The following is a 113334-nucleotide window of genomic DNA, read 5'->3' as shown; positions in this document are numbered from 1 at the left end:
AGGACAGTGAAACGACGTTGCGCCGATGATAGTGAGCAGATCGCTTGTGAAAGTAGGTCACCGCCAGGCTCCCATTTGAAGCCCCTGCAGACAGCTGCAGGGGCTTCTTCATTTGATGCTCTCAAAACCTACTCTTTAGCCAAACGGCTACAATCCTCGACTCATTCAGATTCGCCCCCATCGTGATGGTGGTTTTGCGATATGGCTATTTAAGCTATCAGCGATGCACTGAATAGGGCTGGATGGGACATAAAGCGAGGCTGATCAGGACACGCTTGAGCGCCAAAAAAACGCTTATGCTGCAGTCTAACAGCGCGTACGCAATGGATCGCCGCTATGCACTCATACCCTCGCCGCGATGCAGTGCATGGGAATAAGCCATATCGCAAAACCCACTCTGGTTTGGCTAATAGGCTGCTGTTCCAGTCCTTACTTGGTATCGCCACCTTCTTGCCAGATACGCAATAGCTTGTCGTAAGGGACGGTTTCTCCGCGTGGTTTTTCGTTGCGCAGTCGGGCTTTGGGGCCGCCGGGGCGGCCTAGCCAGTAGGTAGGGAGCTGTGGTGGGTTCAGGCGGGGCGGGCAGCGCAGGCCGGGTTGCTGCGAGAGTTTCTGCAGGGATTCATCCATCTGGCTGGCCAGTTGATCCAAGGCTTGTTGCGGGGTTTGTTCAGCGGCCAAGGCAGCCGCAATGCGTGGCCACCAGAATTCGGCCAGTTGCGGATAATCCGGAACATTGGTGCCGGTGGGCGTCCAGTAGACCCGTGACGGGCTACGGTAAAACTCGATCAGCCCCCCCAGCTTGGGCGCCAGTGCGCTGGCGGCTGGGGAGTGGATGTCGGATTCGCGGATGAAGGTGAGCCCGGTCAGCGACTTCTTCAGCGAGACGGTGCGGGACACGGTGAACTGAGCATAGAGCCAGGCCATGTCCAGCTGCGGCCGTGGCGTGTTTTTGAGGAAGGTCCATGCGCCAACGTCCTGATAACCGCGCTGCATGCCCTGTTCCCAGTAGGCACCCAGCGGAGCAGGGGCCATGCGCCATTTGGGCGTACCGTCCGGGTGATTGATGGGGAGTCCTGGCTTGGCCATATCGGCAGTGAATGCGGTGTACCAGAAGATTTGCTGCGCAATCTGACCTTTTCCCGGGATGGGCCCGGCTTCGGAGAAGGTGAGGTTGCGGGCTTCTGGTGGGGCGTACTGCTTGATCCAGTCCAGGTATTTCTGCAGGGCATAGACCGCTGCCGGACTATTGGTGCCGCCTCCGCGGCTGACACTGGCGCCTGCTGGATTGCAGCCCTCCACCCGAATGCCCCATTCGTCAATGGGCTTGCCATTTGGGTAACCGACACTGCCTTCTCCAGCCATGGATAACCAGGCATCAGTAAAGCGCCAGCCCAGGCTGGGGTCGCGCTTGCCATAGTCCATATGGCCGTAGACGCGTTGCCCGTCGATGACCTTAACCTGATGGGTGAAGAAGTCGGCGATGTCCTCATAAGCGGACCAGTTGAGTGGTACACCCAGTGCATAGCCGTAGCGCGCCTTGAAGCGGGCTTGCAAGTCAGGGCGGGTGAACCAGTCGTAGCGGAACCAGTACAGGTTGGCGAATTGCTGGTCCGGCAGCTGGTAGAGCTTGCCATCGGGAGACATGGTGAAGGCCAGTCCGATGAAATCTTCCAGCGCCAGGGTTGGCAAGGTGAGCTCGCGGCCAGCACCTTTCATCCAGTCGGACAGCACCACCGTTTGCCCCATACGCATATGGGTGCCAATCAGATCGCTATCGTTGATGAAACCATCGTACACTGCCGGGCCGCCCTGCAGCTGGTTTTTCAAGAGGCGTACCAGATCGCCTTCCGGCTTGATGTCATGAATGACGCGGATGCCGGTCAGCTCGGAAAATGCTTTGGCAAGCACCTGCTGTTCATAGCGATGGGTGGTGATGTCTTCAGATAGCACGCGCACGGTCATGCCGCGATAGGGACGAGCCGCCTGGATGAACCAGCTAAGCTCCGCCCGTTGCTGGGTGCTGGTCAGGGTGCTGGGGCGGAATTGATGGAGCCAGTAGTCGAGCCGGGTGGCGGCATGGGTAGGGGGCCAGCACAAGGTCAGCAGCAGTAGCCAGGCGGAGAGTCGGCGTGGCATGCTCAGTGCTCAGGCTGGATCATGGTGGCAGACAGTTGATACTTACGCAGGATCTCCAGATAGGCTGGACTTTGTTTGAAGCGGCGTAACTCAACTCCAAAGGCTTCTGCCAGTGTATCCAGACCCCGGGAGCGGGAGAATGCCAGATACAGCTTGGTGCGGGCGATCGGTGTGGGGTCAAAAGCCAACTGATTGCCCAGACTCATGCTTTCGGCCAGGTGAGTGCCCATGGCCATGTCTGCCACGATCAGGTCTACGCGGCGGGCTTTGAGTTTGTTCAGGTTGATGCTGACTGTTGGTGCGGGCTCCAGTGTCAGATAGGGCGCATGCGAGAAATCGGGAGGGTAGCTATAGCCCGCGGTGGTACCGATGGTTTTGCCGACCAGACTGGGCAAGCCCTGATAGCGAAAGCCATCTTCCTTCCGGTAAAACAGCACCAGTCTGCTGGCGGACAAGGGTTCAGGTGGGTACGCCAGATAACTCTCCCGATCATTCAGCAGGCCACGGCCAATCCCGATTACCGCATCGACATCGCCAGACTTGGCCATCAACAAGGCGCGCTGCCAGGGCACCACCTGAAACTTCACCGTATAACCCAGCCGCGACAGTACCCGCTGACAAACCTCCATGTCGGCTCCGGGGTTACTGGCGCGCTCATCCAGCACCAGCGGGGGCCACAGCTCGCCCACCACACTCAGTGTGCGTAACGGCGCACTGAATGTAGCGAGTGCCACAAGCATGCAGAGGCTGCCCAGGCACAGGCGGGCCAGAGGCTGAGGGTTGCGCATGGGAGAGTAAATGTATGGCTCTTGCTTGTTTTATAGCAGAACCATGAAGCAGTGATGACAGTCCGTCAAGGCGGTTACGTCACTCGCTCAAAGGCAAAAGCTGGGGAGCGAACAGGCGACTCAGCTCGCTGACCGGTTCCATGTCTTCCTCATCGAACAGGTGATCACCTTGGGCATCTTCCACGCCGGTGGTGTGCAGACCGGCAAAGTCAAACAGCGTGCGATCTGCCAGGTGGGAGGGTACGACATTGCACAAGGCTTTGAACATGGTTTCCAGCCGACCGGGATGCTTCTTGTCCCAGTCGCGCATCATGTCTGCCACCACCTGGCGCTGCAGATTGGGCTGGGAGCCGCACAGGTTGCACGGGATGATGGGGAACTGTTTCCACGCGGCATAGCGGACCAGGTCTTTTTCCCGCACATAGGCCAGCGGGCGAATGACCACATGCTCGCCATTGTCGGAGACCAGTTTGGGCGGCATCGCCTTCAGCTTGCCGCCGTAAAACATATTGAGGAAGAAGGTGGCCAGGATGTCATCACGGTGGTGGCCCAGTGCAATCTTGGTACAGCCTTCTTCCTTGGCGACCCGATAGAGAATGCCCCGACGCAGGCGGGAGCAGAGGCTGCAGGTGGTTTTACCTTCCTCCAGCACACTCTTGACGATGCTGTAGGTGTCTTGCTCGATGATGCGGAAAGGTACGCCGATCTGCTTCAGGTAGGTGGGCAGGACCTCTTCGGGAAACCCGGGCTGCTTCTGATCCAGATTGACCGCCAGAATGCTGAAGTCAATCGGGGCATTACGCTGCAGGCTGAGCAGGATGTCCAGCATGGCATAGCTGTCTTTGCCACCGCTCAGGCAGACCATGATTTTGTCGCCCTGCTCGATCATGTTGAAATCCACCACGGCATCGCCCACTTGGTGCCGCAGGCGCTTGTTCAGCTTGTTGCCCTCGTATTGCTGTTTGCGATCAAGGGCTTCGGTGTCGTCGGCAGGCGTAGCGGCATTCATGGAGGCGGGTCTGGCCAAAGGCAAAGGGCCAGTATTTTCCCATGAACTACAGGGTGTTGCAATGTATTGATTTGTAGATGTTTTCCGGCACCTTGTGGTGCCGGAAAAGCAGGGTCAGCTGCTGGTCTTGAGCAGGGAGTAAAGCTGGTCTTTCAGGTGCAGACGTTGCCGCTTCATGCCTTCTACCACATGGTCTGCCGCCGCTTCGATGCCATCTTCAGCACGGCATACGGCTTTATCAATGGCTTCGTACTCTCCCAGCAGGCGGGAAAAATGCGCGTTACCGGTTTTCAGCAGGTGGATCTGATCGCGCAGCTCAGGGAATTCTGCAGCTAAGGGATGATGTTCGACATGCATGTTTATGACTCCAGTAGGGGACGTTGCTGGAATCAGTGTAGGGGCTTGCTGTTGTTGCAGATTTGATCAAGGTCAAGCCTCTCCACCACTGAGAAGGCGTGGTGATCGCATGGACTGGCGATACTGGCCTGGGCTGGTACCCACACTTGCTTTGAAGCGGTGACTGAAATGGCTGGCATTGGCATAGCCACAGAGCTGGGCGACCTGCTCAAGCGGAAGGTCACTGTGCTGCAGCAGCGTACGCGCCAGCTCCAGTCTGCGGGCGCTGATCCATTGCTGCGGTGTCATGCCGAATGATACTTTGAACATGCGTGCCAGATGAAACTCGGACAGGTTGGCTTCTGCTGCCAGCTGCCCCAAGGTGAGTGGCAGCTGCAACTGGGCATCAATATAGTCCGCCAGGCGCCGCCGCACCGCGACCGACAGCCCTCCCTTGCTCGCCGGGGCACGCAAGGCCGATTGGCTGCGCAGCAGCATGCTGAGGATGTCGTGTGCTTGGCCGTTGGCCTGCAGCAGGCCATCCGGGTGTTGCCAGTCGGTTTGCACCAGTTGCTGGCAAGCGGCAGCCAGTTGCGGATGTTCAAAGTAGGTGCGATCCGCCAGCGTCAGCTCTCGGGGCTCACGGTCCAGCTCCTGTACGGCGCGCTGGGTAAAGTGCTCCGGCAGAAAGTAGAGGTGCAGGAAGCGCAGTTCACCGCGCACCCACCAGCGCGACTCATGCTCTCCCGGCAGGGTGCAAAGGTATTGAGGCGCGCCATAGCGGGGTACCCGCTCACGCTCGGTCTCCTCGCCGCCGTTCAGATAGAAAGACAGGGTGTGGTGACCGGGGTGGTTGTAGCAGGTCTCGTCCTCATCGGTCTTGCGATGCCAGACCGCAGCGGCCAGATGATCGCCCAGCCAGACAAAACGCTCCAGCTGCGCATTGGTGTCGTTCAGGGTGCGGAATACCGAATGCAACTGATCATCAGCTTGCAGCAGGGCAGGTGAGGTCGAAACGTCCATGGCTTCAGTATAGGGAGATGGCGTAAGGCTGTGAATGCCGTATGGCAGATATGCGCAAGAATGGACAACTGCGCACGGCTACGGTGTTCACAATGAAACGACAAGACAAGGAGTCGTTTCATGTTCAACCTCATGCTGTATGTTGTGACTGTATTGATCTGGGGGACCACCTGGCTCGCCATCAAGTGGCAGCTGGGCGTGGTACCGGTGCCGGTGTCCATCGCCTGGCGCTTTCTGCTGGCCAGCCTGGTGCTGATGCTGGTGCTGATGCTGCGCCGTGAGTGGCGCCTGCCGCCCAAAGCGGCCATGCCGTTTGTGCTGGCACAAGGGGTGGCGCTGTTCTGCCTGAACTTTCTGTGCTTCTACCATGCCGAGCAGACTGTGCCGAGCGGGCTGGTAGCGGTGATTTTCTCACTGGCCCCGATTCTGAATACCATCAATGGCAAGCTGTTCCTGAAGCGTGACATGCAGCCCAGCGTGCTGGTCGGCGCGGTGGTGGGGCTGGCCGGCATCGTTTGTCTGTTCCTGCCGGAATGGCGGCACTGGCAGGCGGGTATGGGGCAAGGCGTATTGGTGGCGGCGCTGGGTACCATCTGTTTTTCCAGTGGCAACCTGCTGTCCAGCCGGATGCAGGGTATGGGGCTGACACCGCTGTTTACCAATGCCTGGGCCATGCTGGTGGGGGCCACTATTCTGACGGTGGGCAGCTTGCTGGCAGGTTTGTCGTTTGAGCCGGAGTGGACGCCGCGCTACCTCTCGGCACTGGTGTATCTGGCCATCCCGGGGTCAGTAATCGGATTTACTGCCTACCTGATGCTGGTGGGGCGTATCGGGCCCGATCGGGCCGCCTACTGCACCTTGCTGTTCCCGGTGGTGGCGCTGGTGGCCTCCAGCCTGTTTGAACAGTATCAATGGACCGGCTGGACGGTATTGGGCCTGCTGCTGGTGGTTGCGGGGAACCTGATCGGGCTGGTGAATGCGCGCCGGGCCTTGTGGGCACTGTTGACCGGGCGGCAGTTCCAGCCCGGCTGACCCAAAGGGATGGTGGCAGCAGGAGTTTGGCGCGCAGGGGCTGGCTTGTGGTATGGTTCTGGCATGATCTTACCCTGCAAGGCTGATTCATGACTGCACTGCCGCCGCCCCGCCCCCTGTCGATGATCCGGGACTTCCATCTGGCTGACTGGTTCACCCTCAGCAATGCCATCTGCGGGGTGGGTGCGCTGTTCTCGGTCATGACCTACCTGCAGCGGCAGCAGGTATTACATGTGTATTTTGCCGGTGCGCTGGTGCTGCTGGCACTGATATTTGATGTGCTGGATGGCCGCATTGCGCGCTGGCGGCAAAAAAGCTCGGCGATGGGCCGTGAGCTGGATTCGCTGGCGGATGTGATCTCATTCGGGGTGGCGCCAGCGGTGCTGGCCTATGGCTGCGGCATGCAGGGCATGTATGACCGCATCGTGCTGGGCTATTTCGTGGCCTGCGGCGTGTCCCGGCTGGCCCGCTACAACGTTACGGCAGAGGCGCTCGCGGAGGGGGGAGACAAGGTCAAGTACTTTGAAGGCACGCCGATCCCGACCTCCATCCTGCTGGTGCTGATGCTGGTGATTGCAGCCGCCTGTGGCGCGCTGGGCGATCAGCTGTGGTTTGGTGTGCTGAAGATCATGGGCCACGACCTGCACCCGCTGGTGCTGGTCTATGCCGTGTCCGGTTCACTGATGATCAGCCGTATCCGCATTCCCAAGCTTTGATGAGCGAGCGCATGCCTCCGTTCAGGAGGCATGCCAGCCATCCGACCTTCAGTCTGCTCAAAAAAATCTTCTGCTGCTTTAACCCCGTCGGGCCACCTTGTCCGTTTCAGTCTGCAAGTGCTCCGGTAGGATGACAGCAAGCTGTCATGCCGGGGGTATCCCAGCCCATCAAAAGGAATGATTCCATGTCTCGTCAAGTTGCCTTGTCCATGCTTTTACTCGGGAGTGCCTGCATGACTGTCGCCGATGCCGCTGAACAAACCAGTAGCCTGAATGAGCAGCAAGAAGTGGCCGTGACCATCTACAACCAGGATCTGGCGCTGGTGAAAGACTTGCGCAATGTGAGCGTGAAGCGCGGCAGCCTCGCCTTGGCTTTCCGTGACGTCAGTGCCCGCATGCGCCCGGAAACGGCACTGCTGCGCAGTGTCACGTCACCGGGCAAACTGTCGGTACTGGAGCAGAACTTTGACTATGACCTGCTGACGCCACAAAAGCTGCTGGAAAAGTACGTAGGGCGCAGCGTCAGCGTGATCAAGACCCACCCAACCACGGGTGTGGAAACGGTCGAGCGGGCACAGGTACTGGCCGCTAATCAGGGCGTGGTGCTGAAGATTGGTGATCGTATCGAAACCGGCGTGCCGGGCCGTCTGGTGTTTGACGATGTACCGCCCAATCTGCGCGACCGGCCTACCTTGGTGATGCAGCTGGATAATCAGGGCGCAGAGCAGCAGCAGATGGAGCTGAGCTACCTCACCGGTGGCTTGTCGTGGAAAGCAGACTACGTGGTGGAGCTGGCCGACAAGGAAGACCAGCTGGATATTTCCGGATGGGTGACCCTGAACAATCAGAGTGGCGCCAGCTACCGCAATGCCAAACTGCAACTGGTGGCGGGGGATGTGAACCGGGTAGAAGAGCGTATGCGCGGGGTACCCAAGCCGATGATGGCGGCGGCACCGATGATGGACATGGCAAAGAAGGAGCGCTTCGCGGAGGAGTCGCTGTTCGAATACCACCTGTATACACTGGACCGTCCGACCACCATCGCTGAGAGTCAGACCAAGCAAGTGGCATTGCTGAGTGGTGCGGGGGTACCGGCGCGCAAGGAGCTGCTGCTGCAAGGTAATGACTACTACTACTCCAGCAGCTATGGTGACCTGGGGCAGAAAATGAAGGTGGGCGTGTTTGTCGAGTTCGACAACAAAGAGGCCTCTCGCTTGGGTATGCCGCTGCCGGCCGGGGTAATCCGTGTCTACAAGAAAGACCGCGCCGGTAATGCCCAGTTTGTTGGTGAGGATCACATTGACCACACGCCGAAGAACGAAAAGATTCGCCTCAAGCTGGGCGAGGCGTTTGATGTGACCGCCGACAAGAAGCAGACCGACTTCAAGAAGGTGGGCGGTAACGGCAAGTACAACTACATCTTTGAGGCGGCGTTCGAAGTGGTGCTGAAGAACGCCAAGAAGGAGGCGGTAACGGTGACGGTGCGTGAGCCGATGCCGGGCGACTGGCAAGTACTGAGCGAAAGCCACCCGCACCAAAAAACCGCCAGCAATACATCTGACTGGCGCATTACGGTCCCGGCTGAGGGCAGCACCACGCTGAAATACCGGGCATTGGTTCGTTATTGATCCGGCTTGAGAGGTCGCCTGCAGGTCAGCTCTGCCGACCTGCAGGGTACTCCCGCACTCAGTCTTGACGCAGAATGGCTTCGCGCAAGCTGTCCAGTGCGTCGGTAAACAGGCCATCTACGCCCCAGGACAGCAACTCACGGGCCCGATCGGCGTCGTTCACGGTGTACGCCATCACCCGATAGCCTGCTGCCTTGATGGCAGCCACCCGTTCCGCAGTCAGAATCAGGTAATCACAGTTAAACGACAGGCAGCCCAGCTCGCGCAGTCGGGCTTCCCAATCGTCTGGCCATTCTTCGACCAGCCAGCCGCGCGGCAGGTGGGGTGCGGCATCACGAGCGGCCACCAGTGCTTCCCACGAGAAGGAAGACAGCAGTGGAGGCACCGGCTGGCCCGCCCACAGCTGGGCCGCTTCGCGGGCCACCTGCTCGCCTGTCTCTCGATCACGGCCCGGGCAGGGCTTGATTTCCACATTGGCCAGCAGGCCATGTTGCTGGCAGTAGCGGGCGACTTCTGCAAAACGCGGGAAGACGGTGCCAGCGAAGCGGCTACCATGCCAGCTGCCGGCATCGGCTTGCTGCAGCTCGGCCAGCGTCATGCGTGCAGCTAGGCCGCGACCATTGCTGGTACGGTCGATACTGTCGTCGTGCAGCAAAAAAGTATAATTGTCGGACGAGAGTTTGACGTCAAACTCTACGGCATGAAAGCCGCGCGCAACGGCCTCGGCCATGCCGGGCAGCGTATTTTCGGGGGCCAGATAGCCACCCCCGCGGTGAGCAAACAGGGCAGGGTAGGGCCAGGCTTGCAGGGTCATGTACTTCCTTTCAGGCTACGACGACGGGATTTGGCAGGGCTCGCCACTTCGGGCTCAAGGTTTTGCTGCCGCAAGCGATTCTTGGTCAACATGCCTGCAGCGTCAAGGATCGGATACGCCAGCGCGCAGACGTGCGAGTTGATACGGCGCAGGTCACGGATGACATCCAGATGCAGTGCGCTGGTCTCCACACTGGGCAGCATATTGTTGGTCAGCCGCTGCAGGTGGTTCTCGGCGTACAGGCGCTCCAGCTCATTGAAGCGGGATTTTTCCTCCAGCAGGCGCTGGGCATTCTTCACATCCGGGTGCATGAACAGGTTCAGGCCCAGACGCAGATTATTGATCAGTCGGTCGTGCAGCTCGCGGATCTCCTCATTGCCGGATTCGGAGAAGCTGAGCTGGCCGCGAATCTTGCGCCGCGCCAGGTCCATCAGGTTCTTGTCGATAATGTCGCCGATATGCTCCAGATTGATGGTCAGCGAAATGATGTCGGCCCAGCGCTGGTTCTCAACCGTGGACAGCTCTTCGCGGTTGACCTGCATCAGGTAGAACTTGATCGCCTTGTACAGGCTGTCGACCCCGCTTTCCATCTGCTCCACCGGGCGGACCAGCTTTTCCTCGTTCTGACACAGCACCTGCTGCGAATGCCGCAGCATCTGGTCGATCAAGTCGCCAATGCGTAGTGCCTCGCGGGCGGCACAGCTGACCGCCACTTCCGGGGTATTGATCACATTCGGATCAAGGTAGCGGGGCTGGGCGGGGTCATCGCTACTGGCGCTATTCGGCAGGATGCGCTCGGTCAGCTTGGCAACCGGGCCGGTCAGGCCAATGAACAGCACCGCTGTGGCCAGATTGAACAGGGTATGGAAGTGCAGCATCTGCCGCGCCGGGTCGTCATCCAGCAGGGCCAGCCACTCCGGCAGATAGCGCAAGAACGGCATCACCAGCACACAGGCGCTGAGCTTGAAAATCAGGTTGGCCAGCGGCACCCGGCGGGCAGCATTACCCGTGCCTGAGCTGGACAGCATCGGCGTCATGGCACTACCGAGGTTGGCACCCAGTACCAAGGCAAAGCCTAGCCCAGGCGAGATTGACTCCGAGCCCACCAGTGACACAATCAAGAGAACGATCGCCAGACTGGAATGGGCCAGCAAGGTCAGCAAGGCGGCCAAGGCCATGTCCAGCAGCAGGTCACCGGTCAGGGTTTTGAAAATCTGCTGAATGATCGGGCTGTGGCTGATCGGCAGCATGGTATGCCCGATCAGTTGCAGGGCCAGCATCATCAGGCCCAGGCCAATGGCGGCGCGCCCTGCATTGCGTGAAGTGGTGGTGCGGTCCGCACGGAACAGCGCCACGCCAATGAAAATCAGCAGCGGCGAGATCCAGGTAATGCGCAGCGAGAACGCCTGGGCGATCAGGCTGGAGCCGACATCTGCTCCCAGCACGACGGCCATGGCGGCGTGGGTTTGAATCAGTCCTTGCGCCACAAAGGCCGACATCATCAGGGTGGTGGCCGTGCCACTCTGGATCAGGGCCGTCATGGTCAGGCCTGAGAGGAAAGCAGTGCCTTTGTGGTTGACGCTATGTCCCAGCCAGCGGCGCAGCGGTACCCCCCAGGCACGCAGGATGCCGGTTTGCACCATATGCGTGCCCCAGATCAACAGGGCAACGGCACCAAACAGATTCAGCAAGGTCAACATGGCTTGTTCCAGGTCATGTCTGAAGTCACCATTACTTCAGTGTAGTGTCTGATGAAGCTTGTGGCGAAACGAACATGGTCATTCTGTGTGCGACTTCGTGTGTGAGCCTTTCCGGATCAGTGTTTCTGGCGGGGGAACGCTGAAGTGCGAAAATGTTCGTTTTGTCATCAATATGTCACATTTAGCTATCAAGATGACCGGTGCGCATCAACTATCGGCTTTGGTTATTTTAAGTATTGAATTTTCCGATCAAAGGTGGTGTGCCGCCCCGATCAGTCATCATGCTATGATCAACGCATGAAACAGGACCCAGAACGCTTTGAGCTGCTGATCCGCGCGCATTACCCGATCATCGTGGTGGAAACCCATGAAGAGGCGCGCTTTCGTGACATGCTGGAACTCTTGGCCGCCAAGCATGACTGGCCCTTGTTTGGCTGGAATGTGGCAGACGGTCTGGCGCGGCTCAAGTTTGGCGAGCCCGAGCGGGTGCTGGATACCTATCAGCTGACGCTGGCACTGGGGCATCTGTACAAAAGCCCGCAAAACGGGGTGTTTCTGTTTTTCGATGCCCATCCTTTTCTGGATGACCCGGTCAACGTACGGCTGGTGAAGAACATTCTGCAGGGGCGGCAACGTACCGATCGTACCCTGGTTTTTATCAGCCATGCCTTGAGCCTGCCCCCCGAGCTGCAGCGTTTTGCCACCAGTTTCAGCCTGAACTTGCCCAGCTATGACGACCTCTATCAGATGATGCGGGAGGAGGCCGAGCAGTGGGCGCGCATGCATGGCAGCAAGGTCAAGGCGGAGCCCGCCGCCTTGCAGCAAATGAATCGGTTGCTGGTGGGCATGACACTGGAAGATGCTCGCCGTCTGGTGCGGGAAGCCATCCAGAACGATGGTGCCATCACCCGCGAGGATCTGGTACGTACCCAGCAGGCCAAGAATGACATGCTGAACCACGACAGCATCCTGTCGCTGGAGCCGGATACTGCCCGCTTTGCCGAACTGGGTGGCTTGTCTGCCTTGAAAGACTGGCTGGCGTTACGTCGCCCGGCTTTTTTTGGCGAAGTGCAGGGGCTGGATGTACCCAAGGGTATTTTGCTGACCGGGATTCAGGGCTGTGGCAAAAGCCTGGCCGCCAAATGTGTGGCAGGGAGCTGGGGTTTGCCCTTGCTGCGACTGGATTTTGGCGTGCTGTACAACAAGTTCTTCGGTGAAACCGAGCGCAACTTGCGCCAGGCGCTGGCTACGGCGGATGCCATGTCACCCTGCGTGCTGTGGATCGACGAGCTGGAAAAAGGCATCCACGGCGGTGATGGCAGTTTTGATGGTGGCTCGTCCCGCCGCATGCTGGGGACACTGCTAACCTGGATGGCGGAACGGAAGCGCCCCGTCTTTCTGGTGGCCACTGCCAACGACATCGACCCGCTGCCTCCTGAGCTGGTGCGCAAGGGACGGCTGGACGAAATCTTCTTTGTGGATTTGCCGGGTGATGCAGATCGGCAAGCCATTTTCATCATCCACCTGCAACGTCGCCAACTGGATGAGCAGCAGTTTGATCTTGCAGCGCTGTCGCAGGCTGCTGAGGGGTTTTCCGGCTCAGAGATCGAGCAGTCCATTGTCGCTGGTCTGTATGCGGCTCACGCCCAGCAAGCCACGCTGAATACCGCTATCCTGCAGACGGAGCTGGGGCGCACACGCCCGCTCTCGGTGGTGATGGCCGAAAAACTGGATGCCATGCGGGCGTGGGCAGAGGACCGGGCCGTGCGGGCGGACGGCTCTGCGGTAGAAGCTATCTGAGCGGCTTCAGTCGCCAATCGGCAGAAAGCCGCTGCTGACCAGTTCGTCGAACAGGTTGGCGTAATCCTTGGCGGCGCGGCTGGCCGGGTTGTAACTAAACACATCCTTGCCGCAGGCCAGCGCTTCCGCCAGGCTGGCACTCTCATGAATGCGGGTCTGGCACAGATCGTCGCCAAACGTATCCTGCAGCTTGCCGATAATGTCTTTCACGAACTTGCGGCGCTCATTGAAGCGGGTCAGCACATAGCGGCGTTTGATGGGGCGCTTGAGGACGGCCTCCAGCCCTTGCAGGGTGTTGCTGAGTTGTACCGCGCCCTGGTAGGACAAGAAGTCGGCGGCCACGGGCACCAGTACGCGTTCGCTGGCCACAATGGCGTTGACCGACAGCACCCCCAGCATTGGGCAGCAGTCCATGATGATGGGCATATCCGGCGTCGCCAGCATTTCATCATGAATGGCATGTTTGAGCTTGGTGGCAATCTTGGTTTCCTTGCCCAGCAACATGTCGATCTTGCACAGCTCAATATGCGAAGGGATCAGGTTCAGCCCGTTGGGCAATTGCTGGATCAGGTCCGTCAGGTATTTCTCACCCTTGTAGAAGCCGTATAGCGAGGTGCCGAGCTGGGTTTGTGCGCCAGACAGCATCGTCAGGTGGCACTGGGGGTCCAGGTCGATCATCAAGGGGTGGACATTGTCCCGGCGCATGGCTGCCGCCAGGTTGAAGGCTGTGGTGGTCTTGCCGACGCCACCTTTCTGATTGAATACCGCCAGCATGCTCATGGACGCGCGCGTTCCCTATGGGTGTGCAGCGGCACCAGATTGGTGCCGCTGCTTCGGATGGATATCCGTTTGACTATAGCGTCTCTGCTGCGTAATCGGCAAGGCGAGAACGCTCGCCGCGTTGCAGGGTCACGTGTCCGGAGTGCGCCCAACCCTTGAAACGGTCCACCACATAGGTCAGGCCGGAGCTGCCCTCCGTCAGGTACGGCGTATCAATCTGCGCGATATTGCCGAGGCAAATGATCTTGGTGCCGGGGCCGGCACGGGTGATCAGCGTTTTCATCTGCTTGGAGGTCAGGTTCTGGGCTTCGTCGATGATGACAAACTTGTTGAGAAAGGTGCGGCCGCGCATGAAATTCAGGGATTTCACCTTGATACGGGCTCGAATCAGGTCGCGGGTAGCAGCGCGGCCCCATTCCCCGGCTTCCTGGTCGCTCTGGTTGAGGACATCCAGATTGTCTTCCAGCGCGCCCATCCAGGGCGTCATCTTTTCCTCTTCCGTCCCCGGCAGGAAGCCGATGTCTTCCCCAACCGGTACGGTAACCCGGGTGACGATGATTTCGGTGTAGAGTTTTTTCTCCAGCGTCATCGCCAGACCGGCTGCCAGTGTCATCAGGGTTTTGCCGGTACCGGCCTGACCCAGCAGGGTGACGAAATCAATATTCGGGTCCATCAGCAGGTTGAGGGCGAAATTCTGCTCACGGTTACGCGCGGTGATACCCCAGACATTGTTCTTCTGATGGGTATAGTCCTTCAGGGTTTCCAGCACCACCGTCTTGCCAGTTTGCTCTCGCACGATGGCACTGAAATCCTCCTGGCCACCGCCAAACAAAAATTCATTGACCATCAAGGACTTGCACAGAGGTCCGCTCAGCTTGTAGAAGGTACGCCCTCCTTCCTGCCAACTGCTCATGCCCTTGCTGTGTGCATCCCAGAAATCGGCAGGCAATTCCTGGAAGCCGGTGTACAGCAAATCGGTGTCTTCCAGTACCTTGTCGTTGGTGTAGTCCTCGGCTGCAATGCCCAGCGCGCGGGACTTGATGCGCATATTGATGTCTTTCGACACCAGAATGACTTGCCGCCCAGGGTGCTGCTCGCGCAGGGCGGCGACCACCGACAGGATCAGGTTGTCGGCCTTACCGAGCGGCAGGTGGGCCGGGGTAGTGGGGGCGAGCGGGGCGGTTTGCAGGAACAGATTGCCGGTGGCACCACCTTGAGAGGGTTCCGCCAGCGGAATGCCCTGGTCCAGGGTGCCTTCGGTGCCGCTGACCATCTGGTCGAGGAAGCGGCTGGCCTGGCGGGCATTGCGGGAGACTTCCGACATGCCCTTCTTGTTGTTGTCCAGTTCTTCCAGCGTCATCATCGGCAGGAAGATGTCGTGCTCATCGAAACGGAACAGGCTGGTAGGGTCGTGCATCAGCACGTTGGTATCCAGAACGAACAGCTTGGTGGCGACGGGGCTTTTCTTGCTGCGCTTGGCCGGGCTACCCATGCGGATTTTCCTTTCGTTGTTGGACAAGGACACGCTACGGTGAACAGATTACGCTTGCATGACACGCGCTTTCAAGGCGGCCAAGACGTTGGCCGCATGGCCGGGTACCTTGACCCCGCGCCAGGCTTCCACCAGTACGCCTGCGGGGTCGATCAGGAAGGTGCTGCGTTCAATACCGCGCACCTGTTTGCCATACATGTTCTTCATGCGGATCACGTCGAACAGGGTACACAGGGCTTCATCGGTATCCGCCAGCAGCGGAAACGGGTAGCCCATCTTCTCGCGAAAGCGGTCGTGGGATTTGACCGAGTCACGCGAGACGCCCACCACATCGGCTTGCAGGCTGGCAAATTCGGCGTGCAGGTCGCGGAAATCGTTGCCCTCGTTGGTGCAACCGGGCGTGCTGTCTTTGGGGTAGAAGTAGAGAACCAGCCAACGGCCTTGGCCGGGTGAGAAGTGAAACGGATTTACGCCACTGGCTGCGGCGGTGAACGAAGGTACAGTCTGGTTCAGCATGCAGGACTCCATGAGGCTTCAGTGTTCAGCATCGCTGATTCTGTGCGGGGATGCAAGGGGTTCGCGCAGCCTGATGGCAGACTTGACACGACATGCCCGCCACATAATATAATGATAATGGTTATCATTAATGTATGGACGCAAACATGAACGCCATGATCATCGGTGCCGATACCCTGGGTAACATTCCGCAGCTGCTGCTGGACCATGGCATCCAGATTTCACGTCACATCACGGGTCGCAATGCATCGCACCAGCGCAAGCTGCCGGGGCTGCCGAAGGATACCCAGTTGCTGATCCTGTTCACGGATTTTCTGGGCCACAATGTGATGCGCCATTTCCGTGCCCTGGCGCAAGAAAATGGGGTACCGGTGATGGCGTGCCGTCGCTCCGTCTGTGCCATCAAGGAGACGTTGGTGCAGTGTGGCATTGGCCAGCCGTGCCAAGGTTGCCCCAAGCAGTCTGGCAAACGCAACCATTGAGCGGGCCAAACGGGGAAATACGGTTCACCACCCTTTAACCGGCGGGCCGGGTAGTTTAAAATGCCGCTTTGCATAAGCCGTGAATCCCGACCATGTCGAACGCCCATATTGAAGCCCAGCGCGTACTGGATGAAGCTGATTGCCTGCATGACCACGCCGAGGTCGAGGCAGCGCTGGCCCGCATGGCCAGCCAGATTACCAGCCGGCTGGCAGATCAAGATCCTTTGTTGTTCTGTGTGATGAATGGCGGGCTGATCGTTACGGGTCAGTTGTTGCCGCGTTTGACCTTTCCCCTGCAGTGCGAGTACCTGCATGCCACCCGCTATGGCAAGGAAACTTCGGGTGGGCGTCTGGCCTGGGTAGTGAAGCCGACGGAGCCGGTCAAAGGCCGTACCGTTCTGGTGGTGGACGATATTCTGGATGAAGGGCATACCCTGGCAGAAATCGTGCGTTACTGCCGAGAAGAAGGTGCAGCCGAGGTGCTGGTGGCCGTGCTGGTGGACAAGCTGCATGATCGCAAGGCACCGGGCATCAAGGCCGATTTCATCGGGCTGGAAGTGGCCGACCGCTTCCTGTTCGGTTTTGGCATGGATTACAAAGGTTACTGGCGTAATGCGCCAGGCATTTATGCGGTGAAGGGGCTGTAGAATTGGTTAGCCTCGCGCCGCCAACAAAAAACCGGCCAACTGGCCGGTTTTTTGTTGGCGGCTATCGCCTTACTTCGGCACCGTACCTTCCACACCTTCCACGTACCAGGTAATGCCATGCATGTCGCCATCAGACAAGGTTTTGCCTGCAGCTACTTTCACGGCACCAGTGTTGTCCTTGATCGGACCGGCGAAGATTGGGGCTTTGCCGGAGATGATGTCGGCACGGCGAGCGGCCAGTTTCTTCTTCACATCTTCCGGCAGGCTCTTGTTCAGCGCGCCCAGATCAATCATACCTTCTTTCAGGCCCCACCAGATGGGTTCGTTCTTCCAGTTGCCATCCATCGCGGCCTTGACGGCCTTGGTGTAATACACCCCCCAGTTGATCTGGCTGGCGGCCAGGTGGGCATCGGCGCCGAACTTGGTCATGTCCGAATCCCAACCGAAGGCTTTCACCTTTTTCTCCTGAGCGGTTTGCACCACGGCTGCGGAGTCGGTGTTCTGCATCAAGGTATCGACGCCTTGGGCGATCAGGGTTTCAGCCGCCTGGCGCTCCTTGGCCGGGTCGTACCAGCTGTTGATCCAGATGACCTTGACGGTGGCCTTCGGGTTGTTGGCGCGTGCGCCGAGGGTGAAGGCGTCAATATTGCGTACCACTTCCGGAATCGGCACCGAGGCCACCACGCCCAGTTTGCTGGTCTTGCTGGTCAGGCCCGCCACATAACCGGCCAGATAGGCACCTTCATAGGTGCGGACATCGTAGGTGCCGACGTTCTTGTCGCTCTTGAAACCGGTGGCGTGCAGGAACACAGTGTTCGGGAACTGCTTGGCCACCTTCAGCGTCGGGTTCATATAGCCAAAGGAGGTGGTGAAGATCACCTTGTTGCCATCTTGCGCCAGCTTGCGGATCACCCGTTCGGCATCCGCTCCTTCCGGTACGCTTTCCACAAACGTGGTTTTTACCTTGCCTGGGAACATCTTTTCGACGGCCTGACGGCCTTGATCATGGGCGTAGGTCCAGCCAGCATCACCCACCGGGCCCACATAGACGAAGCCTACCTTGAAGGGCTCGGCAGCGTGTGCCACACCAATGACCCCACTCACCACGAGGGCGGCAGTCAGCTGTTTGAGTACGGTTCTGCGCGAAATAACCACAAGTTGCTCCTTTGCATCAAAAGTTGCACCGTGACGGTGGGGGGTATTCGGGGCGGCCAGACGGCCGGGTTGTCATGAATTGTAGACCGTTTACAGCATGACGGGGGGATGCAGCAGCTTCTGCATCAGGTCGGGTTGATCAAGCCGCTTCAGCCACCATTGCAGGGCGTTGCCGCTATCGCTGGCACGCCAGGCCAGATGGAAAGGGTGAGGTAAGCGTTGATCCACCACTTGTTTGTGGATCAAGCGCCCTTGTCGCAGGTAAGGCTCTGCAATCTCCCGGGCCAGATAGCCGCAGGCCAGACCGCTGAGCTGGATCGTCAGCTTGGTCGGCATGTCGGGTACGTGCAGGATTTCCTGACCACTGAGAATGCCGGACGAGCGTGGTGGCAGGCTGCGAGAGGTGTCCGCGACGGCAACCGAGCGATGCCACAGGATATCTTGTGGCTGCAGGGGTTCCGGCAATTCGGCCAGAGGATGATTGGGTGCGACACAGAACACGAAATCCAGCGACCCGATGGTACGGGTGGAAAAACCACCGCCCGCCGGAGCATCACCCGGCGCGCCAACCACCAGATCGGAGCGTCGGGTCAGCAGCGAATCCCAGGTTCCCCCCAATACCTCATGGGTGATGCGGATACGGGTACCACTACCTTGTGCATAGAAATCCGTTAGCATGGGCAGCAGTGCGCTGCTGGGGAAGAGGGTGTCCATGGCAATGGACAGCTCGGTCTCCCAGCCTGTGGCAACCCGCTTGACCCGGCTTTCCAGCTCACCTGCTGCACGCAGCAGGTGGCGGCCTTCTCGCAGCAACTCTTGCCCAGCCGGCGTGAGTCGTGCGCGATGCCCGCTGCGGTCAAACAGCTTGACATCCATATCCTGCTCAAGCTTTTGAACGATATAGGTAATCGCAGACGGTACGCGATGCAGCACTTCGGCAGCTGCAGCAAAGCTGCCCTGGCGATCGATGGTATCCAGAACGGTAAGGGCATCCAGACTCAGGCGCAGCATGTACAGACCTTCCTGTGTCCTGAAGTGTGCAGGGTTAGGCTTTGCCTGCACATCCCGACAACACCTGTTTCAGGGCGGGCAGGTCCAGGATTTCGATTTCCTTGTTGTGGACCCGGATCAGCCCCTGATCCTGGAAACGCGAGAAGCCGCGACTGATGGTTTCCAGCTTGAGCCCCAGATAGCTGCCAATTTCCTCACGCGTCATGCGCAGCACAAAGCTGCGGGAGGAGTAACCGCGCAAGGCAAAGCGTTGTGACAGGTTCAGCAGGAAAGCAGCCAAGCGTTCCTCGGCCTTCATATTACCCAGCAACATCATGACGCCATGGTCTCGTACGATTTCACGGGACAGCACCTTGTAGAAATTATTCTGCAAGGAAGGGATATGCCGGCTCAGTTCCTCCAGATCGGCAAACGGAATCTCGCAGACCTCGGAGTCTTCCAGCGCAATGGCACCGCAGCTATGCGTCTCCGTGCTGATGGCGTCCAGCCCCAGCAATTCGCCTGCCATCTGGAAACCGGTGACTTGCTCGCGGCCATCTTCTGACAGCACGCTCATCTTGAAGAAACCCAGTCGCACCGCAAACAGGGAGCGCATGGCATCACCAGCTCGGTATAGCGGCTCACCCTTTTTGACTTTGACGCGCTGGGTGATGACGGTTTCCAGCTGGTTCATTTCATCACTGTTCAGGCCCAGCGGCAAACACAGCTCGCGCAGGCTACAACTGGAGCACGCTACCTTGAGGTGCTTGAGGGACACTTCCTGAATAGGGATGGTGGAGGTATGGTTCATGCCAAATCGGTAAGGTGTTGATACAGGTCAACCACGAACGGGCGGGGTATGGGCATAGTGGCAAAAACTGCTCACAACCCCAACCCAACCATGCCCGTCCTCTCGCTTGGTCAACATCATAGCCTGAATGCGGATTTTCCGACAGTGGCCGTCCCACGTGGCTGGGGACAAATGTTGTCTTTCAACATGGACGACATCGCCGCTTTCCCCGCACTTCGCCAGATTCGACAGCCCCGGCTGAATGACGCAGCCGTCGGGCGAGCCTGGTCGCGCCCGGCGATCGGCCGTCTGCCACCCGCGCTGTGCATGACGGAATGCTGGCCGCGCAAGCCGGCGGCAGTGCAGCCTGTACAAGAGGCCATTACGCTGGAGTGGCAGCAGTGGTGCGCCTTGCTGGGCAAGCGTCAACCGACCCAGATGCAGCTGCATGTGTCAGCGCATCCACAGGTTTTTGCGCTGGCGCTGGCCGACTGGCTGCAGCGGCGTGACTCCGTGTCTCCAAGTATGCCTTGTGGCATCGTACTGTATCTGGGGCAGGCGGATGTGCCGGATTGCTCAGGCGTGCCTGGCGCTGACGTGATGCTGCGCAGCATGGCGGGGGGCGAGTCCGGTTTCCATGCCTTATGCCTCACCGTACTGCCCGCTGTGTTGCAACAGGCTGGCGGCAGGGTCGGTGTGGAACTGTGGCTGGGACAGCTCATGGATGCGGAGGCCATGGCACAGGTGCACGCCTTGTTGCTCATGCAGCCCGCCCGGTTTTGTTTGCGGGGTGTGGTGGCGGCAGCCGTATCCGCCAGCCAGCTGTTGCAACAAAAAGAGCAGCTGTATCAGGTGTTGCAATGGCTGGATGAGCTGGGTTATGGCCATCTGGCGGGCGGCTGGTTTACCCGTGCAGATGACCCATGGCGGCATGCGCAGCGGCTCGGTCGACTGATGTTGACCGGGGAGGGTGATCTGATCGCGGAGGATGGCGAGTGGATTGGTCTTGGGCCAGGGGCCAGCACTTTGCTGGGTGCCGTCCAGGGCTGGAATAGTGCGGAAACGGCTTACCTCAAACAGCTGCAGCAGGGTAAACGCCCTTTGGCGGCGGCGCGCAAGCTGTCGCTGGATATCCTGATGCGGCGTGCGATGGCGCAGCAACTGCTCTGCCTGGGCTATCTGGACTTCATGACGTTTGAGCTGACTTATATGGTGCAGTTCGAGCAATACTTTGCGACCGAGCTGAAGCAGCTACAAGGCTGGATCAAGGCGGGCTATCTGCTGCAGCGGCATCGCACCCTGTGGCTGACTGAGAGCGGGCGGCTACTGGCGGATCAGTTTGCCCGCTATTTCCTGCATGCCTGATATCGTGGGCGATGGCTCCAGCATGGAGACGCATCGCTTAGTGTGTTGCCGATCCTTTCAGCCGCCAAGCCAGTAGCGGTGGGGTGACCAGCGTGCTGAGCACCACCACCAGTACGATTACCGAGTAGAGTTCATCGTTCAGCGCGCCGATACTTTTGCCCATCTGGGCAAAAATCAGGCCGACTTCCCCGCGTGGCACCATGCCCCAGCCAACCAGCCAGCGATCACTTTTGCCGGCAGCGAGTCCTGCACATAGCTTGCCGGCAATAGCGACCAGCAGGATCAGCGCCGTGAGCAGCAGGGTATGCGGCTGGCTGAACACATCCAGCTTGACCTGCATACCGGTGACCACAAAGAAGATCGGGGTCAGCAGATAACCAATGGGTTCCATCAGCCGCATCGGGCGGTGTTCAGCATGCTGATTCAGGATGTGGTCTACCTCTTGCTCCAGCACCGCACCATGATTCAGCACTACCTTGTGCACTTCATGGCGGATCATTTCGGCTTCAAAGCGGGACAGGTAGCTGGCGTCCAGAATCAGCCCGGCGGCAAAAGCACCCACAATGGGCGCGAGGCCTGCTGCAGCAGATAGCCAGGCGAAGCCAAGGCAGAAGCTGATCAGCAAAGTGAACTGCATGGCGGGCCCACTGTGGATGGACGCCATGAAGCGGCTGATCAGCGGTGTCAGCCAGCGCCCCAGCACGACTGCAGCAATCAGAAACAGCAGCGCCACCGCGCTGACCCGCGCAATCTCCAGCGCGTCCACGCTGCCGGTTTTCGCCAGACCGGCCACCACGGCCAGAATCACCAGGCCCATCACATCATCAATCACGGCAGCGCCCAGCACGATACGGGCTTCTTGCGTGTGCAGCGCTTGCGCATCACGGAACACGCGCCCGGTAATGCCAACCGATGTGGCCGTCAGGGCGGCCCCGAGAAACAGGTGGGCCATCAAACCGGCTTGGGGGAGTAGCCACGGGCCGATCAACAGCGTGCCCAGTGCAAACGGCACGACGACCCCCACCGTGGCCACGGCAAAAGCGCGCCCACCAACTTGTTTCATGGACTGCAGATTGGATTCCAGCCCGATCTGGAACAGCAGGATCACCACGCCCAACTCGGCCAGAAAACGGATGACGGGGTCCGTGTGAACCTGATCCAGCCCCGGCAGGCCTGCCAGCGCGAGATTGCCCAATGCGACGCCGGCCAGCAACTCACCCAGCACAGCGGGCTGACCTATGCGCTCGATCAGGCTGGAGAAGCGCGCCAGCAACAGGATCAGCATCACCCACAGCAAGGTCTGGGTGCTGGCAGCATTGCTGCTGGCCCAGCTCGGCAAGGCCAGCAGCAACAAGGCTAGCGGTAACATCAGGCGAGGTGTGCGCATGAAATCGTCCAATGGCAGGGTGTTGGCATGGTAGCCAGCGGCAGGGATGGGCAGCAATACGGGTTAGCAGATGCGGACGACTGACACAAAACCATGTTATGATTCAGGGTTTTGAAAATCCGGCAGAAAAGCCCATGACACGCGCCTTACGCAATATCGCCATCATTGCCCACGTTGACCACGGTAAAACCACGCTGGTGGACCAACTGCTGCGCCAGAGCGGCACCTTCCGCGACAACCAGCAGGTTGATGAACGGGTGATGGACAGCAACGATCTGGAAAAGGAGCGTGGCATCACGATCCTGGCCAAGAATACCGCCATCGACTACGAAGGTACCCACATCAACATCGTGGATACCCCGGGTCACGCCGACTTCGGTGGGGAAGTGGAGCGCGTGCTGGGCATGGTGGACGGTGTGCTGCTGCTGGTGGACGCGGTGGAAGGCCCGATGCCGCAAACCCGTTTCGTGACCAAGAAGGCGCTGGCGCTGGGGCTGCGTCCGATCGTGGTGATCAACAAGGTGGATCGTCCGGGCGCCCGTCCGGACTGGGTGGTGAACCAGACCTTCGACCTGTTCGACAAACTGGGTGCCTCTGACGAGCAGCTGGATTTCCCGATTGTGTACGCGTCCGGCCTGAATGGCTTTGCCAAGATGGAGCTGGATCAGGAATCGTCGGACATGCGTCCGCTGTTCGATACCGTGCTCAAGCACGTACCGGCCCCGAGTGGCGATCCGGAAGCCCCGTTGCAGCTGCAGCTGGCGGCGCTGGATTACTCCAGCTATACCGGCCGTCTGGGCGTGGGTCGTATCCTGAATGGCCGCATCAAGCCGGGCCAGGCTGTGGTGGTGATGAACCACGAAGACCAGGTGGCCCAAGGCCGCATCAACCAGGTGCTGGGCTTCAAGGGTCTGGACCGCGTGCCGGTGGACGAAGCAGAAGCCGGTGACATCGTGATCATCTCGGGTGTGGAAGACATCGGTATCGGTGTCACCATTGCCGACAAGGACAATCCGGTTGGCCTGCCGATGCTGACAGTGGATGAGCCGACGCTGACCATGGACTTCATGGTCAACACCTCGCCGCTGGCCGGTACCGAAGGCAAGTTTGTGACCAGCCGCCAGATTCGTGATCGTCTGACCAAAGAGCTGCTGACCAATGTGGCGCTGCGCGTGGAAGATACCGGTGACGCAGATGTGTTCCGTGTGTCTGGCCGTGGCGAACTGCACCTGACCATTCTGCTGGAAAACATGCGCCGTGAAGGCTTTGAAATGGCCGTAGCCAAGCCGCGCGTGGTGTACAAGGATGTCAACGGCGAGAAGTGTGAGCCGTACGAGAACCTGACCATCGACCTGGAAGACGAATGCCAGGGCGCGGTGATGGAAGAAATCGGCCGCCGCCGTGGTGAGCTGACCAATATGGAATCGGATGGTCAAGGCCGCACCCGTCTGGAATACCACATTCCGGCGCGTGGCCTGATCGGCTTCCAGTCTGACTTCATGACCATGACCCGTGGTACCGGTCTGATGAGCCATGTGTTTGATGATTATGCGCCGGTCAAGGCCGATCTGCCGGGCCGTCACAATGGCGTGCTGATCTCGCAGGAGCAAGGTGAAGCTGTAGCCTACGCCCTGTGGAACCTGGAAGACCGTGGTCGCATGTTTGTCAGCCCGGGCGACAAGCTGTACGAAGGCATGATCATCGGCATCCATAGCCGCGACAATGACCTGGTGGTGAACCCGATCAAGGGCAAGAAGCTGACCAACGTGCGGGCCTCCGGTACCGACGAAGCGGTGCGCCTGACCCCGCCGATCAAGCTGACGCTGGAATCGGCGGTGGAGTTCATTGACGATGATGAACTGGTGGAAATCACACCGAAGACCATCCGTATCCGCAAGCGTCACCTGTCGGAGAACGACCGCAAGCGTGCGCAACGCGGGCTGTAAGGGCTTGCTGCCCGGCTGAAAACAGCGCGCACCGGCGCGCTGTTTTCATTTGAACGACCGTAGGTGACTTGTATGTTGCAATATATTCTGCTGTGTCTGACCTCGCTGCTGACCATGATCAACCCGCTGGCGGTGATGGCGGTCTATAGCGGTATTACGGCAGACCTGGACCGTCGCCACGCCCGGCGCATTGCGCTGCGTGCCTGCCTGATAGCTTCAGCCATCCTGGTGGCTTTTGCGCTCACTGGCGAGTTGATCTTTGATTTCTTTGCCATCTCGGTGCACAGCCTGCGGGTGGTGGGTGGTGTGTTGTTTTTCATCATGGGCTATGAGATGGTGCAGGCGCGCCTGACCAGCATGCCGCATGTGCCGCGAAAAGAAGCAGGCTCCTCGCTGGATGGGGCGTCCAAGGATGTGGCGCTGACGCCGATTGCCATGCCGATGATCAGCGGGCCCGGCACCATTGCGACGGTTATCATCCTGATGCACCAAGGCACCAACCTGACGCAGAAGAGTCTGCTGGTGGCGACCGTGCTGTTCAGCTGCCTGCTGACCTTTCTGCTACTGCTGGGCGCACAGCCGATCATGCGGCGGCTGGGTGAGCAGGGCAACAAGATGCTGACCCGCATCATGGGCCTGATCGTGATGGTGATCGCGGTGGAGTTTTTCTTCAGCGGGTTGACGCCGATTGTGCGTGAAATGCTGCAGCTACCATTGAAATAAAAAGTGAACAGGAGCGAGACATGAGTGAAATTGAACGAATTGGGGTCACCCCGCGCTGGTCAGACGTGGTCATGCATGGCGACACCATATACCTGGTGGAAGTAGCTGACCAGACGCTGGAAGGGGACATTACCGCACAGACCCAGGAAGTGCTGGCGTCGATCGAGCGACGGCTGCAGGCAGTGGGCAGTGGCAAACATCGCTTGCTGCAGGTGCTGATCTACTTGCCTGATCTGGCGGATTTGACTGCCATGAATGCGCTGTGGGATGCCTGGTTGCCAGCCGGTGCCGCACCTTCTCGCGCTTGCGTACAGGCTGCACTGGCACATCCGTCGCTGAAGGTAGAGATGGTGGTCACCGCTGCACGCTGAGTGAATGGGCGGTGAGCCGGGCTCGGTCATACCAGACTGCGCGGCTGGCATTCATGCAACACCCCTGACCCCGCAGCGGGCAGGGGTGTTTTCATTTTTGCGTGCCTGGCGACAATGTTTAGCTAAACATTGTAAACATTGTTATTTACGGTATGGCTGACTCACTGGGCGCCACGTCCAGTAGCATGGCAATCAGTCAGCTGCGACAACAAGACAGCGAGGCAGGCCTGGATGAGTAATTTGCGCGAGATTGCCGCTCTGGCTGGGGTATCAGTTGCGACGGCCTCCCGAGCCCTCAAAGGGCAGACGGGTCTGGCGGAGGCGACGCGCGCGCGCATTGTGCAACTCGCCACAGAGCTGGGCTATGACGTGGCACGCTTGCGAAAATCGGCAGTACGTCGGGTATGTTTCCTGCTGCATCGTCAGCACAGTACCCTGGTGGCCAATCCCTTCTTTTCGGCAGTGCTGCAAGGGGTCGAGACCGCCTGCCAGGATGCAGGGGTGGTGTTGACCTTTCTGTCCATCGGCCCGACAGACCCGCTCACGGAACTGCTGGCCTTGCACCAGCCCGATGCCTTGCTGTGTGCGGGTTACTTCGAGCCTGAGGTCTTGCAAAGGCTGTCACAGCGGGACTTGCCAATGCTATTGCTGGATGCCTGGCAGCAAGGCGTGGCCTCCGTGAACCCGGACCACCGGCAAGGGGGCTGGCTGGCCACCCGGCATTTGTTGCAGCAGGGGCGCAAGGTCGCTTTTTTATCAGGCTCGCTGGCGCATTACAGCATTCGTGAACGTGCCATGGGGTATCGGCAAGCGCTGTTTGATGCCGGCATGCTGGCCAATCCGGCATGGGAGCCGGTACTGCCAGCAGGCATGACGGTTGAGGATGCCGTGTGGCAGGTCAGCAACCAGCTGCTGGACCATCCGCAGCCGCCAGATGCCATTTTTGCTTATAACGATGCCGCCGCTTTGTTGTTGCTACAGGTTGCGCGGCAACGCGGCCTTCGGGTGCCGCAGGACTTGGCTATTGTGGGCTTTGATGACATTGCAGCCGCCAGCCTGGCGCACCCGGCGCTGAGTACCGTGCGGGTGGACAAGTTGCGGCTGGGTCAGCGTGCGGTAGCGTTGTTATTGCAAGGTGAAGGCATGCAGCAGGAAGTGCACCCGGTTACCTTGGTGGTGCGCGCCAGTTCCAGTGAGACTGGGTAATGATGAACCGATTTCAGCAGGAGTGAGTGAATGGTCTTTCCGGATTTCCACGAGCGTAGCATTTTGTTGCAGCACATCCAGCATACCTTGTCTTTCTATCACCCGCGTGCCATTGACCCGAGCGGGGGGTTCTACCACTTCTTCAAGGATGATGGCGCTGTCTACGATGCGACGACCCGTCATCTGGTCAGCAGCACCCGCATGATTTTCAATTATGCGATGGCTACGCGCCAGTTTGGTGAAGCCTGGCGGCCTGGCTTGCAACATGGCTTGCGATTCTTGCGTGAAGTGCATCGCAATGCCGAAACCGGAGGTTATGCCTGGCAATTGCACTGGCAGCAGGGTGAGAAAACGGTGATGGATGGAACCAACCACTGCTATGGGCTGGCCTTTGTGCTGCTGGCTTACGCGCACGCAGTGATGGCGGGGGAAAGCCAGGCGCGGCCCTGGCTAGAGGAGACTTACGCCCTGATGGAGCAGCGCTTCTGGGAACCTGCACATGGTTTGTACGCAGACGAAGCGAGTGCGGACTGGTCGCAGCTTTACCCCTACCGTGGGCAGAACGCCAATATGCATGCCTGCGAAGCCATGCTGGCGGCGTTTGAGGCCACGGGAGAGGTGCGCTACCTGCACCGTGCCGAGACGCTGGCGCATAACATTGTCAACCGGCAGGCCGCGCTGGCCAACGGGCTGATGTGGGAGCACTATCATGCCGACTGGTCTGTGGACTGGGACTATAACCGGGACGACAAGACCAATATCTTCCGCCCTTGGGGCTATCAGCCGGGCCACCTGACCGAGTGGGCCAAACTGCTGCTGATCATGGAGCGCCATGCCACACAGCTGCAGCAGGGGAGCGACTGGCTGTTACCGCGCGCGCGGACTTTGTTTGATACGGCGATGCAAAAGGCCTGGGATGCTGAGCATGGAGGCCTTTATTACGGCTTCGGTCCGGAAGACGAGATTTGCGACAGTGACAAATACTTCTGGGTGCAGGCGGAAAGCCTGGCGACAGCCGCCCTGCTGGCGGCCCGCACGGGTGAGGCGTGTTACTGGGCGGATTACCAGCGCTTGTGGCAGTACAGCTGGCAGCACTTTGTTGACCATCAGCATGGGGCCTGGTATCGCATCCTGACTGCGGATAACCGGTCTTACTCGGATGAGAAGAGCCCGGCGGGCAAGGTGGATTATCACACCATGGGCGCATGCTACGAAGTCTTGAATGTCTTGCCGGAGCAGGGCGCATGAGTCCCTTGCCACGCTTTGTGTCGGCAGGCGAAGCCTTGACCGACTTGATCCGTACGGGTGAGGACCAATGGCTCAGCAAAACCGGCGGCGCACCATGGAATGTGGCGCGTGTCATGTCACGGCTGGATGTTCCCAGCGCGTTTGCAGGCGCGGTCAGTCAGGATGTGTTTGGTGACGCCTTGTGGGGTGCTTCTGAAGAGGCCGGGCTGGACATGCGCTTCATGCAAAGGGTTGCCCGCTCACCCTTGCTGGCGATGGTGTACGAGACGCATCCCCCCGCCTACTTTTTCGTCGGGGATCAGAGTGCAGACCTCGCCTTTGATCCTGAACGGCTACCGGTGGAGTGGCTGGGTGCGGTGGAATGGGGGCACTTTGGTGGCATCAGTCTGGCGCGGGAACCTCTTGCCGACAGGCTGTTGAGTCTGGTGAAGTCCATCAAACAGGCAGGTGGGCGCATCAGCTATGACCCCAACTTCCGCCAGCTGATGGATGCGCGGTATGACCCGATGCTGCAGCAGATGTGCCGTCTGGCGGATGTCATCAAGGTGTCGGATGAAGATCTGCAAGGCCTTTTCCGGCATGATGATACCTCTGCGGCGCTACGGACCATCCGGCTATGGAATGCTAACGCTGCCATCCTGTACACCCGTGGCGCAGCCGGGGCTGAGCTGCTGGTGCACGATGAACACTGGCGGTGCGCTCCACCTGCAATTACGGTGGTTGACACGGTGGGGGCGGGGGATGCCAGCATGGGCGGTTTGTTGTATAGCCTGATGCAACAGCCTGCTGTCGGCTGGCTCGAGCATTTGGCGTGTGCGGTTGCTGCGGGGGCCGCGGCGTGCCTGGTGACCGGGGCTACTGCGCCGACAGTGGCTCGGCTGAAGGCACTCCGCCAACGGGTGTCGGTTACTGCAGCCTGAGTTTTTGTCTGTACCTGAGGGTCAGCCTGGCTGTGAGGTTGACCCGTTTTTCCCCCTGATTCCATCGCTCAGACCAGCGGACAGGGCCGTCCTTGCTGATTTTCTGGCACATTCAACGTAGTGCCATATAATCAGGATAGACTGCGGGTGACTGTCATATGAATGTCACCCGGCCACGGGGGAGAACGTGAATGCGCTGCCTGTTTGTTGTGCTTCTGTTATTGGGATGTTCCCGGCTCGTGCAGGCGGAAGAACCTGCTTTGCCACGTACCCACCTCAAGGTGGTCGGCTCCTGGGATTTTCTCAGCCAGTTCCGTAACTATGAAGAGCCGTTCTGGAGCAAGAGTGTTCCGGAAAAATCGGCTGGACAGGTGACCGCGGAAATCACGGCCTTCAACAAGCTGGGGCTGAAAGGCACCGAAATCATCCGCCTGATGAAGCTGGGTGCGGTCGACTTTGGCACCATGGTGCTGGCCTATGGCACAGACAGCGATGTGGAAGGTGAAGGGGCTGATCTGGCGGGTTTGAGCCCGGATGTCACAACAGCACGAGCGGTGGTCAAGGTGTATACCCCCGTGCTGGATCAGTTTTTCCAGAAAACCCATGGTATCAAGGTGCTGGGTGTGTGGCCTTACCCGGCACAGATTCTCTTCTGCAAATCCCGGCTGAGCAGTATTGCGGACCTCAAGGGAAGAAAAGTCCGGGTGGGGACGCGCCCGGTTGGGGAGCTGGTCGAAGCCCTGGGGGGCGTGTCGGTCAACATCCCGTTTGGCGAAGCCTATGCGGCGATTCGCGATGGCGCGATTGACTGCGCGGTAACCGGGGCCTTGCCCGGTAATGCAGCCAAGCTGCCTGAAATCACCCAGTATCTTTATGTGTTACCCATGGGCTGGAGCATGGCCATGCAGGGGGTCAACCAGCAAACCTGGGACCGGCTGGACCCGGCGGTACAGCGCTATCTGATGGCGGGCCTGGATGAGATGAATAGTGCCATCTGGTCAGTAGCGGCCAGTGAAACGGAAGAAGGGATCAACTGCAATACCGGTCATGATCCCTGCACCCGCGGGATTCGCGGCAAGATGACCTTGATTCCGGTCTCAGACAGTGATCGTAAATTGCTGCGCAAGGTACTGTCCGAAGTGGTGATCCGACGCTGGGCCCAACGCTGCAGCAATGAGTGTGTGGACAACTGGAACCGCACTGTTGGCAAACTGGTCGGTTTGACTGCCCGCCGTTGATGCAGAACACCAGCACGATCAACCTCGAAGAGGCCATACCTGCGGGCAAGCCCGTCAGCATTGCGGCCCGGCTTCGTCTCGCTTTTGCCGTTGTCAGTGCCCTGACGCTGGTGGCGTCTGCTGCTGCCATTTGGGCATTCAGCAAGGTGGAAGACACGGCCCGCACGGTTTCCAGACACAGCTTTCCCGCGACACAGCTGGCAGCGCGTTTGCAACTGGGTAGCCAGGATTTGGCTACCAACCTTGCGGCATTGGCGGGCGCTCCCACGCAGCAGGACAAGGAAGAGGTCAGTCGGCGGGTACGTGCGCAGCTCGATGGCTTGCCGGAGCAGATTGCTGCATTGGCGGGTAACAATACCGGCATGACCGCTGAGCTGGTTGGTCAGCTGAATGGCTTGCGCAGCAATGCGAGCGAAACCGAACGGCGGGTCGGAGAGCGCTTGCAGCTGGAGGCGCGCAAGAATGAGCTACTGACCATGGCGGGAAACAGTCAGCGCAAGCTACTGTCTGTGGTGGCACCGGTGTATACCGCTGCCAACGCGGACCTGCTGGCAGCAACCCGGAAAGTGTCCAGTGCGAGTGGCGCTTCCATTCATGGTCTGATTGATGGGGAGTTCAGCCAGGTTCAGTCGCTGTTGCAAATGCGGGCCGAAGCCTATCGGCTGGTCGCGCTGGCGGGCGGTCGGCTGCCGCCAGCACAGCTGAAGGAGCAGGCCTTCCTGATCAGTGATGCCATCCTGCGTCAGTTGCCACGAGCAGATTTGTCGGTACAGCAGGAAGGGCGTGCCCTGCTGGAGACGGTCAACAAGGCATGGTCACAGGGCGAGGAAAGTCGGCTGACCATGGTGGTGGCGGCGGTGGCGCGCTTTGATCAGCTGGTTGAACCGCAGGTCAGGGCCAGTACCTTGCAGCTGGTATCACGTAGTGACCAGATTACCCTGGAAGCCACCAATGCTGTGGTGGTGCTGGTGTCGGAACAGGTCAACTCACTGGGCGCCGTGCAACGTTTTCAGGGCGACAGCAACTTGCTGCTTAGCCTGCTGGCGCAGGCTGCCAATGCGCCGAATGAGTCTCAGCTGTCGGTGATCCGGGCGACCTTTGCCAAAACCCTGGCGCAGGCGCGGCACGATCTGGCCGATATTAAAACCGAAACCAGCTTGCAGGCACTTCGACAAGGTGTTGAGGAAATCCGCCGCCTGTCAGAAGGGCCGGATGGCATGTTCATGGTGCGGCAACGGCAGTTGCAGGTGGCGCTGGCGGTACAGGCCATCATTGGTGACAACTGGCGGCGAACCAACCAGCTGGTCATGCGGGTCCGGCAGGTGACGGAGCAAGTGGGCAATGATCTGGACGGTGAGCTGGGTATTCTCACTCAGCGGCTGCACTACAGTACCTGGCTGCTGATTGCCCTGGCAGTCACCGGTCTGCTGATTTCAACCGTTCTGGGCGGCTTCTATGTTGGGCGCCGCATCGCAGGCCGCCTTTCACGCCTGTCCCGCAGCATGCTGAACCTGGCGCGCGGGCAGATGGATGTGGAGGTGTCGGATGCCGGTAATGACGAAATTTCCCGAATGGCTTCTTCATTGGGAGTGTTCCGCAGCGCCATGCTGTCTTTACGTGAGCAGACGACGGCACTGCGACTGAGTGAAGAACGCCAGCGCGCCATCCTGGCAGCCTCGCCCTTTCCCTTGTTTATTGCACGCCTGCAAGACGGGCAGTTGCTGTATTACAACCATCGTTTTGGGGACCTGAACGGATTGGGAGACCCAGAAGATACGGCCACCCGTGAAATCGATTTCCTGTTTGTCCAGCCGGGTGTGCGAACGGCGTTGATGCAGCAACTGAGCGAGATTGGCTCGGTAATTGATCAGGAAGTACAGATCCGAAGCCTGTTTCGCGGGGATTGCTGGGCCCTGTTGTCCGCCATCGTCATCCACTACAACGATGAGCCCGCCATGTTCGCCGCGCTGCAGGACATTACCGAACGCAAGCGCGCTGAAACCGTCATGCGCGAGGCCAAGGAGGCATCCGAAGCGGCAGCACGGACCAAGAGTGAATTTCTGGCCAACATGAGCCATGAGATCCGGACACCACTGACCGCCATTCTGGGGTATACGCAGCTGGCGCTGGGCGCTGCCCCCACCGGGCAGCAGAATGGCTATCTTGGCAAGGTACAGGGTGCAGCCCAGACGCTGCTGGGCATCATCAATGATGTACTGGATTTCTCCAAGATCGAGGCGGGCAAGCTGGAGCTGGAGTCTGTTGCGTTTGACCTGCGCACCCTGCTCGACAATCTGGCAGGCATTGCTGCGATCCAGGCCGATGGCAAGGGGCTTGAGTTGATCTTTGTGGTTGACCCGGATGTTCCCCTGCTGTTGCAGGGGGACCCACTGCGGATCGGGCAGATCTTGCTGAACCTGACCAGCAATGCTCTCAAGTTTACCGAACAGGGCGAGGTGGTGATTTCCGTACGGCAATTGCAACGGCAGGAGCTGTCGGTCACTTTGAGTTTCTCGGTACAGGACACCGGGATTGGCATGACCGCTGAGCAGCAAGCCCGGCTGTTCCAGTCGTTCAGTCAGGCCGACTCCTCTACGACCCGTCGCTATGGCGGTACCGGACTGGGGCTCGCCATCAGCAAGCAGCTGGTACACCTGATGGGGGGCGAGATCAGTGTCCAGAGCGAGCCGGGGCAGGGCTCCAATTTCTCATTCCAGTTACCACTGCAGTATGAAGGTGAAACGAGGCCCATGACCCTCCCGGCATTGGCAGGTTGTGCCTGCGTGCTGGCTATCCACAATGTGAAGACACGGCAGCTGCTGCAAGGGTTGCTGGAGGAGCAGGGGGCCAAGGTGCAATTCATCGCGCAGATGGCTGAAGCCGAGGTGGTGCTTGCAACAGGATGCCAGCTCCTTCTGCTGGAGCTGCATGATGAGGCCGACCTTCGCTTTGCGGCGCAATATGGACACCTGCTGAAAGGGGATGGCAAGCCGGGGGTCGTCATGATCAGCTCTGTTCTGCAGCGTGAGCGCTGGAGCGCCCGGATGAAGGCACTGGGCTTTCAGCACCTGATCACCAAACCGCTGGAACGAAGTCGCCTGCTGCAAGCAGTGGAACAGGCGCTGACCGGGCATAGCTCATTGACCCTGCCCGACATGGCAGGGAGCGGCTATGGCTTGCGTCGGGAGCTGGTTGGCGCGCGCATCCTGCTGGTGGAAGATACCGAGTTGTTGCGTGAGCTTGGCATCACCGCGCTGAGCAGCATGGGGGTTGTGGTCACCACCGCCAGTAATGGGCGTGAAGCCGTTGAGATCATTCAGCAAACCCAGGGGGCATTCGATCTGGTACTGATGGACGTGCAGATGCCGGAAATGGATGGCATAGAAGCCACACAGCGGATTCGGCAACACCTGAATGCAGAGCAGCTGCCTATTGTAGCGATGACAGCACACGCCATGGAAAGTGAGCGTCAACGTTGCCTGGATGCGGGCATGAATGACCATCTGGCCAAGCCGATTGACCCGGACCGGCTGAGTGATGCCCTGTCCCGTTGGGTGAAATCCGAACGGCTGGGGCAGGCTGAGCAGCCCGTATCACCCATGCCGCCACACCCGGTTGCGACAACGCCGAGCCTGCCCAGTATGCCGGGGTTTGACCTGGACGATGCCCTGCGTCGCCTGGGAGGGCGCGAGGCCACGTTCCGGCGCATGGTATTCCGCCTGCGGGATGGCTATGCGGATACGTGTGAGCGCCTGAAGGTGCTGATCGAGCGAGGGGCGGATGAGGAAGCGATCCGTCTGGCCCATACCTTGCGCGGTGTCGCTGCTACACTAGGGGCCAAGCAGGTAGCTGCGGTGGCCGAGAGGCTGGAGCATGGCTTGCAGCAAGGCCTTGTGACGTCGGGCTCACCAGATTTGCTGGCCTTGTCCGATGCCCTCCGCGAAGTGGTGCACAGCATTGGCTTGCTGGAACAACAGGTGCTGGCGTCGGAGGTCAAGGAAGCCGAGGTCGCGCTGGAGCCTGAAGCTGGTGCCCTGGACGAGCTGGGCATGCTGCTGGATATCCGTAGCCTGCGCGCCCGCAAGCAGTTTGAGTCCGGTCGCGCCTACTTGAACTCAGTCGATGCGAAAGCGACACAAGAGCTGGAAAAAGCCATGTCCCGACTGGATTTTGCGCAGGCAAAACACACATTGGACGAAATTTGTGCAAAACTGAGCGCCAATTCTCCCTCCTGAGCCTGGGCTATTCTGAATTCTTATAACAACCGTGTGCGACAGGACGTGCTGATGCACCAGCCCACCATCCTCGTGGTCGACGATGACCCGACCAATATTGAGGCGCTGTCCAGCGCGCTGCTGGAGCATTACGAGGTCCGCTTTGCCATGTCTGGCACTGAAGCCATTGCCATGGCGAGGATGATGCCTCGTCCAGACCTGGTGTTGCTGGATGTGATGCTGCCGGACATCGACGGCTATGAGGTGTGCCGCTTGTTAAAGACGGACCGCTTGACGGCCAGTGTGCCCATCATTTTTGTCACGGCACTGTCCGACCCGGTGCAAGAAGAGCGAGGACTGGCTTCTGGCGCGGTGGACTATATCACTAAACCCTTCAGTCCGGCCATTGTACGTGCTCGCATTCGTAACCATATCGAAATGCGACGTGCTTATGAACTCTTGCAGCGTCTGGCTGTAACGGATCCACTAACCGGCTTGGCCAATCGACGGCACTTTGATGAGGCCCTGCTGCAGGAGGTTTCCCGCCACCGTCGCCATGGCATGCCGCTGTCGCTGGTGCTGATGGATATCGACGAATTCAAGCATTACAACGATCTATACGGTCACCCGGCGGGGGACGATTGCTTGCGGCTGGTGGCGTTGACCTTGGCCACGGCCTTGCGTCGCCCTGCGGATCTGGTCGCGCGTGTGGGTGGAGAGGAGTTCGCCTGCCTGTTGCCAGAGACGGATGGCAAAGGTGCAGCCATTCTGGCAGAGCGCATTCGCAAGCTGATCATTGATCTGGCAATCCCGCATCAGCAGTCCAATGTTGCCGTTCATGTCACAGCGAGCTTTGGCGTCTCCATGCTGGACCACCAGCATCAGGAAGCTGAGCAGAGCCTGTATCAACAAGCGGATGTGAAGCTGTACCAGGCCAAGGCACAAGGCCGTAACCGCGTGATTGGCCCCTGACGGGCGCGCGGGGGCAAAACAAAAGGCAAGGCATGAGCCTTGCCTTTTGTTTTTGGGGCAAGCAATCAGCGAATAATGCCTTTACGCTTGATGCTGAACTCACTGATGTCGTAGGTGCTCTTGCCGGTGGTGGCCAGCTGCACCAGGATGCGGCCAAATACCGGCGTGTATTTGAAGGCACGGCCAGATTCGCCAGTCAGCACAGCCACATTCTCGAAGCCGGGCAGGGTATCCAGCACCACCTGTGCATCCGGGCTCATGGTGTACAGGCAGCAGATGGCATCGTGCGGGGTAGGCTCCACCCCTTTGAAACGATGCATCATGAAGCTGGACATCTGATCCAGAATGCGCGGATCGGGCTGATAGGTGCACTGTGACGGATCCTGGTACTGGTTGTTGGTAAAGTCTGCGCTGACCTTGATCTTGTGCGAGCCATCCAGCAGCGGGAAGCCATAGAACAACTGCTGTTGATTGTTTTTGGTCGGCCCAAACTCGTACCACATTGGCCATTTCAGATGCGGGTCCACCTTATAGTAAGCCACGGTCATTTGCCAGATGGTCAAGTTCAGCTGCATGCCGAATTGACTGAGCACAGGATTGGACCAGGCGCCGGGAGCCAGCACCAGATGCTTGGCTTCGAAGATGCCTTTGGGGGTGTCGATCAGGTAAGGCCCTTTGCCGGATTTGCAGGGGCGGATGGTGGCCTTGCAATGTGTCAGCAGATGGGCACCATGTTCCCGCGCCAGCCGGGCAAAGGTATGCAGCGAGTGCTTGACCAGAATGGTTGCGCCACTCGGTTGCGACAGACCAAAGTAGTCTTTCGGGATGTCCTTGAAGACATCATAAGCCCGAGGCAGCTGCTCGGCCGAATAACGGGTATAGGGAATCCCCATCTGGCTCATGACCTGGGCGCACTGCTCCAGATTGCCCTCCACCGAGGAGGCGGGCAAGCCGTAGAACAGCAGACCCTTGCGGTCCAGCAGGCGGTCGCCGGTGTAGTGTTCGATTTCCTGCCATTGGCCTAGTGATGCTTCTGCCAGCTGGGCCATGTCCTCTTCCGAGTACATGACACGGAACATGCGGGAGTCACCATCCGAGCTGGCTTTGTCATTGCCAAAGTCATACTGCTCGAACAGGGCGGTTTTCAGGCCGGCTGCGGCCCCATAGTAAGCGGCAGACAGACCAATGGTGCCGCCGCCGAGGACGGCCAGATCAACGTGCTGGATCACATCAGAAGACATAGCTGTTCGCCTTGTGGTGGTAGGTCGGGTTGGTTTCGGTCTGGCCGGGCTTGACTGGCTTTGGGGTCAGCAGCGGGTAGCTGGCCGGGATACCTTGCAGGCGCGGCATCTGGAAAAATTCCTCCAGGATGGATTCGGCGGTACACACGGCCCCTTCCACCCAGCCTTGGGCGTTGGAGTAGGCTTCACCGCAGATGTAGACGTGACGATCAGCCATCGGATGGCGCACTTCCTTCATCACTTCCCACGCCTTGTAGTGGGCCGCCCAGGCATGGAAGCCTGCACCATAGGGGGCTTGTGACCAATCCTGATAGTAAGCTCCGATCAGTTTGGACGGGGTGGGGGTTTTGCCGTCGGTGGTCAGATCCTTCAGCAGCATGCCTTCGGCCATGCGCTTCATTTCCTCAGGGGCCGGGGCGCCACCATCGGCACCGATCTGCTCCCACTCCGGCGGAATGTCATAAGGCCGGTTACGCTCCAGCACTTTCCAGAAGCTGTCCGCCTGCATGTCCGAGTACGAGGCCAGCAGCAGGGTGCGGGTATCGGTCGGTTTGCCGCCGCGCTCGTTTTCGCTGCCAAAGTCATATGTCATGCGCAGGGGCAGGTCGGTAATGGTCGGGCCAGCGTGGAATTCCTTGCCCCACCAGCGGGATTCGTAAGCGAGGAACAGTTTGTAGGCAGGCTGCTTGAGCACAGACTGGATGTTGTACTGCACCTTTTGGTCCTGGAAGAAGCTGCAATCCTGATCAATCAGCTCCAGGCTATGACGCGGCATGGCGAGGAACAGCACCTTGGCCTTGAACTTGCCCTTCACTTTCGGATCGCGGGTGACCGCAACAGTACCCTCGGTCCACTCACCGTGCTTCTCAAAATGGGTCAGTCGCAGGTTGCGATATACCGGCACATTCAGTTTGCGCAGTTCCTTGTACATGGCAACCGGCAACTGATGAAAGCCTGTCTTGATGCGTTTGAAGTCAGTCGGCTGCGAGAAGTCCGTCAACATGTAGGGCATGGCTTCTGCTGCGTTCCAGTTGATGGTGTTGGAGTTGTAACCGCCACCATCCCACACGAAGTCATAGCCCTCATTGCTGAGGGTCTGGTACAGCATGTTCCAGAAGCCCATGTCGTAGAGCGCAATGTCGCGATACACCGAATCGGAATAACGGAAGTTTTCCTTGACCCATTGCCAGTTGGCATCAGTCCAGCTGTTCGAGTAGTCGCACACCTTTTTGATGGCGAAGTTGAACAGCTGGTTCGGAGTCTGCCGCTGTTCGTCCTTGGGCAACTGGTAAGGCACTTTATAGCCCGGCACATGCGGGTCTTTTGGCGCGACCTTGTCTTCGCTGAACCGCTCGCCACGCAGGTAAAACTGGCTGTTGTCGGTCATCGGAAAGACATCGACATCCTTGCGCAGACCAAAGTCATTGATCAACTGGTTGACGATCAGGTGGCTGTCGGTAAAGCGCATGCCGCCCAGCTCAGCAGGGACATTCTCCATGTCGGCAATGATGCGGCTGTCCAGCCGACCACCGACCCGGTCGCTCCACTCCAGGATGCCGATACGTAACTGGCCGGTACCATTTTCCTTGACCAGCTTGCTGAGTACCGGGCTGCGTTGCCACTCTTTCTTCATGCGCCAGGCGGTGTACAGGCCGGACATCCCCGCGCCGACCACCATGACATCGAACTCATCACTTTGACCCAGTTTCAGGTCTTCTTCAATCTGCAGACTGCTGATCTTGCGTACGGACATGCTGATATCCTTTTGCATGGGTGACAGTGTGTACAGCGACAGAACGGCGGGCTGACCCGCACAGGCATTTGATTATGGATGACGATATTGACGGTTTCAAGAAAGCATAGGCTTTCCTGATCCCCAGCAAAAGTATTCGGAACTGGTCGAAAGTCGTAGGCAAGAAAAAGGCTGCCCAGAACTGGGCAGCCGGTTCATTTTCGTGATTGCGGTTTAGCTGTTTTGTACACAATCCACAAAATAATGTTTACGACCCGCATTCTCCTCCACCACCAGACCGTGGATATCGGCCTCAAAACCGGGGAAGCGCTCGTTGAAGTCACGTGCAAACTGCAGGTACTGCACGATGGTGCGGTTAAAGCGCTCACCCGGAATCAGCAGCGGGATACCGGGTGGGTAAGGGGTGAGCAGCACGGCGGTGATGCGGTTTTCCAGCTCATCAATGGCCACCCGTTCGATCTCGCGGTGTGCCATCTTGGAGTAGGCCTTGGAAGGCTTGAGCGCAGGCTCCATATTGGACAGGTACATCTCGGTGGTCAGCCGCGCCACATCATTGTCCCGGTAGATGCCGTGAATCTGCTCGCAGAGGTCACGCAAGCCCACCCGCTCGTACTGCGGGCGAGCCGCCACAAACTCCGGCATCACCCGCCACAGCGGCTGGTTGCGGTCGTAATCGTCCTTGAACTGCTGCAGCTCGGTCACCAGCGTGTTCCAGCGGCCCTTGGTAATGCCGATGGTGAACATGATGAAGAAAGAGTACAGCCCGGTTTTCTCGACAATCACCCCATGCTCGGCCAGGTATTTGGTCACAATGGCCGCCGGGATGCCTTGCTCGGCAAACTCACCATCCACGTTCAGGCCGGGGGTGATGATGGTGGCCTTGATCGGATCGAGCAGGTTGAAGCCTTCTTCCAGATCGCCAAAGCCATGCCAACGGTCACCAGAGCGCAGCAGCCAGTCTTCCCGTTCGGCGGGGCCATCCTCGCTCAGATGATCCGGGCCCCACACCTGAAACCACCAGTCCTCACCCAGCTCGGCATCCACCTTGCGCATGGCGCGGCGGAAATCCAGCGCTTCCGTCAGCGATTCCTCGACCAGCGCGGTGCCGCCCGGGGCCTCCATCATGGCTGCGGCAATATCGCAAGATGCGATGATGGCGTATTGCGGGCTGGTGGAGGTGTGCATCAGATACGCTTCATTGAAGCGATGGCGATCCAGCTGTCGTTCTTCTGAATCCTGTACCAGAATCTGCGAGGCTTGCGACAATCCGGCCAGCATCTTGTGCGTGCTCTGGGTGGCATACACCAGCGTTTTCTGGCTGCGCGGGCGGTCCCGGCCAATGGCGTGCATCTCGCGATAGAAATCGTGGAAGGTGGCGTGCGGCAACCAAGCCTCATCGAAGTGCAGGGTGTCGATGAAGTCCCCCAGTGTTTCCTTGATCTTCTCGACGTTGTACAGCACGCCGTCGTAGGTCGACTGGGTCAGGGTCAGGATGCGCGGCTTCTTGTCCGGATTTTTTGCTAGCGCCTCGCGGGCAAACGGATTGGCTTCGATCTTCTGGCGAATGCTGTCCGGGTGGAATTCGGACAGCGGAATCGGCCCGATGATGCCGTAATGGTTGCGGGTCGGAGTCAGGAACACCGGAATGGCACCGCACATGATGATGGAGTGCAGTATGGACTTATGGCAATTGCGGTCCACCACTACAATATCCCCCGGTGCTACCGTGGCATGCCACACCATCTTGTTGGAGGTGGAAGTGCCATTGGTGACGAAGAACAGATGGTCTGCATTGAAAATCCGCGCCGCATTGCGCTCGGACGCGGCCACCGGGCCGGTATGGTCCAGCAACTGGCCCAGCTCGTCCACCGAGTTGCAGACATCGGTACGCAGCATGTTCTCACCAAAGAACTGATGGAACATCTGCCCGATCGGACTCTTCAGAAAGGCAACACCGCCAGAATGCCCGGGACAATGCCACGAGTACGAACCATCCTGCGCATAATGGGTCAGCGCACGGAAGAAGGGCGGCATCAAGCCATCCAGATACTTGCGTGCTTCCCGGATGATGTAGCGGGCGACAAACTCCGGCGTGTCCTCGAACATGTGAATGAAGCCATGCAATTCACGCAGGATGTCATTCGGGATGTGACGTGAGGTGCGGGTTTCGCCATACAGGAAGATCGGGATGTCAGCATTGCGAAAGCGGATTTCTTCTACAAACTTGCGCAGCGCCACCACGGCCTCGGCTTCTGCACCGGTTTCAGCCGCCATTTCCTCGTCGTCGATCGACAGGATGAAGGCCGAAGCCCGGCTTTGCTGCTGGGCAAAGCTGGAAAGGTCACCGTAGCTGGTGGCGCCCAGGACTTCCATGCCTTCTTCTTCCAGCGCCTGCGCCAGCGCCCGAATGCCGATACCGCTGGTGTTTTCCGAGCGGAAGTCTTCGTCGATAATCACAACAGGAAAACGGAATTTCATGCCAGCTACCTTCACGCAGTAGGTTTTACAGGGGCTTTGGCGCGCTGCAACACGCAGGCCAGATTGGCGCGGATTGTGGCATAGAACCATCCCTTATGCGTGCAGAAATTGCGACTGCAGCAATACCCTGTTGCGGATGGCGCAATGCGGTATAGTGCGTGTCGTCACAAGCCTCATGCTACAATTGTAAAGCGTTACACCAACAGACACAGAGTGAAGCATCCCCAGGATGGCATCGTGGGGATCACTTGGACACGCATCGCACATGCCCAGTCTCCCGCTGCCTTACATCATCGCCTTGCTTCTACTGATTTTGCTGGTCAAGCTCCCGCGTCAAACAGCGTTGCAGTCTGGTCGTTTGCTGTTACTGGCCTGCGTTGTGCTGACCCTGATCAGCGGGCTGCGCTGGCAATTCAGTACGCTACTGGTTCTGAAGGCTCTGCAACCCGTAGTTGCATCATGTTTGCCGCCGTTGGCTTGGCTAACATTCATCTCTCTGACAGAACGAAAGCCCCGGCACCTGCTGTGGTTGCATGTACTGCCGCCAGTGTTGGTCATGATGGCACTCCTGCACTGGATCCGTTGGCAGCTGTGGCTTGACCTTGTATTAACAACGGCATTTCTTGGCTATGGGGTCGCGCTGCTGTGGCTCGCAACCCAAGATCAGGATGCTCTAGTTACCACCCGCCTCAGCGATGGCAATAAAGCCCACAAGGCGGCGCTGGTGGGTGGCGCAGCGCTGGTCTGCACCGGCAGTATCGACGTGCTGGTTGCGCTCGACTTCCAACTACAGAAAGGAGCCCATGCGGTGTGGATTGTGGCAGCGGCCGACATGGTCATGATTCCACTGCTGGCCATCGCGGTTGCTTTGGTGGGAAACAGCGTCGCGAGTGCTCACCCCGGAGCTCCTGCTACCAGCTCTCTTCAGTGTTCCACTCCGCCTGCCTCTGCTGCAACCCTAGAGGACAGTACTGTTCTTGAGAGGGTGAATCGAGTTCTACTGGAGCAGGCACTGTACTGTGACCCCGATCTTACGCTTGAGCGACTGGCTCGTAAAACGGGGGTCACGGCCCGCCAGATTTCTGCTGCGATAAACCGGATGCAGGGTCGCAATGTTTCCCAGATGATCAACCAGTATCGCATTGAAAAAGCCCAGCAACTATTGCGTGAAACAGCCATGAGTATTACAGATATTCAACTGGAGTCAGGCTTCCTGACGAAGTCCAATTTCAACCGCGAATTTTTGCGCATTACGGGTGTGAGCCCGAGCTGCTTCCGTCGCGCGGGCTCATAAATCTTGCGTATTCCTTACCCCTCAGCGAGTCGGAATGTGCAGTTGCAGGAAGGCAAGGATCATGTCGGCCACACGCCGATGTAAGGTGAGCCGATCCAGCGAGCCGTGTTCCTGGCAGACGATACCCTCACCTGGATCGGATGCCTCAATTAGCTCGGCAGCGCCTGGTTTGCATAGCTGCATGAAACTAAAATGTGTCGCACCATCAACCCCAATGGCCTGTGTACTTTCCTTTGGAAGGTGTGCAGCCAGATAACCGGATTCTGCATTGGCAGGCAGATTGGCAACATTCAGTTCAGCACTCAGCACCAGCGCTGGGACTGGGTATGCCGCTAGACTCTCTGCCGTAAAGCCTCTTGCCCCCCCAAGTCCAAGGCGACGACAGCTGAAATCCGCAGATCACGTAGATTTGCATGCAACTGGGTACTGTTGACCTGATCAAGCCCAAGCTCCGCACTTAATTTGCAAGGAATCGGGCTGGCTTCGCCTGCACGGCAGTCCTGCAGGAATTGCTCTGCACTGAACCGCGCACCACCGACTGCCATCACTGTCCAGCCACCCAAGGAGTGACCTATTGCTGCGATCCGGCTTGGCTCAATTTCTCCGATGTCAGATGACGATTGCAACAGATGATCGATTACCCGGCTCAGATCACGAGGGCGCTCCCAGATACGTGCTGCTTCCGCTGGGTCCACATTAAACGTGGTCGTTCCAGGATGATCCGGTGCAGCAACAATATAGCCTTGTTGCACCAGTTCTGCAGCTAACCAGGATAGGTTTCGCCAGCTTCCCCTGTAACCGTGTGAGAGTATGACCAAGGGGTGTCGGCCAGACTCTGGTGCCGCGTCTTTGATCACGGTGATGCCCTGAAAGACCTGATTTTCCCCCTCCACCGTCATGGGGGAAGTTGCCTGAGTGGGATACCAGAGGTGAGTCAGTAAGTGACGTGTACCTGATGGTGCTGCAATATTCAACTCTCGGCTGCCGATGGCCGTCTTGGCACAGACAGCAAGGCTGACCATCATGGCAAAGCCGGCAAATAGTGACTTGAAATTGTGCATGTTATGCTCCGTACGTACCTGTGAATAACGAAGCCAAGCATGTCTTTTTTCAATGGGTAGCGCGACCTGAATCAGGTTTTAGGATGTGGGAAGCATAAAAAAGTCCTCTGCACCGAATGTTGCGGTCCTGGGCCTTACTGCCACTGCAGTTCGTTTGCAAACGGCAACGAAATGCGGATAGTCCCTCAATCCAGCAGCAAGGCCCGGGTGACGGTGACCCGCTGTGCCAGTGGCAAGGTGTCATACCAGTCGTACAAGTCCAGCACCGCCTGGCAATAGGGGCGGTTGTCGGCGCCGGGTTCGGTTCGGCGGCCAGCCTTGAGTAGCCGCAGGTTAACTTTACCGGCAGCTTCCGCTGCCTCGTTGGTCTGTTCCAGCAGGATTTGTGCACGCAGGCCGGTCAGCACCGGTTCCGGACGAAGATGCTGCAAGGTATTCACCAGCCAGCGCACGTCTTCGGTGTCGTCACCTGAGTATTGTTTGTTGGGGGCAGGCACACCAAAAATCGGGCAGTAACCCTCCAGCAGGCTCATTTGTGCCCTGGCAACGACCTTAGTGCGTGCTGCGCGCGCCAGAATGGCCTCATCACTGGCATACGGCAGAATGCGTTGCGTGCCTTGATAGATGAATTCCTGAATGGCGCGCCAGACCGGGACGAGGGTATCGTTTTCCGCAGCCGCCTTCTGAATCAGGGGCAGGTGTGTCTCATACAGTTGGGGTAAGGCCTTGCGCAGCAAGCGGATCTCGTCATCCTGCTCCAGCAGGTCATTGACCTCGTCAGGCTCCAGCACTGGCAGGGAAGCCAGCCCGGCGGGTGGGCGGGATACCACGTCGGTAACGTAATCACTGCGGGTCAGCTGCCGCACTGTTGGCAACCACATGGCGTCAAACGGGGTGGCAAACTGGCCGTCCAGCAGCACATCGGGAATACCGGCCGCTTTCAGCTGCTCACGGACTTGTTGATCGTCCTCTGCGTCGGTCTTGCCACTGCTGTTCAGGTGGTGGTGAAACCCGAATTCGGCTTTGGGGGCCATATAGCGTTCTTTGCCTGCGGCAAAGATGATCGTACAGGCGCTGGAGCAGCTGCTGGGCACCCAGATGTCGACCTGGCGGGCTTTGAGCAGCTGGTTGATACGGATGGCTTCACCGAGCAAGCCACCAGGACTCTGCAGCCGTACCACCCGCAGCTGGGGGGCATTGGCCAGAATACTGGCCACCTTGTCGGCCGCGCCAGTGCTGATGCTGCCCGACAAACGCAGCACTTTGCCATCGACACTCAGCTTGACCTGCAGCGGGCGTTCACGCAGTTGCAGGCGCTTGAAACGCGGCGCGGTTTCCGTGTCGCCATCTTCCAGCCCCTCCAGCGGGTTGTCGTGGACCGTTTGCGGGGGCGGTGCGGCATGGGCGGTTGACAGTAGCCACAGGCAGGACAGGCGTGTCAAACGCAGGAGCAGGCTCATGGTAGTGGGGTCGTCCTACGAACAGTGCTGTGGGTCGGAGGCGGGTAACAGCAGGGCCGCCAGCGCCAGGTCTTCCGGGTAGGTGATTTTCAGGTTGTTGCGACTGCCGGTGATCAGACGTGGTGAATCACCTTGCCGTTCCATGGCGGATGCTTCGTCCGTGATGGTGTCCAGCGCTCCCTGGTGCGCAGCCAGCAGCCGCCGCAGGCGGAACATCTGCGGGGTTTGGGCTAGCCACAGGTCTTGCCGAGGCACGGTCTGTGCGACGTGGGCATCCGGCGTAGCCCGCTTCACGGTTTCGGGCACCGGCACAGCCAGCAGGCCGCCCACGGCATCAGCGTGCAACTGGTCGATCAGGTGGGTCAGGTCGGCGCGGGAGAGGCAGGGACGGGCGGCATCGTGTACCAGTATCCACGGGTCGTCCGGCGTGTTGCTGGCGATGTCGGCCAAGCCATTGCGTACGGTTTCCGCCCGACTGGCACCGCCGCAGTACAAGACCTGCAAGCGGGGTAGGTCAGACCAGTCAAAGCGCGCAAACCAAGGATCACCCTCGGTCAGCACCAGCACAATGTGGGAGATGCGGGGCTCTGCGTGCAAAGCCTTGAGACTGTGCCACAGCACCGGCTTGCCGTGCAGCAGCAGGTATTGCTTGGGGCAGTCGGCCCGCATGCGGCTGCCGCTGCCGGCGGCAGGAACCAACGCAATGAAGCGGGGCATCATGCAGCGCTATCCGCCTGCAGGGTTTGCCACAGGCTCGGGGCCTTGTTGGCTTTTTCCAGCCCAGCCAGATATTCCTCATGCGCAGCCTGCTCCTCCGCACTCAGGCTACGGACGCGCGGGCGGGCAGCGGGTGCATCGCTGGCAACAGTGTTGTGCGCATGGGCAGCGGGCGAAGGCTCGATGTCCATCATCAGGCTTTCCTGCCCGCGCGTCATCTCCAGATAGACTTCGGCCAGCAGCTCCGCATCCAGCAAGGCGCCGTGCAAGGTTCGCCCGGAGTTGTCTACGCCGTAGTCACGACAAAGCGCATCCAGGTTATTCCGCTTACCGGGCCGCAAGTCCTTGGCCAATGCCAGCGTATCCAGCACCGACGGGCAATAGCTGCGGATCGAAGGTTTGCCCAGTCGAGCCAGCTCGGCATCCAGAAAGCCGATGTCAAACGGGGCATTGTGGATTACCAGTTCCGCGCCTTCCACAAAGGCCAGGAAATCATCCACGATTTCATGAAATTTGGGCTTGTCGGCCAGGAAGGCACTGTCCAGTCCGTGCACGCGCAGTGCGCCTTCTTCGCTCTCCCGCTCCGGGTTGATATAAAAATGCAGGGTGCGCTGGGTCGGCCTCCGGTTGCTCAACTCCAGACAGGCCAGTTCCAGAATCCGGTTGCCCTGTTTGTGCTCCAGACCGGTGGTTTCGGTATCAAGGACGATTTGCCGCATGTTCAGTTCCGCAGTACGCTTTCCACGCCGGCATTGGCCAGCTGGTCGGCACGTTCATTCATCGGGTGGCCCGCATGGCCTTTGACCCAGTGCCAGCTGATCTGGTGCGGCACGGTCAGCTGATCCATTTCCTGCCACAGATCGGCATTTTTGACCGGCTCTTTCGCTGCAGTTTTCCAGCCGCGAGCCTTCCAACCCTTTAGCCACTCGCTGATGCCTTTTTGCACGTATTGCGAGTCGGTATGGACCTGAATGGTGCAGGGCCGCTTCAGCAGGCGCAAGGCTTCGATGACCGCCATCATTTCCATGCGGTTGTTGGTGGTGTGGGCTTCGCCCCCAAAAATTTCCTTGCGGTGCTCGCCGTAGCAGAGGATGGCTCCCCAGCCTCCGGTTCCCGGATTGCCCTTGCAGGCCCCGTCGGTATAAATCACCACGACATCCTTACTCATGCTGCTCCTGTTGTACATCCGGATGGGCCGAGACCAGCCTCGGCTTGCGCACCAGCCGACGTGGCTTGATCAGCCCGGTCAGGCGCATGCCCAGCACCTGCTTGCTGGCTTGCAGACAGTACACGGCACCTGCGGCAGGCCACCAGCGGTTGCCTGCGGGCTCCATGAAGCGCCAGCGCTGCTGCCACTTCGGTTGCGAAAGGGGCGGAATGTAACACGTCATGGCGCTGGCACGCATCTCGAAGCCGAGCAGAGCCAGCCAGTCCTTGAGCCGGGGCAGGCTGATGAAATTGCCATTCCAGGGTTCAGGCCGGGCATTGAGCAGGCGCCGCATGCCCCACAGACTGTAGGGATTGAAGCCGGAGATCAGCAGCTTGCCATCGGGAATCAGCACCCGCTGCGCCTCGCGGATGACCTGGTGCGGGTCGGCGCAGAAGTCGAGCACATGGGGCAGCAATAACACATCAATGCTGGCGTTGGCAAAGGGCAGGGCGGCGGTATCTGCTGCAATATGCACACACTCGCCACGTCCCAGCAGTAACCGCTGCCGCACCCGGCAATTGGCCATCAGGTTGACCTGTGGCAGCCCCAGTTGCACTGCCGTCCAGCCGTATTGCTCATCCAGCGTGCGGCCGAACCAGTCGGCCTCCCGGTTCAACAGGTATTGGCCGAGCGGTTGTGCGAACCAGTCCGCCAGCCTCTGCATTGACGCCGAGGAGTTTTGCCCCGACCATGTGCTCATGCTGACCCTCGTTTCCTTACCCATCCTTACCGATAATTATATCTGGCTTTTGCACGACGGATCATCTGCCATTGCCGTTGATCCGGGTGAAGCCGAGCCCTTGCTGCATTACTTGCAGTTGCACGGGCTGCGGCTGCAGGCCGTGCTGTGCACGCACCACCATTATGACCATGTGGACGGCATCCCGGCCTTACGGCATGCGCAGCCCGACCTGACCGTTTACGGCCCGGCAACACCCCGGTTTGCCGACTGGGTGACGCATCCCGTGGCTGAGGGCTCGCAGTTGCCATTACTGGGGCAGACCTTCCAGGTGCTGGAAACACCGGCGCATACGCTGGACCATGTGGTGTACTACGCGGCCCCCTGGCTGTTTGCGGGCGACGTGCTGTTTGCCTGCGGCTGTGGTCGGCTGTTTGAGGGTACGCCCACGCAATTGCAGCAGTCTTTGCAACGGCTGGCAGCCTTGCCCGCAGAGACCCTGCTGTGCTGTACCCATGAGTATACGCTCAGCAATCAGCGTTTTGCATTGGCGGTGGAGCCGGATAATCTGGCGCTGCAGCAACGCCACGCACGCGATGCTCAGCGACGGGCTGCGGGTTTGAGCACCTTGCCGTCCACGCTGGCGGAAGAAGGACAGACCAATCCTTTTCTGCGATGCGAGCAGGCGTCCGTAGAGCGGGCGGTTAGCCAGCAGGCTGGTGCAGTGTTAACCGATTCTTTGGCCGTGCTGGCGGCGCTGCGTCGCTGGAAGGATGTTTTCTGAGGCAGGGGGCTTGACCCGAGTGCTGCCATGGATTATAAATGGCGTCACATAGCGCCGATTTGATCTGTGTAGCTTGCAAGGCGCTCTACAAATATTGCTAAAGCGCATGCCAAACCCGTATGCGCCAAGCGCTACGGGTTTTTTGCATTTCAGGATTCAGGGTTCAGGTAAGTTTTACCTCACGCCGATTTATCAGCTAATTGCGAGGCGTGCCTGACCGGTGTTTACCGGGAAATTTCGCTAAATCGCTGGCCGGAATCAGCGCTCCGTGCCAGGCACAACGGAGTCCGGTCATGTCCAAGTATGTCAATGATCTTCCCGCAGAAGTGGTCGTCGGTGCACCTTACACCCCGGAGGCGCGTCCCGCCCGTGCGGCGTACCGGGTGCTATTGGTCGGGCAGGATCAGCTGGGCCTGATCAAGGCGGGTGAGCAATACTTGCCGCAACAGATGGGCAGTCTGGAAGTCCGCTTTGAGTCAGCCTCGCTGCCGGCCTTGCAGGCACATGCCAGCCGGAGCTTTGATTGTGCCGTGTGGCAGTGTCGCGGCGCGCTGGATGAGGCGGTACTGCATGAGGTGTGCCGCATTGCGCCCGCCGGGATGCTGCTGGCCGCCTGAATGGCTTACTGATTATCCTGCTGTATCGGTTTGAAGCCACGCTGCCGCAGCAGGGCAAGCAGATTGTCCGGTCCGGCGTAATGCAGGGCCCCCACGGCGACAAAAGCGGTTTGCTTGCCTTTGAGCATCTGTACCAGTTTGTCAGCCATCTTGCGGTTGCGGCCTGAGAGCATGATGGCGGCAAACTCTTTGGTCTGTTGCGGCGTCATGCCGGGTGAGTCCTGCAAGAGCATGTCATTCATCTGTTCGGGCTCCCCCTGTCTCCAGCTCCGCACGGCGAGCTGCATCAGCTCACGTTGCTTGGCGATCAGCTTGGGGTCCAGCTGGCTGAACAGCCAGCTGATTTGCGTGTCTTCACGCAATTGCCCCATGGCTTCCAGCTGCTGCCGGGTGGTTTCCAGCCCGATGATGGTCTTGCCTTGCTGACGTGCTTCACGGTCCAGCCAAGCGTCGACACTGTATTGCTCGGACCAGCCATCCTTGAGCAGGCTCTGCATGCTGAGGGTCATGGCCAGAAACCATGGGCGGGACTTCTGGAACGCGTCCGCCGACATGCCATACAGGCTAGGAAGCGCCTGCTTGAGTTGCTGCCAGCGTTGCGGCCCCATGTGTGCGCTGAGACTGTCCCCCTTGGGGTACAGCGTCAGCCCGTAGAGGGCCGTAATCTCATGCGGTACCCGATCCATATCCAGCTCAAATACTGCTACGGGCGACTGGTGAAACGCACGCATGACGCTGGGCGGCAACGGGAACATGTCTGCCTTGCCAAGGTGAACCGTGCCATACAGCCACAGTGTGGTGGAGGGGCTGTCTACACGCCACAGATAGGCCTTGTATGCCCAAGCTGGCGCACTCAGGGCGAGCAGCAGGAGCAGGCAGTGGAGATGGCGCAGGGTGCGCAGCGGCCAGCTGATCATGCGCCGGACAGCACGTCCTGCATGTCATACAGGCCGTTGGTTTTGCTGGCTAGATAGTGGGCCGCACGCAGTGCGCCTTGAGCAAACGTGGCTCGGCTGCTGGCCTTGTGACTGATTTCGATGCGCTCGCCGATGCCGGCAAACACCACCGTATGGTCGCCGACCACATCACCGCCGCGCAGGGTGGCAAAACCAATGGTGCGCGGGTTGCGCTCACCGGTCACACCCTCGCGCCCATAGATGGCATCTTGCTGCAGGTCGCGCCCCAGCGTTTCCGCGATCACTTCACCCAGCCGCAAAGCCGTACCCGAGGGGGCATCCACCTTGTGGCGATGGTGCATTTCCACAATCTCGATGTCGTAACCGTCTTTGAGCGCCAGCGCAGCCTGCTGCAGCAGCTTCAGCATCACATTGACACCCACGCTCATATTGGGGGCCATCATGATCGACACATCGTCGGCGGCCTGCCGGATCAGCTGCTTTTGCTCGGTACTGAAGCCGGTGGTACCCACCACCAGCTTCACGCCGAGCTCACGGCACAGGGCCAGATGCTGCAGCGTGGCTTCGGGGCGGGTGAAGTCGATCAACACATCGCAGCCTTGCAGCGCCTGTGCCGGATCATCCTGAATCAATACTCCATTGGGGGCGCCGATCAACAGCCCGGCATCCTGACCAATGAAGGCATTGCCTGCACGATCCAGTGCCGCATGCAATTGCGCAGCGGCATCATGATGAACCGCAGACAACAACTCCCGACCCATGCGCCCGCTGGCGCCGGCCACAGCAATCTTCAGGGACATGACAGGCTCCGGATCAGGACTTGGGGGCAGAAGCGGCTTGCTCGGCAGCGGCCGGGGCGGAGGCAGCCTTCTCCCCGTTCAGCGGCTCATAGGGACGCAGGGCCGGCATGACCGTACCTTCGAACTTGACCAGCTTGTCACCCTCGAACCAGACCGAGAAACGCTTGTCTTCCACCGTTTCCCCACGCTGGGTCAGCTGATAGACATAATCCCAGCGGTCAGCATGGAAGGCGTCCTGTACCAACGGTGTCCCCAGCAGGAAGCGGACCTGCGAGCGGGTCATGCCGAGTTTGAGCTTGTCGACCGCATCCTGGGTGACATAGTTGCCTTGCGGGATATCCAGCTTGTAAGGCTTGAGGGCGGACAGCGAGCAAGCGGCCAGCAGCGTGGCCATCAAGGCCGGTACGAGCAGGCGTCGAACAGGGCGGATCGCAGTATGGGACATGCTGTTCCTTCAGCGTGACAGGGATCGGGCAACCGTGCTCTCGTAGGCAAAGTCGCCAAAAGCCTTTATGATAACTCAAACCCTCCGTGTTGAGCGCAGACAATGAGCAAAGCCAGTGACCTGAAAGGAGTGGGCCTCAAAGCAACCGGCCCGCGCCTGCGTATCCTCGAACTGTTCGAGACCAGTGAAGTCCGCCACCTGTCGGCAGAAGACGTGTATCGTCAACTGATCGGCGAGGGCGAGGATGTGGGCCTGGCCACCGTCTACCGGGTGCTGACCCAGTTTGAACAAGCCGGCATTCTGGAACGGCACTACTTCGAAGGCGGCAAGGCCGTATTCGAGTTGCGCCCGGAAGGACATCACGATCATCTGGTCTGCATCCAGTGCGGCAAGGTCGAGGAGTTCTTTGACCCTGAGATCGAACGCCGGCAAAACAAGGTGGCCAAGGAGCGCGGCTTCTCCATCCAGACACACTCCCTGTATCTGTACGGTCAGTGTGCCGACTGCCAGAACACCCCCAAGAAGCGTCTTTGATCAACGCGCCTGCGCCAGCCCATGCTGAAGCTGACGTGGCTTGACGACTCCCTGCAGTTCCCCGATCCGGCCACCGCTTTACAGGTGCCGGATGGTCTGCTGGCTGCAGGCGGTGATCTGTCCCGCCAGCGACTACTGGCGGCTTATCGTTCCGGTATTTTCCCTTGGTATGGGCCGGGTGAGCCCATACTGTGGTGGAGCCCTTCACGCCGCATGGTGCTGCTGCCGGGCGGGCTGCATGTCTCGCGGTCGCTACGCAAGACTCTGCGCAAAGGTCGATTCACCATCCGTTATGACCATGATTTTGCCGCTGTGGTGCGGGCCTGTGCCGCCCCGCGTGCGGGCCAGCAGGGTACCTGGATCGTGCCGGAGATGCAGGCAGCGTACCAGACCTTGCATGAAGAAGGCTGGGCGCATTCGGTTGAATGCTGGCAGGGGGATCAGCTGGTTGGCGGGGTGTACGGTGTACAGCTGGGCCGCATGTTCTTTGGCGAATCCATGTTTTCGCGGCAAACCGATGCCTCCAAGGTAGCCTTGGTGTATCTGTGCGCCAGATTGCAGCAGGTTGGGGTACAGCTGGTGGATTGCCAGATGGAAACCCCACACCTGTACAGCATGGGTGCGCAACCCATGCAGCGCGAAGCATTTCTGCTACGCTTGAAGCACGAGGTCGAGCAAACGGCAGAAAATGACAGGTGGCTGCTACCCCCACCGGACACCCCTGCCGACTGGCCCGGCAAGGGAGAGTGCGGATGAGCGGGCACGACAGCAGTAACCGGCAGTTTATCCAGTTCTACACCACAGCCAGTTATCCCTGCAGTTATCTGGCTGAGGAGCGCTCTCGCTCGCAAGTCGCGGTTTCAGGCGAGCGCATGTCTGCCCAAGCGTTTAGCCAGCTGGTCCGGTTGGGCTTTCGTCGCAGCGGACTGTTTGTCTACCGGCCACACTGCGATTTCTGCCGCGCCTGCATCCCGGTGCGCTTGCCAGTAGCCAGCTTTACCCCCAGCCGGACCCAACAGAAAATCTGGCGCCGGCAAGGTGATCTGCAAGCGGAACTGTTGCCGATGCGTGAGAGTGCGGAGCATTACTTCCTGTATCAACGCTACCAGAAGTCCCGCCATCCCGGTGGGGGTATGGATGAAGATGGCTATGAGCAGTACCGGGGCTTCCTGCTGCGCAGTCCGGTCGATACCTGTCTGGTGGAGTTTCGACGCGATGGCGTGCTGAAAATGGTTAGCGTGGTGGACCGGCTGGATGACGGCTGGTCGGCGGTTTACACCTTCTTCGAGCCCGATGAGCCACAGGCCAGCTATGGCGTCTACAACGTGCTGTGGCAGGCGCATCAAGTTCGGGCGTTGGGTCTGGAGTATCTTTACTTGGGCTACTGGATTCAGCAGTGCCGCAAGATGAAGTACAAGGCAGACTACCGGCCACTGGAAGCTCTGCAAGATGGGGTGTGGTTGCCACTGGACCCGATGGCACCGGTTGGCGATACCCGCGCCTTGGGGCGATAAAACGCTTATAATGCGGCGTTTAGCTGTTTGCTGCCGAGGTCATGGTGTATTCCCTGTTGCGTCCGCTGCTGTTCTCCTTGCCTGCCGAAACCGCCCACCAGTGTAGCCTGGGCATGCTGGATGCGCTGGAATCCATGGGCTTTGGCAAAGTGCTGGCAGGGCATCCTCCCGCTAATCCGGTCAAGGTAATGGGCATCGACTTCCCCAATCCGGTGGGGCTGGCGGCGGGGCTGGACAAAAATGGCGACCACATTGATGGTCTCGCCGCTCTGGGCTTCGGTTTCCTGGAAATCGGTACGGTCACGCCTCGTCCGCAGGCGGGTAATCCCAAACCGCGCTTGTTCCGTTTGCCCCGGGCACAGGGCATCATCAATCGTATGGGCTTCAATAACGAAGGTGTGGATGCGCTGCTGCAGAATGTGCAGCAGAGCCATTTCCGCGGGGTGCTGGGCATCAATATCGGCAAGAACGCGGATACACCGATTGAAAAAGCCACTGACGATTACCTGATTGGCTTGACCAAGGTGTATCCCCACGCCAGCTATGTCACGGTGAACATTTCGTCGCCGAACACCAAAAACCTCCGACAATTGCAGCAGGGCGATGAATTTTCGGCGCTGCTGGCGGCGCTGAAGAAAGCGCAGCTGCAGCTGGCGGATCGCCATGGCCGCTACGTTCCGATTGCGGTGAAGATTGCACCGGATCTGGAGATGCCCCAACTGGTGGATATGGCAGAGCTGCTGGTCAAGCATCAGATGGATGGGGTCATTGCCACCAACACCACCTTGTCCCGCATCGGGGTGGAGCATTTGCGGCATGCGGGTGAAGCGGGGGGCTTGTCGGGGGCGCCGGTTCGTCGCAAGTCCACACAGGTGCTGCGCGAGATGGTCAAGCTGCTGGATGGGGCGATGCCGGTCATCGGTGTGGGCGGTATTTTCTCGGGTGACGATGTGCGTGAGAAGCTGGATGCCGGCGCCAGTCTGGTGCAGCTCTATAGTGGCTTGATCTACCGGGGGCCCGGGCTGGTGAAGGAAGCGGTCGAGGCTACCTTGAGTCCTCGCCGCCGGGGTTGATCCGGAGCCGTCTGAATGTCTGTCTACCTGTGGCTGTGGTTACTGGCCGCCTGGGCCAATGTAGGGTGGTGGGAGCGGCATGCACAGCATGAGCCTGCCCCCTGCCTGCCAGAGGCAAGAGGCCTGCATGCGCTGGGCATGGGCGGTTTGCTGGCGATGGCCAACCTCACCGGCTGGCTATTGCGGCGTGCCTCACTTCCACTGTCAGCCTGGCTGTGGTCCGGGCTGTTGCTGCTATTGGTGCTGCTGATCTCGGGCCTGGGCTGGCGCATGCTCCGGCGCCATCATCCTGCCCAGTATGCCGCGCTACGGCGGGACACGCCTTTCAAGCTGGCTTGCCTGCTATGGCTGATGGTGCCGCTGCTGATGGCCCCGCTAGGTACGCAGTGGTGTGCGGTGCTGTTGATTGGGGCGCTGGCCGGGGTCTGCTTCATCATGATGGTGCCAGTGCTGCTACAGCTTCATCTACGCTTACCTATGGCGGAACTGCCTGCTGAAGTACAAGGCTGGCCCATTCGGCTGCTGATGGTGTGGCTCAGCGGTCTGGCTTTGTCCGGCGTACTGCACGGGGTGCTGGCATGATGGTGCAACTGTGGCTGGCACTGCTGCCCCCTTTGCTGCTGCTCGCCCTGCTGCTGGTTTTGGTGATGTGGGTCCGCCGCGTGCCCGTGGCGCCTTTGCCCTTGCTGGAGCAAATTGACGCGGTGCTGCCGCAGACGCAGTGTGGTCAATGCGGCTATCCTGGATGTCGCCCCTACGCGACAGCCCTGGTGGCGGGAGAGGCCGATATCAACCAGTGCCCCCCCGGTGGCCAGGAGGGGGTGGTTCAGATTGCCCACTTGATGCAGGTGCCCGTCAAACCGCTGGACAGCAGCCGTGGCGAAACCAAGCCATTCCGGCTGGCGGTGATTGATGAGGCCAACTGTATTGGCTGTACCTTGTGCATCCAGGCCTGCCCGGTCGATGCCATCGTTGGTGCTGCGAAGCAGATGCATACTGTCCTGGCAGATGCCTGTACCGGGTGTGAGCTGTGCATCCCGCCATGTCCGACGGCCTGTATCGACATGGTGGCCCTGGCTGAACTGCAGGCTGAAGCCGCTGTGCCACCGCCAGTAGTGGAGTTAGAACATCCTGAAGCGTCGCAACCGTGCATCCGTTGCGGTGCGTGTATTGAGGTTTGTCCTGCCGAACTGCAACCCCAAGCACTATACTGGTTTACATCAAGGCAGCAAGAGGCGCTGGCCGAGCAGCATGGCCTCTTGAGCTGTACCGAGTGTGGTGACTGCAATCGTGCCTGTCCGAGTCAGCTGCCTTTGGTACAGCAGTTTCGTGATACCCGTGCTCGACTCCAGCAACATCATGAGGCGCGGCAACGTGCGGATGCGGCACGGGAGCAGCATGCCTGGCATGTGGTGCGGCTGGCGCGTGACAAGCAGGAGCGGGCCGACCGTTTGGCGGCCAAGGCACCTGTGGTGCAGGAGGCAGAGGTGGAGCAGGTCAGTGATGAGGTCAAGGCACGGCAGGCGGCCATTGCTGCGGCCATGGCACGGGCTCGCCAGCAGCTGGCCGCCAGGGATAATGGGGAGTCAACATGAGTGAACCCAATCAGCTTGCTGCGGTGGTGCGGCAAGTGTTTCATGTCGTGCCGGAGCGAGGGGAGGGGCCGACGATGCGTGAGGCCGATGTCATCCGCCAGCATGGTGAGGATAGCCCGCGACGGGAGTCTGCCAAGGCACTGGATAATGATCGGCGCTGGTGGCAGATTTCGGATGCGTCCTTCGAGCGCTACCCCGGGATTTTCCCCTGGCTGGATGATCAGGGCTTCCGCTACTACTTGCCGGCTTACCTGACCTGGACCCTGAAGTATCCGGACCGGGCGCAGAATAGCGCCGTTACCCGCGCCTTGGTACAGGCGCTGCTGTTGCCGGTGCAGTGGGACAAGGTTGATGCCTGCAAGAAGCGCTTTTCCCTGTTTGACCTCAAGCAGGCGCACTGCATTGCCGACTGGCTGGACTGGCGCATTGCCGAGGGCGGGCCTGAAGCCGAAGAAGCGCAGCTGGCGCTGGAGCGTTACTGGCAGGGGCGTCGCTAGACCGATGATGAAATCTCCGCATTTCACCGGAGCAGCGAGCCGGGTACAGTGGATGTGCATGGCGTTGCTGCCTGCATTGTTGGTGCGTTGCATACAGGGTGGTACAGTCCCGTTTCGAGCCGCCGTGCTGGCATGGGTGGCGGCGATGGCGGTCGATGCGCTGTGCCAGTTTTTGCGCCAGCAGGAGATCAAGCCAGGTCGTGATGCTGTCCTGACGGCCTGGATTGTCACCCTGAGCCTGCCGGTGGATAGCCCGGTCTGGCTGGCTGCTGCGGCGACGGTGCTGGCGGTGGGTATCGGACGTCACGCCTTTGGTGGCGGCGCCTTGGTGCTCTTCCATCCTGCCGTGGTCGGCATCGCCTTGCTTTCGCTATGGCTACCGGGTCTGCAGCAGTTTACCGTGCCGGTGTACGCCAATGCATGGAGTATGCTGTGGCCTGCCTTGGCCTTGACGGCGAGCGGCGTGGCATTATGCTGGGCGCGCTTGATCCGCTGGCAATTGCCGGCGGCTTTCCTGCTTGCCGTGAGTGTGGTGCTGATCGGGGGTGGTTACACCCTATCGTCGCTACTATCAGTGTTGATGTCGGTTGGATTGCTGGCGGCATTTTTCATTGTGGCAGAGCCACAAACCAGCCCGATCTTGCCGCGCCCCGGCATGCTGTTTGGGCTGCTGACCGGGGCACTGTATGGCTGGACCGTGTTGCACGGTCAGCCCCGGCTGGCCGAAGTGGTGCTGCTGGGTAATCTGCTGGTGCCCTGGCTGGACCGCTGGGCGCTGGCTGAGCACAGCCGCCGCCGCGAGCAGCGGCAGCCTTCCTGATCACGCTTTAGCTGCAGCGCCCCACCACGGCCGCAGTGGCAATCAGCTCATCCAGCAACTTCATGGCACTGCTGCCACTCATGCTGAACGGGTCCAGCTCGGCGCGTGGTGCATATTTCAGCAGCAGGGAGGGGTTGACCCGCTCCAGATTGACCTGTCCCATGCTCCAGTTGAAGAAATGACGCTCGGTGGTTTCCACATACTGCAGCAAGGTCACCTGGCTGTGTCGGGAATCGGCTGCAATGCGGTGATACAGGCTGGACACATCATCGCGGCCACCTTCCAGCAGCTGCATGAAGACCCGGTCGGTATGGCACAACACGCCGGTAATGCCATGACTGGCATTGTTTTTTCGGGCGGTGGTCATCAGTGATTCCAGCAGCTCCCCGGTAATGGGTTGCTGTGCTCGGCTGGCATACAGCAGGCGGACAAGCATGGTGTGCCTCAGCTACGGTTCATCAGGGACAAAAATTCGCGGCGCAGGTTGGCATCTTTCAGGAACGAGCCGCGCATCACGCTATTGGTCATCTTGGAGGTATCGTCCTTGACGCCGCGCCAGTGCATGCAGAAGTGATCGGCTTCCATCACGATGGCCAGCCCATCCGGATTCATCTTGTTCTGCAGCAGGTCAGCGACTTGGGTAATCGCTTCTTCCTGAATTTGTGGGCGCGACATCACCCATTCCGCCAGACGGGCATATTTGGACAGGCCGATCAGATTGGAATGCTGGTTGGGCATCACCCCGATCCACAGTTTGCCGATGATCGGGCACAAGTGATGTGAGCAGGCGCTGCGGACCTTGATCGGGCCAACGATCATCAGCTCGTTCAGATGCTCGGCATTGGGGAATTCCGTCACCGGCGGTTCCGCCACATAACGGCCACGGAACACCTCTTGCAGGTACATCTTGGCCACCCGGCGTGCGGTTTCCTGGGTGTTGTGATCGCTGCGGGTGTCAATGACCAGACTCTCCAGCACATCCTTCAGACGGGATTCCACTTCCTGCTGCAGTTGTTGCAGTTCGCCAGGCTCAATAAAGCTGGCGATATTGTCATTGGCGTGAAAGCGCTGGCCAGCGGCGAGGATGCGTTCGCGGATACGGGTGGAAACCGGCTCGTCCAAGGGCGTTTCCGCATCGGCAAGACGGGTATGTGCATTCATTGCATATTCTTTCTTCGGGTGCGTGGCGCGTGCCATGCAAAGCGAAACCCCGGCGCCGCAAGGGGCCGGGGTGGTTTTCAGAACGGAATGCTGTGATGCTGTAACAGTTGACCGTTTTTGTCAACTATTCAGCGGGGAAGGGCGATCAGGCGCGGCGGCGGAATAGGGGAAGGGGCTGATCCAGTGCACTCTGATAGTGCTCGCTGAAGTCGGCCAGCCCCGCCAAAGCCTTGGCAGGGTCTTCACCCTCACGCAGCTGGAAGCTGTCAAAACCACAGCGACTCAGATATTGCAGTTGATCACGCAGAATATCCCCGGTCGCGCGCAGCTCACCGTGATAATGGTGGCGCTCACGCAGGAGTCGCGCCAAGGAGTACCCCCGCCCATCGGTGAATGCCGGGAAATGGATGGCAATCAGGCTGAAGTGGGGCAGGTCGGCCGCAAACTCGTCGGGCTCGGCATCCCCATCGACCAGCAAGCCAACCGGGTGCGCGTACGCCAGCCAGTGCTCACGCTGGCTCAGCCAGGCCGACAGCGGCACCAGCACCGGGCTATCGTAACCGGTGGCCGTTTCATCTGCAGCTGCGAGCTGCCAGTGATCCTCAACCAGCTGACCTTGTTTAATGAGCTTTGGCATAAACGCGCTCCTTGAAGGGGTCGATACCCACACGTTTGACGGTATCAATGAAGCGCTCCTCATCCTGGCGTTGATCCAGATAGACACCCACGATCTTCTCGATGACGCCTGCGACCTCATCCTGGGCAAACGAAGGGCCAATGACCTTGCCAATGGCGGCTGGCGTACCATGCTTGTCATAGCCCTGGTGGCCGCCCAGCGAAATCTGGTACCACTCGCTGCCGTTCTTGTCGACGCCCAGAATGCCGATATGGCCGACATGGTGATGTCCACATGAGTTCATGCAGCCGGAGATGTTGAGGTCCAGCTCGCCGACATCAAACAGGTAATCGAGGTCTTCAAAGCGTTCGGCAATGGCTTCGGCAATCGGGATGGACTTGGCATTGGCCAGCGCGCAGAAATCCCCGCCCGGACAGGCAATCATATTGGTCAGCATGCCGATATTGGGCGTTGCCAGGTTTAGTGCCCGCGCACGTTGCCACAGGGCGTACAGGGCATGCTGGGGCACATCAGCCAGGATCAGGTTCTGCTCGTGGGATACCCGCAGTTCGCCAAAGCTGTAATCGTCCGCCAGGTCTGCGGCGGCTTCCATCTGTGCATCGGTCACGTCGCCCGGTGCGGTACCCAGGCGCTTGAGTGACAGGGTGACCGCAGCGTACCCCGCCTGCTTGTGCCCATGCACATTGCGTGAAGCCCAGCGGGCAAAGGCCGGGTCGGATTGCAGATGCTGCTGGTAGTCCGCATCGTCACTGGCAAAGGCCTGGTAGGCCGGTGGCTGGAAGTGCGCGGCAACACGGTCAAATTCGGCCTGGGTGAGCGTGGATGGGCCATCCTTGGTGTACTGCCACTCGTCCTCCACCATCTGCGCAAACACCTCAGGGCCCAGTGCTTTGACCAGGATCTTGATACGGGCCTTGTACTTGTTGTCACGACGGCCATAGCGGTTATAGACACGCAGGATGGCATCGCAATAGGACAGCAGATGCTGCCACGGCAGGAAGGGCTTGATGATGCTGCCAATGATCGGAGTGCGGCCCAGACCACCACCGACAATCACCTGTGCGCCAATCTCACCTTGCTCGTTGTGGATCAGATTGATACCGATGTCGTGCACAAACACCGCAGCGCGGTCATGCGTGGCACCGTTCAGCGCCATCTTGAACTTGCGTGGCAGGTAGGCGAACTCGGGATGGAAGGTAAACCACTGTCGCATGATTTCCGCGTAGGGGCGTGGGTCAATCACCTCATCGTGGGCGACCCCGGCGAAATGATCGGAGGTGAAATTGCGTACGCAGTTGCCAGAGGTCTGGATGGCGTGCATCTGCACGGTGGCCAGCTCCGCCAGAATGTCCGGCACTTTGGCCAGCTCCGGCCAGTTGAACTGGATGTTCTGCCGGGTGGAGAAGTGCGCATAGCCACGATCGTAGCGCCGGGCAATATCCGCCAGCTTGCGCAGCTGCTGGCTGCGCAAGTGACCGTAGGGGATGGCAACCCGCAGCATGGGGGCGTGCCGCTGCACGTAGAGCCCGTTTTGCAGGCGCAACGGGCGGAAGTCGTCTTCACTCAGCTCACCCGCCAGAAAGCGACGGGTTTGATCGCGGAACTGGGTGACGCGTTCGTCGATGATCCGCTGGTCGATCTCATCATAGATATACATGCAGCAAAGCCTTGTCCGGCAGGGGATGGGAGGACTATAACAAAGCCGGTTATGCAAAAAAAGAATGAATAACCATATGTTAAGAACCATATGGTTTTATAGCGACTTGACCGAGGTCAAAAAAAACCGCCCACGCGAAGGTGGGCGGTTTTTCTACGCAATGCGCATCAGGCCTTGGCCATCAGCTCACGCAGCACGTAGGGCAGAATGCCGCCATGCTTGTAGTAATCGACTTCGATCGGGGTGTCGATCCGGCACAGCAGCTGTACCTGCTGCTGGCTACCATCCTTGCGGGTGATCACCAGGGTCAGGTCTTGCTGCGGCTTCAGGTCGCCCGTGATACCGACGATGTCGTACTGGTCATCTGCCGACAGATTCAGCTTGTCGATGCTGTCATCGCCCTTGAACTGCAGCGGCAGCACGCCCATGCCCACCAGGTTGGAGCGGTGAATGCGCTCGAAGGAGCGGGCAACCACTGCCTTGATCCCCAGCAGCTGGGTACCCTTGGCTGCCCAGTCACGGCTGGAACCGGTGCCGTACTCTTCACCGGCGAACACCACGGTCGGGGTGCCGCGCTCGATGTAGGTCATGGCAGCATCGTAAACGGTGGTCTGCGCACCATCCAGCAGCGTGTAGCCGCCTTCAATGCGCGAGCCGTCTTCCTTGGCCGGCAGCATCAGGTTCTTCACCCGCACGTTGGCGAAGGTGCCACGCACCATCACATCGTGGTTGCCGCGACGGGAGCCATAGCTGTTGAAGTCCGGCTTCTGCACGCCCTTGCCCAGCAGGTACTTGCCTGCCGGGGTGGTGTCCTTGAAGGAACCGGCCGGGGAGATGTGGTCGGTGGTGACCGAATCACCCAGGATCAGCAGCGGGCGTGCACCCTTGATATCCGCCACCGAACCCGGCTGCATGCTGAAGTCGTCGAAGAACGGCGGACGGGCAATGTAGCTCGATTCCGGCCAGCTGTAGACCTGACCGGTCGGTGCCGGGATGGCATTCCACAGGTCGTGGTCCTTGGTGAAGTCACCGTACAGCTTGCGGAAGGTGTCCGGGTCCATGGCGTACTTCATCACGGCGGCGATTTCGTCGCTGCTCGGCCAGATGTCACGCAGGAACACTGGTTTGCCATCGCTGCCCGTGCCCAGTGCTTCTTCTTCCAGGTTCAGGTTCACCTTGCCAGCGATGGCAAAGGCCACCACCAGCGGCGGCGAGGCCAGGAAGTTGGCGCGGATGTTCGGGTGAATGCGGGCTTCGAAGTTACGGTTGCCGGACAGCACGGCGGCGGCGACCACATCATTCTGCACGATGGCTTCGTTCAGCTCGGCAGTCAGATCACCAGCATTACCAATACAGGTGGTGCAACCAAAGGCGGCGACGTTGAAGCCCAGTTTGTCCAGGTACGGCTGCAGGCCAGATTTGCTCAGGTACTCTGCCACCACGCGGGAACCCGGCCCGAGCGAGGTCTTGATGTGCGGCTTGACGGTCAGGCCCTTTTCCACCGCCTTCTTGGCGAGGATACCGGCACCCAGCAGCACACCCGGGTTGGAGGTATTGGTACACGAGGTGATGGCGGCGATCAGCACGTCACCATTGCCCAGATCCACACCGGCCTGCTTGGTCGGGTAGCGAACGGCCAGATCGTCCTGCTTCTTGTTGAAGCCATTCTCAGCCACCGGCTTGGAGAACAGGGTATTGAAGCTGTCCTTCATCTTCGGCAGTTCGATACGGTCCTGCGGGCGCTTCGGGCCAGCCAGGCTCGGCACGATGGTGTTGAGGTCCAGCACCAGCGTCTTGGAGTACTCGATGTCGCCCGCCTTGGGCATGCCGTACAGGCCTTGTGCCTTGAAGTAGGATGCAAATGCATCCACTTCGGCATCGGTGCGGCCGGTGCCACGCATATATTCCACGGTCACGTCGTCCACCGGGAAGAAGCCCATGGTGGCGCCGTATTCCGGTGCCATGTTGGCGATGGTGGCGCGGTCGGTCAGGCTCAGGTTGGCCGCACCTTCTCCGAAGAACTCCACAAACTTGCCTACTACCTTTTCGCGGCGCAGCAGTTCGGTCACGGTCAGCACCAGATCGGTGGCGGTGATGCCTTCGCGCAGCTTGCCTTTCAGCTCTACGCCGACCACGTCCGGGGTCAGGAAGTACACCGGCTGGCCCAGCATGCCAGCTTCGGCTTCAATACCGCCCACGCCCCAGCCCACCACGCCTACACCATTGATCATGGTGGTGTGGCTGTCGGTGCCGACCAGGGTATCCGGGAAGAACACACCATCACGCTGCTGTACGCCGCGGAACAGGTATTCGAGGTTCACCTGGTGCACAATGCCGATGCCCGGCGGCACCACGCCGAAGGTATCAAATGCCTGCATGCCCCACTTCATGAATTGGTAACGCTCGCCGTTACGCTGGAATTCCAGCTCCATGTTCTGGCGCAGGGCGTTTTGTGAACCAAAGTGGTCGATCTGTACCGAGTGATCCACCACCAGGTCTACCGGTACCAGCGGTTCGATCACTTTCGGGTTTTTGCCCATCTTGTCGGCGACGTTGCGCATGGCGGCCAGATCGGCCAGCAGCGGCACGCCGGTGAAGTCCTGCAATACTACACGAGCCACCACGAACGGGATTTCGTCCACACGGGCGGCGTTGGCACCCCAGTTGGCCAGCTGCTTAATGTGCTCTTCCGAAACCTTTTTGCCGTCGAAGTTGCGCAGCACCGATTCCAGCACAATGCGGATGGACACGGGCAGGCGTGAAACCGGGCCGACACCGGCCTTTTCCAGTTGCGGCAGAGAGTAATACTTGGCGGAGGTACCCGAAGCGGTCTTCAGCTCCTGCAGGGTATCGTACAGATTGTGATGATTGCTCATGGTTTGTCAGTCCTAGGCAAGGTCAAGGGCAGGGCGGACCCACAGGCCCCCCGTGGCAGTCGCGATGCGACCCACTCGGTGAATTCGAGATGCTGAATTATAGCTGATGATGCTCCCCCCTGTTACGTAACAGACCGCGTTTTTTCCGCTGGATTCTGCTGTGCAACATCTGTGATATCAGCGCCCTGACTGCTGTTTTGCTGCGCTGCAGTTCACTGTGGTCGCGCTATAGTGTTAGAGTGCTAACAATTTGACTTTGGTGACTGTTATGAACATTCCGAGAAAATACGAGTCTGTTGTGTTTGCGTTCATGATGGCGGCGCTGATGGCAGGTATCATGTCCGCAGTGCTGACCTGGGTGAACACCGGCATGGACAGTGGTTTTCTGGTTCGCTGGTTGCGTGCGTATGGGCTGGCGTTTGTACTGGCCTTTCCGCTGGTACTTTATCTGGCACCCCGGGTGAGACGTCTGACCCAAAAAATGATCGAGGACAAATAAGCATGATGCGCTTCAAACAAAAGGCAGTGGCAGTGGTTGTTCTGGCGATGGGGAGCCTGCTGGCAGGTCAGTCTTCTGTGGCAGATCCTTTGAATTACAATGTGTTGGAGTTGCAATCTAAAGTGCAACGCGAAGTCAGCAACGACACCTTGTCAGCATCTGTCTTCGTTGAACTGACCCAGAATGACCCGCAGCGGCTGGCGGCCGAGGTGAGCAAGCGCATGGAAGAGGCGACCCGGATCGCCAAGGCTTATCCAGCAGTGCGCCTGAAGACCTTGGGGCAGCAAACCTACCCGGTGTACAACAACCAGAACAAACTGCAGGGCTGGCGTGCGCGGGCCGACCTGAGCCTGGAGTCGGAAGATTTTGCAGCGGCGACCCAACTGATTGGCAAGCTGCAAGGGGTGGTGCAACTGGGCGGTATCCAGTTCACGGTTTCGCCCAAGGTGCGTGAGAAGGTGGAGGCGGAGTTGATGGTGGATGCCGTCAAGCAGTTCCGCCAGCGTGCCGACATTCTGGCCGGTGCGGTAGCCCCTGGCAAACCGGTACGGATTGTACATCTGGCTGTCAATAGCGGCGGTAATGTACCGCTTCAGCTACGCTTTCACATGTCGGAAGATACGGTGGCTGCGCCAATGGGCGACGGTGCGCCAGTAGTGACACCCGGTACCAGTCAGGTGGTGGTTTCGATCAATGGTACGGTACAGGTCGAGTAAAACGCATACCAAGGCTGACCCATAAAAAAACCGCCAGCTTCTACTGGCGGTTTTTTTGCGACACCCGCCTATTACTTAACCAGCAGATCAGCTTCGGATTTGCCAGCATTGATGGCGGCGACAAACCAGCCCGGCTTGCGGCCTTTGCCAGACCAGGTATCAGCCGGGTTGGCAGGGTTGGCGTATTTGGCTGCGCCCGGTTCCTTTTTGGCGGCTTTCTTGCCCAGCATGCCGAGGATTTCTTCTGCAGTCACGCCCAATTGCTCGGCACGCGTCTGCACAATCTTGGCCAAAGCGACCGCTTCCTGGTTCTTGCGGCTACGGATTTCCTTCTCAACATCCTGGCGCAATTGCAGCAATTGATCAAAAGTGAAATCTTGCAGGTTCATGGAAGCATCCTTTTAAGGTCAAGTTGACAAAAAATGAGGTAAGTCAAAATTCCGCGCTATTCTAGAAGAGTAGCATGGTATTTGTAAAACAGATTTCAAGGTATTGCATGAGCACTGCGCTGGTTCACCCATTACGGCATTTGCGTGTCTTGTCACTCAATATGCATAAGGGCTTAAGCCCGCTGAACCGGAAACTGATCATTCATGAATTATCACTCGCCTTACAGCAGGAAAAACCGGATCTGGTCTTTTTGCAGGAAGTACAGGGCTTTCATCAGCACAGGGCCAGGCGGTTTGAGCATTGGCCAAGTGCAGGGCAAGCGGACTTTATTGCGGAAAGCATGGCCTTTCGGGCGGTATATGGTGGCAATGCCTATTACACACATGGGCATCATGGAAATGCCATCCTCAGTCATTTACCGATTACCGCATGGCGCAATACCGATATCTCGCATAATCGGCTGGAACAACGCGGTATCCTGCACGCTGAACTGGGAGGCCCTTCGGATGTGACTGGATTACATGCGCTGTGCGTGCACCTGAATTTACTGGCAGGGGGGCGGCGCTGGCAATTGAAGCGCTTGCGCGAAGAAATTGAGCGCCACGTCCCGCCTGATGCGCCTTTGGTCGTTGCAGGAGATTTCAATGATTGGCGTAACGACGCTCGCCAGATTCTGGTTGAAGAGTTTGGTTTGCAGGAGGTGTTTGAAACCCTGCACGGCAAACCGGCTCGCAGCTTTCCGGCACGCTTGCCCTTGATGACGCTGGACCGGATCTATGTACGCAATCTGAGTGTGACGGCGGCCCGCATCGGGCAAGGCCATCCCTGGAAACAGCTGTCTGATCACGCCCCGCTGATGGCTGAACTGTCGTACTGACCACCTCAGACCAAGATGCGGCTGTGACTGCAGGGCTCAGCCCCGCCACCCATTCAGTGGGTCATGGGGCTGGCTTCGCGGGCTTGCAGGGCATCGCGGTTGTGCAGGGTGACCTTGCGGCCCCGCACGCTGATGATGCCCGCATCAGAGAACTGATGCAGCAGGCGAGACAGCGTTTCAGGCGTCAGGCCCAGCTTGGAAGCGACCACATTCTTGTTGACCGGCAGGGTCAGCAGGCCCGACTCACAGGGCAGGTTGAGCAGGTAACGAATCAGGCGCTGCGAGGCACTGTGCAGGCTGACCATTTCGATATCCTGCATCAGCGTGTGCAGCCGGGCGGCCATGCCGGTCAGCAGGGAGCGGGCAAACGCGGGCTGGCGGTCGATGACGGCCAGCACATCCTGCTTGCTGACCCAAAGCAGCAAACAATCCTCCAGTGCCTGGGCCTGTACCATGTAGGGCTGTTCGATAAACATCATGGCTTCACCAAACGCCTGGCCACTGCCAAAGAACTCAATGACCTTTTCCTGACCATTGGCGGCGGGGATGGACAGTTTGACGCGGCCCACCGCCACCACATACAGGCCGCTGGCGGGGTCTCCTCGATGGAAGACAAAGGCGTGACGCGGCACCCGGATCTGCTGGCTGCGCTCAGCCAGCCGTGCCAGGTTTTTCTCGTCCAGCTGGGCAAACAGATTCAGATGTCCCAGCAAGGAAGGTACGTCCAGTTTGGGAACCATGTGTCCACTCCTCCTGCAATGTGTGTGCAGGATAGCGTTCGCTTTCTTGCCTGAACATTCGCCGCAAGAGCTAGTTCTTGTGGTTTGCTTGTCGGTAGTCAAAGCGCGGGAATAGTGTGGTGAGTTGTTGCTGTACTGCCGCGGATAGCGGCGGGCCCTGCTCTTGCCCGTAGGCGTCGCGTAATTGCTGTACCGCATAGTGGTGCACGCCTTTGGCAGAGAGTGTGCTGGCCAGGCTCAGCAGTTCCGCCTCGGGTAACAGCGATGCTTGCCAGCTGGTACGGCACTCAAAGGTCACCTTTGAGGCCAGCAGCAAGTCCAGGCTACGCCAGACTGGCGTCGCACTGTGCACCCGTCCGGTCAGGCTATCGTAATCCTGCGGGCGGGTTTTGATATCCAGCCCCACCCAGTCCAGCATGGGCAGCACACTGGCGAGTCGCTGCGGGTACATGCCGGCTGTGTGCAATGCGGTAGCAAACCCCAGCTGCCGGGCCTGGGAGAGCATGGCGGGGAGTTGCGGCTCACTGAGCGGCTCCCCGCCTGAGAACACAGTCCCATCCAGCAAACCCTGCCGACTGATCAGCCAGCGCTGCACGTCTGGCCAGTGGTACTGCCGATAGCGGGCTTGCAGGTGGGGATTATGGCAGTAGCCGCAGCGCCAAGGGCAGCCGCCGATGAAGAGGACTGCCACCAGTCTCCCCGGCCAGTCCACGCTGGAAAAGGGGGTGATCCCGGCCAGTGCGGGCTGCCCTGCCGCCGGGCTGGCCGGCTGCAGGTGCAGGCGCACAGGCTGGGCTTCAGCGGCTGGCGGGTTCATGGAAGAAGCGGCGTTGGTTGAACTCACCCTGCTTGCCGGTATTGAAAGAGCTGACCGGGCGGTGGTAGCCCATCACACGGGTCCAGATTTCGCAGCGGGTGCGCTGGGCATCATTCAGTTTGGTTTGAGCAGCTGGGGTGGTGACAGTCATGGTGGATACTCCTTTGAGGTCAGGCTAGGGGAACGGTGGCGTGATCGCTGCAACAACCCGCTTGGGTAGCCAGCAGTGCGTCGTCACATTTCGGGCAGAACTCGTGCCGACCGGACAGGTAGCCATGGGTCGGGCAGATCGAGAAAGTTGGCGTGACCGTAATATAGGGCAGGCGGAATCGGGACAGCGCGCGCCGTACCAGCTGCTTGCATGCCTCTGCGCTGGATACCGCTTCATTCATGTACAGGTGCAGTACGGTGCCGCCGGTATAGCGGGATTGCAGTGCCTCTTGCAACTCAAGCGCCTCGAATGGATCATCGGTATAGCCTACCGGTAGCTGGCTGGAGTTGGTGTAGTACGGCTGCTCAGGGGTGCCTGCTTGCAGGATGTCCGGCCAGCGTTTACGGTCTTCTTTGGCAAAGCGGTACGTGGTGCCTTCAGCGGGGGTGGCCTCCAGATTGTAGAGATGGCCGGTCTGCTCCTGATACTGGGCGATGCGCGTCCGGATATGGTCGAGCAGGCGCAAGGCCAAGGCATGGCCCTCATCCTGTGTCAGGTCAAACTGGTCGCGGCTGAAGTTGCGGACCATCTCATTGATGCCGTTCACGCCCAGCGTGGAGAAGTGATTGCGCAGGGTGCCCAGATAGCGCTTGGTGTACGGATACAGACCTTGATCCATGTAGCGCTGCACCTGCTTGCGGCGGATCTCCAGTACGGTGGCACCGATGTCCAGCAACTGATCCAGCCGTGCCAGCAGCCCTGGCTCATCTCCGGCAAACAAGTAACCCAGCCGGGCACAGTTGATCGTTACCACCCCGACCGAGCCCGTTTGCTCGGCGGAGCCAAACAAGCCATTCCCACGCTTGAGCAACTCCCGCAGGTCCAGCTGCAGGCGGCAGCACATGGAGCGCACCATATGCGGCTCCAGGTCCGAATTAAGGAAGTTCTGAAAATAGGGCAGGCCGTAGCGGGCAGTCATGTCAAACAGGCGCTGGGTATTCGGGTGGTCCCAGTCAAAATCCGGGGTGATGTTGTAGGTGGGAATCGGAAAGGTAAACGCCCGGCCTTTGGCATCGCCCGCCATCATCACGTCAATGTAGGCCTGATTGATCATGTCCATCTCGGCTTGCAGGTCGCCGTAGCAGAAGGGCATTTCCTGGCCGCCCACATAGGGCACCTGCTCGCGCAGGTCTGCCGGGCAGGTCCAGTCGAAGGTCAGGTTGGTGAAGGGGGTTTGCGTCCCCCAGCGACTGGGCACATTCAGGTTGTAGATCAGCTCCTGCATGGCCTGGCGCACAGCCGCATAGTCCATGCGGTCAATCCGCACGAAGGGTGCCATATAGGTATCAAACGAGCTGAAGGCCTGCGCACCCGCCCACTCGTTTTGCAAGGTACCGAGGAAGTTGACGATCTGACCGATGGCGGCAGACATATGCTTGGGTGGAGTAGCCTCCACCTTGCCGGGTACCCCGTTGAAGCCCTCGGTCAGCAGTTGCCGCAGCGACCAGCCTGCGCAATAGCCGCTCAGCATGTCCAGATCATGAATGTGCAGGTCACCCTCGCGGTGCGCCTGTCCGGCTTCCGGTGGGAAGACGTGGTTCAGCCAGTAATTGGCGGTGACCTTGCCAGCCACATTGAGGATCAGCCCGCCCAGACTATAGCCCTGATTGGCGTTGGCATTGACCCGCCAGTCGCGCTGGTCGAGATACTCGACCATGCTGCTTTCCACATCCACCAGCGAACGTGCTTGCAGGCGCAAGCGGGCATGTTGTTCACGGTAGACGATGTAAGCTCGGGCAGTTGGCCAATAACCGGCGGCAACCAGTACATCTTCGACCCGGTTCTGGATGGTTTCGATGCCGGGGCAGGGCATGCCCTCCAGTGCAGCCAACACTTGTGCTGCCAGCCGCAAGGCTTCCGGCATGGTGAACTCACCGGTGGCTTGACCTGCTGCCGCCAGTGCCGCTTCAATCTTGTTCCGGTCAAACGCGACGACTCGGCCATCCCGTTTTACAACATGCTGGGCTTGCATCATTCACTCCATCCAGTCAATCTGGGTACAGATTATCACTAGATGTAGTGTTTATGGTGGGGGTGGGCTACTAGGTTTGCAATTGCTTGATGGGGGTCAAGCCAGCCGGGTTCAGCCGGGTTTTCCGTCGAGCCGTACCTGCCAGTAGATGGGCAAGACACGGGCAGCCCACAGCAGCATCAGCAGCAACCAGGCCGCCGAGACTGCGTGCAGCCAGCTGGGTGCGAGGCCCAGCAAGGCCACCAGCACCCGCAGTGCTGCAACACCATGCAGACCCAGATAGATAGCCCAGTAACCGCGGTCCGCCTGCAGGGGCTGGCCGCTGTGCCCCAAGCTGACGCGAGTCACAAAGCCCACCAGCATGGTAACGCAAAAGCCCAGCCCGAGCGCGTGGGCAGGAGCCGAGCCCACGGCAACCCCCAGGGTACCCAGTACCTGCAGCAGGACCGCGGGTGCCAGCCAGGCAAAAGACAGGTGCAACATGGCCAGCAGGCGGTTTTGCAGGCTGAGTACGATCCCCCAGCGCCAGCTGGTATACGCCAGACTGGCTGCCAGCAACAGGCCAGCAGCGGCTTCCAGCCAGGCCCATTGCAGGCCACTGCCGAGGGCCAGCAGCCCGCTGGCACTCAACCACCCGTTCAGCAACAGGGGTGGACGCCAGGCCAGCTTTTGCGGGAACACCGCCTGGGTGAAGAAGGGCAGCATGCGGTGAGACACCACCAGAAACACCGGCAACAGAAAAGCCCACAAGGCCAATGAGCGGCCCAATAGCCACCAGCGGCCATCGCCAAGGCCGATCCATGTGATTGCGACCAGCAAGGTCAGCGGTGCTATGCAAAAAGCCAGCAGCAGGCGTTGGGCGTGGCGACGGTCTGCCACGCTACTGGCCCGGATGCAGCGCCACCAGCGCCAGCACGCCCACAACCAGCAACCGGCCATCAGCAATAAACCAGGCAGGGGCGCACGTCCACCCAAGGCAAAGCCGAGCAGGCTGAGGGCAATGCCAGCCAGGTAGGCTGCCGCAAGCGGTGTCAGCCCGGTGACGGCATCGACGTTCAACCAGCGTGGCCCGGCGGTGAAAATGAAGCCAAACATGAACAGCGGGAAGACGCCGAGCGGCATCATGAGCCCATGCACCATCACGGCAGGCCAATGCCCGGGTTGAGGCCACTGCAGCATGGCCCACCACCACAGCGCCAGGCTGACCGCCGCCAGCACCCCCGCAGCAAAGCAGGGGCGATGTGGTGCCAGTTGAAAGCGCTGCCAGGCGGCTTGTAGCGGGGAGGGGGGCGTGGGATTGTCAACCAGCATGGTGAAACTCCAAAGCCGCAGCGCGGCAGGGGCACCGGGCTGCTCAAAAAAGGGATTCTCAGCGGCGCTGAACAGGCAGTTGTTGCAGTGCGGACTGGACCGCGAACCGCGCCTGCTCACGCTCATCGTCCAGGCAGTCCGCATGATAGCGCTTTTTGGCACCCAGTCGGTTCAACACCAGATGCTGATCCGGCACGACGCCCGCATTGTGGAGACAGGCACGAACGCAAGCCAGCGCACAGCCATCCAGCGCCAGGATTGGGCGACCGCTGCGCGCCAGCTTGAGCAGCACCGGTACGCCGCCGCCGACCCCGCTGATGCAGGACATCTCGGCCTGACCTTGCCGGTCCAGCTCCACCGCACAATCATTGGCCAGTTGCGCCACGCTGGAACAACCCGAGCAGGCGTAGACCAAGGGCAGGCTGGGATCGGACAAGGCCATGCTTTACACCCCGTTTGCTTGTAGCCAGGCAGGACGTTCCAGCGCATCCAGCCAGTTTTTGACGATCAGCCCCAGCTCGGTATCGCCACTGATCTGCAGGCGGCGCTGGAAAAACAGGGTGTCGGCATCCACTTCGCCACGCAGCAGGCAAAAGAAGTCGGCCAGCGTGGCTTGCAGCTGCAAGTCGGTATTGGGCTCATCGCACCACAGGAAGCGCCCTTGACGGCAACAAAAGCGGACCTGGATACCCCAGTCACTGACGGTCATGGCAAAGCGGTGACCTTCCAGCTCGGCTGGTGGGGTGAGGCCAGCCAGTCGTCGTGCGGCCTCCAGGCCGAGCAGAGCATGCCAGGACCAGAGGCGGACCGGTAGCCGTTGGTGCCATTGCTTCAGCCATGCAGGTGGGGTTGGGAAAGCTGGATTCATGCGGTTTCTACCCAATCCATGCCGGGACGATCAAACCAGTAACCATTGCAGCGCCCAATCCCAGCAGGTAAGGGCTGCCTGGCATGGGACCCTGAGTGGAGCGCCTCAATGGCTTCCAGCGTGCCCTGCGACATCGGGTTGACTCGCAAGACATGCACCCCCAATGTCTGCACCTCTTGCGTTTGTGCCAACAAGTCGAGGCAGTGGGCAGACTGGGTCTGGATGCCATTCAGGGTAAGGAATTCGCCCTGTTCACGGGTTTGCAGCGGCAGGCCATCCGGATACTCAATGCAGCGGAATTCGCAGTGATCCTTCTGTAAACGGAAATGACGTGCGGTAAAGCAGCGGGCGGAGAAGGCGAGTGCCAGACGCCCCCATACCTGCAATTCGCATTGCAGACCCGCGGGGATTTCTGCCAGCAGACGCTGCAGCTCGCTGCCGCTCATTTCCAGTGGCACCACAAAGCGACTGGCTCCCAGCGCCACCAGCCAGGACAGCGTGCCGCCGTGATAAGCGTTGAGATGAGGGCCCGCAATGAAAGACTGGTCTTGCAGCACCCGCACCGCCCCCAGATCATTGGCCTCGACCTGAAATTGTGCTGCCAGTGCTTTCTCGACCAGCTTGTGCATGGCGCGCCGGTCCGACTCGCTGTCGATCAAGGTCTGGGTGGACAGCACCACGGTTTTGCCTGCATCACGCAGGGTATGAGCCAGCGCCAGCCAGTCGTCCAGCCGCATCTGGTGGCGGCGGCCACACACCACTTCCCCCAGATACACCACCTGTGCGGCAGATTCGGCGATATCGGCATAGAAGCGCAGCAGGTCTTCGCGTTGCCAGTAGTAGCTCACCGGCGCCACGCTGATCAGAGAAATGTTCATTTCCATGGTCGGTCAAATGCCCCCTGCGTGGTTTGCGCGCCTTCCGCGTGGCGAGCCAGTGCAGCCTGCCAGTCCGGGCGCACCGAGAAGCGCGCGGGGTCACGCTCGGCAGCGTCCAGCGCCGCGCGCAGGGTGGATACCACCTGAGCGACATAGGCAGGGCTGCGCTGTCGTCCTTCAATCTTCAGCGCGGCCACCCCCATCGCCAGCAGACGCGGCAGCAGACTGATGGCATTCAGGCTGGTGGGTTCTTCCAGCGCATGATCCAGCTCGTCCTCCACCAGGAACCGCCCTTTGCACAGGGTGGGGTAACCTGCCGGTTCACCGGGCGCGTAGCGGTCGATCAGCACGCCATTGAGGCGGGCGTCCAGCTGCCCCGCCTGCTCGACCCAGCGCACCGCATGGGCGGGCGAGCAGACCCCCTGGTTATTGGGCGAGTCACCCGTGGCAAAGCTGGACAGGATGCAGCGGCCTTCTGCCATCACGCACAGGCTGCCAAAGCCGAATACTTCGATCTCCACCCGGGTTTGCCGGGTCAAGCGCTCCACCTCGGCCAGCGTCAGCACCCGTGGCAGTACCACGCGCTGAATGCCGAATTGCTCGAACATCAGCTCGATGCTGTCCAGATGGGTGGCCGAGCCCTGCACAGACAGATGCAGGCGCAGGTCTGGATAGCGTTTGCGTGCATAACCCAGTAAACCGGGGTCTGCCAGAATCACCGCATCGGCCTGGAGGGCGTGAGCGTGGTCGATGGCCTGCTGCCAGAGTGCGGTCTGCCCCGGCTGCGGGTAGGTGTTGATGGCAAACATCACCTTGCGCCCCATGCGGTGCGCCAGGGTGACACCTGCTTCAATGTCGGCTTCGGTAAAGTTGAGGCCGGCGAAGTTGCGGGCATTGGTGGCATTTTTCAGGCCGAGGTAAACGGCATCGGCGCCGGCCTGAAGGGCAGACTTGAGTGCGGCGAGGCTACCGGCGGGGGCCACCAGCTCCATTGTGCGTCGAACAGGTTCCATGCGGCCCAGTCTAGCCGCGCCGGGTCGCCTTGGCCTTGTTTGAGGTCAAGGCCATGCTTGTGCGCCTGCAAATGTCAGGCGTCTACCTCGCCCTCCTGATTCAGCCCATGCTCAACGGCATACACCGCCACTTGAACCCGGCTGCTCAGGTTGAGTTTCTTCAGAATGTTCTGAACGTGGATTTTGACCGTACTCTCCGCCACATCCAGCCTTCGGGCAATCTCCTTGTTGCTTTCCCCTCGAGCCAGGCATTGCACAATTTCCCGCTCGCGGCTGGTTAGCTTGTCGCGTGGCGGGCTGGCCAGCGGTGTGGCCGCTTGTGGGCTTTGTGCGCGAAACTGTGCCACCAGTTTGGCAGTCATGCTGTCGGCAATCACGGCTTCGCCACGGGCGGCCCGGCGTATGCCACTGGTTAGCGCCGCGACATCAATATTCTTGATCAGGTAGCCGCGCGCACCATCGCGCAAGGCCTGGCCCAGTTCATCGGCTTCTTCAGATACCGTGAGGATTACTACGGCGCATTGCGGGAGGTCCTGCACCAGAATCTGCAGGGTTTCCAGCCCGGAGAGACCCGGCATGTTCAGGTCCAGCAAAATCACATCGGGCAGGAATTCCTTGGCGCGCTTGATGCCTTCCAGGCCGTCAGCCGCTTCGCCAACCACCTGAAGATCGGCTTCACGCTGCAACAGCTGCCGGACGCCGGAGCGAAACAGACTATGGTCGTCAATCAGCAACACACGGATGGGGGCAGTATCCAATACCATTCCTTTCAGGCAGCCTGTCTTTCCTGCCACGGCAGGATCAGGCGTAGCGTGACCCCAGCGCCGGGGGCCGCTTCCAGTTTGAGTTCAGCGTGCAGGCGGCTGGCCCGCTCCCGCATGATGTGCAGGCCGACATGGCGTTCCGCACGGGCGGCTACCTCTTCCGGCTGATAACCACGCCCATTGTCACGAATCACCATTTCAAAGTCGCGACCATTGCGGATGGTGACCTCGACATGGCTGGCCTGAGCATGTTTTCGCACATTCGACAGTGCTTCTTGCAGAATGAACAGCACTTGCAGTTGCTGCTCAGGTGGCAGGGGGGCACCCTCGTCATCGTTGACATCCAGTGCGACGGTCACGCCTGATTGCCGTCTGAAGCGGGCCACGGTATCCACCACGGCAGCCTGCAATTCACCCTGCTCCAGCTTGCTGCGGAAATTCAGCAGCAACTCCCGCACATCCTGATAGCTTTCATCGACCCCCATGCGCAACAGCGGCACAATCTCCTGCAGCTCTTCCGCTCGGCCATCCTTCAGTGCCGATTCCAGCATCTGTACCTGCAGATTGAGGTAGTTCAGACCTTGCGCCAGGCTGTCGTGCAGGCCCTGGGCGACCAGATTGCGTTCTTCGGCTACCGCCAGTTGTCGGGCTTTGGCGCTGAGGCGCCGGTTGTCCAGTGCCACACCGAGATGACGCCCTAATGTTTCCAGCAGCTGGGCGTCTGCGGCAAGGACTTCGCGTTGCTCACGGAAATGCAGTGAGAAGGTACCCAGCACTTCTTCACCGCTCATGACCCGGAATACCGCCAGGCTTAGTAAGCCATCGCGTGCGCAGTGAAATAACTCTGGCTTGGGCAATTGGCGGAAGTCGCGAATTACCACCACGGGTTTTTGGGTAGCTTCGCCACAGAAACAGGCGTCCCGCTGCATACAGTGCTCTGAATCCTCCAGCGATTCGGACAAGCCTTCCGAGACCACCAGATGAAGGTTGTCTGCTTGTGGGTCGATGACGCGAATGCTGCCCCCCTCCGCTGAGAACTGACTCATGACCCGGCGCAGGAAACCATGGCACATCTCTTCAATATCGCTAGGCTGATTGAGAAAAGCGGCCATGTCATACAAGGCGCCCAGTTCCCGGTTCTGATTCGCCAGCTGGGCAGTCTTCTGGGCGACCCGACTTTCCAGATCCTGATACAGGCCCTCCAGCTCGTCAGCCATCTGGTTGAAGCCATCCGCCAGTACGCCGAATTCGTCACGGGTTTCTACGGGAAGTCTTACCGCGAATTCACGGGTGGCCATCCGGCGCAGCCCGTCCTGCAAACGCAAAACCGGAGAGATGATCCACAGATAGAGCAGGTAGATCATGGCCAGGGTACCGATGCTGGCGATGACCAGCAAGATGGCTTGGGACAGGCGTAGCAAGTTGGTTTTACTGGCATTGTCCACTTCGATCATGCGAACCAGCAGATCAGCCTCTTGCACGAATTCCGGTAAAACTTTCAGGTAGGTATCTGCAGGCTCACCCGCCAGGGCGTGTAGTGCTGCCTGGTGCAAATCCTGCCAATGTTGATGAACGCGTTGCATCTGCAGGCGAATGCGTGCATCGGCGGGCAAGAACAGGGGGCGGGCCGGATTGCCTTGTTGCAGTCGTAGCAGGGTTGCTGCCTGCAGGGCCAGCTCCTGACGGGTTAGCTGGTCATGCTCGGGATTACGCTGCAGTAACTCCACGGCGACCCGATTGGCACGCATGCGCAGGCTGCCCGTGTCGTTGATGGCGGCTCCAGCACCTTCAAGCTGCCACGACAGCCACAGGGTCCAGCACACCATGCCCAGCACCACCAGCAAGGCCACGATGGAGCTGACGATGATGCGGGTCGAGAGTCTTTGTCGCAAGGAGGGCAGGGTTACGGAAAAAGGCATGGTGGGCAATGCATCATCCGGCGGGTCGGTTAAAGGGATGCTGACATTGACATTATGCCTCATGCGGAGACCTCCGGTGTCAGGCATCGTCGGGAACCAGCGGGCAGACCAGCGGCAGAAAGGCATCGGCACGCGGGGAATAGGCCAGCAAGGCACCGGAATCCAGGTCAAAGTACCAGCCATGCAGCGTCAGGCTACCCGCGTTTACCCGTTGTGCGACCCAGGGAAAGGTCATCAGGTTTTTCAGGGAGACCAGAATGGCGGCCAGCTCGCAAGCGCGCCGCTGGGCGGCAGGTTCTGCGTCGGGCATCAGCTGGAACACCTGCTGCCGGGCAGAATCCGCGATGTGCACCCAGCGACCGATGAAGTCGGTTTCGCCCTCTGTGGGAAAGCGCTGTTCGACCAGGGCGCGGATCCCGCCACACTGGGCATGGCCAAGGATGATGATGCGGCTGACCTGCAGCTGATCCACGGCAAACTGGATGGCGGAGGATACCCCCTGATGGCTCATGCCGTGATTGCAGGGAGGCACCAGATTGGCCACATTGCGTACGGTAAAAATGTCGCCCGGATCGCAGCCGAGCAGCAGGGCAGGGTCCACCCGCGAGTCACAGCAGCCGATCAACAGCGTAGTCGGGTGTTGTCCCTGTTTCAGCTCGTTGTACACCGAGGGTTGTTGGTCAAAGTACTGTTGCTGGAAGCGTTGGAACCCACTGATGAAACGTTCCAGATCGTGCATGGTCAGCCTCCCGTCTGTGACATGAAGCGGATGATCTTGCCGGGCTGCTGCTGGAAATCATGCCGCTCCGGCTTGCGGGCAATGGCCGCGCGGATACGGGCTACCAGCTCGGCATCACTGGCACCCTCACGCAACCAGCGACCGAGCGGTACTTGATCCTCCTGCCCCAGGCAGAGGTACAGGGTGCCATCCACCCCCAGGCGAACCCGGTTGCAACGCTCGCAAAAGTGCTGGGACATCGGGGTGATCACCCCGAAGCAGGCGCGGTTGTCGCCGGTCGTCCAGTAGCGGGCCGGGCCGCTGTCCTGTGCATCCAGCAGGGGCATCAGGCCATGTTGCTGCGCCAGGTCTGCGCCTAGGCGGCTCAGGTTCAGCGTGGTCGTGGCACGCCCGGTGTCGCCGATCGGCATTGGTTCAATTAAGCGCAACACAAAACCCTGCGCCAAGGCAAAGGTGAGCAGGCGCTCGACTTCGTGCTGATTGACCTCGGGCTGGACCACCATATTGAGCTTGATCGGCGTGAGCCCGACCGCTTTGGCCGCCATGAGGCCATCCAGCACCGAGGCCAGACAGTCTCGACCGGTGATGCGGGCAAAACAGGCAGGGTCGAGGCTATCCAGGCTGATGTTCAGGCGGCGTACCCCCGCCTGCTTGAGGGCGGCGGCATGCTGCGCCAGTTGGGTGCCATTGCTGGAGAGCGACAAGTCACGCAAGCCGGGCAGGGCAGACAACCGCCCGGTCAGATCGGCCAGCCCGCGCCGTAGCAGTGGCTCACCCCCCGTCAACCGTACCTTGCTGATCCCCAGCTCGACAAACAGGCCCACCAGCCGGGCCATTTCATCATGACGCAACCAGTTGGCGGGCTCCTCGAATCCTTTAAAGCCTTTGGGCAAGCAGTAGGTGCAACGCAGGTCACAGCGATCAGTGACAGACACCCGCAGGTAAGTGATCTGCCGCCCAAACGGGTCGATCAGGCCGGGTGCTGCCGGGGTAGCAGACTGCGCGGTGGCTGGCACATCGTGCATGGCGGTGTTCCGGGAAAATGAACCATGCTGTCATTGTGCGCGTCAGGCGTGGGGCTCACCATTCGCAGGACGGACTAGTCCTTCTGGCTGAGTCAGGGCATATGCCAGCGCAGCGATCAGGTCAGACTGGGTGACCATGCCTGTGAGCTGCTGTGCATCATCCACCACCGGCAGCTGGTGCAGCCCCCAGTCGGAAAGGAGCGGTACCAGGTCGGCGAGCGATTGGCTTGCCCGAACTGTTCGGGCGGGGTGGCTCATCAAGCGGGCGACCGGTTCGCTCAAAACGGTCTGAGCTCCCTCTGCCAGTGCGGAGGGCCAGGATGCGGCATGCAAACCCAGCCGTTTCAGCAGGTCCACCAGCGAAACCACCCCCAGTACCTGCCCGTTGCTGACCACGGGCAGCAGCTTGACCCGATGCTGCTGCAGCATCCGCCAGGCCATTGCGCCATCCTGCGCCGAATCAAGGCTGATCACATCGCGGGACATGATGTCTGCCACCGTGCGCTGTGCCAGTGTGTGCTGCAGTTGTTGCTGTTGCAGGCTGGCGGCCAGCTGGACCAGCTGTTGCGGGGCGACATCGAGTAGTTGGTCTTGCTGCGCTAAAGCCTGCTGCCACTCAGTCAGACTGGCTTGCAGTCGCTGCGAGGGGAGCGGGTCAGCCGTGCGGTGGCCAGCGGGCTCAACAGGCGACACGCGACGCTGCAGGCTGGACAGGGTCAGTAGCAGCAATAGCCCGGGCAACATGGCGACCAGCAGCGTCGGCAAGGTCAAACCCGGCTGCAGCAGCACCCATATCGCCATGGCCCCGCCGGGTGGATGCAGGCAGCGCAGGGCAAACATCAGCAGCAGTGCCCCTGCTGTGGCCAGCGGGGCGGACCAGTACAGCGGCAAGCCCGCCTGCAGGACGGCAAAGGCAAACAAGGCAGAGATACTGCTCCCGGCCAGCAGAGCCCAAGGGCGTGACAGCGGGCTGCCGGGCAGCGCCGCCAGCAAAACAGACGAAGCCCCGAGGGCAGGTAACAGATGAATACTGGGCCAATGCTGTGCCAGCCATGCTGTTCCGCACAGCGCCAGCGCGACCAGCATGAAGGCACGGCATTGTGCGGCCCAGCCAGGCATCGGCAAACCTGAGCGCAGCCCGCGCATGACTTATTGCACCAACGGGCTGTCAGACATCGTCAGCTCGATACCGCTGATACGGGCCTTGCCGACCAGAAGATGTACATACTGACGCCAGGCGATATCCTGATTCCAGGCTTGCAGGGTGACCTTGATCTGGTCAGCCACATGCGCATAGGGCAGCAGATGCCCATTGATTCGCCGTGCCAGCCAGACGATATGCAGACCGTGGCGGCTTTCCAGCAGTTGAGGCAACAAACCGGGAGACATATTGAAGACTACCCGTTCGAATTCAGGTACGCATTCACCCCGCCCCAGCTGTCCCAATTGCCCACCCACAGCAGCGGAAGGACAGTTGGAATAGCGCTGTGCCAGCTCATCGAAGCGCTCTGGTGTTTGCTGCAGCTGCTGCAGCACCGTTTCGGCCTGGGCGCGTAGCGCAGGCAGGCTGACCCCTGGTGTGACCTGAAACAGGATATGCGACACCTCCACCCGTTCCCCTACGGTAAAGCGGGCAGGGTGTTGCTGATAGTGACGTTGGCAGCTGTCTTCATCCACCGTGGGCAGGTTGACTTGCGACTGCAGCAGGGCGTCGATGCTGGCTTCATCATCCGCCTGACGGAGCCCCAGTCGCTCTGCTTCGTCCAGCAGGACATGGCGGATAACCAGCGATTCAGTGGCGGCCCGCGTCGGATTGGGGTGTTGCTGATGGTTGACGATCTCCCTCGCCACGTCGTCATCCGTCAGTTCATGCTGGTTTACACAGATCGGCATACTGTTTCACTCCGGTCAGGACTGCACCTTATTTCAGGGCAGCGTAAAGTTGGGTGCAGTTTTCCATGACTTCCACCAGTCGCTCACTGGTAGTAGCGATGTGCTCGGCATTGCCGGTCTTGAGGGCGGCATCAAAAAAGAACCATTGCTGCTGCGCCATCTGCAATTGCCGACGGATGGCATCCGTATTGACCGGCGCGGCTTGCAAGCTTTCCAGCGCTTGTTGAATCTCCTTGCGTGTCTGCTGCATGGCGCTGTCTCGTGCTGGGCTTTGAATGCCCCACTGCCGCAGCAAGGCGTTCTTGGCCAGGCGCTGAGACAACATGCGAGTCCGCCCGGACAGGTTGACCCATTTCCCGGTTGACTGGCCACTCAGGTCTTGCAACTGCACGGTCAAGGTCTGCGCATCACCCAGCAGCAGCTCCACCCGCTCATCCAGTTGCAGCGCGTTGGCCGCGCTTGGCGTGACCGTCAGCATGGGTTGTACGCGCTGCCAGTCGGTGGTCATCCGCTCCACTTGTTTGCTGGCCTCCGGCCAGGCGACGGTCAGCTTGCGCAGCAATTGCAGGGCTTGGTTGAAATCCTTTTCAGCCTCCGTCATTTGCTGGCGGGCCGATTGGGGAATGACGCCCAACCCCAGCTGGGCATAATTCTTGACCATACGCTGGCTGAGCATACGCTGCCGCCCCGCCAGGTTGATCAGGTCCATGGATACGGTTTCGGCATACAGAGCCAGACTAAGCACCCACATGCCCAAACCACACAACCATGCCCATTGCTTGCGCATACCAGGTCTTCTCCTTTTCATTGATCAGCGGGGACGTACCAGTTGCCACGCACGCCCCAGATAGGTCACGGAGGCGAAGCCGCTCCACACGTGCACCAGCCGGGTAAACGGGAACAGCACGAACAAGCTCATGCCCATGAACAGGTGGGCCTTGAACAGCCACGGCGCACCGCTGACAAAGAAAGCGGCATCGCCCTTGAAGGTGACAATGTGCTGGGCCCAGGTCATCAGCAGCACCATCATGTGGCCATCCATATGCCCGGCGGATTCCACAATGGTGGCTAGCCCCAGACAGAGGGTGACCAGGATCCATACCAGCAGCAGCTTGTCACCGGTGCGGGTGATGGCGGCCAGGCGCGGGTCGCTCATGCGGCGGTGAATCAGGATCAGCAGGCCGACCAGCCCCAGGCTGCCGAACAGGCCACCGGCAGTCATGGCTACACCTTGCTTGAAGCTGTGGCTGATGCCGAGTGCGTCCCACACCGCCACCGGGGTCAGCAGGCCGACCAGATGGCCAAAGAACAAGCCGATGATGCCCAGATGGAACAGGATGTTGCCCAGGCGCAATTGCCCACGGTGCAGCAGCTGCGAGCTGTCACTCTTCCAGGTGTATTGTTCGCGTTCAAAGCGGATGAGGCTGCCCAGCAGGAAGATGGTCAGCGCGATGTACGGGTAGATGCCGTACAGAAAGGCATTCAGATAAGACATGATCTATCCCCTTAATCAGTGCGCAGCCGCGCGCGGGTGAAATTGCACGGTATGCGTGCCACTGATGGCCGGTTTAAGCAAAGGCTCGACGCCATCGGCGCCCGGACCAAAACGCTCCAGGGCCTCATCCATGTCGCGTACCGGCGGCTCGGCTTGTGGCAAAGGCACCACCGCAGTCAGGCTACGCAGTACGCTAAAAATGCTGGCGTACGGGCTGAGATTGCGCGCCAGCCGGTCACCGATGGCGGCCAGAACGTGAATGGCGTCGCCCAGCAAGGCTTCGGCCTCATCTGCGGGCAGCAGGCTGAGGAATTCCAGAAACAGCGGCACATGATCCGGCAGCTCGCCACCTGCCGGTTCCACACCATGCCGCTGGTACTCCTGCAGCAGGTCGACCATGGCCTGGCCGCGGTCCCGGCTTTCGCCATGCACATGCTCGAACAGGTGCAGGGCGTGCGCCGGGTTGCGGTCAAAGGTGGCGACATAGTTTTCCTGCAGTTCCACCAGTGAGTGCTGTCGCATGAAGTCCAGCAGCGGCGTCAGCTGCTGATGGGCATCCGGGGTATCCTGCAAAGCCACGGCAAACTCGTCCTGAGCGGCCAGTAAATCGGCTTCCGGGTAGCTGAGCAGCGCCGAGAGCAGGCGGTATAGTGTGGACATGGTGTGCTCCTTTCCGCCGCTCATTGTTCGGCCGCCGCTTTTTTGCGTGACTTCGGCATGTCGACAAAGATCACGCTGCCTTTGGGCTTCTTGCCGAACAGCGAACCTTCCGAGGTGCCACCACTGCAACCGTTGCCAAAGGTGAAGCCGCAACTGCCTTTGTCATTGAAGCTGTCTTCCACCAGCTCTTTGTGGCTGCTGGGGATGACAAAGCGGTCTTCATAGTTGGCAATCGCCATGATCTGATACATGTCCTCCACCATGGCGGGGTTCAAGCCGGTGTGTTGCAGCAGGCTGTCGTCGCCTTTGCCATGCACCACTTGCGAGCGCTTGTAGGCACGCATGGCGATCATCCGCTCCAGCGCCTCCACCACCGGTTGCTCCTTGCCTGCGGTGAGCAGGTTGGCGAGGTAGCGCACCGGGATGCGCAGCGATTTCACGTCCGGAATGATGCTGTCGCCCAGCGTGGTGTGTGGCATCTGGCCAGATTCAAACGCAGACTGGATCGGTGAGAGGGGCGGGATGTACCACACCATCGGCAGCGTGCGGTACTCCGGGTGCAGCGGGAAGGCCACTTTCCACTCCATCGCCATCTTGTAGACCGGCGAGTTGCGGGCGGCTTCCAGCCAGCTTTCCGGAATACCCTGTTCACGGGCGGCGTCGATCACCGCTTGCGAGTTCGGGTCAAGGAAACACTTGAGCTGGGCTTCGTACAAGTCCTGCTCGTTGGCGGTAGCGGCCGCTTGCTCGATCAGGTCGGCGTCGTACAGCAGGACACCCAGATAGCGGATGCGCCCGACACAGGTTTCTGAACAGACGGTAGGCTGACCCGCTTCCAGTCGCGGGAAGCAGAAGGTACATTTTTCGGCCTTGCCGCTTTGCCAGTTGTAATAGATCTTCTTGTACGGGCAACCGGAGATGCACATGCGCCAGCCACGGCACTTGTCCTGGTCCACCAGCACAATGCCGTCGTCCTCGCGCTTGTAGATGGAGCCGGACGGGCAGGCGGCGACACAGGCCGGGTTCAGGCAGTGCTCGCACAGGCGCGGCAGGTACATCATGAAGGTGTTTTCGAAGGTCGAATACATCTCCTTCTGCACCCCTTCAAACAGGGCATCACGACTGCGCGAGCTGAATTCGCCGCCGAGATCGTCTTCCCAGTTCGGGCCCCATTCGATCTTTTCCATCTTCTTGCCGGTGATCACCGACACCGGGCGTGCGGTGGGCGGGGTCTGGCTGAGCGGGGCCTTCTGCAGGTGCTCGTAGTCGTAGGTGAAGGGCTCGTAGTAGTCGTCAATGGCTGGCAGATTCGGGTTGGCAAACAGATTGGCCAGAATCTTCAGCTTGCCGCCCTGACGCGGCTCCAGCTTGCCACTGGCGGTGCGTTGCCAGCCGCCTTGCCATTTCTGCTGGTTTTCCCACTCCTTCGGGTAGCCGATACCGGGCTTGGTTTCCACATTGTTGAACCAAGCGTATTCCACCCCGTCGCGGCTGGTCCACACGTTCTTGCAGGTGACCGAGCAGGTATGGCAGCCGATGCATTTGTCGAGGTTCAGCACCATGCCGACCTGTGCACGAATTTTCATGTTCAGACTCCTTCTTCTTCCGTGCGCGGGCCTTCCAGCCACGCTACCTGCTTCATCTTGCGCAGCACCACGAATTCATCGCGGTTGCTGCCCACTGTGCCGTAGTAGTTGAACCCGTATGCCTGCTGGGCATAGCCACCGATCATGTGGGTGGGCTTCAGCACGGTGCGCGTCACCGAGTTGTGAATCCCCCCGCGCTTGCCGCTGGTTTCCGCCCCCGGTACGTTCACGATCTTTTCCTGGGCGTGGTACATCAGGCACATGCCCACTGGCACCCGCTGTGACACCACCACCCGCGCGGTCAAGGTGCCGTTGCTGTTGAATACTTCTACCCAGTCGTTGTCCTGGATACCGGCCTGCTGTGCTTCCTGCTCCGAGATCCACACATGCGGGCCCCCGCGTGACAGGGTGAGCATGCGCAGGTTGTCGGAGTAGGTACTGTGGATGCCCCATTTCTGGTGCGGGGTAATCCAGTTCAGCACCAGCTCATGGTTGCCGTTCGGCTTGCGCCCCAGCATCGGCTGCACCGTCTTGGTGTCGATGGCGGGCTTGTACACGCAGAAGCCTTCGCCAAAGTCCAGCATCCAGCGGTGATCCTGATAGAACTGCTGGCGGCCGGTCAGCGTGCGCCAGGGGATCAGCTCATGCACATTGGTATAACCCGCGTTGTAGCTGACCTCTTCGCTTTCCAGCCCGGACCAGGTGGGTGCTGAGATGATTTTGCGCGGCTGCGCCTGGACATCACGGAAGCGGATCTTGTCGTGCTCGCGACCTACTGCCAGGTGGCTGTGGTCGCGGCCCGTCACCTTTGAGAGCGCCTGCCAGGCTTTCACCGCCACATGGCCGTTGGTTTCCGGCGCAAAGGTCAGGATCATTTCGGCGGCATCAATTGCCGTTTCCAGCCGTGGGCGACCCTGGCTGACGCCCGGCTCGCTGACCGTACGGGTGAGGCCAGCCAGCTCATGCACCTCATGCTCGGTGTTCCAGTTGATGCCCTTGCCACCATTGCCCAGCTTGTCCAGCAACGGCCCGACTGAGGTGAACTTCTTGTAGATGTCGTTGTAGTTACGCTCGACCACCGTCATGGTCGGCGCAGTTTTGCCGGGAATCAGGTCACATTCACCATGCTTCCAATCCTTCGGCTCCAGCGGCTGGCCCAGTTCGCCCGGGGTGTCGTGCATCAGCGGGGTCAGTACCAAGTCTTTGCGGGTGCCGAGGTAGGGGCCACCGATGTCGGTAAACTTCTTCGCCAGCAGCTTGTAGATTTCCCAGTCGGTCTTGCTTTCCCACAGCGGCTGCACCGCTTCACTCAAGGGGTGGATGAAGGGGTGCATGTCCGAGGTGTTGAGGTCGTCCTTTTCGTACCAGGTGGCGGTCGGCAGTACGATGTCGCCATACAGGCAGGTGGTACTCATGCGGAAGTCCAGCACCGTCAGCAGGTCCAGCTTGCCTTCGGCCGCTTGTTCGCGGAAGGTGACCTCGCCAGGACGGATGGCATCTCGCTCGTCGTCAAACAGCGCGTTCTGGGTACCCAGCAGGTACTTGAGGAAATACTCATGGCCCTTGCCGGAGCTGCCAAGGATGTTTGAGCGCCAGACAAACATATTGCGCGGGAAATTGGCCGGGTTATCCGGATCGTCACAGCTCATGTGCAGCTCGCCTTGCTTGAGCTGCTCAACCGCGTAGGCAATCGGGTCCTTGCCTGCGGCTTCTGCTGCTGCCGTGAGGTCCAGCGGGTTGGTTTGCAGCTGCGGGGCGGATGGCAGCCAGCCCAGGCGCTCCGACTTGGCGTTGAGGTCGATCAGGCTCAGGTGGCCATAGCGGGCACGGTCGGCTGCCGGTCCGAGAATCTCGTCCAGATGCAGCTTTTCATGCCGCCATTGGCTGGTGTGGGCATAGAAAAAGCTGGTGCCGTTCATTTGGCGCGGCGGACGTTGCCAGTCCAGCGCAAAGGCCAACGGTGCCCAGCCGAACTGCGGACGCAGCTTTTCCTGCCCCACATAATGTGCCCAGCCGCCACCACTCTGACCGACGCAACCGCACATCATCAGCAGGTTGATGATGCCGCGATAGGTCATGTCCATGTGGTACCAGTGGTTCAGCGCCGCCCCGACAATCACCATGCTCTTGCCACGGGTGTCATGGGCATTCTGGGCGAACTCGCGCGCCACCTGGATCACCAGCTCACGCTTCACGCCGGTATGTTGCTCCTGCCAGGCCGGGGTGTAGGGCACATCGGCATCATAGCTGCTGGCCACATTGTCACCACCCAGACCACGGTCGACACCATAGTTGGCCATTTGCAGGTCATACACGGTGGCTACACGTACGGTGCGGCCATCGGCCAGAGTCAGCCGCTTCACTGGCACTTGCCGTTCCAGCAGGCTGTCTTCATCGCGGCCAAAGCAGGCGAAGCCGACGCCTGTCACTTCGTCGCACTGGCCCAGCAGGCTCAGCACGGGATTGACCGGGCGACCGCTGCCGCCGTCCTTCATTTCCAGGTTCCAGCGTCCGGTCTTGCCGGTATCTGCCTTGTCCTCGCCCCAGCGGAAACCGACCGTGCCGTTGGGCACCACCAGTTCGCCACTGTCGGCGTCGATCAGCAGGGTTTTCCAGTCTGGATTATTGGCTTCGCCGTGATTACCCGCCAGCTGCGAGGCACGCAGGAAATGGTCCGGTACCAGACTGCCGTTGTGTTCGCGCAGTTGCACCAGCATCGGCATGTCGGTGTATTGCTTGACGTAGTCGCGGAAGTAGTCTGACTTGCCACCGTGGTGGAACTCGGTCATCACCACATGGCCCATGGCCAGTGCCAGCGCGGCATCGGTGCCTTGCTTCGGTGCCAGCCAGATGTCGCCGAACTTGGCCATTTCGCCAAAGTCGCTCGATACCGCCACCGTCTTGGTGCCCTTGTAGCGGACTTCGGTGTAGAAGTGGGCATCCGGCGTGCGGGTCATCGGCACATTGGAGCCCCATACCATCAGGTAGGTGGAGTTGTACCAGTCGGCGGATTCCGGCACATCGGTCTGTTCACCCCAGATTTGCGGACTGGCCGGTGGCAGGTCGCAATACCAGTCATAGAAGCTGAGGCAGGCTCCGCCCAGCAGGCTGAGGTAACGGGCTCCGGCGGCGTAGGACACCATCGACATGGCCGGAATCGGCGAGAAGCCGATGATGCGGTCCGGGCCGTATTTCTGGATGGTCAAGGCATTGGCGGCGGCGATGATCTCGGTTGCGGTATCCCAGTCGGCCCGCACGAAGCCACCCTGACCGCGCACGCTCTTGTAGCGCCGCGCCTTTTCCGGGTCCTGACTGATGGATTCCCAGGCAGCAATCGGGTCCATGGTCTTGCGGGCTTCACGCCACATCTCCATCAGGCGACCACGGATCATCGGGTACTTCACCCGCTGTGCCGAGTACACATACCAGCTGTACGAGGCACCGCGTGGACAGCCGCGCGGTTCGTGATTGGGGAGGTCAGGGCGGGTACGCGGGTAATCGGTCTGCTGGGTTTCCCAGGTGATCAGGCCGTTCTTGACGTAGATTTTCCAGCTGCAGGAACCGGTACAGTTGACGCCGTGGGTCGAGCGCACGGTTTTGTCGTGCTGCCAGCGGCTACGGTAGGCGTTTTCCCATTGGCGGTCTTCATCGACCACCGCCCCGTGTCCATCGGCAAAGGTCGATTTGACCCGTGTCATGAACTTCAAGCGGTCCAGAAAGTGGCTCATCGTGCTTCTCCAGTGTGGGTCCGGCGCAGCCGGGGTGATGCTGTCAGTGTCGCTGTTGACGCGTGCGCTGACCATTCATCGGTTGGCGGGGAGGTGGGCTGCACAAGGACTAGTTCTTCCGGGTAGTACCCCGGAAAGCACACACCCGGCTCGCAGCCGGGTGTGCAGGTATTGATCAGCAGGGCATCTCGGCGCCCTTGCGCGCATAGAACCACCAAGTAAGCACCATGCAGCTCACATAGAAAGCAATGAAGCAGTACAGGGCAGCATCTACCGAGTTGGTCAGCTCCAGCGAAGTGCCAAAACTCTTCGGGATAAAGAAGCCACCATACGCACCGATGGCACCGGAGAAGCCGAGCACTGCGGCCGCTTCCTTGCCACCTTCGGCCAGAGCCTGCTTCTCGGCCTGTTCTCCCTTGCCAGCAGCAGCACGCTGCCGTTCGGTCAGGAAGATCACCGGGATCATGCGGAAGGTGGAGCCGTTACCGATGCCGGTCAGCGCGAACAGCACAATGAACATGCTGAGGAAGCCGTAGAAGTCGCCCCCCACGCCGCCATGCGGCAGGTAGTGCATGACGCCGAAGACGGCCAGTGTCATGCCGATAAAGGTGAACAGGGTGACGATGGCACCGCCAATCTTGTCCGACAGCCAACCACCCAGCGGACGCAACAAGGCGCCTACCAGTGGGCCAAGGAAGGCATAGGTGGTGGGGTTGATGCCGGGGAACTGTGACTTGGTCAGCATGGCGAGCCCGGCCGAGAAGCCGATGAAAGAGCCAAAGGTGCCGATGTACAGCCAGCACATCAACCAGTTGTGCTTGCGCTTGAAGATCACCGCCTGATCGGCAAAAGAGGCGCGGGCATCGGCGATGTCATTCATGCCAAACCAGGCTGCCAGCGTGGCCAGAATGATGAACGGTACCCAGATGAAGCCGGCATTTTGCAGCCAGATGTGCTTTTCCACGCCGTCCTTGATGAACGTGTGACCCTCGCCTCCCACGCTGCCCAGCATGGCCGAGGCAATCACCATCGGCACCACAAACTGCACCAGACTCACGCCCAGATTGCCGATCCCTGCATTGAGCCCGGTGGCCAAACCTTTCTTGGCCTTGGGGAAAAAGAAGCTGATATTGGACATGCTGGAGCTGAAGTTACCACCGCCCAGACCGCACAGCAGGGCCAGCAGCAGCAGGGTAGGGTAGCTGGTGGAGGGGTCGCGCAGCGCAAAGCCCATGCCAAGTGCGGGAATCAGCAAGCTGGCGGTTGAAATGGCCGTCCACTTGCGGCCACCGAAGATGGGTACCAGAAAGCTGTAGAAAATGCGCAAAGTAGCGCCAGACAGCGCGGGCAAGGCCGTCAGCCAGAACATCTGGTTCTTGGACAGCTGGAACCCGGCTTTATCCAGATTGACCACCACCACACTCCACAGCATCCAGATGCTGAAAGCCAGCATCAGCGCGGGAATGGAGATCCACAGGTTACGGTTGGCGATGCGGGAACCGTTTTCTGACCAGAAGGCCGGATTTTCCGGTTCCCAGCGTTTCAGTACATGGCTGGACATGATGCATTACTCCCAGGGATGGGCGCCGCAGCGCCCGGATTCTGTAAAAGCAGCTCAGGCGGCCTTGCTGGCCAGGGCTTTCTGACCTTCGGCCACACTCTCGGCACGGAAGCTGAAGTGCATCCAGATCAGGGACACACACACAGTGCCGTACAGCAACATGAAGCAGCTGGTGCGTACGCCGGTCAGGTCCAGTGCCATGCCGAACAGGATTGGCAGCAGGAAACCACCGAGGCCGCCTGCCAGGCCGACGATGCCGGACACCGCGCCGATGTTGTCGGAGAAGTCATCCGCAATGAACTTGAACACCGAGGCTTTACCGATGGCAGTGGCGATGCCGACCACAAACAGCAGCAGCGTGAACAGGGTGGGGCTCAGGCCGATGTGGAAGGTCTGCGGGCCGTTGACCGTGGTGATGGTGAAATTGGTTTGCGGGTAGCTGAGCAGGAAGAAAGCCACCCAGCACACCCACATCACCCACCAGGTGGTCTTGTAAGCACCCTGGCGGTCGGAAATCCAGCCACCGATGGCGCGCAACACCCCGCCCGGCAACGAGAAGCAGGCGGCGAGCAGGGCAGCCAGCTTCATGTCAAAACCGTACTCGCCGATGTAGTACTTGGTCATCCACAGTGCCAGCGCGACATAGCCGCCGAATACCACCGAGTAATACTGGCAATAGCGCCACACACGCGGGTCTTTCAGCATGCGCAGCTGTTCCATGAAGCCGACGGTAGAGGGCACGTTGTGCGCCGGATTGGTGGCCGAAAATACCCAGAACAGGATGGCCGTTACCAGCATGGCGACGGCGTAGACCTTGGGTACAATCACCCAGCTGCCTGCTGCAGCAATCAGTGCTGGGGCGACGAACTTGGTCAGCGCCGAACCCGAGTTGCCTGCGCCAAACACGCCCATGGCAAACCCTTTGCGGTTGGCTGGGAACCAGCGAGCCACATACGGCGTGCCTACCGAGAAGGAGCCACCGGCCAGCCCGACAAACAGCGCCAGCACCAGGAAATGCCAGTACTCGGTGGCATAGCTCATCAACCAGATAGGGATCACGGTAGAGAGCATCAGGATGAAGAACACGATGCGGCCACCAAAACGGTCCGTCCAGATCCCCAGCGGTACCCGTACCAGCGAGCCGGTCAACACCGGCATGGCTGCCAGCAAGCCAAACTGGGTTTCACTCAGATTCAGCTGCTTCTTGATGGGGATCCCCATCACCGCAAACATCATCCAGACAGCAAAACAGATAGTGAAGGCAAAGGTGCTGGAAACCAGCACGGAAAGGGCGCGGCCATTGCCGCCTGCAGGGTCACGGCTCATGATGCATCTCGCTTTAATGACGTGTTGCCAGCTTAGCGAGCTGCTGTCAGGCCGCCCATTCACCAGACGGGCTAGCGTGGGCGATCAAAAGAACTAGTCCGGGTGGCTGAGCATTGGCCGACTTGACCCCGGGACCTGTTTCCGCTGCTATACACAGATACTGCAACAGAGGCATACCATGGCAGGGCAGATTACGCAGCAATGGCAACTGGGGCCAGGTCGTGTGACCGTAGCAGCGAATGCGGCTCAAACCGACCTGCTACCTCGCGTACAGCGCACACTGCGCCAGCATTACGAGCGCACAGGCGCACTCACCGTAGGGGACCGCATCCGCTTCGGCTGGTCTGAACTGATCCTCGTCCAGCAAACTGACGGCGTACTGCAGCTCGGCGAGCCAGATTTTGATGGGGATCCTGCACAAGGCATCGTGCCAGGTATTTGTCAGACGCTTGAGATATACAGTGAGCAACGGGCCTTTGCCGAGTTCACAGGGGTAAGCCCGGTATGGACGGCCTATGATGACCATGTCCTGATGGAAACGGGTTGCCTTACCGCACAAGCATTTCAACTACAGCGCTTTGAGCCCGAAGTCTGGATGCCGGATTCCGGCTGGTCAGTCAGCGTGCTCGGCGCCGAAGCGGGGCGCAAGGTACAGCATGAACTATTGCAGGCATGGCAGCTTGTGCACTGTCTTCCTGCTTGCCGCCCACTAATGGCCCTACCGGAACACTATGGTGCTGTCTTGGATGGCGAGACTGTGAAACTGATTGTACCAGCTTGAGTAATCTATGAGATTTCTTTCATAGCCGAATTTCTAAGAAATTAGATGATAAGCTTATTTTGCAATTTGCAAGAGATATGCTGCATCAGTTGGCCGGCAACGTAAGAAGTTACCATTTATGGATGAAGTGTTGCAGTGCCTTGTTACATACCCAGAATAAAAACGCAATACTTCGAGCACTACTTATTGTTCGTATAATTTTTATTATGTAAAATAATATACTCCACCATGGAGTCCGAAAGAAAGGCCCGCGCTTGTGCATCAAACTTTCTCGATGGTCAGTGTGGCTGTGAAAACAGGCTTATCATTTCGCGATCTCCTGCCCTTTTGACTACGCATCTTTGCGAAAAAGGCCTGCGATCACCACGATTGCGTAACTCGCACCTGTAATACCCTCACCTACAGGTGTCAGCTATACCTCCGAAGCGCGCTTAATATAGTTCGCCCGCTGGAATGTGCAGAGTTGTATATCGTACTCTGGAACTTGCCCGATCTGAATCTGGCTCTGTCCCTCTTCCCACTCATGCAAACATCTGAATCTGTTCGTGCTTCAGTGCGTCGATCCGAGCAAACAGCCTAATCTTCTCGTCGGCCTTCTGCTTGGCATGTTCCGACATGAAAGACAGTAGTTCTTCGAGCTGTTCAACTGTGGCGATGTTCTTGAAGACCTTAGCCTTATTCACAAATACGACAGATTTCTTCTTCCGAGCCAAAAGTTCAATGACGTTGCTGAGAGTACCCGTGCTCTTGGCGTCCCAGATCATCAATCCGATGTCAGCAACCTCGGCCATGCGGATGTCTTTCGCGGTGAAGAACGCACGCGATCCCTTGGAGTGACTTGTCTCGACGCATTGAACAGGCCAATGCCCTACATTGTTTCTGGGCCGCTCACCGCTACAGAAAACGATTGCCCTCGTCGTACCGTGGTTGGCCAGGTACAGCTGGATCGAGGTGTCGGCTCCGTCAGCATCGCCCACCACCACCTCAAAGTCTTGGGCAACGATGTTGTCGATTCGCTCCTTGACCTTCGGATCAAGGTGCTTAATGTTCATCGAACCAGCAATGAAAACTCGCGTAGTCATCTTCATCTCCAAGCGAGTGCGGCTACGTAGATCTTCCGTACCTTGGAGTACGCACGCAGCACTTTGCAAGCGGCCTCCATTGACGCCCCGGTGTGGAACAAGTCATCGACGACGAGCACGTTCCAGGGACCATTGCCTTGGATAACATCGTTTACGCTGAAGCTATCGCCGATCGCTTCGATCTTCTCATCCTTGGTGTGCAGGTCCTTGAGGGACTTTTTATTCGCAGCTTTCACCAGCAGGCCGTCGAACACAGGCACCGTCACCAGCGCACCTAGCTCATTGGCTACTTCGGTGACAGGCTGCCGATGGCGCGGATTCGATGCCGGCATCGGGACGATGAACCCAACGTTGGCCAGCTTCGGGTAGATGTGCTCGGCAATGGCCTGCGCAAGCGGCTTAACTTGCGCCCAATCGCTGCGGTACTTGAGTTGATACGTGGCCTCGCCAACCTCGGTGCGGGTCGTATCAAAGCGGGCATGGCCATGTTCGTCACCAAGATAAACGCTTTGCAGGGTGTGCTTGTCCAGCACCCACCCGTCATCCCAAGGCCCACGAATTTGTCGAAGCGAAGCTTTCAAAGCGGTCACCCTTTCCCCAATACTTGTCGCGCTTCTTGTAATCGTCCAGCCAACACCCGCCGCGCCTGATCCTGCTCGGCCGGAGCTGCTACCTTCACCGCTTGACGGGCACGGTGGATGTTCAAGTGGCGGGTGTTTGGGAATCGAACTTCGTCTTGAACCACCACTGCCCCGGTGATGGATTTGGCCGCACCGCTGGCGTAGGTTTTGGACTTCCGCCCCTGGGTGCGTAGACCATGACGCCCGATGGTTTGGCGCACTGTACCGAGGAGGGACTTGGTGGCCGCCGCACCCGAGATAGTCACGTCGTCCACACAGGCGGTCATCTTGCAACCAACGCCTTGCGCCGCATCGGCAATTTCGTCAAACATATGGCGCTTTGAATAGTACCATTCAAAATGCCATGAAAAAAGTCTGCTTGGACGTGCCAGAAGGTGCCAGTCAGTGCCACTTCAAAAATGAAAAAAGCCCGCAAAATCGCGGGCTTAGCGTTGTTTCAGTGCCTGCTGATACCAGCCTCGGCCAGATGCGCAATCATTCCCACTCGATCGTTGCGGGTGGTTTTCCGCTCACATCGTAGACTACCCGGTTGATGCCGCGCACTTCGTTGATAATGCGGTTGGATACACGACCCAGCAGATCGTAGGGTAACTCAGCCCAGTGGGCAGTCATGAAGTCGCTGGTGACGACGGCGCGCAGGGCGACCACGTAGTCGTAGGTACGGCCATCGCCCATCACGCCGACGGACTTCACCGGCAGGAATACGGCGAAGGCCTGGCTGGTGAGCTCGTACCAGCTTTTGCCTTCGGCATTGCGGCTGTTGCGCAGCTCTTCAATGAAGATGGCGTCGGCGCGTTGCAGCAGCTCCACATATTCGGCTTTCACCTCACCCAGCACACGCACGCCGAGGCCCGGGCCCGGGAAGGGATGGCGGTAGACCATATGGTGCGGCAGACCGAGCTCAACGCCCAGCTCACGGACTTCATCCTTGAACAGTTCGCGCAGTGGCTCCAGCAGCTGCAGATGCAAGGTGTCCGGCAGCCCGCCCACGTTGTGGTGGCTCTTGATGGTGTGGGCTTTTCCGGTTTTGGCACCGGCGGATTCGATCACGTCCGGATAGATGGTGCCTTGAGCCAGCCATTTGGCTTTGGGCAGCTTGGCGGATTCGCGCTGGAACACTTCCACGAACTCGCGGCCAATGATCTTGCGCTTCTGCTCCGGGTCGCTCACGCCTGCCAGGTGTTTCATGAAGTCTGCTGCGGCGTGGACGTGAATCACCTTGACGCCCAGATTGCCTGCAAACATGTCCATCACCTGCTCGGCTTCGCGGTAGCGCAACAGGCCGTGGTCGACAAACACGCAGGTCAGCTGGTCACCAATGGCGCGATGAATCAGCGCGGCGGCAACCGACGAATCAACACCGCCAGAGAGACCAAGGATCACCTCATCGCTACCCACTTGCTCACGAATGCGGGCTACAGCGGTTTCGATGTAGTCTTTCATCACCCAGGAAGGCCGTGCACCGGCAATCTCCAGCACAAAGCGGCTGATGATTGCGGTGCCTTGCTTGGTGTGAGTCACTTCCGGGTGGAACTGTACGGCATAGAAGCGGCGTGCTTCGTCTGCCATGGCGGCAATCGGGCAAGCGTCATTGCTGGCAATCAGCTTAAAGCCTTCCGGCAGGGCGGTCACCTTGTCACCGTGGCTCATCCAGACATCCAGCAGGCCATGGCCCTCTTCATTGCTGCGGTCCTGAATGTCGCGGAACAGTGCGGAGTGGCCACGGGCGCGGATGGCGGCATAACCAAATTCACGCACATGGCCGCTCTCGACCTTGCCACCCAGCGCTTGTGCCATCCACTGCATCCCGTAACAGATGCCTAGAACCGGCACGCCAAGGGTAAACAGCTCCGGCGTGGCCTGGTAATCGCTTTCGTACACCGAGTTAGGGCCGCCGGAAAGGATGATGGCCTTGGGGTTGAAGCTGCGAATGAATTCGATGCTGACATCGAAGGGGTGAATCTCACTGTAGACGTGTGCTTCGCGCACGCGGCGAGCAATCAGCTGCGTGACCTGCGAGCCGAAATCCAGAATGAGAACCTTGTCCATATACCTTCTCCCGTCTGAAAACGCACTGAGCGGGCCGCAGCCCGCTCAGTGTTTTGAATGCTATCTCTTCTGCTGCTTCATGGCGCGCTGCATCTCCCGCTGCGCATCCTTTTCCCGTGCGGTATCCCGCTTGTCGTGCATTTTCTTGCCCTTGCCCAGCCCGATTTCCAGCTTCACGCGGCCCTTGCTGTAGTGCAGGTCCAGCGCAACGAGGGTATAGCCGGAGCGCTCTACTTTGCCGATCAGTTTGGCAATCTCGCGCGCATGCAGCAGCAGCTTGCGGTTGCGGATCACATCAGGGGTCACGTGGGTGCTGGCGGTATTGAGCGGCGTGATGTGGCAGCCGATCAGGTAGAACGCGCCACGCAACGGGCGCACGTAGGATTCCTTCAGCTGCACACGGCCTGCACGAATGGCCTTCACCTCCCACCCTTCCAGCACCAGGCCAGCTTCGAGGCGTTCTTCGATGAAGTAGTCGTGAAAGGCTTTTTTGTTGGTGGTGATGCTCATGTCAGCGTGACCGAAGGCCAGGGCGCGTCAGGTAAAAGTGAGCCAAGGATTATACCAGAAGGCGCCCTCCCCGCGTAAGGCATTTACGGAGCAATGCCGATGCCGCAAAAAGCCGGGCAATGGCTTGACTACATGGGCACTACATTCTATATAATGAACCATCACTCACTTTTCATTGTTGCGTTGCACATAATGGAAAGTTTTGTGTATATAATGCGTTACATGATCCAGTTGTGCATTGCAAATGCCGTCAACCCGGTACTTGCCCTGCACATGCCCGCCGCCGTTACCTGGTGGCCGGGATGGATGACCAGACCCGATCTCTGGCACCCAACGCAGGACGCTCTTTGCCGTAACGCAAATGCAGCAACACTGTCCGCCTTCATTGGCAAACCCCGGTTTGCTGGCAGGCGAGCAGTCCTGACGCCGGTGACCAGCCTTCGCGTGCCCCGGCGTCGAGCAGTAGAGACACGACCAAACCAAAAAAGGGGAACACGCATGACCACTCGTGAACAACGCATTGCCGCCATCCAGAAGGACTGGGATGAGAACCCGCGCTGGAAAGGCATTACCCGTGGCTACAGCGCTGCGGATGTCGAGCGCCTGCGTGGCTCGGTACAGATTGAACATACGCTGGCTCGCCGTGGCGCTGAGAAGCTGTGGAAGCTGCTGAACGAAGAGCCGTTCGTCAACGCGCTGGGCGCGCTGACCGGCAATCAGGCCATGCAGCAGGTCAAGGCTGGCCTGAAGGCCATCTACCTGTCGGGCTGGCAAGTGGCCGCTGATGCCAACCTGGGCGGCGAAATGTATCCGGACCAGTCGCTGTATCCGGCAAACTCGGTGCCCGCAGTGGTTCGCCGCATCAACAATACCTTTCAGCGTGCGGATCAGCTGCATCACGCCGAAGGCAATGACGACATCGACTTCTTTGCACCCATCGTGGCGGATGCGGAAGCCGGTTTCGGTGGTGTGCTGAACGCGCACGAGCTGATGAAGGGCATGATCGAAGCCGGTGCGGCAGGCGTGCACTTTGAAGATCAGCTGGCCTCGGTGAAGAAGTGTGGTCACATGGGGGGTAAAGTGCTGGTGCCGACCCGTGAAGCCGTTGAAAAACTGGTCGCCGCCCGTCTGGCAGCTGACCTGTACGGCGTCCCTACCCTGCTGGTGGCGCGTACCGATGCTGAAGCCGCTGACCTGCTGACCTCCGACGTGGATGAGCGTGACCAGCCGTTCTGCACTGGTGAGCGTACGGTGGAAGGGTTCTACCGTGTGAAGCCGGGCCTGGAACAGTCCATCAGCCGCGGGCTGGCTTATGCCCCGTATGCAGACCTGATCTGGTGCGAAACCGGCAAGCCGGATCTGGAGTATGCCCGCAAGTTTGCTGAGGCCATCCACGCCCAGTTCCCCGGCAAGATGCTGGCTTACAACTGCTCGCCGTCGTTCAACTGGAAGAAGAACCTGGACGATGCCACCATTGCCAAGTTCCAGCGCGAGCTGGGTGCCATGGGCTACAAGTTCCAGTTCATCACGCTGGCTGGTTTCCATAGCCTGAATTACTCGATGTTCAATCTGGCGTATGGCTATGCTCGCGAAAACATGACGGCCTTCGTGGAGCTGCAGCAGAACGAATTTGCCGCCGCCGAGCGTGGCTTCACTGCCGTGAAGCATCAGCGTGAAGTCGGCACTGGTTATTTCGATGCTGTGACCCAGACCATTCAAGGCGGCCAGTCTTCGACCACCGCACTGAAGGGGTCGACCGAAGAAGAGCAGTTCCACTAAGCGATTCGGTTGTTCCAAGGGTAGCGCCCTGCCCTGCAACGGCCACCTTCGGGTGGCCGTTGTGCATTGCACATGCAGGCCATGGCGGGTGACAATAAGCACATTCTAACCCTCAGGATACCTTGCACCATGACGTCATCCCTTGCCGACATACGCCAGGACTACGCCAAGCAGGAACTCTCGCCGGACGATTGTCTGGCCGATCCGGTTGCACAGTTTCAGCGCTGGCTGGATGAGGCGCTGCAGGCCAAGGTGCCGGAGCCAACCGCCATGCATCTGGCGACGGTCGGCTCGGATGGTCGGCCCAGCGGGCGGATTGTGCTGCTGAAGGGGGTAGAAGATGGTGGCTTGCAGTTCTTCACCAATTATCAAAGCCGCAAAGGTCAGCAGATTGATGCCACCCCATTTGTATCGTTGACCTTCTTCTGGCCGGAGCTGGAGCGGCAGGTACGGATTGAGGGTCGGATTGAAAAGCTGCCTGGCGAAGCATCAGACCAGTATTTTGCCAGCCGCCCTTATGCCAGCCGGATTGGTGCATGGGCCTCGGAGCAAAGCCGGGAAATCAGTGGCAAGAGTGTGCTGGTGACCCGCGCGGCCGAGTTTGGCCTCAAGTATGTCTTGCACGTCCCGCGTCCGCCACATTGGGGCGGCTATCAGGTGATTCCGGACCGGCTGGAGTTCTGGCAAGGACGCCCCAGCCGTCTGCATGACCGGGTGCAGTACCTGCGGCAGCAGGCGGGCGGTTGGCAGGTCAGCCGTCTGGCGCCGTGATCGTGCCCCAGTAGCCCGGCGCTGCATAGCAGGCTTTCAGATAATCAATCAGTAGACGAACCCGTAGCGGCATCTGGCGCTGCTGCGGGAAAACCATATCAATATGGCTGGCCGGCGTCCGGAAGGCATCCAGTACAGTGAGCAGTCTTCCGGCACGCAGATCGTCTCCCACTTCCCACAGGCTGCGCCAGGCCAGCCCCATCCCGGCCAGCGCCCATTCGTGCAGGACCGCACCATCATTGCAGCACAGCGGGCCTTGCACCTTGATGGTGACACGTTCGCCCTGGCGCTGAAACTGCCAGCCACGCTGCTGGTTACTGCTGCCCAGCAGCAGGCAATGATGCTGTGACAAGTCTTCCAGGGTTTGTGGCGTACCGCGTTCCGCCAGATAGGCCGGGCTGGCCACCACCAGCCGCCGGTTTTCTGCCAGCTTGATGCTCACCAGATTGTGATCATGCTCGCCATTGATGCGAATGGCGCAATCCATGCCTTCATTGACCAGATCCACCATGCGATCTGACAAGTCGAGGCTGACTTGAACCTCGGGGTGCTGGCGGCAAAAGGCCGTCAGCAGCGGCGCAACGTGACGGCGGCCAAAACCTGCTGGCGCCGTCAGGCGCACATGACCGCTGGCGCGAATGCTGCCGAGCGTAACTGAAGCTTCCGCATTCGCCAGATCCGTGAGCAGCCGCTGACAGTCCTCCAGAAACGCACTACCCTCAAAGGTCAGCGAGAGGCGACGGGTGGTACGCTGTAGCAGTTTTACCCCCAGACGAGCCTCCAGCGCATCCAGCCGTCGTCCCATGATGGCAGGTGTAACCCCTTCCACGCGGGCAGCGGCAGAGAGCCCCCCTTGGGTGGCCACAGCCACAAAGGCTGCGATTTGCTTAAACGCATCCATCAGGCCAGCATCACCCGATCAGGGCGAATCAAGGCCCAGATATCGCTCGCATTCATCGGCTGTGCACACAAAAAACCCTGCCCCAGCGTGCAACCCAATGTCGCGACGGCCCGCAGTTGCTCGGGTTGATCGAGCCCTTCCGCAATCAGCGGGATGCCCAGTCCATGCCCAAGCGACACAATCGCTTTGGTGACCTGCATGCTGGCCGGGTTATCCAGCATGCTGATGATGAAGCTGCGGTCTACTTTGAGCTTGCGGATCGGTAATTGGGCCAGGTAGCAGAGGCTGGAGTAGCCGGTGCCAAAGTCATCCAGGGAGCAGGGAACGCCAAGCTCTGCCAGCCGTTGCAGGGTGGTACACACCTGCTCGGGCTGTGAAAGCAATGCACTTTCTGTCAGCTCCAGCTCCAGTACATTGTGTGGCAGCTGGCTATGTTTCAGCAGACTGGACAACCGCGCCTCAAAGTGGGCATCGGCCAGTTGTACAGCCGAGATATTCACGGCCAGCGTGATGTTGGCCCCCGCTTGGTGCCATGCGGTCAACTGGGCAATGCCCTGCTGCAAAACCCAGTCCCCTACCGGGTGGATCAAACCGGTTTCCTCCAGAATGGGGATGAACTCTGCCGGTGCCACGTCACCCAGACTGGGGTGCTGCCAGCGCAGCAACAACTCCAGCCCGACAACCCGCTGATCACTCAACTGGAAAATGGGCTGGTAGGCAAACTGAAGCTCGCCACGCTGGTGCACCTCATGCAGGTCCCGCTCCAGAATGGCGCGGCGGCTCAGGTTAAGTGACATGTCTGGGACAAAATAGGTGACATCCGCCGACAGCTGTTCCAGGCTCAGATTGGCTGCAATCGATGCATAGCGGATCAGCAGGTCGGGGTCGTGACTGTCCTCCGGGTAGCGGCTGCCGCCCCAATGCGCGGCGATGCGAACCGGCTCGCCATCCTGGCCCGAAAAAGGCAAGGCGACGGCCTGCTGGCAGGCCCGCAACCGCTGATAGGCATCCGGCTCTTTCAGCGCCAGCAGCAGCATGCCGCCGCCGATGCGGGCGACAGCATCCCCGGGCATGACCCGATTCTGCAGGCGCTGAGCCAGTTCAATCAGGACCCGGTCACCTGCCTGATGGCCCAGGGTGTCATTCAGGCGGGTAAACTCGTGCAGGTCCAGCAAGATCAGCTGGTAGGCTTGCCCCCCCGCCTGCTGTTGCAGCCAGTCCAGCATGCCCGCCCGGTTCAGCAAGCCGGTCAGACTGTCGTGGCTGGCCTGGTGGCGATACGCGGCCTCGGCCAGCGCCCGCTCGGCCATTTCCTTGCGCAAGGCCTGGGTGCGTGCATCCACCATGGCTTCCAGTTCGCTGGCGGTGGCCTGCAAGCGTTGCTGTTCCAGGCGGGCATGCGCCAGATCCAGTTGACTGAGCAAGGCATCCAGCTGATGCTGGAAGACATCCTGCAGGTAGAGCTCCCGTTGCCGGAATGACTCCTTGAGCGCCTGCACCGCCTGCTGATGGCGACCTGCCCGGCTCAGGATGTCCGCTTTTTCATGATAGCCATGAGCCGCCACCCCGTACCGCTGTTGCCACAGGTCCAGACGGATTGATTCATCTGATAGCCGCAAGGCCTCGTCAAAATGCCCCCGCTCCGCCTCCAGCAATGCAGTATTGCTGTACAGCAGCCCCAGCCAGGTACAGGCGGGCGGCAAACTCCAGTCATGGATCTGCCAGGCTTGCTGCAGGCGTTCTGCCGCCACATCCAGTCGTCCCAGCTCCGCCAATGGGTCATACATATTGGCCAGGATGCCCATATGCAGTAGCGGAAGTTCGGCTTCTTCCGCCAGTTTCGCGGCGGCCTCATGGCTGCTGAGGCTGGCCTCCCATTGCTGGTCTCGCTTCAGGGTGGTGCCCAGCCAGGTCAAAGCCAGCGCTTGCCAGCCGGGGCTGCCCGTATCAGCAAAACCGGCAACGGCGGCACGCAGGTGGGTAATGGCTGCAGCATACTGCCGCTGCTCTCGTTCAATACGTCCTTGAACCAGCAAATGAAGCGCACGCCCCCATGGACTGGCGACCTGCCGGGACGACATCGGCAAATGCCCGAAGCTGGCCATCGCGGCACCAATGCCAATCGACAGCATCTGGACGTGCGCCAGCAACAGGTACCCTTGCTCACGAAATGCCTCATTCGGGCAGTCAGACAGCAAAGTGGCAAAGCGCTCGCATCGGACCAGTGCGCTGGACTCCAGGGCAGCCTCACACCAGCAGCGAATCAGCCAATACAGACACAGCAGCTCGTCGTCCCGATGCAGAGAGTGTGCCTGTGCATACACCCCTTCAAGCTCTGGAAGTAACTGACTGGCGATTTTTTCGCCGCCTGCCAGACGCTGATGAATCAACCGGGCAAGATGAGGATGGCCAGCCTTTGGGGCGGGGTCCAGATAAGGCTTAAGCAAGGCGCTGGTCTCAGCACTCACGGTGACAACCCATTTCTGTCTGTGGGTCAGTAAAAAACAGATGCATGCTGCAGTGTACGACAGCCCTGCCCATGCGGCCAGCATGGTTTGCGTGTATTCCGGCAGGCTGCTCTGAAAACACACTATGCCACAATAAAAGCCTGAAAATTACCATTAGTAATGTAAAAGATGATTTGACCTTTTGCGCTATTTTATTTCTATAAGCAACATAATAAACTTGCTGCATTGCAACGAAACAGCGCAGCAGCGCGACGATAACCTCAGGAGATGCTGATCATGAATTTGCCCGCAGGTATTCAGTTAACCGCCCCGATCGAGCCCGGCTTTGAACGCATCCTCACCCCGGATGCACTCGGCTTTGTGGCCAAGCTGCATCGCGCCTTCGAGGGACGTCGGCAGGAGCGGCTGGCTGCCCGAGTGGTACGCCAGGCTGCGCTGGATGCCGGGCAGCTCCCGGACTTCTTGGCCGAGACGGCTGACGTTCGTGCGGGCGACTGGCGTATTGCCCCGCTGCCTGCCGCCCTCCAGCGTCGGCGGGTGGAGATTACCGGGCCGGTTGAGCGCAAGATGATCATTAATGCGCTGAACTCGGGCGCCGACAGCTACATGACGGACTTCGAGGATTCCAATACGCCGAACTGGAGTAACCAGATTCATGGCCAGATCAACCTGTATGATGCTGTGCGACGCCAGATCACACTGGAGCAGAATGGCAAGCAGTACACGCTGAACGATACGGTGGCAACGCTGGTAGTGCGCCCGCGTGGCTGGCACCTAGATGAGAAGAACATGCTGGTTGATGGGCAGCGTGTCTCGGGCAGCCTGTTCGACTTTGGCCTGTTTTTCTACCACAACGCCAAGGAGCAGCTGGCGCGTGGCTATGGCCCCTACTTCTACCTGCCCAAGATGGAAAGCCATCTGGAAGCGCGGCTGTGGAATGATGTCTTCAAGCTGGCCCAGGATGAACTGGGGCTCCCGCAGGGAACCATCAAGGCCACCGTCCTGATTGAGACGATCCTGGCGGCTTTCGAGATGGATGAAATCCTCTATGAGCTGCGCGAGCATTCCTCGGGTTTGAATGCCGGGCGCTGGGATTACATCTTCAGCTGCATCAAGAAGTTCAAGCAGGATCGGGATTTCTGCCTGGCAGACCGTGCCCGTATTACCATGACCGTCCCCTTCATGCGTGCCTATGCCCTGCTGCTGCTGAAAACCTGCCACAAGCGCCACGCTCCGGCCATTGGCGGCATGGCTGCATTGATTCCCATCAAGCATGATGCCGAAGCCAATGAGAAGGCCATGGCCGGTGTGCGTGCCGACAAGGCACGGGATGCCGGCGACGGTTACGATGGTGGCTGGGTGGCTCACCCCGGGCTGGTCCCGCTGGCCATGGCCGAATTCAAGGCGGTGCTGGGTGATCGGCCGAATCAGATCGACAAGCAGCGGGACGATGTGCAGGTCAGCGCGGCAGACTTGCTCAATTTCCAGCCGGAAGCACCGATCACTGCAGCAGGTCTGGCGATGAACATCAATGTGGGCATTCAGTACCTCGGTTCCTGGCTGGCGGGCAATGGCTGCGTGCCGATCCATAACCTGATGGAAGACGCCGCTACGGCAGAGATCAGCCGCTCGCAGGTCTGGCAGTGGATTCGCTCACCCAAGGGCGTGTTGGAAGATGGCCGCAAGGTCACCGCGGATCTGGTGGCTGCGCTGATTCCGCAGGAGCTGGACAAGATCCGCGCAGAGCACGGCGATGCCCGCTTCCAGGCCACGCCATACACCGAAGCGGCACAGATCTTCGAGCAGATGTGCACCCAGACGGATTTTGCCGAATTCCTGACCTTACCCTTGTACGAGAAAGTTTAAGCCCCCTCAGTCGTAACCATTCTCTCCGCACGCCCCGCCCGGGGCGTGTGTCTTTTCCGCCTCATTACGCTTTGCTCACAACTTGGTTTGTCATTGGATGACTGGGGCATAATGCCTGCAGCATGAGCAACCTATAACAGGCTGAGGCCCTTCAGTGGGACCCAACAGCCGCATCCAGCAACCTGAATTGAGCATCCAGATGACCTTTGACCTTTCACTGTTCGAGCAGAACCTGCTTGAACAATCTGCGGCCGCTGCCTCATTTCAGCGTTTTCTTCGTCATGCTGAGTATGACAAACTGGAGGAGCTGCTCCAGTACCATGCCTCAAACCATGCCTCCGGTACCGAGTGTGTTGACAAGCTGCTGGGCTACGGTTGGCTCACAGACGTCAAACGGATGTTGCTGCATCGTGAGTGGACACCTGTTGAGCTCCTGGCGGCGCTAGGGCAGTGGGAGGTGGCCAGGCCATCCAGCTATCACGCGCAAGTCATGCTGGCAGCCTTCTGGCTCGACCGTGCCAGCACCATCCGTACGGAAGCGTGCTCGGACCAGGTCAGTGGGGATCGTTGGCTTGGGGCCGCCATGGCGGCTGACAATGCCTGTGTCCATGCCCTTCGTGCCATCTCGCTTGATGCCAAGCCTTGTCTGGCTTTCTGGGTATTGATGACATGCGCCTCGTTTCTGGGTGAGCCTGTCTGGTTGATCCATCTGTTCAAGGGGCAGCTGACGCCGCCCCCCTCCCCACCGCAAGACCCCGACGATCATGCCCACTGGTATGCCGGCTTTATCCACATTGAGGCACTGGGAGGCGCTCTGCTGCCCTACCCGCAACAGTTGCCACAGACATTGCCACCGCGGGCAGCGCATGAGTTTGCCGAGGGACATGTCTACTGGTTGCTGCGTGCCATTGAAGTGAACCCATGGGATCTCGCCACCCTGGCCAATGCCGTCTACTTCTTGTATCCGCGTTGGGGCGGCAGTCATGAAGCCATGGAGGCCTTTATCAACGGACCACTCTGTAAAGCCTTGAGCGAGAAGCAGCGAGGACGACTGTGGTACACCAAGGCGATGGATGACATCGAGGATTACCAGTACGACCACTTTGATGATGAATACAACCTGGACGCGGATTGGCAGGGTCTGCTGGCGCGGAGCAAACCCGCCTGGTGTGAAGTACGTTGCCTGATGAAGTATGGTGAGTACCTCAGTTACCAAGGCCGCCTTGATGAGGCGTATCGCTATCATGCGGAAGCCATGCAATGCTATACCCAGAGCGGGGTGACGATCCAGTGTGAGCGGTCGGACATGCGAAACATCACGATCGACATTGTGCGCGATGGCGTGCCGGACCCTCAGGGCATACTGGTCGGCTATCTGAGCATTGCAGAGTGGCAAAACCGGAGCAGCTGGCACCTGTTGCTCGCCGTGGTGGGGCGGCAATTTGGCGTGTTCGGGATGCCGCAGGTCGAGAAAGACGGTCAACTGGATCATGCGGTGCAGCTATTACACCACCAGGGGCATGTGCATGATGACGCCTATGACGTACCCATGCTGCTGTGGCGTGGTGGGCACTATCAGGCCGCATTCTGGTTGGCCTCATGCCTGGCTGATCGAGACCTGGCATGGGCTCAGATCTTTCTGGTGGATATTTATCTGGGGGTGCTGGAAGACAATGGACAAAACCCCTATGCCACCGATGCCGAGCTGGCCCTGTTCTGGCAACGCAAATCTGCGGCCCTGAGACACCCGCGAGCGCAATTTTTGCTGGCCAAGCGCTTTCTGCTGGCGGATGGCTTCATCGTCTCTGACCCCATGGTGATGGCCGAGGCACGCGACCTGCTACATAGTGCGCTCGCCAATGGTGAAGATGATGCCCGTCTCTGGCTGTACCGCCTGATGATTGATAGCGGCAGTCCGGAAGAGGCGCATTGGGCGCATGACACTTTTACGCAAGAGCTGCTCAACCACAGCCGTCGATACACGCGTGCTTGTACGGCGGTCTATCTGGCCGATTTGTACAGTCGGAAAAATGGCCCTGTCCATGCCCCGGAGTTGGCGGTCGCCTGGGCCAAGCAGGCCATGGCGCTGGATGAAGAGGGTGAGTTCTCTCAATATCTGCAGAATCTCATCGAGGCCAATACCACCGATAACAAGAGTCTGATTGGCGTTGTGTCTCGATTGATGCGTGATCCCAGTGCAGGTTTGAAAGCCGCACTGAACAATGGCCGAGTATTCGTCCCGGAAGGATTCTCCCTATGACAGTGCGTTGAGTTCAGGCCCACCCAACCCCAGCCTTTATCTACTTCAATCAGGATTGATTACCCTCATGAGCATTGATCTGCAACCTGTTGCCGCACGTCTGCAAGCCGCAGAAAACCTGACGCATACGCTACAGCAATATCTCAAGGCGGGTGCCTATGATGAGCTGGAAGCGCTCCTCCAGCAGCAGGCAGATTTGTACGCTTCGCCTGAGCAGGATGTCGATGACGAGTTCGATTATGAGTGGTTGACCAATGTACAAAGATTGTTCGACGAGGATACCTGGCAAGCCGAGGCGAGAATGGCCGCCTTGCAGCGGTGGATAGATGCCCGCCCGGACAGCTATCACGCATACTGCTACCTGGGGGCACTGTGGATCGACTTTGCCAGCAGCATCCGCGGTGGTGGCTGGGCACACAGCGTCACAGAAGACCGCTGGGTAGGCGCACGTATGGCGCGCGATAATGCCTGCATTTACTTGCTCAAGGCGATTGACTTGCATGAGCGCCCTGCGCTGGCTTACTACTCTCTGATGCAGATTGCCTCATACCTGCGCGAGCCGGATTGGCTGGTGCATTTGTTCATGGGGGAAGTCACGCCGCCCGCAACCGCCCCGGACGATGAACACGAGCGCCTCCTGTGGGAGGCCGGGCTGGAACATGTCCAGCACTTTGGGGGGAGTCTGTTGCCCTACCCTTCAGCCTTGCCTGGCAAGCTGCCCTCGCGCGCGGAGCACGAATTCGCCGAAGGGCGCTTGTACTGGCTACTACGTGCCATGGATGCTAACCCGCTTCATGTCGCGGCCCTGGATACTGCCACCTACTACCTTTACCCGCGTTGGCATGGCAGCCATGAAGAAATCGAAGCCTTTATCAATGGGCCCTTGTGTGCGGCGCTGAGTGAGAAAGGGCGTGGCCGCCTGTGGTATCGCAAAGCCATGGATTACATCACGGACTATCCAGACCATGAAGACCATGAAGGTCTGGCTGAGCGTGACGCCGACTGGCAGCAACTGCTTGGCCGCCCCATGCCCAACTGGTGTCGTTTCCGTTTGCTGCTGCAATACAGTGAATTTCTCAGCTATCAAGGCAAGGTCAAGCAAGCCTATGTGCACAGTACCGAGGCCGTGCAGATGTACGCTGCGACGACACTGACCGCCTGCGCCGATGAAGATGACATGAAGAATCTGGCCCTGGATGTCGTCCGTGATGGCATGCTCGACCCCAATGAAACCTTTGCCAGTTTGCTGCAAGTGGCTGAGCTATGGAACAACAGTGCCTGGCAGCTGTTGCTGGCGTTGACCGCACGTCAGTTTGGTTTGTTCGGCATGCCGAAAACGGAGCGCGAAGGTCTGCTGGACAAGGCGTTGCTGGCCCTGCGCAGCAGCGAGAGTGAGCATAACGATGCCTATTATGTGCCGGACCTGCTGTGGGATGGCGAGCACCATGAAGCCGCCTACTGGCTGGCCAATGTGCTGGCTGAGCGGGATGTGCCCTGGGCACAGAATTTCCTGACCGACCTCTATCGTGGCGCGCTCGAGGACAGCGAGAATAGCCCCTATCCGGAAAACCCGGAGCGAGCTGAGTTCTGGCAACGTAAAGCGGCGGCGCTTGAACACCCGCGCTCCCAGTTTCTGCTGGCCAAGCGTTACCTGCTGGCTGATGGCTTCATCATCAAGGACCCGCAGCAGTTTGCCGAGGCGCGTGACTTGCTGTTGGCGGCACTCAATGGGGGGGACGATGATGCCATGCTATGGCTCTATCGCTTGTTGATTGACAGTGGCAGTGCAGAAGACGCGCAATGGGCGCACGATCAACTGACACCTGCGTTATTGAACAACGAAGAGAACTATACCCAGCTGTGCACGGCTGTGTATCTGGCAGACTTGTACAGTCGCAAGAAAGGGCCGTATTACTCATCGGAGCTGGCCGTGGCCTGGGCTGAACATGCACAGCAGCTGGATGAGGACGACGACTTTGAAAAGTACCTCAAAGGGCTGATCAAGGACAACAAGAGCAACGGCTTGACCGGGGTGCTGTCACGCATGATGAACACAGGCCGCAAAGAACTGCGTCAAGCGCTGGAAGCTGGCCGTATCTTTGTACCGGAAGGGTTTGAGGTGTGAACCAGAGTGACTTCATCCGGCGGGTCCGCCAGCTGGAATCTGGCGGACCCGCCCGGGACCAGCGTTTTCAGTGGCGCGTGCTGGGTTGGCTTTTGCTTGGCTACGGCGTGATTGGCGGTACGGCTTTATTGGCCATGCTGGCCCCGGTGGCCTTGTTTCTGGCCTTGCTGTTCAGCAAGCATCTGATTGTAGCTGTGCTGTTTGGGGGGAGTTTGCTGGCCGCAAGCCACTTTGGCTGGCGTCTGCTGAAAACCTTGCTGGCGGTGCCGGTAGAGCATGGCGAGGATGCACTGCCCCTGCAGCGGCAGCAAGCGCCCAAGCTGTTTGAACTGCTGGATACGCTGGAGCGGGCGTTTCAGGTTCGTGTGCATCAGGTTCGCCTGGACGCACGGCTGAACGCGGCCATACGCCAGCAGCCCAGGCTAGGCGGTCTGCTGGGCAGCCGCAACACCCTGATCATCGGGATGCCGCTGCTGGCGACCTTCACACTGGAGCAAGCCACGGCGGTGCTGGCGCATGAATTTGCCCACCTGCGCGGGGATCATGGGCGCTTTGGCAGTCATGTGTACCAGATGCGGCTGAGTTGGTACCGGCTTCGTCACCATCTGGAGCGGCAGCGCAGCTATGCCAGCTACCCCCTGCTCCGCTTTTTGCGCTGGTATGCGCCGCGTTTCAACGCGGAATCCTTTGTATTGAACCGTGCCAGCGAATATGCAGCGGATCAGGCGTCTGCACGACTCACCTCAGCAGAAGATGCCGCCACGGCGCTGATCGTCAGCCATCTGGCAGATCACTGGCTGGACCGTGTTTTCTGGCCCCATGTGTATCGTCACAGCCGCGAGCATGCTGAACCCGACGTGGCACCTTATCATCTGATGCTGGGATTGACGGCGCCAGTGGGCCGCATTCCGCTGGCAGAGATGGCCATGCCGTGGTCGCAGGTATTTCGGGACCCCAAGGAATGGATCAGTCAGACCATCCTGATGCATGAGCATCTGTCTCGCTTGACCGATTACGACGATACCCACCCCAGTCTGTACGACCGGATCAGTGCGCTGGGGATGGAGGCCGATTTGCCGCCCTTGCCGCTGCCCTGTGACTATCCTGCGTCTCAAGTCCTGCTGGACGAAAACCAGTCGGTCATTGCGGAGCAGCTGGACGCGCTTTGGCGCGAACATCAGCGCGCTTACTGGCACGAGCAGCATCAGTTGCACGAGCCGCCGGAATTGGCGACCTATCATGGCCTATTGCGCAAGCAAGCCACCCAGGCTTTCTCCGCAGAAGACTGGCTGCAACTGGCCATTGCACAGATGGCGCTGGGTAAGCCGAATGAAGAATGCCGCTTGAGCTTGCGGGCGGCCTTGACCGCCGAGCCGCAACACGCCCGCAGCTTGCATCAGCTGGGCTTGCTGGCCATCCGGATGGAAAATTGGGCGGAAGCGCCAGACATCTTGCAACAGGCGATGCAGGTAGACCCTCAGCTGGAAGCAGCCTGCCTGGACGCGCTGGCCCGGATGGCCATGCTGCAGGAGGATGACCTTGCGGCGGAGCGCTACCTGCTGGCACATGACGAAGCATTGCGGCGCTATGGCCGCAGCCGGCAGGAGTTGGCGTGTGTGGACGCCAGTGACAATTTGCAGCGCCCGACGCTCAGTGCGTATCAGCGCAAGCAACTGCAAGAGGCTTTGCAACCGGTGCGTGGCTGGGTGCGGCAAGTCTGGGTGGCGCACAAGGTATCCCGTCTGAACCCGCGTCATACCACCTGGCTGCTGCTGGTCGAGCCGCAAACAAGCGCTGCCGAATCCCTGCTCTCCCCTGTTCGATCCAGCCACACTGAGGCGTGCCGCGTCTGGCTGGATCGTCACACGGTGCCTATGCCTGACTACTATCAGGACCACGTGCTGACACGCCACGATGCCCTGCTGCTCGCGCGTTTACCAGAATGTGCCCTGCCCTTGTTCGACCCTGCCTGAGCTGTGTTTGATGGTATCAGGCCTAACGTGACGTTGGGCCTGATTAACTTTGCAACATTTGATCAAATTTGACAGACGTCATACTGCATGTCATGATTTGATCAAATATTGCAGTAAACCATCCATGTCTACCACCAATAAACGCACGTTCAATAGAAAGTTCTCTCTGTGGCGATCCGGTGCATCGGGCGGCATATAGCTTACAGATGATTTGATCATATTTATCAAAATCTACTGGAGGCGATCATGCCGGAGCAACTCAGAAACTTTCTTACCCAGCACCAGATTCACGAAGTCGAATGCGTCATCCCGGATATGACGGGCGTCGCGCGCGGCAAGATCGTGCCGCGCAACCTGTTCCTCAATGAGGACGACATGAAAATGTCGAAGGCGGTGTTGATGATCACCGTCAACGGTGAATTTGCCGACTACGAGCGCTTTGTGGGTCCCAGCGATCCGGATATGGTTTGTGTGCCCGACGCCGCGACCGTGCGGCTGGTTCCGTGGGCCATCGAGCCCGTTGCCGTGGTGATCCACGACTGCCAGGACTTTGATGGCCGCCCGGTGGGCATTTCCCCTCGCGCCGTGTTGCGCCGGGTGCTGAAACTCTACGAAGCCAAAGGCTGGCGTCCGGTAGTGGCGCCGGAAATGGAGTTTTACCTGATCGCGCAAAACAACAATCCGCACGAGCCCTTGCGCCCGCCGACCGGACGTGCCGGGCGGCGTGAAGTGGGCCGTCAGTCCTTCTCCATCGACGCCGTCAACGAGTTCGACCCCTTCTTCCAGGACTTATCCAACTTCTGCGATGCCGCCGAACTGGGGGTGGAAACCCTGATCCATGAAGTGGGTGCGGGGCAGATGGAGATCAATTTCTCGCATGGTGATGCGTTGGACCTCGCTGACCGGGTGTTCCTGTTCAAGCGCGCGGTACGGGAAACCGCTTTCCGTCATAACATCTTTGCGACCTTCATGGCCAAGCCGATGGAGGACGAGCCCGGCAGTGCCATGCACATTCACCAGAGCATCGTGGATAAAACGGGCCAGAATATCTTTTCCAATGCCGATGGCAGTGCCAGCGAGCTGTTTTTCAGCTATATCGCCGGCTTGCAGAAGTACATGCCCAAGGCGACCGCCATTTTTGCACCCTATGTGAACTCCTATCGTCGGCTGTCCCGCTTCACCGCGGCACCGATCAATGTGCGCTGGGGTTACGACAACCGTACCTGTGGCATTCGGGTACCCAACTCTGGCCCGGAAGCGCGCCGACTGGAAAACCGGGTGCCGGGGGTCGATGTCAATCCGTATCTGGCCATGGCCGCGACGCTGGCCTGTGGTTATCTGGGGATGGTGGAAGGCTTGCTTGCCTCCCCTCCCATGTCCGACAGCGCCTATAACCTCGACTACGAATTGCCACGCAACCTGGGGGACGCAGTAGAAGCACTGGCGGAGTGCGCCGAGCTGGCTGAAGTCCTGGGCAGTGATTTTGTGCCAGCCTTCTGCTCGGTGAAGGAAAAGGAATACGAAACCTTCTCGCGGGGCATTACGGCCTGGGAACGCGAACACCTGCAACTGCACGTTTAAGGAACAGGAGAACACCATGGAAATCCGTCACGGCATCAACATGGATCGCGCCCGCGCCCTGTTTCGGCGCGAGCAGGAACGTTTTGTCGAAAGCATGCCCCGCTCGAAAGTGCTCTCCACCCAGTCGGGTCAGCACTTGCTGTTTGGCGTACCGCTGCACTGGATGAACGACTGGTCCACCCCTTTCTCGCTATATGTGGCGGCTGCGCGTGGTGCCCGTTTTCAGGATGTGGATGGTCACGACTATGTCGACTTCTGCCTGGGGGATACCGGTGCCATGTTTGGTCATGCCCCGGAGCCGGTGGCACGCGCCATAGCGGAGCAGACCCAGCGAGGTTTTACCACCATGCTGCCGTCTGAAGATGCTGCCTGGGTCAGTGCTGAGCTGGCGCGCCGCTTTGGCCTGCCCTACTGGCAATTTGCCATGACCGCGACCGATGCCAACCGCTTCGTGATCCGCTGGGCGCGTGCGATTACCGGACGCAGCAAGATTCTGGTCTTCAACGGCTGCTACCACGGCACCGTCGATGATGTGTTTGTCGATCTGGTCGAGGGCCAACCGCGCCAGCGTGACAGCCTGCTGGGGCAGGTCTATGACCTGACCCAATACACCCGCGTGGTGGAGTTCAATGACCTGGCCGCACTGGATGCGGCGCTGGCTGAAGGCGACATTGCCTGCGTACTGGCTGAACCGGCGATGACCAATATCGGCATGGTGTTGCCGGAGGAAGGCTACTGGCAGCAGGCGCAGGCCATCATCCGTCGCCATGGTGCCTTGTTGGCCATTGATGAAACCCATACCATCAGTACCGGACCCGGTGGTTACACCCAGGCCTTTGGTTTGCAGCCCGACCTGTTTGTGGTCGGCAAACCGGTCGCGGGCGGCGTACCTTGCGCGGTATATGGCTTCAGCGCCGAACTGGCGGAGCGTGCACAAGCGGCCAAGCGCAATGCCCCGCCCGGCCATTCCGGCATCGGCACCACCCTGACTGCCAACATGCTGGCGATGGCGGCGATGCGTGCCAATCTGGCCGAAGTCATGACCGACGCCGCTTATGCGCACATGATCCCGCTGGCCGAGCAGCTGGCCAAGGGCTTGCGCGAGCGTATTGCGCAGCGGCAACTGCCTTGGTGTGTCACGCAGATCGGGGCGCGTACCGAGTTCCAGTTCACCCCTGCGCCGCCCCGCAATGGCAGTGAAGCTGAGCAGATTCTGGACAGTGAGCTGGAACAGATCATTCATCTGTATTTGCTCAACCGGGGTCTGCTGATTACGCCTTTCCACAACATGATGCTGGTCTGCCCGGATACCCGGGCGGAAGACGTGCAACGCCTGCTGGCGGTCTTTGACCAATGCTTGCAGGAATTGCATGCCTGACAGCCCAAGCGGGGCGCGGTACACTCCCCGTTTTGCGGAAAAGCCTTGCATGAAAACGGCCGACGACAGCACGCTGCAGGATCAGACCTACCGAACGCTACGCCAGTGGCTGACGGTAGGCCGCTTCTTGCCGGGTGAGCGCCTGAAGATCCGCCAGATGTCCGCAGAGCTGGGGGTGGGCGAAATGCCGGTGCGCGCAGCGCTGCAGCGCCTGGCTGCTGAACATGCGGTGGTCAATGTGCCGCACTGTGGCGTCACGGTGCCGCAGCTGTCGCGCGCGCAGTTTGCCGATGTGCTACAGGTGCGGTTGTTGCTGGAAGGCGAAGCCGCCGAGCGGGGCGCACACCGGCTGAGCGATGCCGAGCTGCAAACCTTGCAGCAGCTCTCAGAGCAGATGGCCGCCGCACTGACCATCCCGGATGCCAAAGCCTATCTGGACGCCAACGAACGCTTTCACCTGATCCTCTATCGTGCCAGCGGCTCCCCGCTGCTGCTGGAACTGATCGAAACCGTGTGGCTGCAGGTTGGCCCGATTTCCAACCAGCTGTTTGACGACCCCGACTTTGCCAAACGACTGAATGACGCCCACAGCGATGTCATGCAGGCGCTGCACAAGCGCGACAGCAGCGCGGTCCGCCGTGCCATTGAGCGCGATCTCTTTTACGCCGGACAGTACTTGCAATCGCGTTGTAGCTGAGCGCTGCACGCTTGCGGCATTCGGCTGAACGAGTCAGGCAAATGTCATACAATGCTGGATTGCCCCTGCACAGCGCGCCATGCTGAACCGACTTGACCATTTTCTGCTCAATCCACCACCGCTGCCGCAGTTGTCAGGCTGGCGGCGTGGTGTGGTCGAGTTTTTATTTTTTGGCCTCAAGGAGGCTCGCTCTTGCCTGTTTGCAGGGCTGTTTTTTGGCATGGTGCTGCTGGTGCC

General features: G+C 59.6%; 103 protein-coding genes (1 of these 103 running past the window's edge). 41 read left to right on the top strand and 62 right to left on the bottom strand.

Features of this window, described 5'->3' with window-relative positions:
• Positions 1 to 429: 429 nt before the first annotated feature.
• The 5 genes from ACE3O2_RS08825 to ACE3O2_RS08805 all read right to left on the bottom strand — a co-directional run bounded on the left by ACE3O2_RS08825 (position 430) and on the right by ACE3O2_RS08805 (position 5295).
• On the bottom strand, positions 430 to 2139 hold the full coding sequence (locus ACE3O2_RS08825) for an ABC transporter substrate-binding protein (protein ID WP_374336669.1): 1710 nt from the start codon (positions 2137 to 2139) through the stop codon (positions 430 to 432).
• A 2-nt stretch (positions 2140 to 2141) separates the two neighbouring features.
• Positions 2142 to 2879 carry a substrate-binding periplasmic protein gene (locus ACE3O2_RS08820; RefSeq protein WP_374336667.1) on the bottom strand — a complete coding sequence of 246 codons (738 nt, stop codon included), beginning with the start codon at positions 2877 to 2879 and terminating at the stop codon, positions 2142 to 2144.
• A 127-nt stretch (positions 2880 to 3006) separates the two neighbouring features.
• On the bottom strand, positions 3007 to 3936 hold the full coding sequence (gene ttcA / locus ACE3O2_RS08815; RefSeq protein WP_374336665.1) for a tRNA 2-thiocytidine(32) synthetase TtcA: 930 nt from the start codon (positions 3934 to 3936) through the stop codon (positions 3007 to 3009).
• Between the two features lie 114 nt (positions 3937 to 4050).
• Positions 4051 to 4293 (bottom strand): YdcH family protein, encoded by a 243-nt coding sequence (locus ACE3O2_RS08810; RefSeq protein WP_374336663.1) that lies wholly within the window; start codon positions 4291 to 4293, stop codon positions 4051 to 4053.
• Positions 4294 to 4365: 72 nt separating this feature from the next.
• The gene (locus tag ACE3O2_RS08805; protein WP_374336661.1) at positions 4366 to 5295 is read right to left on the bottom strand and encodes a helix-turn-helix domain-containing protein; all 930 of its coding nucleotides are present in this window, start codon (positions 5293 to 5295) and stop codon (positions 4366 to 4368) included.
• 120 nt (positions 5296 to 5415) lie between these two features.
• Between ACE3O2_RS08805 and ACE3O2_RS08800 the strand changes: the two genes are divergently transcribed.
• The 3 genes from ACE3O2_RS08800 (at position 5416) to ACE3O2_RS08790 (ending at position 8671) form a co-directional block, all read left to right on the top strand.
• A complete protein-coding gene (locus tag ACE3O2_RS08800) occupies positions 5416 to 6327 on the top strand; it encodes a DMT family transporter (protein ID WP_374336659.1) in 912 nt (303 codons plus the stop codon).
• A gap of 89 nt (positions 6328 to 6416) precedes the next feature.
• Complete coding sequence (gene pssA / locus ACE3O2_RS08795) at positions 6417 to 7043, top strand: CDP-diacylglycerol--serine O-phosphatidyltransferase (protein WP_374336657.1); 627 nt, start codon at positions 6417 to 6419, stop codon at positions 7041 to 7043.
• Between the two features lie 233 nt (positions 7044 to 7276).
• A complete protein-coding gene (locus ACE3O2_RS08790; protein WP_374336655.1) occupies positions 7277 to 8671 on the top strand; it encodes a DUF4139 domain-containing protein in 1395 nt (464 codons plus the stop codon).
• Between the two features lie 58 nt (positions 8672 to 8729).
• Here ACE3O2_RS08790 and ugpQ read toward each other — a convergent pair whose 3' ends face one another.
• Both ugpQ and ACE3O2_RS08780 read right to left on the bottom strand, forming a co-directional pair.
• The gene (gene ugpQ, locus ACE3O2_RS08785) at positions 8730 to 9485 is read right to left on the bottom strand and encodes a glycerophosphodiester phosphodiesterase (RefSeq protein WP_374336653.1); all 756 of its coding nucleotides are present in this window, start codon (positions 9483 to 9485) and stop codon (positions 8730 to 8732) included.
• Positions 9482 to 11185, bottom strand: coding sequence for a Na/Pi cotransporter family protein (locus ACE3O2_RS08780; RefSeq protein ID WP_374336651.1), 1704 nt, complete (start codon positions 11183 to 11185; stop codon positions 9482 to 9484). The genes ugpQ and ACE3O2_RS08780 overlap by 4 nt, the downstream gene beginning before the upstream one ends.
• 297 nt (positions 11186 to 11482) lie before the next feature.
• Between ACE3O2_RS08780 and ACE3O2_RS08775 the strand changes: the two genes are divergently transcribed.
• Positions 11483 to 12985 carry an AAA family ATPase gene (locus ACE3O2_RS08775; protein WP_374336648.1) on the top strand — a complete coding sequence of 501 codons (1503 nt, stop codon included), beginning with the start codon at positions 11483 to 11485 and terminating at the stop codon, positions 12983 to 12985.
• Positions 12986 to 12991: 6 nt separating this feature from the next.
• Here ACE3O2_RS08775 and ACE3O2_RS08770 read toward each other — a convergent pair whose 3' ends face one another.
• The 3 genes from ACE3O2_RS08770 to ACE3O2_RS08760 form a co-directional block, all read right to left on the bottom strand.
• Positions 12992 to 13765 carry a ParA family protein gene (locus tag ACE3O2_RS08770; RefSeq protein WP_374336646.1) on the bottom strand — a complete coding sequence of 258 codons (774 nt, stop codon included), beginning with the start codon at positions 13763 to 13765 and terminating at the stop codon, positions 12992 to 12994.
• Between the two features lie 73 nt (positions 13766 to 13838).
• Positions 13839 to 15257, bottom strand: a complete 1419-nt coding sequence (locus ACE3O2_RS08765; RefSeq protein WP_168875278.1) for a PhoH family protein — start codon at positions 15255 to 15257, stop codon at positions 13839 to 13841.
• A 48-nt stretch (positions 15258 to 15305) separates the two neighbouring features.
• Positions 15306 to 15773: a peroxiredoxin gene (locus ACE3O2_RS08760; protein WP_374336643.1), complete on the bottom strand. Its 468-nt coding sequence runs from the start codon at positions 15771 to 15773 to the stop codon at positions 15306 to 15308.
• A 146-nt stretch (positions 15774 to 15919) separates the two neighbouring features.
• Here ACE3O2_RS08760 and ACE3O2_RS08755 point away from each other — a divergent pair, with 146 nt between their 5' ends.
• Positions 15920 to 16255, top strand: coding sequence for a DUF2325 domain-containing protein (locus ACE3O2_RS08755; RefSeq protein ID WP_205881849.1), 336 nt, complete (start codon positions 15920 to 15922; stop codon positions 16253 to 16255).
• A gap of 92 nt (positions 16256 to 16347) precedes the next feature.
• The gene (locus ACE3O2_RS08750; RefSeq protein WP_168875281.1) at positions 16348 to 16902 is read left to right on the top strand and encodes a hypoxanthine-guanine phosphoribosyltransferase; all 555 of its coding nucleotides are present in this window, start codon (positions 16348 to 16350) and stop codon (positions 16900 to 16902) included.
• Positions 16903 to 16971: 69 nt separating this feature from the next.
• Here ACE3O2_RS08750 and ACE3O2_RS08745 read toward each other — a convergent pair whose 3' ends face one another.
• From ACE3O2_RS08745 to fnr, 3 genes are all read right to left on the bottom strand, one after another.
• Positions 16972 to 18057 carry a BMP family ABC transporter substrate-binding protein gene (locus ACE3O2_RS08745; RefSeq protein ID WP_374336640.1) on the bottom strand — a complete coding sequence of 362 codons (1086 nt, stop codon included), beginning with the start codon at positions 18055 to 18057 and terminating at the stop codon, positions 16972 to 16974.
• Between the two features lie 90 nt (positions 18058 to 18147).
• Positions 18148 to 19068, bottom strand: coding sequence for a LysR family transcriptional regulator (locus tag ACE3O2_RS08740; RefSeq protein WP_374336638.1), 921 nt, complete (start codon positions 19066 to 19068; stop codon positions 18148 to 18150).
• A gap of 34 nt (positions 19069 to 19102) precedes the next feature.
• Positions 19103 to 19858 carry a fumarate/nitrate reduction transcriptional regulator Fnr gene (fnr, locus tag ACE3O2_RS08735; protein ID WP_374336636.1) on the bottom strand — a complete coding sequence of 252 codons (756 nt, stop codon included), beginning with the start codon at positions 19856 to 19858 and terminating at the stop codon, positions 19103 to 19105.
• Positions 19859 to 20029: 171 nt separating this feature from the next.
• Here fnr and ACE3O2_RS08730 point away from each other — a divergent pair, with 171 nt between their 5' ends.
• Positions 20030 to 21202, top strand: coding sequence for a hypothetical protein (locus ACE3O2_RS08730; protein ID WP_374336634.1), 1173 nt, complete (start codon positions 20030 to 20032; stop codon positions 21200 to 21202).
• A gap of 37 nt (positions 21203 to 21239) precedes the next feature.
• Here the strand turns inward: ACE3O2_RS08730 and ACE3O2_RS08725 are convergent, their stop codons facing one another.
• On the bottom strand, positions 21240 to 22589 hold the full coding sequence (locus tag ACE3O2_RS08725; RefSeq protein ID WP_374336632.1) for a cation:proton antiporter: 1350 nt from the start codon (positions 22587 to 22589) through the stop codon (positions 21240 to 21242).
• A 134-nt stretch (positions 22590 to 22723) separates the two neighbouring features.
• Here ACE3O2_RS08725 and typA point away from each other — a divergent pair, with 134 nt between their 5' ends.
• From typA to ACE3O2_RS08680, 9 genes are all read left to right on the top strand, one after another.
• On the top strand, positions 22724 to 24535 hold the full coding sequence (gene typA / locus ACE3O2_RS08720; protein ID WP_374336630.1) for a translational GTPase TypA: 1812 nt from the start codon (positions 22724 to 22726) through the stop codon (positions 24533 to 24535).
• Positions 24536 to 24607: 72 nt separating this feature from the next.
• Positions 24608 to 25258: a MarC family protein gene (locus ACE3O2_RS08715; RefSeq protein WP_374336628.1), complete on the top strand. Its 651-nt coding sequence runs from the start codon at positions 24608 to 24610 to the stop codon at positions 25256 to 25258.
• Between the two features lie 20 nt (positions 25259 to 25278).
• Complete coding sequence (locus ACE3O2_RS08710; protein ID WP_374336626.1) at positions 25279 to 25629, top strand: RidA family protein; 351 nt, start codon at positions 25279 to 25281, stop codon at positions 25627 to 25629.
• Between the two features lie 231 nt (positions 25630 to 25860).
• Positions 25861 to 26835, top strand: a complete 975-nt coding sequence (locus ACE3O2_RS08705; protein ID WP_374336624.1) for a LacI family DNA-binding transcriptional regulator — start codon at positions 25861 to 25863, stop codon at positions 26833 to 26835.
• Positions 26836 to 26865: 30 nt separating this feature from the next.
• Positions 26866 to 28083: an AGE family epimerase/isomerase gene (locus ACE3O2_RS08700; protein WP_374336622.1), complete on the top strand. Its 1218-nt coding sequence runs from the start codon at positions 26866 to 26868 to the stop codon at positions 28081 to 28083.
• Positions 28080 to 29003 carry a carbohydrate kinase gene (locus ACE3O2_RS08695; protein ID WP_374336621.1) on the top strand — a complete coding sequence of 308 codons (924 nt, stop codon included), beginning with the start codon at positions 28080 to 28082 and terminating at the stop codon, positions 29001 to 29003. The genes ACE3O2_RS08700 and ACE3O2_RS08695 overlap by 4 nt, the downstream gene beginning before the upstream one ends.
• A 260-nt stretch (positions 29004 to 29263) precedes the next feature.
• Positions 29264 to 30241, top strand: a complete 978-nt coding sequence (locus ACE3O2_RS08690) for a TRAP transporter substrate-binding protein (protein WP_374336619.1) — start codon at positions 29264 to 29266, stop codon at positions 30239 to 30241.
• Entirely contained in the window at positions 30241 to 34476 is a 4236-nt protein-coding gene (locus ACE3O2_RS08685; protein ID WP_374336617.1) for a response regulator, read from the top strand. The genes ACE3O2_RS08690 and ACE3O2_RS08685 overlap by 1 nt, the downstream gene beginning before the upstream one ends.
• 51 nt (positions 34477 to 34527) lie before the next feature.
• Positions 34528 to 35427, top strand: a complete 900-nt coding sequence (locus ACE3O2_RS08680) for a diguanylate cyclase domain-containing protein (RefSeq protein ID WP_374336614.1) — start codon at positions 34528 to 34530, stop codon at positions 35425 to 35427.
• 65 nt (positions 35428 to 35492) lie between these two features.
• Here the strand turns inward: ACE3O2_RS08680 and ACE3O2_RS08675 are convergent, their stop codons facing one another.
• The 3 genes from ACE3O2_RS08675 to ACE3O2_RS08665 all read right to left on the bottom strand — a co-directional run bounded on the left by ACE3O2_RS08675 (position 35493) and on the right by ACE3O2_RS08665 (position 40899).
• On the bottom strand, positions 35493 to 36668 hold the full coding sequence (locus ACE3O2_RS08675; protein ID WP_374336612.1) for an FAD-dependent oxidoreductase: 1176 nt from the start codon (positions 36666 to 36668) through the stop codon (positions 35493 to 35495).
• Positions 36658 to 38421 (bottom strand): flavin monoamine oxidase family protein, encoded by a 1764-nt coding sequence (locus ACE3O2_RS08670; RefSeq protein WP_374336610.1) that lies wholly within the window; start codon positions 38419 to 38421, stop codon positions 36658 to 36660. Before ACE3O2_RS08670 ends, ACE3O2_RS08675 begins: the two co-directional genes overlap by 11 nt.
• 213 nt (positions 38422 to 38634) lie before the next feature.
• Complete coding sequence (locus tag ACE3O2_RS08665; protein WP_168875297.1) at positions 38635 to 40899, bottom strand: arginine/lysine/ornithine decarboxylase; 2265 nt, start codon at positions 40897 to 40899, stop codon at positions 38635 to 38637.
• A gap of 265 nt (positions 40900 to 41164) precedes the next feature.
• Between ACE3O2_RS08665 and ACE3O2_RS08660 the strand changes: the two genes are divergently transcribed.
• Positions 41165 to 42193, top strand: a complete 1029-nt coding sequence (locus ACE3O2_RS08660; RefSeq protein ID WP_374336607.1) for a helix-turn-helix domain-containing protein — start codon at positions 41165 to 41167, stop codon at positions 42191 to 42193.
• A gap of 21 nt (positions 42194 to 42214) precedes the next feature.
• On the opposite strand, the gene ACE3O2_RS08655 is transcribed toward ACE3O2_RS08660, so the two are convergent.
• The 7 genes from ACE3O2_RS08655 to ACE3O2_RS08625 form a co-directional block, all read right to left on the bottom strand.
• Positions 42215 to 42502, bottom strand: a complete 288-nt coding sequence (locus tag ACE3O2_RS08655; protein WP_374336605.1) for a hypothetical protein — start codon at positions 42500 to 42502, stop codon at positions 42215 to 42217.
• Positions 42503 to 42525: 23 nt separating this feature from the next.
• The gene (locus tag ACE3O2_RS08650; protein WP_374336603.1) at positions 42526 to 43254 is read right to left on the bottom strand and encodes an alpha/beta hydrolase family protein; all 729 of its coding nucleotides are present in this window, start codon (positions 43252 to 43254) and stop codon (positions 42526 to 42528) included.
• 185 nt (positions 43255 to 43439) lie between these two features.
• The gene (locus tag ACE3O2_RS08645) at positions 43440 to 44714 is read right to left on the bottom strand and encodes a hypothetical protein (RefSeq protein WP_374336601.1); all 1275 of its coding nucleotides are present in this window, start codon (positions 44712 to 44714) and stop codon (positions 43440 to 43442) included.
• A gap of 15 nt (positions 44715 to 44729) precedes the next feature.
• Entirely contained in the window at positions 44730 to 45434 is a 705-nt protein-coding gene (gene ispD, locus ACE3O2_RS08640; protein WP_374336599.1) for a 2-C-methyl-D-erythritol 4-phosphate cytidylyltransferase, read from the bottom strand.
• On the bottom strand, positions 45431 to 46150 hold the full coding sequence (gene dnaQ / locus ACE3O2_RS08635; protein WP_374336597.1) for a DNA polymerase III subunit epsilon: 720 nt from the start codon (positions 46148 to 46150) through the stop codon (positions 45431 to 45433). Before dnaQ ends, ispD begins: the two co-directional genes overlap by 4 nt.
• A gap of 2 nt (positions 46151 to 46152) precedes the next feature.
• The gene (gene rnhA / locus ACE3O2_RS08630) at positions 46153 to 46599 is read right to left on the bottom strand and encodes a ribonuclease HI (RefSeq protein WP_168875301.1); all 447 of its coding nucleotides are present in this window, start codon (positions 46597 to 46599) and stop codon (positions 46153 to 46155) included.
• Positions 46592 to 47341, bottom strand: coding sequence for a class I SAM-dependent methyltransferase (locus ACE3O2_RS08625; protein WP_168875302.1), 750 nt, complete (start codon positions 47339 to 47341; stop codon positions 46592 to 46594). Before ACE3O2_RS08625 ends, rnhA begins: the two co-directional genes overlap by 8 nt.
• On the opposite strand from ACE3O2_RS08625, the gene gloB reads away from it, so the two are divergent.
• Both gloB and ACE3O2_RS08615 read left to right on the top strand, forming a co-directional pair.
• A complete protein-coding gene (gene gloB / locus ACE3O2_RS08620) occupies positions 47340 to 48104 on the top strand; it encodes a hydroxyacylglutathione hydrolase (RefSeq protein WP_374336594.1) in 765 nt (254 codons plus the stop codon). The two genes, ACE3O2_RS08625 and gloB, sit on opposite strands and share 2 nt — an antisense overlap.
• A gap of 293 nt (positions 48105 to 48397) precedes the next feature.
• On the top strand, positions 48398 to 48721 hold the full coding sequence (locus ACE3O2_RS08615) for a hypothetical protein (protein ID WP_374336592.1): 324 nt from the start codon (positions 48398 to 48400) through the stop codon (positions 48719 to 48721).
• Between the two features lie 5 nt (positions 48722 to 48726).
• On the opposite strand, the gene ACE3O2_RS08610 is transcribed toward ACE3O2_RS08615, so the two are convergent.
• The 3 genes from ACE3O2_RS08610 to ACE3O2_RS08600 are packed head-to-tail and all read right to left on the bottom strand — an operon-like array spanning position 48727 to position 50883.
• Positions 48727 to 49638, bottom strand: a complete 912-nt coding sequence (locus ACE3O2_RS08610; protein WP_374336590.1) for a TraB/GumN family protein — start codon at positions 49636 to 49638, stop codon at positions 48727 to 48729.
• Complete coding sequence (gene dapB, locus ACE3O2_RS08605; RefSeq protein ID WP_374336588.1) at positions 49635 to 50438, bottom strand: 4-hydroxy-tetrahydrodipicolinate reductase; 804 nt, start codon at positions 50436 to 50438, stop codon at positions 49635 to 49637. Before dapB ends, ACE3O2_RS08610 begins: the two co-directional genes overlap by 4 nt.
• A gap of 13 nt (positions 50439 to 50451) precedes the next feature.
• A complete protein-coding gene (locus ACE3O2_RS08600) occupies positions 50452 to 50883 on the bottom strand; it encodes an outer membrane protein assembly factor BamE (protein ID WP_374336585.1) in 432 nt (143 codons plus the stop codon).
• Between the two features lie 102 nt (positions 50884 to 50985).
• Between ACE3O2_RS08600 and fur the strand changes: the two genes are divergently transcribed.
• From fur to ACE3O2_RS08560, 8 genes are read left to right on the top strand one after another with little or no spacing between them, the layout of a single operon-like run.
• Positions 50986 to 51417: a ferric iron uptake transcriptional regulator gene (gene fur / locus ACE3O2_RS08595; protein WP_168875308.1), complete on the top strand. Its 432-nt coding sequence runs from the start codon at positions 50986 to 50988 to the stop codon at positions 51415 to 51417.
• Between the two features lie 21 nt (positions 51418 to 51438).
• Positions 51439 to 52173: a leucyl/phenylalanyl-tRNA--protein transferase gene (gene aat / locus ACE3O2_RS08590; RefSeq protein WP_374336583.1), complete on the top strand. Its 735-nt coding sequence runs from the start codon at positions 51439 to 51441 to the stop codon at positions 52171 to 52173.
• Positions 52170 to 52931: an arginyltransferase gene (locus tag ACE3O2_RS08585; protein WP_168875310.1), complete on the top strand. Its 762-nt coding sequence runs from the start codon at positions 52170 to 52172 to the stop codon at positions 52929 to 52931. The genes aat and ACE3O2_RS08585 overlap by 4 nt, the downstream gene beginning before the upstream one ends.
• A 41-nt stretch (positions 52932 to 52972) precedes the next feature.
• The gene (locus ACE3O2_RS08580; RefSeq protein WP_374336580.1) at positions 52973 to 54004 is read left to right on the top strand and encodes a quinone-dependent dihydroorotate dehydrogenase; all 1032 of its coding nucleotides are present in this window, start codon (positions 52973 to 52975) and stop codon (positions 54002 to 54004) included.
• Positions 54005 to 54019: 15 nt separating this feature from the next.
• Positions 54020 to 54586 carry a hypothetical protein gene (locus ACE3O2_RS08575; protein ID WP_374336578.1) on the top strand — a complete coding sequence of 189 codons (567 nt, stop codon included), beginning with the start codon at positions 54020 to 54022 and terminating at the stop codon, positions 54584 to 54586.
• Positions 54583 to 55599, top strand: coding sequence for an electron transport complex subunit RsxB (rsxB, locus tag ACE3O2_RS08570; RefSeq protein WP_374336576.1), 1017 nt, complete (start codon positions 54583 to 54585; stop codon positions 55597 to 55599). Before ACE3O2_RS08575 ends, rsxB begins: the two co-directional genes overlap by 4 nt.
• Positions 55596 to 56096, top strand: a complete 501-nt coding sequence (locus ACE3O2_RS08565; RefSeq protein ID WP_374336574.1) for a DUF6714 family protein — start codon at positions 55596 to 55598, stop codon at positions 56094 to 56096. Before rsxB ends, ACE3O2_RS08565 begins: the two co-directional genes overlap by 4 nt.
• Before the next feature lie 4 nt (positions 56097 to 56100).
• On the top strand, positions 56101 to 56916 hold the full coding sequence (locus ACE3O2_RS08560; protein ID WP_374336572.1) for an RnfABCDGE type electron transport complex subunit D: 816 nt from the start codon (positions 56101 to 56103) through the stop codon (positions 56914 to 56916).
• A gap of 7 nt (positions 56917 to 56923) precedes the next feature.
• On the opposite strand, the gene ACE3O2_RS08555 is transcribed toward ACE3O2_RS08560, so the two are convergent.
• The 5 genes from ACE3O2_RS08555 to acnA form a co-directional block, all read right to left on the bottom strand.
• Positions 56924 to 57352: a BLUF domain-containing protein gene (locus ACE3O2_RS08555; protein ID WP_374336570.1), complete on the bottom strand. Its 429-nt coding sequence runs from the start codon at positions 57350 to 57352 to the stop codon at positions 56924 to 56926.
• A gap of 8 nt (positions 57353 to 57360) precedes the next feature.
• Positions 57361 to 58077 carry a GTP cyclohydrolase I gene (folE, locus tag ACE3O2_RS08550; RefSeq protein WP_168875317.1) on the bottom strand — a complete coding sequence of 239 codons (717 nt, stop codon included), beginning with the start codon at positions 58075 to 58077 and terminating at the stop codon, positions 57361 to 57363.
• Positions 58078 to 58222: 145 nt separating this feature from the next.
• Positions 58223 to 58714, bottom strand: a complete 492-nt coding sequence (locus ACE3O2_RS08545; protein WP_374336567.1) for a DUF934 domain-containing protein — start codon at positions 58712 to 58714, stop codon at positions 58223 to 58225.
• Positions 58698 to 60371, bottom strand: a complete 1674-nt coding sequence (locus ACE3O2_RS08540) for a nitrite/sulfite reductase (protein ID WP_374336565.1) — start codon at positions 60369 to 60371, stop codon at positions 58698 to 58700. The genes ACE3O2_RS08545 and ACE3O2_RS08540 overlap by 17 nt, the downstream gene beginning before the upstream one ends.
• 167 nt (positions 60372 to 60538) lie before the next feature.
• Complete coding sequence (gene acnA, locus ACE3O2_RS08535) at positions 60539 to 63247, bottom strand: aconitate hydratase AcnA (protein WP_374336562.1); 2709 nt, start codon at positions 63245 to 63247, stop codon at positions 60539 to 60541.
• A 268-nt stretch (positions 63248 to 63515) separates the two neighbouring features.
• Here acnA and ACE3O2_RS08530 point away from each other — a divergent pair, with 268 nt between their 5' ends.
• Entirely contained in the window at positions 63516 to 63746 is a 231-nt protein-coding gene (locus ACE3O2_RS08530; protein ID WP_374336560.1) for a DUF2798 domain-containing protein, read from the top strand.
• A gap of 2 nt (positions 63747 to 63748) precedes the next feature.
• Positions 63749 to 64462, top strand: a complete 714-nt coding sequence (locus ACE3O2_RS08525) for an SIMPL domain-containing protein (RefSeq protein WP_374336558.1) — start codon at positions 63749 to 63751, stop codon at positions 64460 to 64462.
• A 71-nt stretch (positions 64463 to 64533) separates the two neighbouring features.
• Here ACE3O2_RS08525 and ACE3O2_RS08520 read toward each other — a convergent pair whose 3' ends face one another.
• Positions 64534 to 64851 (bottom strand): H-NS family nucleoid-associated regulatory protein, encoded by a 318-nt coding sequence (locus ACE3O2_RS08520; protein WP_168875323.1) that lies wholly within the window; start codon positions 64849 to 64851, stop codon positions 64534 to 64536.
• A gap of 74 nt (positions 64852 to 64925) precedes the next feature.
• Here ACE3O2_RS08520 and ACE3O2_RS08515 point away from each other — a divergent pair, with 74 nt between their 5' ends.
• Positions 64926 to 65729: an endonuclease/exonuclease/phosphatase family protein gene (locus ACE3O2_RS08515; protein WP_374336556.1), complete on the top strand. Its 804-nt coding sequence runs from the start codon at positions 64926 to 64928 to the stop codon at positions 65727 to 65729.
• A 53-nt stretch (positions 65730 to 65782) separates the two neighbouring features.
• On the opposite strand, the gene ACE3O2_RS08510 is transcribed toward ACE3O2_RS08515, so the two are convergent.
• The 22 genes from ACE3O2_RS08510 to ACE3O2_RS08405 all read right to left on the bottom strand — a co-directional run bounded on the left by ACE3O2_RS08510 (position 65783) and on the right by ACE3O2_RS08405 (position 90235).
• Entirely contained in the window at positions 65783 to 66469 is a 687-nt protein-coding gene (locus tag ACE3O2_RS08510) for a Crp/Fnr family transcriptional regulator (protein WP_374336554.1), read from the bottom strand.
• Positions 66470 to 66539: 70 nt separating this feature from the next.
• Complete coding sequence (locus tag ACE3O2_RS08505; protein WP_374336552.1) at positions 66540 to 67286, bottom strand: anaerobic ribonucleoside-triphosphate reductase activating protein; 747 nt, start codon at positions 67284 to 67286, stop codon at positions 66540 to 66542.
• Entirely contained in the window at positions 67267 to 67437 is a 171-nt protein-coding gene (nrdD, locus tag ACE3O2_RS08500; RefSeq protein WP_374336550.1) for an anaerobic ribonucleoside-triphosphate reductase, read from the bottom strand. Before nrdD ends, ACE3O2_RS08505 begins: the two co-directional genes overlap by 20 nt.
• A 19-nt stretch (positions 67438 to 67456) precedes the next feature.
• Positions 67457 to 69472 (bottom strand): ribonucleoside triphosphate reductase, encoded by a 2016-nt coding sequence (locus ACE3O2_RS08495; protein ID WP_374336548.1) that lies wholly within the window; start codon positions 69470 to 69472, stop codon positions 67457 to 67459.
• A gap of 108 nt (positions 69473 to 69580) precedes the next feature.
• Entirely contained in the window at positions 69581 to 70780 is a 1200-nt protein-coding gene (locus ACE3O2_RS08490) for an NnrS family protein (RefSeq protein ID WP_374336546.1), read from the bottom strand.
• A gap of 58 nt (positions 70781 to 70838) precedes the next feature.
• The gene (locus ACE3O2_RS08485; RefSeq protein WP_374336544.1) at positions 70839 to 71222 is read right to left on the bottom strand and encodes a putative zinc-binding protein; all 384 of its coding nucleotides are present in this window, start codon (positions 71220 to 71222) and stop codon (positions 70839 to 70841) included.
• A 3-nt stretch (positions 71223 to 71225) separates the two neighbouring features.
• Positions 71226 to 71648, bottom strand: coding sequence for an SCP2 domain-containing protein (locus tag ACE3O2_RS08480; RefSeq protein ID WP_374336542.1), 423 nt, complete (start codon positions 71646 to 71648; stop codon positions 71226 to 71228).
• Positions 71645 to 72532 carry a U32 family peptidase gene (locus ACE3O2_RS08475; RefSeq protein WP_374336540.1) on the bottom strand — a complete coding sequence of 296 codons (888 nt, stop codon included), beginning with the start codon at positions 72530 to 72532 and terminating at the stop codon, positions 71645 to 71647. The genes ACE3O2_RS08480 and ACE3O2_RS08475 overlap by 4 nt, the downstream gene beginning before the upstream one ends.
• Positions 72523 to 73539: a peptidase U32 family protein gene (locus ACE3O2_RS08470; protein ID WP_374336538.1), complete on the bottom strand. Its 1017-nt coding sequence runs from the start codon at positions 73537 to 73539 to the stop codon at positions 72523 to 72525. Before ACE3O2_RS08470 ends, ACE3O2_RS08475 begins: the two co-directional genes overlap by 10 nt.
• Positions 73540 to 73613: 74 nt before the next feature.
• Positions 73614 to 74297, bottom strand: coding sequence for a response regulator transcription factor (locus ACE3O2_RS08465; protein ID WP_240947018.1), 684 nt, complete (start codon positions 74295 to 74297; stop codon positions 73614 to 73616).
• Between the two features lie 11 nt (positions 74298 to 74308).
• A complete protein-coding gene (locus ACE3O2_RS08460) occupies positions 74309 to 76285 on the bottom strand; it encodes a type IV pili methyl-accepting chemotaxis transducer N-terminal domain-containing protein (RefSeq protein WP_374336535.1) in 1977 nt (658 codons plus the stop codon).
• 16 nt (positions 76286 to 76301) lie between these two features.
• Positions 76302 to 76961: a carbonic anhydrase gene (locus ACE3O2_RS08455; protein WP_374336533.1), complete on the bottom strand. Its 660-nt coding sequence runs from the start codon at positions 76959 to 76961 to the stop codon at positions 76302 to 76304.
• Positions 76962 to 76963: 2 nt separating this feature from the next.
• On the bottom strand, positions 76964 to 77986 hold the full coding sequence (moaA, locus tag ACE3O2_RS08450) for a GTP 3',8-cyclase MoaA (RefSeq protein ID WP_374336531.1): 1023 nt from the start codon (positions 77984 to 77986) through the stop codon (positions 76964 to 76966).
• 42 nt (positions 77987 to 78028) lie between these two features.
• Positions 78029 to 79132, bottom strand: a complete 1104-nt coding sequence (locus ACE3O2_RS08445) for a CBS domain-containing protein (RefSeq protein ID WP_374336529.1) — start codon at positions 79130 to 79132, stop codon at positions 78029 to 78031.
• 3 nt (positions 79133 to 79135) lie between these two features.
• Positions 79136 to 79879: a peptidylprolyl isomerase gene (locus ACE3O2_RS08440; protein WP_374336527.1), complete on the bottom strand. Its 744-nt coding sequence runs from the start codon at positions 79877 to 79879 to the stop codon at positions 79136 to 79138.
• Between the two features lie 28 nt (positions 79880 to 79907).
• Positions 79908 to 80666, bottom strand: a complete 759-nt coding sequence (locus ACE3O2_RS08435) for a type IV pili methyl-accepting chemotaxis transducer N-terminal domain-containing protein (protein ID WP_374336525.1) — start codon at positions 80664 to 80666, stop codon at positions 79908 to 79910.
• 24 nt (positions 80667 to 80690) lie between these two features.
• Positions 80691 to 81374 (bottom strand): respiratory nitrate reductase subunit gamma, encoded by a 684-nt coding sequence (gene narI, locus ACE3O2_RS08430; RefSeq protein ID WP_168875338.1) that lies wholly within the window; start codon positions 81372 to 81374, stop codon positions 80691 to 80693.
• 15 nt (positions 81375 to 81389) lie between these two features.
• The gene (gene narJ / locus ACE3O2_RS08425; RefSeq protein WP_374336523.1) at positions 81390 to 82034 is read right to left on the bottom strand and encodes a nitrate reductase molybdenum cofactor assembly chaperone; all 645 of its coding nucleotides are present in this window, start codon (positions 82032 to 82034) and stop codon (positions 81390 to 81392) included.
• A gap of 20 nt (positions 82035 to 82054) precedes the next feature.
• Entirely contained in the window at positions 82055 to 83620 is a 1566-nt protein-coding gene (narH, locus tag ACE3O2_RS08420; RefSeq protein WP_374336521.1) for a nitrate reductase subunit beta, read from the bottom strand.
• Between the two features lie 2 nt (positions 83621 to 83622).
• On the bottom strand, positions 83623 to 87348 hold the full coding sequence (locus ACE3O2_RS08415) for a nitrate reductase subunit alpha (RefSeq protein ID WP_374336519.1): 3726 nt from the start codon (positions 87346 to 87348) through the stop codon (positions 83623 to 83625).
• Between the two features lie 175 nt (positions 87349 to 87523).
• Positions 87524 to 88909 (bottom strand): NarK family nitrate/nitrite MFS transporter, encoded by a 1386-nt coding sequence (locus tag ACE3O2_RS08410; RefSeq protein ID WP_168875342.1) that lies wholly within the window; start codon positions 88907 to 88909, stop codon positions 87524 to 87526.
• 54 nt (positions 88910 to 88963) lie between these two features.
• Complete coding sequence (locus ACE3O2_RS08405; RefSeq protein WP_168875343.1) at positions 88964 to 90235, bottom strand: nitrate/nitrite transporter; 1272 nt, start codon at positions 90233 to 90235, stop codon at positions 88964 to 88966.
• Between the two features lie 178 nt (positions 90236 to 90413).
• Between ACE3O2_RS08405 and ACE3O2_RS08400 the strand changes: the two genes are divergently transcribed.
• Positions 90414 to 91016: a hypothetical protein gene (locus ACE3O2_RS08400; RefSeq protein ID WP_374336516.1), complete on the top strand. Its 603-nt coding sequence runs from the start codon at positions 90414 to 90416 to the stop codon at positions 91014 to 91016.
• A 521-nt stretch (positions 91017 to 91537) separates the two neighbouring features.
• Here ACE3O2_RS08400 and ACE3O2_RS08395 read toward each other — a convergent pair.
• The 5 genes from ACE3O2_RS08395 to smpB all read right to left on the bottom strand — a co-directional run bounded on the left by ACE3O2_RS08395 (position 91538) and on the right by smpB (position 95298).
• Positions 91538 to 92098: a hypothetical protein gene (locus ACE3O2_RS08395; RefSeq protein WP_374336514.1), complete on the bottom strand. Its 561-nt coding sequence runs from the start codon at positions 92096 to 92098 to the stop codon at positions 91538 to 91540.
• A gap of 2 nt (positions 92099 to 92100) precedes the next feature.
• Complete coding sequence (locus ACE3O2_RS08390; RefSeq protein ID WP_374336512.1) at positions 92101 to 92631, bottom strand: ComF family protein; 531 nt, start codon at positions 92629 to 92631, stop codon at positions 92101 to 92103.
• A gap of 53 nt (positions 92632 to 92684) precedes the next feature.
• Entirely contained in the window at positions 92685 to 93050 is a 366-nt protein-coding gene (locus tag ACE3O2_RS08385; RefSeq protein ID WP_374336510.1) for a hypothetical protein, read from the bottom strand.
• A gap of 163 nt (positions 93051 to 93213) precedes the next feature.
• Positions 93214 to 94788, bottom strand: a complete 1575-nt coding sequence (gene guaA / locus ACE3O2_RS08380) for a glutamine-hydrolyzing GMP synthase (protein WP_374336508.1) — start codon at positions 94786 to 94788, stop codon at positions 93214 to 93216.
• A 60-nt stretch (positions 94789 to 94848) separates the two neighbouring features.
• Entirely contained in the window at positions 94849 to 95298 is a 450-nt protein-coding gene (gene smpB / locus ACE3O2_RS08375; RefSeq protein WP_168875358.1) for an SsrA-binding protein SmpB, read from the bottom strand.
• Positions 95299 to 95796: 498 nt separating this feature from the next.
• On the opposite strand from smpB, the gene aceA reads away from it, so the two are divergent.
• Both aceA and pdxH read left to right on the top strand, forming a co-directional pair.
• Positions 95797 to 97077, top strand: a complete 1281-nt coding sequence (aceA, locus tag ACE3O2_RS08370) for an isocitrate lyase (protein WP_168875359.1) — start codon at positions 95797 to 95799, stop codon at positions 97075 to 97077.
• A 129-nt stretch (positions 97078 to 97206) separates the two neighbouring features.
• The gene (gene pdxH / locus ACE3O2_RS08365) at positions 97207 to 97848 is read left to right on the top strand and encodes a pyridoxamine 5'-phosphate oxidase (protein ID WP_374336505.1); all 642 of its coding nucleotides are present in this window, start codon (positions 97207 to 97209) and stop codon (positions 97846 to 97848) included.
• On the opposite strand, the gene ACE3O2_RS08360 is transcribed toward pdxH, so the two are convergent.
• Together ACE3O2_RS08360 and ACE3O2_RS08355 are read right to left on the bottom strand one after the other, a co-directional pair.
• A complete protein-coding gene (locus ACE3O2_RS08360) occupies positions 97829 to 98749 on the bottom strand; it encodes a LysR family transcriptional regulator (protein ID WP_374336503.1) in 921 nt (306 codons plus the stop codon). The genes pdxH and ACE3O2_RS08360 overlap by 20 nt on opposite strands.
• Positions 98749 to 101217, bottom strand: coding sequence for a putative bifunctional diguanylate cyclase/phosphodiesterase (locus tag ACE3O2_RS08355; RefSeq protein WP_374336501.1), 2469 nt, complete (start codon positions 101215 to 101217; stop codon positions 98749 to 98751). The genes ACE3O2_RS08360 and ACE3O2_RS08355 overlap by 1 nt, the downstream gene beginning before the upstream one ends.
• A gap of 276 nt (positions 101218 to 101493) precedes the next feature.
• On the opposite strand from ACE3O2_RS08355, the gene aceB reads away from it, so the two are divergent.
• From aceB to ACE3O2_RS08315, 8 genes are all read left to right on the top strand, one after another.
• Entirely contained in the window at positions 101494 to 103083 is a 1590-nt protein-coding gene (gene aceB, locus ACE3O2_RS08350; protein ID WP_374336499.1) for a malate synthase A, read from the top strand.
• Positions 103084 to 103282: 199 nt separating this feature from the next.
• Complete coding sequence (locus tag ACE3O2_RS08345; RefSeq protein WP_374336497.1) at positions 103283 to 105343, top strand: DUF4034 domain-containing protein; 2061 nt, start codon at positions 103283 to 103285, stop codon at positions 105341 to 105343.
• Between the two features lie 67 nt (positions 105344 to 105410).
• Positions 105411 to 107468 (top strand): DUF4034 domain-containing protein, encoded by a 2058-nt coding sequence (locus ACE3O2_RS08340; RefSeq protein ID WP_374336495.1) that lies wholly within the window; start codon positions 105411 to 105413, stop codon positions 107466 to 107468.
• Positions 107465 to 109441: a M48 family metalloprotease gene (locus tag ACE3O2_RS08335; RefSeq protein ID WP_374336493.1), complete on the top strand. Its 1977-nt coding sequence runs from the start codon at positions 107465 to 107467 to the stop codon at positions 109439 to 109441. Before ACE3O2_RS08340 ends, ACE3O2_RS08335 begins: the two co-directional genes overlap by 4 nt.
• Before the next feature lie 246 nt (positions 109442 to 109687).
• Entirely contained in the window at positions 109688 to 111022 is a 1335-nt protein-coding gene (locus ACE3O2_RS08330; protein ID WP_374336490.1) for a glutamine synthetase family protein, read from the top strand.
• Positions 111023 to 111038: 16 nt separating this feature from the next.
• Positions 111039 to 112400: an aspartate aminotransferase family protein gene (locus ACE3O2_RS08325; protein ID WP_374336488.1), complete on the top strand. Its 1362-nt coding sequence runs from the start codon at positions 111039 to 111041 to the stop codon at positions 112398 to 112400.
• 49 nt (positions 112401 to 112449) lie between these two features.
• Positions 112450 to 113097, top strand: a complete 648-nt coding sequence (locus ACE3O2_RS08320; RefSeq protein ID WP_374336486.1) for a GntR family transcriptional regulator — start codon at positions 112450 to 112452, stop codon at positions 113095 to 113097.
• A 79-nt stretch (positions 113098 to 113176) separates the two neighbouring features.
• On the top strand, positions 113177 to 113334 hold the 5' portion of the coding sequence (locus ACE3O2_RS08315; RefSeq protein WP_374336484.1) for a DUF817 domain-containing protein. The gene runs 685 nt beyond the window's last position; the window shows 158 of its 843 coding nt (coding positions 1-158); the start codon lies at positions 113177 to 113179; the stop codon falls past the right edge of the window.

This window comes from Leeia sp., assembly GCF_041909055.1.
GTDB classification, from domain to species: Bacteria; Pseudomonadota; Gammaproteobacteria; order Burkholderiales; family Leeiaceae; genus Leeia; species Leeia aquatica.
The sequence above is the reverse complement of the archived record's forward strand: the minus strand, read 5'-3'. Positions and strand labels throughout refer to the sequence as shown.

Excerpts from the sequence above, each read along its gene's own strand:
- ACE3O2_RS08675 (WP_374336612.1), bottom strand. The coding sequence starts at position 36,668 with ATGTCTTCTGATGTGATCCAGCACGTTGATCTGGCCGTCCTCGGCGGC.
- typA (WP_374336630.1), top strand. The coding sequence starts at position 22,724 with ATGACACGCGCCTTACGCAATATCGCCATCATTGCCCACGTTGACCAC.
- rnhA (WP_168875301.1), bottom strand. The coding sequence starts at position 46,599 with ATGAGTAAGGATGTCGTGGTGATTTATACCGACGGGGCCTGCAAGGGC.
- aceB (WP_374336499.1), top strand. The coding sequence starts at position 101,494 with ATGAATTTGCCCGCAGGTATTCAGTTAACCGCCCCGATCGAGCCCGGC.
- ACE3O2_RS08585 (WP_168875310.1), top strand. The coding sequence starts at position 52,170 with ATGAGCGGGCACGACAGCAGTAACCGGCAGTTTATCCAGTTCTACACC.
- aat (WP_374336583.1), top strand. The coding sequence starts at position 51,439 with ATGCTGAAGCTGACGTGGCTTGACGACTCCCTGCAGTTCCCCGATCCG.
- pdxH (WP_374336505.1), top strand. The coding sequence starts at position 97,207 with ATGACGTCATCCCTTGCCGACATACGCCAGGACTACGCCAAGCAGGAA.
- ACE3O2_RS08615 (WP_374336592.1), top strand. The coding sequence starts at position 48,398 with ATGTCCAAGTATGTCAATGATCTTCCCGCAGAAGTGGTCGTCGGTGCA.
- ACE3O2_RS08405 (WP_168875343.1), bottom strand. The coding sequence starts at position 90,235 with ATGAGCCGTGACCCTGCAGGCGGCAATGGCCGCGCCCTTTCCGTGCTG.
- smpB (WP_168875358.1), bottom strand. The coding sequence starts at position 95,298 with ATGAGCATCACCACCAACAAAAAAGCCTTTCACGACTACTTCATCGAA.
- ACE3O2_RS08825 (WP_374336669.1), bottom strand. The coding sequence starts at position 2,139 with ATGCCACGCCGACTCTCCGCCTGGCTACTGCTGCTGACCTTGTGCTGG.
- ACE3O2_RS08740 (WP_374336638.1), bottom strand. The coding sequence starts at position 19,068 with ATGCTGCGCCTGAGTCTGGATGCCCTTACCGTTCTGGATACCATCGAT.
- dapB (WP_374336588.1), bottom strand. The coding sequence starts at position 50,438 with ATGTCCCTGAAGATTGCTGTGGCCGGCGCCAGCGGGCGCATGGGTCGG.
- ACE3O2_RS08495 (WP_374336548.1), bottom strand. The coding sequence starts at position 69,472 with ATGATGCAAGCCCAGCATGTTGTAAAACGGGATGGCCGAGTCGTCGCG.
- ACE3O2_RS08325 (WP_374336488.1), top strand. The coding sequence starts at position 111,039 with ATGGAAATCCGTCACGGCATCAACATGGATCGCGCCCGCGCCCTGTTT.
- ACE3O2_RS08580 (WP_374336580.1), top strand. The coding sequence starts at position 52,973 with ATGGTGTATTCCCTGTTGCGTCCGCTGCTGTTCTCCTTGCCTGCCGAA.
- ugpQ (WP_374336653.1), bottom strand. The coding sequence starts at position 9,485 with ATGACCCTGCAAGCCTGGCCCTACCCTGCCCTGTTTGCTCACCGCGGG.
- ACE3O2_RS08680 (WP_374336614.1), top strand. The coding sequence starts at position 34,528 with ATGCACCAGCCCACCATCCTCGTGGTCGACGATGACCCGACCAATATT.
- ACE3O2_RS08765 (WP_168875278.1), bottom strand. The coding sequence starts at position 15,257 with ATGGGTAGCCCGGCCAAGCGCAGCAAGAAAAGCCCCGTCGCCACCAAG.
- gloB (WP_374336594.1), top strand. The coding sequence starts at position 47,340 with ATGCTGACCCTCGTTTCCTTACCCATCCTTACCGATAATTATATCTGG.
- ACE3O2_RS08685 (WP_374336617.1), top strand. The coding sequence starts at position 30,241 with ATGCAGAACACCAGCACGATCAACCTCGAAGAGGCCATACCTGCGGGC.
- ACE3O2_RS08445 (WP_374336529.1), bottom strand. The coding sequence starts at position 79,132 with ATGCGCGGGCTGCGCTCAGGTTTGCCGATGCCTGGCTGGGCCGCACAA.
- ACE3O2_RS08525 (WP_374336558.1), top strand. The coding sequence starts at position 63,749 with ATGATGCGCTTCAAACAAAAGGCAGTGGCAGTGGTTGTTCTGGCGATG.
- ACE3O2_RS08320 (WP_374336486.1), top strand. The coding sequence starts at position 112,450 with ATGAAAACGGCCGACGACAGCACGCTGCAGGATCAGACCTACCGAACG.
- ACE3O2_RS08705 (WP_374336624.1), top strand. The coding sequence starts at position 25,861 with ATGAGTAATTTGCGCGAGATTGCCGCTCTGGCTGGGGTATCAGTTGCG.
- ACE3O2_RS08360 (WP_374336503.1), bottom strand. The coding sequence starts at position 98,749 with ATGGATGCGTTTAAGCAAATCGCAGCCTTTGTGGCTGTGGCCACCCAA.
- ACE3O2_RS08470 (WP_374336538.1), bottom strand. The coding sequence starts at position 73,539 with ATGGAACCTGTTCGACGCACAATGGAGCTGGTGGCCCCCGCCGGTAGC.
- ACE3O2_RS08435 (WP_374336525.1), bottom strand. The coding sequence starts at position 80,666 with ATGCGCAAGCAATGGGCATGGTTGTGTGGTTTGGGCATGTGGGTGCTT.
- ACE3O2_RS08760 (WP_374336643.1), bottom strand. The coding sequence starts at position 15,773 with ATGCTGAACCAGACTGTACCTTCGTTCACCGCCGCAGCCAGTGGCGTA.
- rsxB (WP_374336576.1), top strand. The coding sequence starts at position 54,583 with ATGATGGTGCAACTGTGGCTGGCACTGCTGCCCCCTTTGCTGCTGCTC.
- ACE3O2_RS08775 (WP_374336648.1), top strand. The coding sequence starts at position 11,483 with ATGAAACAGGACCCAGAACGCTTTGAGCTGCTGATCCGCGCGCATTAC.
- ACE3O2_RS08340 (WP_374336495.1), top strand. The coding sequence starts at position 105,411 with ATGAGCATTGATCTGCAACCTGTTGCCGCACGTCTGCAAGCCGCAGAA.
- aceA (WP_168875359.1), top strand. The coding sequence starts at position 95,797 with ATGACCACTCGTGAACAACGCATTGCCGCCATCCAGAAGGACTGGGAT.
- ACE3O2_RS08540 (WP_374336565.1), bottom strand. The coding sequence starts at position 60,371 with ATGTATATCTATGATGAGATCGACCAGCGGATCATCGACGAACGCGTC.
- ACE3O2_RS08660 (WP_374336607.1), top strand. The coding sequence starts at position 41,165 with ATGCCCAGTCTCCCGCTGCCTTACATCATCGCCTTGCTTCTACTGATT.
- ACE3O2_RS08695 (WP_374336621.1), top strand. The coding sequence starts at position 28,080 with ATGAGTCCCTTGCCACGCTTTGTGTCGGCAGGCGAAGCCTTGACCGAC.
- folE (WP_168875317.1), bottom strand. The coding sequence starts at position 58,077 with ATGAATGCACATACCCGTCTTGCCGATGCGGAAACGCCCTTGGACGAG.
- ACE3O2_RS08555 (WP_374336570.1), bottom strand. The coding sequence starts at position 57,352 with ATGCTTGTCCGCCTGCTGTATGCCAGCCGAGCACAGCAACCCATTACC.
- ACE3O2_RS08410 (WP_168875342.1), bottom strand. The coding sequence starts at position 88,909 with ATGTCCAGCCATGTACTGAAACGCTGGGAACCGGAAAATCCGGCCTTC.
- ACE3O2_RS08440 (WP_374336527.1), bottom strand. The coding sequence starts at position 79,879 with ATGCCGATCTGTGTAAACCAGCATGAACTGACGGATGACGACGTGGCG.
- ACE3O2_RS08650 (WP_374336603.1), bottom strand. The coding sequence starts at position 43,254 with ATGCACAATTTCAAGTCACTATTTGCCGGCTTTGCCATGATGGTCAGC.
- ACE3O2_RS08490 (WP_374336546.1), bottom strand. The coding sequence starts at position 70,780 with ATGCTGGTTGACAATCCCACGCCCCCCTCCCCGCTACAAGCCGCCTGG.
- ACE3O2_RS08395 (WP_374336514.1), bottom strand. The coding sequence starts at position 92,098 with ATGACTACGCGAGTTTTCATTGCTGGTTCGATGAACATTAAGCACCTT.
- ACE3O2_RS08520 (WP_168875323.1), bottom strand. The coding sequence starts at position 64,851 with ATGAACCTGCAAGATTTCACTTTTGATCAATTGCTGCAATTGCGCCAG.
- ACE3O2_RS08510 (WP_374336554.1), bottom strand. The coding sequence starts at position 66,469 with ATGGTTCCCAAACTGGACGTACCTTCCTTGCTGGGACATCTGAATCTG.
- ACE3O2_RS08790 (WP_374336655.1), top strand. The coding sequence starts at position 7,277 with ATGACTGTCGCCGATGCCGCTGAACAAACCAGTAGCCTGAATGAGCAG.
- ACE3O2_RS08610 (WP_374336590.1), bottom strand. The coding sequence starts at position 49,638 with ATGATCAGCTGGCCGCTGCGCACCCTGCGCCATCTCCACTGCCTGCTC.
- ACE3O2_RS08755 (WP_205881849.1), top strand. The coding sequence starts at position 15,920 with ATGAACGCCATGATCATCGGTGCCGATACCCTGGGTAACATTCCGCAG.
- ACE3O2_RS08480 (WP_374336542.1), bottom strand. The coding sequence starts at position 71,648 with ATGAATCCAGCTTTCCCAACCCCACCTGCATGGCTGAAGCAATGGCAC.
- ACE3O2_RS08530 (WP_374336560.1), top strand. The coding sequence starts at position 63,516 with ATGAACATTCCGAGAAAATACGAGTCTGTTGTGTTTGCGTTCATGATG.
- ACE3O2_RS08565 (WP_374336574.1), top strand. The coding sequence starts at position 55,596 with ATGAGTGAACCCAATCAGCTTGCTGCGGTGGTGCGGCAAGTGTTTCAT.
- ACE3O2_RS08730 (WP_374336634.1), top strand. The coding sequence starts at position 20,030 with ATGTTGTCTTTCAACATGGACGACATCGCCGCTTTCCCCGCACTTCGC.
- ACE3O2_RS08670 (WP_374336610.1), bottom strand. The coding sequence starts at position 38,421 with ATGTCCGTACGCAAGATCAGCAGTCTGCAGATTGAAGAAGACCTGAAA.
- ACE3O2_RS08345 (WP_374336497.1), top strand. The coding sequence starts at position 103,283 with ATGACCTTTGACCTTTCACTGTTCGAGCAGAACCTGCTTGAACAATCT.
- narI (WP_168875338.1), bottom strand. The coding sequence starts at position 81,374 with ATGTCTTATCTGAATGCCTTTCTGTACGGCATCTACCCGTACATCGCG.
- ACE3O2_RS08455 (WP_374336533.1), bottom strand. The coding sequence starts at position 76,961 with ATGCACGATCTGGAACGTTTCATCAGTGGGTTCCAACGCTTCCAGCAA.
- fur (WP_168875308.1), top strand. The coding sequence starts at position 50,986 with ATGAGCAAAGCCAGTGACCTGAAAGGAGTGGGCCTCAAAGCAACCGGC.
- ACE3O2_RS08645 (WP_374336601.1), bottom strand. The coding sequence starts at position 44,714 with ATGAGCCTGCTCCTGCGTTTGACACGCCTGTCCTGCCTGTGGCTACTG.
- ACE3O2_RS08515 (WP_374336556.1), top strand. The coding sequence starts at position 64,926 with ATGGTATTTGTAAAACAGATTTCAAGGTATTGCATGAGCACTGCGCTG.
- ACE3O2_RS08715 (WP_374336628.1), top strand. The coding sequence starts at position 24,608 with ATGTTGCAATATATTCTGCTGTGTCTGACCTCGCTGCTGACCATGATC.
- ACE3O2_RS08770 (WP_374336646.1), bottom strand. The coding sequence starts at position 13,765 with ATGAGCATGCTGGCGGTATTCAATCAGAAAGGTGGCGTCGGCAAGACC.
- ACE3O2_RS08600 (WP_374336585.1), bottom strand. The coding sequence starts at position 50,883 with ATGTCCCATACTGCGATCCGCCCTGTTCGACGCCTGCTCGTACCGGCC.
- ACE3O2_RS08810 (WP_374336663.1), bottom strand. The coding sequence starts at position 4,293 with ATGCATGTCGAACATCATCCCTTAGCTGCAGAATTCCCTGAGCTGCGC.
- ttcA (WP_374336665.1), bottom strand. The coding sequence starts at position 3,936 with ATGAATGCCGCTACGCCTGCCGACGACACCGAAGCCCTTGATCGCAAA.
- ACE3O2_RS08400 (WP_374336516.1), top strand. The coding sequence starts at position 90,414 with ATGGCAGGGCAGATTACGCAGCAATGGCAACTGGGGCCAGGTCGTGTG.
- ACE3O2_RS08485 (WP_374336544.1), bottom strand. The coding sequence starts at position 71,222 with ATGGCCTTGTCCGATCCCAGCCTGCCCTTGGTCTACGCCTGCTCGGGT.
- acnA (WP_374336562.1), bottom strand. The coding sequence starts at position 63,247 with ATGAGCAATCATCACAATCTGTACGATACCCTGCAGGAGCTGAAGACC.
- ACE3O2_RS08665 (WP_168875297.1), bottom strand. The coding sequence starts at position 40,899 with ATGAAATTCCGTTTTCCTGTTGTGATTATCGACGAAGACTTCCGCTCG.
- nrdD (WP_374336550.1), bottom strand. The coding sequence starts at position 67,437 with ATGACTGTCACCACCCCAGCTGCTCAAACCAAACTGAATGATGCCCAG.
- fnr (WP_374336636.1), bottom strand. The coding sequence starts at position 19,858 with ATGAACCATACCTCCACCATCCCTATTCAGGAAGTGTCCCTCAAGCAC.
- ACE3O2_RS08805 (WP_374336661.1), bottom strand. The coding sequence starts at position 5,295 with ATGGACGTTTCGACCTCACCTGCCCTGCTGCAAGCTGATGATCAGTTG.
- ACE3O2_RS08750 (WP_168875281.1), top strand. The coding sequence starts at position 16,348 with ATGTCGAACGCCCATATTGAAGCCCAGCGCGTACTGGATGAAGCTGAT.
- narJ (WP_374336523.1), bottom strand. The coding sequence starts at position 82,034 with ATGTCCACACTATACCGCCTGCTCTCGGCGCTGCTCAGCTACCCGGAA.
- ACE3O2_RS08505 (WP_374336552.1), bottom strand. The coding sequence starts at position 67,286 with ATGAACCCGCCAGCCGCTGAAGCCCAGCCTGTGCGCCTGCACCTGCAG.
- ACE3O2_RS08700 (WP_374336622.1), top strand. The coding sequence starts at position 26,866 with ATGGTCTTTCCGGATTTCCACGAGCGTAGCATTTTGTTGCAGCACATC.
- ACE3O2_RS08560 (WP_374336572.1), top strand. The coding sequence starts at position 56,101 with ATGATGAAATCTCCGCATTTCACCGGAGCAGCGAGCCGGGTACAGTGG.
- narH (WP_374336521.1), bottom strand. The coding sequence starts at position 83,620 with ATGAAAATTCGTGCACAGGTCGGCATGGTGCTGAACCTCGACAAATGC.
- ACE3O2_RS08385 (WP_374336510.1), bottom strand. The coding sequence starts at position 93,050 with ATGTTTGACGAAATTGCCGATGCGGCGCAAGGCGTTGGTTGCAAGATG.
- dnaQ (WP_374336597.1), bottom strand. The coding sequence starts at position 46,150 with ATGCGGCAAATCGTCCTTGATACCGAAACCACCGGTCTGGAGCACAAA.
- guaA (WP_374336508.1), bottom strand. The coding sequence starts at position 94,788 with ATGGACAAGGTTCTCATTCTGGATTTCGGCTCGCAGGTCACGCAGCTG.
- ACE3O2_RS08625 (WP_168875302.1), bottom strand. The coding sequence starts at position 47,341 with ATGAGCACATGGTCGGGGCAAAACTCCTCGGCGTCAATGCAGAGGCTG.
- ACE3O2_RS08415 (WP_374336519.1), bottom strand. The coding sequence starts at position 87,348 with ATGAGCCACTTTCTGGACCGCTTGAAGTTCATGACACGGGTCAAATCG.
- ACE3O2_RS08575 (WP_374336578.1), top strand. The coding sequence starts at position 54,020 with ATGTCTGTCTACCTGTGGCTGTGGTTACTGGCCGCCTGGGCCAATGTA.
- ACE3O2_RS08545 (WP_374336567.1), bottom strand. The coding sequence starts at position 58,714 with ATGCCAAAGCTCATTAAACAAGGTCAGCTGGTTGAGGATCACTGGCAG.
- ACE3O2_RS08710 (WP_374336626.1), top strand. The coding sequence starts at position 25,279 with ATGAGTGAAATTGAACGAATTGGGGTCACCCCGCGCTGGTCAGACGTG.
- ACE3O2_RS08460 (WP_374336535.1), bottom strand. The coding sequence starts at position 76,285 with ATGAGGCATAATGTCAATGTCAGCATCCCTTTAACCGACCCGCCGGAT.
- ACE3O2_RS08725 (WP_374336632.1), bottom strand. The coding sequence starts at position 22,589 with ATGCGCACACCTCGCCTGATGTTACCGCTAGCCTTGTTGCTGCTGGCC.
- moaA (WP_374336531.1), bottom strand. The coding sequence starts at position 77,986 with ATGCACGATGTGCCAGCCACCGCGCAGTCTGCTACCCCGGCAGCACCC.
- ACE3O2_RS08330 (WP_374336490.1), top strand. The coding sequence starts at position 109,688 with ATGCCGGAGCAACTCAGAAACTTTCTTACCCAGCACCAGATTCACGAA.
- ACE3O2_RS08800 (WP_374336659.1), top strand. The coding sequence starts at position 5,416 with ATGTTCAACCTCATGCTGTATGTTGTGACTGTATTGATCTGGGGGACC.
- ACE3O2_RS08820 (WP_374336667.1), bottom strand. The coding sequence starts at position 2,879 with ATGCTTGTGGCACTCGCTACATTCAGTGCGCCGTTACGCACACTGAGT.
- ispD (WP_374336599.1), bottom strand. The coding sequence starts at position 45,434 with ATGATGCCCCGCTTCATTGCGTTGGTTCCTGCCGCCGGCAGCGGCAGC.
- ACE3O2_RS08475 (WP_374336540.1), bottom strand. The coding sequence starts at position 72,532 with ATGGAAATGAACATTTCTCTGATCAGCGTGGCGCCGGTGAGCTACTAC.
- ACE3O2_RS08780 (WP_374336651.1), bottom strand. The coding sequence starts at position 11,185 with ATGTTGACCTTGCTGAATCTGTTTGGTGCCGTTGCCCTGTTGATCTGG.
- pssA (WP_374336657.1), top strand. The coding sequence starts at position 6,417 with ATGACTGCACTGCCGCCGCCCCGCCCCCTGTCGATGATCCGGGACTTC.